Below are 115,343 nucleotides of genomic sequence, written 5' to 3'. Positions count from 1 at the left end.
GGGCGAGACCTCGATCATGCCGCGGTCGACGCACCAGCTCATCACCTTCTTGATGGCGGCCAGTGCCCGGTTCGCCCGCGTCGGCGTCCCGTTCGCAACCATGCCGTCAAGCACGCGCACCACGTCGGCCCGCTTGATCTGGTCGATCGGCTTCGTATCGAGCGTCGAGAACTTCGTGAGGATGCGCTTGGTGCCCTGCCAGTCGCGGTTGCGCGGCTTGGCGTAGAGGTCGATGAACTGGGGGATGACATCGCCAAGCGTCGGTGTCGGCGCCTCAGACGACCCAGGAGCGCTCTCGGCGTATTTGCCGAGGGCGATATCGCGCAAAGTGCTTTGGGCCTGCTCACGGGCATCCGAGAGCGAAATGACCGGGTACGTGCCGAGCTTAATGCGACGCAAGCGCCCCTCGACGCGTATCGCCAGATACCAGACCTTGGCCCCTGTAGCTGACACACGAATATGCAGCCCCGGCACGAGGGTGTCGCGCACCTCGTAGCGCTTGCCCTCTGCCGGCGGCAATGCATCGATCAGTTTCGTGGTCAGCTTCTTGCGCATGATGCGTTCATCGCATCATTGCTGTCGCTCTGTCAGGGTATGATTTGGGGCAGGATGAAGGTCGGTGCCGCAGGCTGAGCTGCTACTTCTCTTCAAGATACCCCGGCCCATATGCCTCCTTCCAACTGCCGGTGGTTGCGAGGGTCACTACGTTACTCACTGCCTCTTGGAGACGAGTGCCGGGGTGCCTCCTGTGCGCTGCGAGCAGTTCGTTGGCATATTGCTGCGCAACTGTCTGGGTGCCTTCGACACCGAAGAACTTCAGCATGACCGAAATGTGACCTTCGGCCAGCGTCACGATGGGATATGAGTCGGCTGCGTCAGCCACACGGTTAAGTTCGCGCAGCGCCTCTATCGCTTCATTGAGCAGCGGCTGGGCATCGTCCCAATTCGGGGACATCGAAGCGATAATCATGAGTTGCTGGGCATAGGCGTGTTCGATTTGCGGGGAATTAAAAGCTTCGCGCGCGGTCTTCAGTTTTTCGCGCGCTTCCGTATGCTTGCCGAAATCGCGGAGCGCAAGGCCATATTGGAGCCAATAAAGGCCATCAATATGAAATTTCGTCTCGAATGCTTCGTAAACAGATCGGACTTTTTCCTCATCGTTGCGCATCATCTCCTTTACGAAGCGATGATTTATGATTGATTTGAAAACGACACCATCAGCCTTTCCCACATGCTTAATTACCGGGGCCTCATAGTCAGAAAAGGCTTCGAGAACGGCGATGAGGCAATCCTTGATCATCGTTGTTGGCACGACTTTTTCAAATAGCTCGCGAACATATACCGGGTGTCGCGCAGAATACTTCTTACCGTCGGTCACTATAATGCCCTCGGTCTCACGCGATAAGACATTGACGTCTTCTGCGATGCCGAGGTTAGAAAGGGCCGTTCCTACAATGTGGGAACTCAGCGTCGATCTGTGAATGCTCGCCAGGCCGACAATAGTAAGAAATTTTTTGTGCCGATCATCACCCACACTCTTGAAATCGTTGTCGATGATTTTCGTAAATCCGAGGCCGGTCGTTGCTTCCATCAAGCCTATGAGGAGTTGCCGATCTGCCCTATTGTATATTTCTGTGACGCGCTGCTCCGGCGCCATCTGCTGCAAGCGCGTCCAAGGCCCGAATTTCTCCAGCTTTTCTAGTATCCTTCTGGCATCTGCCTTGCGAATCTTCTCGACCTTAAACACCTTGGAAATGACAGGCTCTACCGTGGCTTTCACCCGTCTGTTCCAGATGTTGAGCCTCTCCGAAGCGACGATGCAAACATGCCTTGTCTGCGGGCCCTCTAACAGTTCTGCAACCTCGTTGTGCATCGCCTCCATCTTGTCGATGAACAAGTAGAACCCCGACGAGTTGATCTGCTCCAACGCAACGACGACCTCCTTAAGATCGCTGACCGCCTCTCTCAGAAAATAGATGGGTGTGTTCGAGACTTTGCTGAGGTGCAGCGCAGTGAGCATCAGCGCAGTACTTTTGCCGGATCCGGCGGGCCCAACCAAGGCTATACACTTTCTAGCTTCGTACCCTTCTTCAACAAGCTTTGAGAAATCTTGAATAAAGGCAAGTTCGGCGGGAATACCATCAAGTATGTCAACCCAGCGCGGCTTATATCCCTTGTAAAACTCACGGATTGCTCCAAGGGCGTGGTCGGAGCCGGATCGTGGAAGGATATCTGCGCTTACGAGCGTGACACTATTTAGAGCGCGCTTTTGTGGTTCGGTGAGCGCTCGATTGATGTTACGCAACTCTGGACGCCGTGCGGTGGCAAGCTCCCATCCAGTTGGACGTTGTGGCAATTCGCGGCTGAGCCACTCCGCGAAATCCTTGAGTGTACCCGGCACGTGGATGAGATTGAGGCTGCCGAGGTGATGTTTGTCGATCTCACTTGCAGAGGGGGTTATCACATAACCTTGTAGCGGCGCTCTTTTTACTATCGAGCGCATCTCTGCCATGGCATGTTGAAAGAGCGGTTCGTTTAACCTGCTGCCTATGAAGACAAACGTGTAGTTGCTATGATTTTGACCTAGCTCGCGATACCAAATGGGGAGACGATTTGAACCCTCGCCGTACTCTTGGGGCGAAAATATGAAGCCGTCTTCCGGTCGATCAGCCGAGCCATTTAACTTAATGAGCTGGACAGTTTTGAATATCGGATCAATTTCTTCGAGCGGGGAATTTCGTGCAAAGACCTGAACATTCTGCATTCCCGATTTGCGTAGCGCTGTCTCGGCGCAGTCATCGATATTCAGCGTAAAAATGCGGGACCAGGGAAATGACGCAAGAGTTTGCAGCTCCGGCGAAGGCTTCGTGTTGGTCAATCGCGTTCTTAGAAACGAATGGAGTCGCGCAGAGTCGGTCGCGTTGATTGCCGAGTAGACTGTGCTGAGGGCCTCGCCGTTGTAGCGCCATCCCATCAAGTCGGCGAGCTCCTTGGCAAGATCATCACCCATCGGTAGTTCGATCATTTCCGAGTCGCGCGATCCGGAGGAGGCGCCGGCGCCAAACAGAAGCATTAGCCGACCATTCAAATAGGCATTCTTTATTTCAGCCAACATTGCATGCTCCGGTTCGTCGTGCCGCAACCAAAGGTATTGAGTACTCACAACAGCTTACCTAATGGCAAACTAGCGGAAATCGCGCTGTGCGCGAAGGTTTTCATGTCCAGATTCGGCTTGTGAAGGTTGCGCACTCTGGGGCTGGGTGTCACATGGGAGTCAAGAACACTGCGCTTGAATGGATGGGACTGAATGCTTTCGGGGCGGATTGATGACTCTTTACCAAACGGCATCAATTCTCTACTGCGTCAGCATGACGGAGCCTGTGGCCATTTGTATGGTTTCCCAGCCCGACTGAAAATCCGCGTGTCGGTGGTTCGATTCCGCCCCTGGGCACCAAGTACCATAACCTATTGAAATGGTTTAGTTTTTGTTTCTTCCTCACCGGAATCGCTCCCGTGGGGAAAAGGCAGCGTGCTCGCTCTGGCAACCGGCACCTGTGACCCGTTGGAGACCGACATTGTCAGCGTTGCAAATGACAGAATGCGCTCCCATGTCAGTCATTGTCCGCGAGCGTGACACCGCTTGAAAGCAGAAGTTACTGAGACGCTAGAGCACGTCCGGCTTAATCCGGGTCATATCCAGCAGCCCTGAAGTAGTTTGCGCATTCTGCGGGAGTGAACTGGTCGAGGAGTGCGCCAGCGGTATCCCAGAGCGCTTTGATGGTGCGCTCGGCTTTTGCCCGCAGGAGCGCTTTGAGCTTTGAGAAGGCATTCTCGATGGGGTTGAAGTCCGGGCTATAGGGCGGCAGGAACATGAGGGTTGCACCGGCTTGCTCGATCGCGTCGCGGACGCCTGCTGCCTTGTGTGCCGGCAAGTTGTCCATGATGACGACATCGCCGCGCCTCAGGGTGGGGACCAGGACCTGCTCGACATAAGCGAGGAAGACGGTGCCATTCATGGCGCCATCGTAGACGAAGGGCGCGGTCATGCCGGACAGGCGCAGTGCGCCGGTGAAGGTGGTGGTTTTCCAGTGCCCATGCGGCATGCCGGCTCGGCAGCGTTCGCCGCATGGCGCGCGACCCCGCAGGCGGGCCATCTTGGTGGACAGGCCGGTCTCATCGATGAAGACAAGCCTGGCAGGGTCGAGGTCGAGTTGGCCTTCGAACCAATCCTGCCGGCGCTTCAGGACATCAGGACGGTCCTGCTCCAATGCATGCGCGGACTTTTTTGAACGTCCAGCCCCGCCCGCGCAGCCAGGCGCTCAGGGCACTGCGGCCGATACACACGGAGCGCTCGGCTGCGAGCCGCTCGACCATCTCGTTCAGCGTCACGTCCTTGTTCGCCTCGATCATGGCAACAACGAACGTCTCGTGCGCATCCAGGCGTGAGCCCCGCGGCTTGCCCTGACGCCGCGCCGAGCGTTCCCCGTTCTCACGCGCCCGCCTGATCCAGACAATTGCCGTCGAAACGCCGACGCCAAACCGTGCCGCGACGGAGCGCGCCGAAGCGCCTGCCGCTGCAGCATCCAGAACCCGCATCCGAAGATCCTCACCGTAAGCTCGAGCCATCGCCATCTCCTGCAACGGCGACGGTGAATCATAAAACCCAATCCGTGTCATCAACGCTACGACTCGGAGTTCAACGGACGTGCTCTAGATTGGTCCCCAGTTATCAGCGGAGGCGGAGAAGGAGGGCCGTGTACCCAGCCGCCTCCGGTATGCTCCAAGTGCGCTGCTCAGTTCGATGTCATCGCGCACAGCCCAGTCGAGGATGTAGAGTGCAGCGGCATCCGCTATGCCAAAACGCCCCAGCAGGAACGGGTTGTCGCCAAGCGTCGTCTCGATCTGCGCCAATCCATTTCTTACCTGCTGACGGCCGTGGGTCTGCAGCGCGGCGTGACATGCAGGATCGTCCACGAACTTGTGCGGCATCCTGATGAATGTGCGACCGCGCATCTGCACCGAGCCGACGATGAAATCCAATGCCTCGAGCGTGCGCGCCTGCGCCAGGAAATCGTTCGCCCATAGACCCGCCTGCGGAAAAGCCAGAATGCTATTGTCTGGAATTCGGTCAGCACCTCGCCGGTGGCGAGCCGAGGAGCCGGAACCTTTCCCTTGGGATTGAGGCTCAGATTGGCTTCGGTTCTCTGTTCGCCGGCGAGGACATTCGCCACGGAGACGCTGTGTTCGGCCCGATTTCATTGAGAATGTAGAGGATGCCATTCGAACAGCTTCCCGGCGAATGAAACAGGGTGAGCATTGCATGTCTCCAATCTGTGCCTTGGATGGCGGTCGCCTAAGACGAGACTTCGCCAATCGTGAGGACGAGCTTTCCGAAATGATCGTTTCGTTCCAAGGTGCGGTGCGCTTCGCCAACGTCTTCGATGTCGAAGGTGGCGTGAATGTGCGGGCGCAGCCGTGCTTCGCAGAGTAGCGGCAGGACGTCCCGCGCGAGCCGCTCGGCAATGGCTGCTTTTGTCTCGGGAACCAGCGGGCGCAACGTCGAGCCGACTAGCATCAGCCGCCGGCGCAGTACCGGTTCGAGATTGACGGTCGCGCTCGCACCGCCCTGAAGCGATATCAGTGCGTAGCGCCCGTCCGCGGCCATGCACGCCAGATTGCGGTCTGTGTAGTCGCCGCCGACCATGTCGAGAACGACATCGACACCGCTGCCGCTGGTGAAGGCCATGACCTCATCGACCCATTCGCCAGCCGACGAGTCGATCGCCAACGCGGCTCCTGTAAGCCGGCAGAAAGCGGCTTTGTCGGCACCGCGCGAGGTCGTGATCGCGGTTGCGCCGAGACTGTTCGCCCTCGCTATCGCGTAAGATCCGATCCCCGACGATCCGCCATGGATCAGGACGGTCTCTCCTTCTTTCAGGCCGGCTCGCATGACCATGTTGAATTCGACGGTCATCGCAACTTCCGGGAATGCGGCTGCTTCGACGCACTTCAGGCCTTCCGGAATCGGCATGACGTGCCGGGCGTCCGCCGGGCAGAACTCGGCATAGCCGCCGCCGTGAACGAGCGCCATCACCCGGTCGCCCCGCTGGAGGGTGTTCACGCCGCTGCCGACTTCGGCAACCACGCCCGCCACCTCCAATCCCAGGATAGGGCTGGCGTCCGGCGGCACCGGATAGCGACCGAGACGCTGGGAGACATCGGGACGATTGACCCCGGCAGCGCTGACCTTGATGACAACTTCGTCCCGCCTCGCGACCGGCCTGTCGGCGGTGCCGACATACAGGACGTCCGGACCTCCGGGTCTATCGAAACGGACGGCGCGCATGGCGTCGCCTAGCCTTCGTCAACGATCGAGTTGGCGAGCGTGCCGATGCCGCTGATCTCGACCTCGACGCGGTCCCCCGCCTTCATGAACAGCTTGGGCTCGCGGAACAGACCCACGCCACTTGGCGTGCCGGTGGCGATGACGTCGCCCGGCAGCAGTTCGGTGACCGTGGAGATGTATTCGATCAACGCCGGTACGTCGAAGGCCAGATCGGAGATGGGCGTCGACTGCATCACCGCGCCGTTCAGCCGGGTCTCCATCGACTGGACGGCTGGGTCGCCAAAGGCGTCGGCGGTCACCAGCCAGGGACCCATGGAGCCGCTGCGATCGAAGTTCTTGCCGGCCCAGAACTGCGTGGTGTGGCGCTGGAAATCCCGAATCGACCCGTCGTTGAAGCAGCTATAGCCGGCAACATGGGCATAGGCGTTCGCTGCGGGAATGGCCCGGCCCGCCTTGCCGATCACAACGGCAAGCTCACCCTCGAAGTCGAACCAGTCGGAAGCCTTTGGTCGCAGCAGATCGAAGCCGTGGCCGACGATCGACGACGGATAGCGGGTGAAGATGGAGGGCTTCTTCGGGGCCTCGCGTCCCGTCTCCTTGATGTGGGTCATATAGTTGAGGCCGATGCACAGGATCTTGTCCGGGTTTGGGATCGGCGAAAGGAGCGTCACATCGGAGAGCGCCATCCGCTCGCCGCTCGCATCCTTGCCCAGCTCGGTGAGCGCTCCCGCTGCGATGACGGCCCGCAAATCGGCATGGCAATCGCGGAGCGCTTCTCCGGCGTCGATCAGCGTTTTGCCGTCGACGACGCCGTACGATCGGGTTCCATCAGGCATAATGTATGAACAGACACGCATGTCATGTCTCCTGGCAGGTGTTGATGTGTGGGGGAGGTTGGTCTGGCGCGCCGTCACTCGTTGCTGACGATGCTGTCAAGCCAGGCGCAGTTGCAGGCGGGATCGGCGGCGCGCATTCCGCGCCGGGCCGCATCGAGCCGCATCTCGCACAACCGCGCGCGGTCGGGCGAATCCTCGGGCATGTAGAGGCGCTCATGCCCCCAGTAGCTTGGTCCGTCGAAGGTTTCGTGGGGCTGCCAGGTTGCCGGGTCGATGACCCGTGCTCCCCAGCCATATTCCACGAAGAAGCCCGATGGCGAATTGGCGTAGAAGCTCGTCATGTGGTCGTTCGAGTGGCGGCCCAGCGTATAGGCGACGCGGCCGTCCTCCTGCTGGGCAAGATCGTAGCCCTGCCCGACATCGTCCAGCGAAAGCAGTTCGACCATGAAGTGGTGCATGCCCTTGCGGCCGGTCCCGACCATGGCGAAGGAATGGTGACGGCCATTGAGGTGGAAGAAATAGAGCTTGAAAGGCTTGAGTCCGTAGTCGGTGACCTGGAAGCCCAGCAGGTCGCGATAGAATGGCAGGAGGACATCCACGTCCCGGGCGTGAAGCACCGCATGGCCCATTCCCAGCGACCCCGTCTTGAAGCCGGAAATCGGCCTGCCGGCGAGGAACGGTTCCGAAGCGATATCGGGTCCGCAGAACACTTCGAGCCGATTGCCCTCCGGGTCCGAGAACGAGATCAGCCGCGTCACATGGCGCTGGTCGGCCAGCGAAATCCCTTCAAGGCGCACCGCGACGCCGGCATTCTCGAGACGGCCGGCGAGCGCATCGAGCGCTCCCGGGCTTTCGATCTCCCAGCCCATGAAGTCCAGGCCTTCGTCGCCTTCCCCCGACACGATCAGGCGCTGCTTGCGATCGTCCATACGGAAGGCACGAATCTTGCCGCCGGCATCAACCTGCTGCATGCCGAGAAGATCGGTCGCGAAGCTCTGCCAGTCAGCCGTCCGCGAGGAGCGGACGCCTATATATCCGAGCGATGCGAGTGCCATTGTTCCTATCCCTGGAGCGCCTCCGCCAATGCTTGGCGGCGGCAATCGGGTTGCGCGGGCCGTCAGTTTGTCCCTTGAGCCTCGGCAACCGCCTCGACGAACGCGTTGTAGATCGCCTGGCCGTTCTCGTTCTGCTCGATCCATTGATGCGTGGCGATGGCAACGGCTTCTTTCCATTGCCCGAGCTGTGCTTCATCGGGCTCCACGACGGTGATCGTGCCCTTTGCAAGCAGTTCGTCGCGTGCTTCGGCGATGTTGGCGTCGAAGGACGCGCCGAAGCGTTCGGAGAAGGCCGCGCCGGAGAATTTGTCGATCGCCGCCTTGGCCTTGTCGGAGAGGCTTTCGTATTTGGCCTTGTTCATGACGACGAGCATCGGCGTCGCACCGAGAGGTGCCGTATTGAAGTGGGTTATCACGTCACCCATGCGGAAGGTCTCGATCGCGCCCCATTGGGTGAAGGTTCCGTCGATCAGGCCGCGGCTGATGCTTTCAGCGACCGTGGGGCCGGTGATGCCGCCGACCGGAACCGAACCGAGCGCCTCGACGGCCGACAGCATGGTCGGCCCGGGAGCGCGAACCTTCAGGCGCTTCATGTCCTCTGGGGCCGTCACCTGTTTCGTCGACGCGATGGAGTTGGGGTAGGACACGAAGATGCCCAGCATCTTCAGCTTGTCGAAGTCCCCCTTGAAGTGGCCGTCCTCATACATCTTCCACATCGCCAGCGAACCCGCCGTCGAGCTCGGAATGAGAAAAGGAAGCTCCGCCACGGTGCTCTCCTGGAAACGGCCGGGCGAATAGCCGGGGATCACCCAGGCGATGTCGGCAACGCCGCCCTCGATGAGCTGGAGTTGCTGGGCAGGATTTCGGCCGAGCGATCCGCCCGCGAACATCTGGATCGTGAGCTCGCCTTCCGACGCTGCCGAGACATCCTCGGCCCACGGGGTCAGGATCTCTTTCGTTACGTGGGCGACGGGCGGCTCGAAGCTTGAAAAACGCAACGTCTCGGCCGATGCGGGAACCGTGATGATACCGAGCGCGGCAGTGGCGCCAAGCAGCCTGGTCATGAACGTCATTGCATCCTCCCTGCTGGTTCGTTCGATGATGGAATGACGCTAATGCGGTCCTTTCGACATGGCATTGCGCGCCTGCGAACTGTCCGCTCAGCGGACATCGCTAGTGCAGCACGCTGGGCAGCCACAGGGTCAATTGCGGGAACAGGGTCAGCAGAAGCAGCCGGACCAATTCGGCGATCAGGAAGGGCATTATGCCGCGATAGATCGTTCCCAGGCTGATCGACCGGTACATCGAATTCAGCACCATCACGTTGATGCCGATAGGAGGTGTCATCATGCCGATCCCGATCACGACGACATTGATGATACCCCACCAGACCAGATCATATCCGAAGGACAGGATGAGCGGGATCACAAGCGGCAGCGTGATCACCATCGCGGCGACTTCATCGAAAAATGCGCCGAGAAAGATGTAGAGCACGAGCAGCAGCACGAGGACTACGATAGGCGGTACCGGCAGTCCGGAGATCGCCCCGACCATGAACGCGGCTGCGCCGGAGACCGCCATGAAGTAGGAGAAGATGGTGGCGCCGAAGACCATGATGTAGATCATCGCCGTCCCGGCACTTGCCTCCGCAAGCACGCCAATCAGCGTATTCCATGTGAACCGGCCCTTGGCGACCAGCAGCACAAACGCGAACACGACGCCTACGGCGGCCGCCTCGTGGACGGTGAATATGCCCGAATAGATGCCGCCCATGACCACGACGAACAGGACGATGACGCCCCAGGCCTGACCGGTGGCGTGGACCCGCTGACGCATGGTGGCGCGCTCGCCGCGCTGTGCGGCTTCAGGCTCCATCGCCAACTTCACCTGGATGGCGATCATGTAGAAGATGATGGCCAGGGCCGCAGGAACAATCGCCGCCGAAAAGAGGTCAAGCACCGATTGCTCCGTCAGCACGGCGTAGAGGATCATCATGCTCGACGGGGGCACGATGATGCCGAGCGTCCCGCCGGCCGCGATCGAGCCTGCTGCAAGGTCGGGCCTGTAGCCGCGTTCGAGCATCTCGGGCATTGCAACCCGGCCGAACGTCGCCGTGGTCGCTACGCCCGATCCGCATATCGCGCCGAAGCCGGCGCTCGCCGCGATTGTCGTCGACGCCAGGCCGCCGCGACGGTGACCGATCAGCACATTGGCGAGATTGTAGACATCGGACGCGAGGCCCGCGGCGGCGGCCAGGCTGCCCATCAGCATGAAAAGCGGGATCACCGCCAGGTCGAGATTGGCCATCGCCGATGCCGGCTCGGTTGCCATCAACGAGACCGCAGGCCCCCAACCCACGATCGAGGCAAAGCCGGCGACGCCGACGAGCGCCATGGCCACGCCGATCGGAACGTGGACGACGATCAGCACCATCATCGCGAGGAAGCCCACGAGGACAATGAGTAGGGGATCCAAGTGATGTTCCTTCGCTGGAGGGCGATCTGTTCAGAGGATGGCGTCGCCGCCGGCCGGCTCCGGGTGACTCCCGTCATCGGTTCTGCCGAAGAGCAGCGTGCTGATGTCGGAGATCGTAACCAGAACCTGCACGATCGCGGCTGCGATCATCAGCGCGGATGCGCCCATCCACCAAGGCCAGATGGGCCAGCCCAGCACCCAGGTGCGGTCTCCGGTTTCGCGTAGGCCTTCCGCATAAGGCACGAAGCGCCACGCCACTAGGATGATGAACACAAGCGTGAACAGGCTGGCCACCACGTCGAGCAGGCGCCGTGCGCGCACGCCGGCGATCGAGCCGAGGACCTCGACCGAGATGTTCTGCTTCATTGCCAGGTTCGCTGGAATACAGGCGGCGATCACGATGGCCATGACGACGGAACTGACGTCGTTGACACCGTGGAGAGGTGCGTTGAACAGCCACCTCAACAGGATGTCCAGCGTGGTCATTGCCGCAAGCAGCAGCAGGCCGAAGAAGCCGATGAGCGCAACGACACGTGCGGCGGCTCTGATGCGCCTTTCGATGTTTTCCAAGTGTTTCCTCCCACCGCGGCCAGGGACCGAACGGACAGGCGGACACTCTTGACATGCAGACGGCTCGTTGCAATGTAGCCCCCGCGATTGTCCGTATCGTGAACATCAGGAGGCTGCACCATTTCGACTTTCGGCGCGGTTCGCTCCCTGCAGCGTGGACTGGAGGTACTCCAGGCAATCAACTGCAACAATGGGTTGAGGGCAGCAGAAGTCGCCCGCATTGTCGGCATCCCGCGGCCGACGGCATATCGTCTGCTTGAAACGCTGGAAGGGCTGGGTTTCGTCGTGCGCGGCCCGTCGGAGGACGCCTGGCGTCCGACGTTGCAAACCAAATCGCTCAGCTCCGGATTTCGCGACGAGGACTGGGTGGCGCAGGTTGCGGTGCCGAGGATGATGAAGCTCGGCCGCAAGATCCTCTGGCCACTCGATCTCGTCACCTTCCACGACTATCGCATGGCCATTCGCGAATCGACCCACAACATCAGCCCGTTCTCGGTCGATCACGGCATGGTGGGGCGCGAGCTGCCGGTGCTCGAGACTGCGGGCGGGCGGGCGCATCTGGCCTTCGTGCCCCGTCAGGAACGCGCGCAGATCATCGAAGGGTTGAGGGAGCGGCTCGGCAGCGACGTCGTCGATTTCCACGATGACGGACCGCTGGACTACATCCTGGCCCACACGTTGGAACTTGGCGTGGGATTTCGCATCAAGGGCTTCAACGCCCGCACGATGAGCATCTCCGCGCCGATCTACAGCGGCGAGCGGCCTATCGCCTGCCTCACCATGATCTGGATCGGCACGGCCTTGAAGTTCGAGGAAGCGCTAAGGCTTCACAGGGACGCACTCATCTCGACCGCGGCGTCCATCTCGGAAGATCTGGCCCGGGTGGCCGCCGAACAAAGCGAAGAGTAGCGGTCGAGTTCGGCTCGCAATCGTTCGGGCGCGAAGGCGGCCGCGCAATAGCGGTCCGGCCTGATGAGCATGATCTGGTCGCGGTGCGTCAAGAGCGGCCTGGCTATCCGGGCACGGTCCTGATCTGCGGAATGCCCGGCCGGCTCAAGGATCACCGTGTTGAGCGGAAGCCCCAGCAGTCTGCCCTGGTCCAGTTGCTCCAGGGCCAGGTAGCCGGGCCCGTTCTGGGCAATCAGCGCGAAACCTTCACCAAGGTGATCGTCCAGAAGCCGCGCCCCGCTGCCGATGCGCGGCTGTGGGATCATCTCTCCGACCAGGCTTGCCTCGAATGTCGGCTGGTCGAGGTCGAGGAAAAGGCCGGCATTGTAGCGAGGTTTCGGCTTGAAGCGCATCTGGATCAGGTAGTCGCGCACGGCCGGAAACGGTTCGAGCGCCTTGAGCAGCAGGTCGCGGAACTTCAGTTCCTCGCTGCTGGACGGCATGACGAAGCTGCCCATCGTCACGGCGAGCAGGATCATGTCCCACGCCGGCCCGCGGCGCTCGGCGTCATAGCTGTCGAGCATGGCCGCATCGGCACCGCCAACCGCCGCCGCAATCTTCCATGCCACGTTGTGGGCGTCCCGCAGGCCGGCATTCATGCCTTGTCCCGCGAACGGGGGCGTCAGGTGTGCTGCATCTCCCATCAGCAGTATGCGCCCCTGCCGGAAGCGCTCGGCGATGCGGGCATGGAAGGTGTAGACGGTCTTTCGCAACACGTCGCGCTCGTCATGGCGGCGGAACGGCTTCAACAGGCCTGCCAGGAAATCCGGGGACAGAACCTTCTCGCGATCTTCCCCCGGCAGCACCATGAATTCGTAACGCCGGCCGCCATTGGGTGCCGGCACGCTGACTGCGGGGCGGACGCTGCTGCAGAAGAATTTCGAGAACAGCGAACGGTCGGGATCGTCACTCATGTCTATGACGATCCAGTCCTGTCGATAGGTGTTGCCGCTGAGCGTGATGCGCAGGCGCTCACGGATCGGGCTTCGGCCGCCGTCGCAGGCAAGCACCCATTGTGTTGCGATTCGATGGCGCTCCCCGTCTGCAGCCTCGACTGTCACCACCGCGCCGTCGGCATCCGTTTCCACGTCGACGACGTTGGACGAAAATCGCAGGCTGCCCGGCGCCTGCTCTTCGAGCCGGTTTCTCAAAGCCTCTTCGAATTCGGGTTGATAGATATACTGGCGCTTGGGGAAGCCGTAGCTCTGCACTCCGGCGCCGGTCTCGGCGAAGCATGTTCCGTCATCGGCAAAATATTTCGAGCCGATCGCCGGCGTGGTGTTGGCGACATAGGTGCGGTCGAGACCGAACACCTGCAGGGTGCGCGCGCCCTCGTCGTCGATCACGATCGCGCGCGGCAGGTTCATGGGACCGGGTTCGCGGTCGAGGACGATGGCCTCGACGCCGTATGCGGCAAGCAGATTTGCGGCGGTCAGGCCCGTCGGGCCTGCTCCGACAATCACCACCGGAACCTTGGCCGGGTATGTCGACATTGCCAGCGTTCTCCTACCTTCTCCTGAGCGAACTTGCGCGACTTAAAACGCCGGTCCGGCGGCGCGTCCACGCTCCGCATTCGGCCGTCCGCATCGCGGACAGCTCACATCGCAAAGCTGCTTCGGCACTCGCGAACGACAGAATGGGCCGTGAAGAAAAAGCAGGGGACCGCCATGACACGCGCTGAAGACACGTTGCTCATCGTCCAACTCGTCCAGGCCTGGGGTCTATGGCGCGACCAGGGCGACTGGGATCGACTGGCGGAGACCTTTGCGCGCGACGGCCTCATCTCGGTCTCGTGGTTTGCCGGCCTTCATAACGATTTCATCGAGCGTTGCCGTGCGACCCACAAAAAGACCTCGCCGCGCAGCAAGCATCTGATCGGAACACCCTTCGTGCAGGTGGGAGAAGACAGGGCGCTGGCGGAAACGAGCATCCAGATTCTCGGCCGGGCGACCCTGGCCGGCGTCACGGTCGACAATACGAGCTATGCACGCTTCCTCGATCGCCTGATCCGCCAGGACGGCGTCTGGCGCATTTCCGAACGCATTGCCATCTATGAGAAGGATCGGCTCGATCCGATCGTCCCGTCGCCCGTCTTCGATCGCTTCATGAACGAGACGGACTTTTCGTCCATCCCGGAAGCCTATCGCTTTCTCGGTTACCGGCTGATCCAGGGTGGCCGTACCTTGCGGCCCGGCATCGTCGTCGACGGTTCGCCCGAGGCGGAGCACTTGCTTGCTGAAGCGAAAGGCTGGCTGCTGGACGCCTAGCCGGCCGGCTTGCGGATCGCGGCCTTCCTGCCGCGATAGTGCACCGTCAGCTCGAGCGGGACGTCGTTCTCGTCGTACGCGCCGAGTACCACGCCGCGGCGGCGGATACCGGTGCGCATTTCCATCAGTTGGGCTTCGCTCCGTGTCGTCCGCTGCGATATGCGGCGCGTCCATGCGAACAGGCGCTCGTACATCTCCTCGATGATTGTCGCATGCTCATCGCTGTCGCCGAGATCGTGCAGTTCGTCCGGATCGGCCTCAAGGTCGAAAAGGATCGGTCGGAAGCCGCCCTCGCAGTGGATCAGCTTGTATCGCTTGTCGGCGACCATGAACATGACCGCTTCGCGCGCGCTGACCCCCAGCCGCTCGGCGATGGGGGTGGCGGCGTAGTCGTATTCGCAGATGACACGGTCACGATGAGCGCCGTCCGACCTGCCATGCAGGATGGGCACAAGCGACTTGCCTTCCACGACGTGGCCGACCACTTCGGGATCGCCTCCTGCGATTTCGAGAAAGGTCGGCAGCAGGTCGATGCTTTCGACAAGTTCGTCACAAACCGTGCCGCGCGTCGCATCCGCATCGCCGGACGGATCGAAGATGATGAGGGGGATCTTGACCGACGTGTCGTGGAAGAAGGTCTTCTCTCCCATCCAGTGATCGCCGAGGAAATCGCCGTGGTCGGAGGTGAGCACGATCAAGGTGTCGTCCATCCGCCCGGTCCGCTCCAGCCATTCGAACAACAGGCCGATCTGGTCGTCGCATTGCTTGATGAGCCCCATATAGGCCGGAATCACCGCTTCCCGCACCTCGTCACGGCTGAATGCCTTGCCGACGGGCGACGTCATGAATGCCTTGAGCACCGGATGCGCTTTGTCGAATTCCTCTTTCGTCCGCACCGCGGGCTTGATGTGCGAGGTGCCGTACATAGCGTGATACGGCGCCGGCACGACATATGGCCAGTGCGGCTTGATATAGCTGAGATGGCACAGCCACGGTGCGGAGGCCTGCTCGATGAACTCCGTCGCGCGACGCGTCAGATAAGGCGTTTCGCTGTCGATTTCCTCGATATTCGCCGCCTCGGCGGCATTTTTCATGAACCAGCCGGACAGTACGTTTCCAGCCTCGTCCACGCCCGAATTGGCGTGGTCGTGCCAGGGATTGTCGCTCGCATAGCCCCGCTCTCGCAGATAATGCGAATAGCGATGTCCATCGGGGTTTTCGAGAGGTCCGTCAGGACCGACGGCGACCATGCCGTCGTCGCGCTCGAACACGTCGAAGCCGCATTCGGCCACGCGGGCGCCGATGATGCTGTCCGGATCGAGCCCAAGCCGACGCATCCCTTCGGCATCTGCGCGCATATGGGTCTTGCCCACCAGCCAGCAGCCCATGCCGGCCGCCCGCAGATGGTCGCCCATCGTCATCTCTCCAACCTTGAGCGGGACGCCGTTCCACGACGCGCCGTGACTGTGGACGTAGCGCCCGGTATAGGTCGACATCCGGGAAGGGCCGCAGATTGGCGATTGCACGTAAGCCCGCGTGAACCGCACTCCGCGTGAAGCCAGCCTGTCTATGTTGGGCGTTTTGAGCTGCGGGTGCCCGTAGCAGCTCAGATAGTCCCAGCGAAGCTGGTCGAACATGACGAACAGGATGTTCTTCGGCTTCATTGACAATCCTCGTGTCCGTTCAACAGTCGTCCCCTCATCGACAACGTATCGGCGCGGGGCGGTAATGGCGGCAGCCTCAGGCATCGCATCGCCTCGCGACACCACTCGGTGCCGGTTGTCCGCTGCATGAACACGGCAGCTTACGCAATTGCGATTGCCTGGCTCGGCGGAATGAGTGGGTGGATTGCCGGGAGGAATCGATACGAGCAGCAACCTTGCCATCCGTCGTTCGGGACGATGCGCCAGTCTACGACGTAGACATCTATTCCGACGTGGTGATCCGCGACCCCTATCCCCACTACTCTCGCATTCGCGATCTCGGTGCTGCGGTCTGGTTCTCGGCCAACGGCACATGGGCGATCGGGAGGCATGCCGACGTTCGCGCATGTCTTTCCGACCATGAGACGTTTCGTTCCGGCAACGGCGTAGCCGGAAACGACAGGGCCAACGGCATCGCCCCGGGGCAACCTGCTCGCATCCGATCCGCCGCTCCACGATCAGCTTCGCCGGATCGTGTCGGCACCGCTCAGCCTGCGGGTCCTCAACGACGTCAAGGACCCGCACTACGGTCATTGCAACGCTGACAATGTCGGTCTCCCACGGGTCAACAGTGCCGGTTGCCGGAGCGAGTACGCTGCTTTTTCCCAAGGATGCGATTCCGAGTGAGAAAGAGAAAAAAAATTCAATGAACTCAATAATTTATGGTGTATGGCGCCCAGGGACGGAATCGAAAAAGTTTTCAAAATGAAAGACTTACGCCTTAGTGGGAAACCCGGAACGCCTCGTTGTATTTCGTAGCTTTTTGTCTGCGTCTTTCCCACTTTTGGCTTTTTTTTCAGGCGAGCGCCGGTCTGAATGATCCGGCTGAAGCTCACATTGATTAAATACGCTGCCTGCAGTGCACGTCGCGATCGAATGAAAGACCTATGTTCCGATCGGCGGTCGGAACGGGCGGTCGCGCCAGAAGCCTTTGCCGAGTCCATCTCAAAATGTCGCGTTTGGGGACCAAGCGGGCCGGCAGCTTCCGGTGTCAGAAGGCGCAAGCGGACAGTCAGTTGTCGGGACCGACAGCTCTCTGTGAGAGACCTTCGCTTACTCGCCGTCCCAGACCGTGCGGCCGTGTAAGGAGCCAGGCGAGAACTTGGCAATGAGGCCTTCACATTGATGTGGTCAAATCAGGAGCGCTTTGGAAACCCCAAGTTCCCTCGATTCGGCATTTGGGATGCGCCAGGAAACTCCAAGCAGTTTGCGAAGTGCGATCCGTCGGTCATAGTCAGGCCATGACCAAAGCCAAACTGCGAGAATACAGACGCAAGCGCGACTTCTCGAAAACGGGGGAGCCTGTGGGCGGGCCCCGCGGCGTCGGGGGCAACCGCTTTGTCGTCCACAAGCATTCGGCGACCGCGGACCATTACGACCTGCGGCTTCAGGTGGGTGACGTGCTCAAGTGCTGGGCCGTGCCGAAAGGACCCTCCCTCAATCCGGACGACAAGCGGCTCGCGGTCGAGACCGAGGATCATCCGCTTGAATATGTCGACTTCGAGGGCGTGATCCCCGAGGGCGAGTACGGCGGCGGACCGATGATCGTCTGGGACACGGGCGTCTGGGCGCCCATGGACGATATAGGGAAGAGCCTCGCTTCGGGCAATTTCAAGTTCCGCCTGGCGGGCGAGAAGCTGAACGGCGGCTGGATGCTCACCCGGCTGAAGCCCAGGGACCGCGAGACGAAGCGCAACTGGCTTCTGTTCAAGGAGCGCGACCTGGCCGCCGACGGCAAGCGCGACATCCTTCAAGAGCGGCCCGAAAGCGTCAAGAGCGGCCGGCGCATCGAGGAGCTGGTGGAAAAGCCGAAGCCCGCGGCGCGGCCACCGAGGCCCGGCAAGGCGCCCGGTGCGGCGAAGGCGCCGATGCCGGACCGCGTCGAACCCCAGCTCGCCACCGCCGCCGACCGGCCGCCGGACGGTGAGGATTGGCTACACGAGATCAAGTTCGACGGCTACCGCACCATGGCGCACGTCTCGAACTGCGCGGTGCGGCTGATCACGCGCAGCGGGTTGGACTGGACCAGGCGCTACCGCGGTCTCGCCGGCGCATTCGCCGCGCTTCGCTGCCGCGAGGCGGTCATCGACGGCGAGGTCGTGGTGCTCGACGACAAGGGGATCGCCCGCTTCGCGCTGCTGCAGGACGCACTTGCCGAGGGAGAGGGCCACAAGCTCCTCTTCTACGCCTTCGACCTTCTCCATCTCGACGGCTGGAATCTCACGAACGTCCCGCTTGAGCGTCGCAAGGAACTGCTCTCCAGGCTGCTTTCGGGGCACGTGGGCGCGCGCTCGGCCATCCAGTACAGCGACCACGTGGCCGGCGACGGACGGGCGTTCTACGAGCGGGTCAGCGAGATGGGGCTCGAAGGCATGGTGTCGAAGCGTGCTTCGGCTCCCTATCGGCAAGGCCGCTCGAAAAGCTGGACGAAGACCAAGGCGCTGCAGACGGGCGACTTCGTCATCGGCGGCTACACCGTGTCCGAGGCTGCGGAGGGGATCGCCGCGCTGGCGCTCGGCGAGTGGGAGGAGGGCGAGCTCGCCTATCGCGGCAAGGTGGGCACCGGCTTCGATGCCGAGATGCTCGGCCGGCTACGCGAGCGGCTGGAGCCGCTCCGGTACGGCGCGGTCCGGCTCGACGGCGCGCCGAAGGACGTCATCTGGGTGCGCCCGGTGCTCACCGCGCAGGTCCACTACGCCAACCGCACCCAGGACAACATGCTCCGCCACGCCGTGTTCAAGGGCCTGCGGGAAGCGGAGCTGTCGAGTGAAGCTGCTCCGGTCGAGCGGAAGCGGCTGATCTCGGACGCCGACCTCGCCGCCATCTGGGTGACCAATCCGACGCGGCGCTTGTTCGGCAGGTCCGGCCCCACCAAGCTGGACGTGGCCGTCTACTACGCGCTCGTGGGCGACTTCATGCTGCCGCACATCATCGGCCGGCCGGTCTCGCTGATGCGCTGCCCGACGGGCAAGCCGCAGGACTGCTTCTTCCAGCGTCACGCATTCGGCGGCATGCCGTCCTCCGTCACAACCTTCCAGTCCGTCAATTCCGAAGGCGAGGACAAGACCTACCTGGCGGTGGAAGACGCGAAGGCTTATCTGGCGCTCGCCCAGTTCGGCGTCGTCGAGTTCCACACCTGGGGGACGATGCGCAAGCGGCTGGAAAAGCCCGACCGCATCGTCTTCGACCTCGACCCGGGCGAGGGGATCGGCTGGCGGGAGATCGTCGAGGCGGCGGTCCACATCCGTGCGGAACTGGAGGGCCTCGGGCTCGTCCCTTTCGTCAAGACCTCGGGCGGTAAAGGCATCCATGTCGTTGTGCCGATCAAGCCGAAATTAGGCTGGAAGGAGGTTCACCAGCGCACGGGCGCGATCGCCGCCGCAATCGCCGCAACCGCGCCCGACACCTTCACCACCAACATGGCGAAGGACAAGCGCAGGCGCCGTATCTTCATCGACTTCCACCGCAACGCCCGGGGCGCCACCGCGGCCGCCCCCTTTTCGCTGCGCGCGCGGACCAGCCTGCCGGCGTCGACGCCGCTGACGTGGGCCGATATCGAATCCATCGACGCTCCGGAAGATTTGAATTATTCTTCACTTCCGGGGTTGTTAACCGTTTCCGGCGATCCTTGGGCGGAAATGTCGGATTTTGCCAGGGAGCTGCCGTCCTTGTCCATGACAAGGAAGTAGTTGCGTAGGAGATCGTCATGGCGCCGAGAGCGAGTTGGAAGGGTTATCTGAAGCTGAGCCTGGTGAGTTGCCCTGTCCGGCTCTACCCCGCCACCAGCACCCGCGACCGCATAACCTTCAACCAGCTCCACAAGGAGACGCACAACCGGATCAACATGAAGCCGGTCGACCCGGAGCTCGGGCTCGTCGAGCGCTCGGATCTGGTCAAGGGCTACGAATACGAGGATAAGCAGTACATCATCGTAGAGGACTCCGACCTTGAGAGCGTCAGGATCGAGTCCAACCACACGATGAGCATCGAGGCCTTCGTGGACGCGGATTCGGTCGACGTCATCTATCAGGACACGCCCTACTATCTGGCGCCGGACGGTGCGATGGCGGAGGAGACCTTCGTGGTCTTGCGCGAGGCGCTGCGCAAGTCGGGCAAGCTGGCGATCGCGCGGTTGGTGCTTTCAAGCCGCGAACGGGTGATCACCATTTCGCCGCGCGAGACCGGCATGTTCGTCTGCACGCTCAGGAACCCGAACGAGGTCCGCGGCACGGCCGAGTATTTCGGCAACATTCCCGTCGGCAGCCCAGACCCCGAGATGCTGGAGCTCGCCGAAAGGCTGATCGAGCAGAAGACGACCGAGTTCGATCCGATGGATTACGAGGATCGCTACGAGATCGCCTTGATGAACATGATCAAGGAGAAGCTGAAAGGCCACAAGCCGATCGTCGCCGCCGCACCCGAGCGCGGCAACGTCATCAACCTCATGGACGCGCTGAAGGCATCGCTGTCGCAGTCGAAGCCGCCGGCGAAGAGCAAGACGAAAGCGGAACCGGCGGCGAAGCCCGCCGCCAAGGCCGCTGCGGGCGGCGACAAGTCCGCGCCCAAGCGAGCGAGCCGGAAGAAGGCGTGACCTCCGTCGCAGGAACCACGTTCGGCATCGTCGGTCCCCTGGCCGCCTTTCCCCGCCGGCTGGCCGCCCGCGAGGTGGAACGGCAGCACGGGCACTTGAGGAGCGGCGTCACCCGCCGGACGTCCCATGTGGTCTTCGGCCGCAAGCTTCTCGAGCGCGACAGCGAGGCCAGGATCGATGAACGCTTCGAGGCCGAATGCGGTGCGGGCCGCCGGCCGGTCAGCGAAAACGGCTTTCTCAGGCTTCTGGGGCTCCTGCAGGCGCCGGAGAGCCCGTCGGTCGACCGGCAAGCCCTGCTCGACCAGTCGGGACTGTCCGAGCGGGAGCTTGCCCTCTTGTCACTGTTCGACGCGTTCGAGCACGACAACGAGCCCTACTCCTTCCGCGACATGATCCTGGCGAGGAAATATGCCGGCCTGATCGCTGGTGGCGCCGGCTGGAGCACGATCGCCCGCTCCGTCCACCGCTCGTCCGGCCCGGTGACCTCGCTCACGTCGTTGTCGCTGGAGGCCGAGGGGCGGGAGGCAATCTACGCCCGCATGGGCGAGCGGCTGAGCGAGCTCGACGGGCAACTGCTCCTGCCCATGGACCGGGCGAACGACGCGGAGCTGGAGGAGCTGTTCCAGCTTGCGGAAGAGGCCGAGGCCGAGGAGCGGCACGAGGAGGCGGCCGCGCTCTACGAGCGCTGCCTATCGATCGATCCGGGCGACGCGGTCGCCGCCTTCAATCGTGCGAACAATCTCGGAGCGGTCGGCCGTTCGCAAGAGGCGCGCCGGGCCTATCTTCTCGCCTTGAAGCTCGATCCCTCCTTTGTGGAGGCCTGGTTCAACCTGGCAAATCTTTCGAAGGCAGCGGGGCGGCCTGGGGCGGCCCGTGACTGCCTGCGGGAGGCGATCCGGCTCGACGACGCATACGCGGACGCCGTCTATAACCTTGCCGCCCTGGAGTTCGAGGCCGGCAATCTCGCCGAAGCACGGAACTGGTGGGCCCGCTATCTGGAGCTCGACGACCGATCCGAGTGGGCGCGCAACGCCACGAAGGGCATTCAGTTCGTCGATCTTCAGATCGCCAAGAGAGGTGCCGGTTGAATGGTGCGGTTTCTCGTCGACGGCCCGCCGGAAGCGCGCGTGACGATCCTGCTCGCCCACGGCGCCGGCGCACCGATGGACTCGGCGTCCATGACGGCCGCCGCAACGGCGCTGGCCGACGCCGGCTTCCGCGTCGCGCGCTTCGAGTTCACCTATATGGCGAGCCGCCGGACAGAGTCCGGGCGCAAGCCGCCGCCGCGCGCCGAAAGCCTGAAGGGCGAATACCAGGCGGCGGTGGAGGAGTTCGCATCGGACGGTCCGCTGATCATCGGTGGAAAGTCGATGGGCGGGCGCGTCGCGAGCATGGTGGCCGACGAACTCCACGACGGAGGCAGGATCGCCGGCCTCCTCTGCCTCGGCTACCCCTTCCATCCTCCGGACAAGCCCACACAGCTCAGGACGGCGCACCTCGCCGGCCTGAAGACGCCGACACTGATCTGCCAGGGCACGCGCGACCCCTTCGGCACCCGCGAGGAGGCCCCAGGCTACGCACTGTCGGACCGGATCGAGATCCTCTGGCTCGAGGACGGCGACCACGATCTGAAGCCGCGCAAGAAGATCTCCGGCTATTCCGCCGCCGATCACCTGAGGACCATGGCGGAGGCGGTCGGGAGATGGGCCGGAAAGATCGTACGCTGACGTCGTATGAAGATCGCGACCTTCAACATCAACGGCATCAACAAGCGCCTCGACAACCTGCTCGAATGGCTCGGCGAGTCGGAGCCGGATGTGGTCTGCCTGCAGGAGCTGAAGGTGGCCGATGCGCAGTTTCCGCGCAGCACTGGAAGAAGCCGGCTATAGCGCCGTCTGGCGCGGCCAGTCCGCCTGGAACGGCGTTACGATCCTCGCCCGCGGTCCCAAGCCCGTGCCGACGCGCGCGGAGCTGCCCGGCGATCCGGCCGACGGGCAGGCGCGCTACATCGAGGCGGTGAACGGCGTCCTGATCGCTTGCCTGTCTGCGCCCAACGGCAACCCGCAACCCGGGCCGAAATTCGACTACAAGCTCGCCTGGATAAAGCGGCTCGAAGCCCATGCGGGCGAGCTCCTTTTGCCGCCGCCGGCATCACCAAGGGAGGCGTGCAGTACAGCTTTGGCACAAAGGACGCGTTGATTGATGCGATGTTCGAGCGTTGGGTAAAGAGCTACGCCGAGCAGTTCAACAGGATCGCCGGCGAGAACCCTGATCCGGTGACGGCGATCTAAAGAGCGACCGAGTATCTGCTCGCGCATCAGCTGGGACCGCGAAGTCCCGGGCAGCTAGCGCCCAGCTGTATTGGTCCGGTTTCCCGAACGCGGCGTGCGGATAGTACGGCATGTGAGATTATCGAACGTCCGGCCATGAGATAGCCAGTCGTTCGGTCGGCGAGGCCACCGCCTGCGTGGCAGACTCCAAAGAGAAAGGCTGTCTCCGGTGGCACCGGCTACTGAGACGACGGAACAAGGTCATGGGCATCGCCCGAAGCGTCTCGAAATCGGTTGCACATGGTGTCGAACAGCCAGGCGAGGCCGGCATCGGTCATCGCCGCCCGGGGGCAGTGGCGTTGAGCCGGAAGCGGCCGAGCGGGATCGGCGCGGCGCGGCATGCGACACTGAAGTGCGACGCGTAGCTGGCGACGAACCGTCCCGGCAGCGCCGCGACGAGGTCGATCTCGGAAACGACGGCGAGGGCGAACATGAAGTTGGGGACCGTCAGCGCGATCCGACGGGATCGCCCGAGCCCTTCAAGCGCGGTGTCGACGAAGCCGTAGGGATCGCCGGTGAGCGAGACGACCAAGTGCTGCATCTCGCAGTAGCGCTCGAGGGTTGGGTCGGACGCGAACGGATGACCGGTCCGCGTCACGACGACGAAGTCCTCCTCGTAGAGCGTCCGATGGTGAAAGCGGTTGGGGATCTCGTCCACCGCACGATGGCAACGTCCATGGTGCGCGACTCCAACTCGGCGAAGGTGGCGCGCCATGCCCGCTCGATCGTCGTCTCGCCGGCAATGGCGAGAGCTGCCGCAGGGCCATGTCGAGACCGGGGGCGCCCTCCCGTATGGCCGCGAGCAGCGGCGGCAGCACCACGGCCGAGACGCCGTCCGGCGCACCGATCGTGAAGCGGCGCGACGAGGTGGTGGGATCAAACGGCTCCGCGGTCGAGATCACGCCTCTCGCCTGATCGAGAAGGTTGGCAATCCGCCAGCGAGCTCAATGGCCCGGTCGGTTGGGATCACGCCCTTCGGTGTACGCACAAACACCGGATCATTCAGCAGCCGCCTGAGACGCCCGATGCCGTGACTGACCGCGGAGCGCGACAGGTTCAGCCGATCGGCTGCCCGGCCCACATGGCGCTCCTCGATCACCACCTCGAAGAGGACGAGGAGGTTGAGGTCCATGCGCGAGAGGTCAATTGCTTCACCATATCAATGAAATCATACCACGGGCTTCACCGAATGGAAGATGCGATTTCGTCCGCATCGCGGGGCAGCGAGCCTTGCTCCGCAATCTCAAGCATTCAGGACCTATCATGCCGATGACTCGACGTTCCATCCTTGCAGCAGGCGCCTCGTCCGTCGTGGCCGCTGCGGCAACCGCTTCCGCTCAGGAAGCTTCCGCACCCAATGAAGCAGTCGCCGAACTCGTCCGGCGGTCGGAGGAAGCGAACGCCGCGCTCGTGCGCGGCGATGTCGACCACTACCTGTCGCTGGTCACGCTGAGCGACGACTTCACGCTGATGTCGTCGTTCGGCGGCCCGACGTCGCGCGGACCATACGACGCCGCGGCGTGGCGGGAGATCGGCAGGTTCTTCCGCAACGGCACCCTCCGCCAGGAGTTGGTGCAGGCCTACAGCTCGCCCGACATGGTGGTGCTCGCCATCGTTGAGCACGGGCATGGCGAGGTCGGCGGGCTTCCGGCCCAGGACTGGCCACTGCGGGTGACCTGGTCTATCGCCGCAATGGAAGCGAGTGGCGGCTGGCGCACCGGCACGCCGATCCGCTCATCCGCGGCATCAGTCTCGAGGAGGCGGCCGCGCTCGCGGCCGGGGCCGCGTGATGGACGCGTCTCAGCTCTTCCTGTTGGCTTGGGCGGGGCTCATTTTCTGGGAGCTTGGCCAGATCTGGCTCGTCCAGATCGTCGTCTACCCGCTCTTCGCAAAGGTGAGCGAGGCCGAGTACGTGGGCTACCACCGCTTCTACGCTAGTCGCATCCCGCTGCCGGTGATCGGCCCCGGTTTCGCCGGCTTCCTGTTGCCGGTTCCGCTGGCATTCTTCGGCCCGGTGGTCCCGCTCTGGATGAGCGCCGTGAACGTCGTGGCCGGCCTAATCGGGCTGCTGGTCACGGTGCTGCTGGAGATTCCGAGGCACAATCGGCTCGAACAGTACGGCAAGAACGACGCCACGATCGCCGAGCTGACCCGCTTTAGCTGGCCGCGTACCCTGTCGATCACGACCTCGGCGGCGGTGACGATGGCTATGCTGCTGAGCGTGTTCGCAATGCCATGATCCCGATTGGCCGGTCTGGCCGAACCTCTACTGCCTAAGTGGCCGCGCCCCTAAGCTCGACAGGCCGGCCGCCGCTCGACCGCACCTTCGTGCGGGCGTTGCTCTGTGCGCTTTCCTTCCGCCTCGGACCATGGGCTGAACCAATGACTGCCGCTTACGACCCGCACGGTGCCGCCATGCTCGACTACGAGCGCGGCATCACCGATGCGATGCTGGTCTGCGAACAGGACGGCGAACGCGACGACATTCCCGCCGCCTTCTGGTTCCGGACCGGGATCGAGCCGCTCGAGGCGGCGGCGCTCGACCTCTGCCGGGGCCGCATCCTCGACGTCGGCGCCGGCACAGAGATCCACGCCCTGCTCCCGCAGGTGCGGGGCAGGCGGTGACCGCCACCGACGTCGATGCCGCCGCCGTTGACATCATCCCCGACTTCCATCGCCAGATCAAGGCGAAGCTGCTGAAGCTGGGAATGACATCTCAACTCATCCGTGAGACGACCCTTGCTCCCAACGAGTTCCTGAGCAAGGCGGGTTATCCCAAGCGAGGCACTCAGGATTCCGCCACCGTCGCCTGGAACCTGGCGACGGGCCTGTTGTACAAGACGCAAGCCGAACCTCCCTGGAATCGTAGGATGCGGCCGGGTGTCTGCTACGTTGGACTGGTCTTCAAGCTCCTCCGAAATCATCCTGACAACCACACCTGCTGTGCGGCGCAGATGTTCCTGAGCGAGGGAGATGACGTTGTCTTTCACGGAGCAAATGGACAATGGTCATAACGCTACAACTAGCAACTCATCCCAGCCTCGGTTAAGGCCGAAATGGATACCTCCCCAGCATCGGGCACCGCACCCCTGCCCACGCGATTTTCGCTCTGAAAGCGCGCTCGGTCGTAGGCTGGGTAGATGGCTGGTTACGGGAACGGCAACTGGCATCTTGAATGACCGGGATTGGGCGCAAACATGCCGTCGCATCGATCCACCGCGATGTCCCGGTGCAGCTATGACCCAGATTGGGGCATCAAGCGCTCATTCAACGTTGCACAGAGCAATATCTGTTCAGAACGAACTCGCTCGTACAGGAGCACGGCGCAAGGTATCAAGCCAGAGCCGAAAGCCGTTCTGCCGTCTCAGGCATTCGTTTCAAGCTCGCGTTGATCCGTTGACGCCAGCGAGGTCCGCGCGATAGCGCGTCTTCATAGGCTTCGGCGAGTTCATCTGGACGGTCCTCGGAAAGAACGGCCACAAGGAACTTGGCCTGGGCTCGGTCTTTTCGGGCCCTCAGCTGATCAGGCCCGCCATGGCGCCTATCGGCTACGATGAGCTTGTGAATTGCGAAACGCTCGGGTCGCGGTATCTGGACCAGAACGCCGGCGCGGTAGAGGGCAATCGCATGGATCGGGTCCGCGATCAGAAAGTTCAGGTAGTTCAGGGCTTGTGCACTCACCCCTAGAGCAGGCAGCGGCTTGACCTTTTCGTCGCCGAAGGCCGGCGTCAAAAATTCGACCATTGCTTCTGAGTGGCTCTGCCGCCATCTCCAAATCTGTCGATCGTTTATACCGGGAACCGGATCGAACTTGAGCAACTTGAGGATCTCTGCAGGGCTCTCTTCGACCTTGTCTTCGAGAACGACCGAGAGCCGTTCGAAGCTGGCGAAATCGATGTCGCCAGTTTGCGCTAACTCTTCGTAATCCATCCGCACCCCGAGATCACCCTGATACAGGCTGTAGGCTGATGTCCCCACGAGCGTGCCACCCAGCCGGAATACCCCTGCCCGAGAAAAGGCGAGAAGTATTGACCCGGTCTCGCGATCGGTTGTGATGAAGCCTTCGGCCCGGAGCGTCTTGGCGAGCCTGGTCATCCGCTTCCGGCGCGCGTCCGCCTCGGCCTTCAACGCTTCGGCGCGTTCAAGTCGTGTGCGTAGCTCCGGTTTGTCTTCTCCGAGGTAGCGACTTACCATCTCGGTCCCGATCCGAAAGCGCTCGTAGAGATAGGTTCGTCCGTTGCGCCGTCGCTCCTCGATTGTGCCAATCAGGCTAGAGGCCTTTTCGTCGAGATGAAGACGCAGCAGGTCCTGATAGGCTACTATGGCTGGTCGGCTGTGAGCAATGATTTCCATATTTTTCGGTTCTCGATGTGTGCATCAAACTATATATTGATGCACACGAGAATATCAATGTGCATCAAAAAAACTACTGATGCACACGTTGGGTCATTTGAAAGGCATGCTGCTGGTTGCGTCGACGAACCTGGATCGCGTGTGTGCGGCTGGTTGCCTAAGAGCCAACCGACAGGCTTCCACCTGGTCCTTTGGCCCGTCGCCGGAAATACGGCACACATGCCACAGATGCGGCACGCTTATCCCCTGTGCCCGACATCTACCAAAACGCAGTTATCTCGGCATACGAGCCTATCCTCAGCGACTACCAGGCATGCGACGCTCCCTTGGGGCGGTGGCGCTCGCTGTCTTGCCGGTGCTCACAGCAGTACGACAATGGCGGCTGGTGCTTACGGCGTGAATCGCCGAAGGCCGCCCCACTTGCTGCAGCCCGCATGCTCACACCAGCGCTCTGGATTTCCGGCCGATGGCAAACGCGCCCACAGACGGTGCTGACTCCGCCGAGTTCCTAAGATCCCGCGGCCTCACATCGTGAGGCGCGTCCTCACGCCCTTTGGTCATCGGTCAGGAAGGCGGTGCATTCGCCGCTTCAGGTTCTGGCCGGCACACGAAACACTCTCGACCAAACAGAAAGGGCAATATCGTGCGCAAAGTCATTCTCGCTTCCACCTTCGCCATTCTCGGGCTCGGCACAGCCGACGCGTTTGAGAACAATGTCGGCTATAATGTCACGGGTCATTTCGGCTTCAGCGAGCGGAACGACCTGCCGCCCTTCCTGTCCAAGGGACGGTCCGGCGGCGCCCGCACCGGCACCATCACCTTCAGCACCGGCGTGGAGACACGGACAAGCGGTTACCCGCGCCAGCCGCAGTTCGGGCGGGTATCTCGCGGCCATAATGCCTCTGACGATTTCGCTGTGTCAGACGATTAAAAACATAATGGGCAGCCTCGATCGAGGCTGCCCATTTCCATTCGCGGCGTGATCAGCAGTCGGATGCAAGCTGCCACTCGATGGCCTGCTCCGGCTGATAGGAACAGAACGTGCCGGTGCGCAGGCTGTTGGTGAGATGTTTCGCGAGCGGCTCATGCACGGCTTCGATCTTGCGCAGGGCATGACGGATGCGCCAGGTAACGGTGGTGCGGGCGCGCTCCGTCAGGCTGCCGACGCGCCGACTTCGGCCACCAAGCCCCAGGGCGCTCGCGAGCGTGTCGACGAGCTGGTCCAACTCGCCACGCAGACGCTCCGCCTGGCCAAGATCATTCGTGTCCTCGGCCTCGGCCAACTCTTCCTGCAGGTCGCGGATGCGCTTCTTCAGCGCCGTTCGCGCCTTGTCGTCGAGCATGGCATCACCGCCATAGGAATTCTCTCCGCGCTCGGCGAGATCGAGGCAGTGGATTTCCTCGCCCGTCCGCTCGATGAGGCGCTGAATGTCCCTGAGGCCCTTCATGTCCGGCAGGCTGATCTGGCGGCTGGAGAAGGTAAGGTCCTCCTGGCGGCGATAGGGAATGTGCTGAAGGAACCAGCGGCAGGCCTCGTCCGGCTCCGGCTCGCGGCCGCTGATGATCGACTGGCGGAAATTGCTCTGGAACAGCGCGAACTGCCGGCGCGCCTCATCCATCTGCCCCAGCTTGGCGTAGACGATGGCGGTGTAGGCGGGGGCCTCGATCAGCTGTGCGTGCTCCGACATCTGCGAGATCTTGCCTATGGTGAGAAGCGTTGCTTCGAAGTCGCGCGCCATGAGGTAGGCCAGCGCCAGGACGGCGTAGTATGAGTTGCGGTGATACGGATTGAGCCGCAACGCCTTCTGGGCGTATTCGACGGCCGCTTCGGGATGGCCCAGGAAAACGGCGTTGATCGCCTGCTGGATCAGAAGCTCCGCATCATTCGGGCAGAGCATCAGCGCCCGGTCCAGATACCACGCCGCACGTTCGAAATCGCGATTGAAGATGAGCAGGCGTCCGAGGACGAGATGCGCCATGGCATCATTGTCGTCGAGATCGAGAGCCTTGTGGGCGTACTCGTACGCGAGCTGCCAGCTTTCCTGGAAGCGGTCCCAGAACTGGTAGCCCCACTCGTTGAACCAGGAAAGCGACAGGCCGACATAGGCGCGCGCATAGTGCGGGTCAAGTTCGAGCGCCCGCTCGAAGAGCGCGCGCCCTTCCTCGTCCGTTTCCCTGGTTCCCTGACGCAGGAGCGCAAAGCCTTTGAGCGTCAACTCATAGGCGGCAAGCGAATCCGTCGGCTTGCCGCGCGCCTGCTTCAGGATCGTTTCTTCGAGACGCGAGACGAACGTGGCGGCGATCCGGGCCAGAAGCTCATTCTCCAGGTCGAAAAGCGTGGCGTCCGTGGTCTCCAGCCTCTCGCGCCAGATCTGCGCGCCATTCGCGCCGTCGACGAGATGGGCGGTGACCTGGAGACGCTCGCCCTCACGTTGGAAACGGCCGCGCAGGATGTGCGTGGCGCCGAGCTGGCGTGCCGCTTCCGTATCGGCCAGATCGGCGACCGCGCGCCCGGACATGGGGGCGATAACCTCCATGGTCGAGAAGCGCGCGAGCTCACCCACGAGATCCTCGACGAAGGCGCGCGCGATAACGGCATCCGCCTCGGTCGCGGTGTCGAGCGGCAGAACGGCTAAAACCGGCCCCTGCCTTCGCATCAGGTCGGTCCAACGAATTCCGCAGCCTTTCAATGTGAGGCGCGCCCTCACGCCTTGAATGGCGACGGGCCGGGAAGGGTGTCATCACCCGCTGCCCTTCAGCGCCGTCTTTATGCGCCCAGCCGCAGTCACTGTTCAAGAAGGAAGAAGATTGGATATGCCCTACCTAAAAAGATACACCATCCGCCATGCGACGTGGGCGGATATACCCGCCCTGCACGTGATGCAGATATACTCGCTGTTGGTGCTCGGCGGCGACTTCTACTCTCCGGAGGAGATCGCCGGCTATCTGAGCGAGATCGGCACCATGGACGAGGCCGTCTTTCTGGAGAGACACTACTACGTCGCCGTGAACCAGCGTGGCGCGATCCTCGGCAGCGGCGGCTGGTCGCAATTCATACCCGACAATGGAGCCGGCCCCGGTGAGGACCTGAAAGGCGGTGTGGCGACGATCGGCAGTGTCTTCGTCGGTCCGGCTGTCGCGCGCCGCGGCATAGCCTCGGCCATCATGGCCGTGGCGGAAGAGGATGCGGCGGAGCATGGCATCCGCCGATTGGAGGCCGCGGCAACGCTTTCGAGCGTACCTCTCTTTGAGAGGCTCGGCTACACCGCGATAAGGTCGGGCGACATCGTTCTGTCCGGAGGGGCGCGCTTCCGCTGCATGGAGATGGCCAAGGCGCTGCCGTCCAGGCATGGGCGATCCGATTGTGTCAGCTTTCCGCCGCACCTCGCCGCGCCGGAAAAATTTCCAAGCCTCACATCGTGAGGCCGGTCCTCACGCCCTTTGGTTGATCAGTCGGGAAGGCGATGTCCTCGCCGTCCATTCCCGGCGGAGATCGATTGAAGAAAGGACGAGACGATGACCAAGGACGAATCTACCGGCCGCTGCCTTCACGCCTCGCGGATGCGTTCCGCTCATATCGTGCCCGCAGGGCATATCGCGAGGCCGCCCGTGCCCTCGAAGCGATGGACGACCACCTCCTGAAGGATATCGGGATCGCGCGATCCCAGATCTGGAGCGCGATAAAGAATTCGCGGTAGGTGGAGTGGGCGGGGGGCGAGTGCCTGCGAACTTCTGCAGGCGGGCCGGCATTCGCCGACAAGGTAGGCACGCAGCCGCGGACATCGCTTGACACATCGGGGCAAGAAGGATGTAGGGGCGGTCAGACCCTCCAGCAGTTCCAGGGAGCAGGTTCGGCCTCGCTGGCGGTTGAGGGCCTGCTGTCCAGCAGCGGTATCCATGAACCCCGAGAGGTGGATGCGCCTGACGGGCGCAACGATCGACGCGCACGATCGCGTCGCCCGGCTGGATCTACGCGCTCTCGCGCACGATCAATCCGAAGCCGGTGTCGACGGTTCTGTGCCGGATTTCGGCCGAATTGTGCTCCATCAGCATCGCGATCGCGCCGTTCCCCATTTCCCAGGGATGCGGCTTCACGGTCGTCAGCGACGGGCTGATGGTGGAGGCGATCTCGTAGTCGCCCCAGCCGATGATAGCGATCTGTCCGGGAACGTCGATGCCGCGACGGGTGCATTCGAAGACCATGCTGGCGGCGACCACGTCGGTCGGACAGATCACGGCGTCGACCGCGCCCTCGAGCGCCAGCAAAGCATCCAGCGCCTGCCTCCCGCTGGAAAAGCCGTGCGGCTCGTCGACGTCGACGATCAGATGCTCCGGCAGTCCGGCCTTGCGCATTTCCTCGCGGAAGACCGGAGGGCGCTCCTTGAAACGGCGGGTGCCGGGGCTGTCGTTGCCGACAAGCGCGATGCGCCTGCGCCCGGCCGCGATGTGGTGCCTGCATGCGGCGCGCACCGCCTCGTCGATGCGGTAGCCGATCGCCATGTCGAGCGGCTCGCCCAGAAGCCAGCTTTCCACCAGAGGGATGCTGGACTTGCCGAGCAGATCGATGGTGGACGGGTCGTGGTCATTGCCGATCAGCACGATGCCCGCCACGCGCAGTCCGATGAACGTTTCCACAGCCTCGCGCTCCTGCTGCAGCGTATCGGCAACCATCACGATGAGCTTGTGGCCGTGCGCGTCGCAACCGTCGCGCAGTCCGGTGACATATTTATAGAAGCTGGAATTGCGGACCGACGGAACGGCTGCGCCGATGACGAGGCTCTTGCCGGCAGCCAGATGCCCGGCTGCCAGATTGGGCACGTAGCCGAGCTCGAACGCCGCTTCCAGAACCTTCAGCCGTGTCGCTTCCTGCACCCGATGGGGATGGCGGAATGCGTTGGATACGGTCATGGAGGAGACCTTCGCGGCCTGCGCCACGTCCTGCATCGTTGCGATGCGTCCTGACCTGGTCGGCTTCATTGTCCTGTCCTACCTGGCCTTGCCAGCATGATTTTCTCCCTACCGGGCTCCTTCAGGGTCGGCAATGCCATCCCCGCAAACCGATTGACAGATATTATAGCCAGCTTATTTTAGCGCTAAAATAGCGGACACAGAATGGGTAGTTTCATGTCGAAGGCTGACAGGGCGAGCGGATCATCCGATCTTGCCCTGTCGGGTATAGATAAGACCTACGGTTCGATCCGCGCGGTGGTGGCGTTGGACCTGCATATCGAAGCGGGGGCCCTGGTTGCGCTGCTCGGCCCATCGGGCTGCGGCAAGACGACGACGTTGCGTATGGTCGCGGGCTTCGAGCGCCCCGACAGCGGCGAAATCCGCATAGGCGGCGAGGACGTCACCCACACGCCCTCGCACCGGCGCGGGCTCGGCATGGTCTTCCAGAACTATTCGCTGTTTCCGCATCGAACGGTGGCGGAAAACATCGCCTTCGGCTTGCGGATGGTCGGGGCCTCACGAGCCGAACAGCAGAGCGAGGTGGCGCGCATGCTGGATATGATCCGGCTCGGCGGCCGCGAGGACATGTATCCCGCCCAGCTTTCCGGCGGCCAGCAGCAGCGTGTGGCGCTGGCCCGCTCGCTGGTCGTCAATCCGCGGGTGCTGCTGCTCGACGAGCCCCTGGGTGCGCTCGACCGGTCGCTGCGCGAAAGCATGCAGTTCGAGATACGCGAGCTCCAGCAGCGCATGGGGATCACCACGCTCCTGGTCACGCACGACCAGGAAGAGGCGCTGTCGATGAGCGACCGCGTCGCCGTGATGAATGCCGGCCAGATCCTCCAGATCGGCGCGCCCAGCGAAATCTACGACCGGCCGAAGACGCGCTTCGTGGCCGAGTTTCTGGGGACGTCGAACATCTTTGAAGGCCGGATCGAGGATGGCGCGTTGCTTGCCGGCCGGCATCGCGTCGCGTTGCCGCCGCATGACGGCGCTTCGGCCCCTGTCCTCTCGGTCAGGCCGGAACGGATCGTTCTGGGTCCCGACGCGGAGCGTTGCGACACGCATCTGAAAGGCACCATAAGCGGTGCGGTGTTTCGCGGCACCTATGCGGCCTACCAGCTTCGTGTCGCCGGTCTCGGGTGTGACGTCTTCGTCTACCGCCAGGCCGATGGCCCGCTCGGCGCGATCACCTATCGCATTGGTGAGGAACACTGGCTCGGCTGGAATGCCGAAGACGGTGTGCTGGTCACCGCAGAATGATGGAAGTGGAACGTATGGAAACGGTACGAAGCGGCGTGCGCATAGGCATCGATGTCGGCGGCACTTTCACCGATTTCGTCCTGTCGGGTGCCGGCGGCGAGATGGCTTTCTACAAAGAGCCTTCGACGCCGGACGACCCGTCTCGGGCGCTGATCGAGGGGCTGGGCAAGCTCCTCGATCAAACCGGTATGGCACCAGGCGACGTTTCCTCCCTGATGCACGGAACGACGATCGGCCTCAACGCGATCATCCAGCGCAAGGGCGCACGCATCGGCCTGATCGTCACCAGCGGCTATCGCGACATTCTGGAGATCGCCCGCTGCCGCATGCCGTCCTCGTTCGACCTCCACGCCGCCAAGGAAGTGCCGCTGGTCCCGCGGGCGCGCATTGTCGAGATCGCCGCGCGCCTTTCACCTTCAGGCGAGGTCACGATCAAGGCCGATGATGCCGAGATCGCCCGGGTGGGCGGCGAACTCGCCGCGCTCGACATCGATGCAGCGGCGCTGGTGCTCATCAACGGCTATGCATCGCCGGACCATGAGGCGGAGCTGGCGCGCAAGATCTCGGCAGCCGCGAACGGTCTCCAGATAACGTCGGCCGCATCCATCTGGCCGGAGATACGCGAATACGAGCGTACGCTGGTTGCCTGCCTGAACGCCTATATCCAGCCGCTGATCCGCACCTATTTCGAACGTCTCGGCAAGGGCCTGCAAGAGCGCGGCATCACGGCGCCCATCCTGGTCACGGCCTCCAACGGCGGCTCTCTCAGCATCGCTTCCGCCGTCGAGCGGCCGGTGGAGACGATCCTGTCCGGCCCCGCCTCCGGCGTCATGGCCGCCGTGCGGCTCGCGCAGGCAACGGGCGTGCATAGCATCATTACGTTCGACATGGGCGGCACGTCGTCGGACATCGCGATTGCTTCGGGCGGCATGCCGGAGCTCGCCACGAGAACCGACATCGGCGGGCTGCCGCTGGTGCTGCCCGTGGTCGATGTCAGCGCCATAGGGGCGGGCGGCGGCTCCATCGTCTGGGTCGACCCGCATGGTGTGCTCAAGGTCGGCCCGCAGAGTGCCGGCGCGCGCCCCGGGCCCGTGTCCTATCGTCAGGGAGGAACGGAATCCACCGTCACCGACTGTTACCTGACGCTCGGCTATATCGATCCCGACGGCTTCCTGGGCGGGCGCATGAAGCTCGACGGCACGGCGGCGAGGGATGCGCTGGCCGCTGTCGGTGCGAAGATCGGCATCGAAGGCGACGCGGCGGACCGCGCGGCACGAACGGCGGAAGGCGCGCTCTCCGTCACCACGGCCGGCATGGCGAGCGCGCTCCACAAGACGCTGGCCGAGAGAGGCCTCGACCCGCGCGGCTTCGCGCTGGTTCCCTTCGGTGGTGCGGGTCCGACCCATGCCAATCTGCTGGCCGAGGAGGTCGGCATTCTGCATGTCGTCGTGCCGCCTGCCGCCGGCACCTTCTGCGCCCTGGGTGCGGCGGGCGCCGATTTCCGCCGCGACTTCGTGCGAAGCCTGCGGCGCCCGCTGGTCGGAAACGCCGGGCTTCTCTTCGAGACCTTCGATGCGCTGTCGCGCGACGGCCGCGCATGGTTGGAGGCCGAGGGTGGCGTGCAACTCGAAACCCGCTTCGAGCGTTCGCTCGACATGCGCTATGCAGGGCAGGCCTACGAACTGCGCGTTCGCCTGGAACCTGGAATTGATGATGCCGGGGCGGTGGCGGAAGCCTTCCATCGCGAGCACGAGCGCATCTACGGTTTCCGCGATCCCGATGCCGTGATCGAGCTTGGCACGGTGCGGCTTGCGGCCGTCGGCGTGACGCCGGATCTGCCGACGCCAAGATTGGCGGGCGGCGCGTCCGTTTCGCCGCCGAAAGGAAAGCGGCTGCTTTTCCATCGCGGCGGCTGGGTCGAGGCGTCCATCTACGCCCGCTCCGCGCTCGCTCCGGGCCAGAGCCTCGAAGGCCCCGCCATCGTCGAGCAGGAAGACACCACCGTGATCGTGCTGCCGCGCTGGAACGCGCACGTCGACGAGGTCGGCAATCTCCATCTCGAAAGCGCCGCACGATGAAGCTCGATCCCGTCACCCTCGAAGTGCTTTCCAACAAGGCGGCGGCCATCGCCGAGGAGATGTGCCTGACGCTTCAACGCACGGGGCGCACACTCTATGTGAAGGAGACGGCCGATTTCGCCTGCGCGCTTGCCGGTCTCGACGGGCGCTTTTTCGCCTACCCGCGGTCCATCGGCGTGTCGGGCTTCGTGGGGCTGGAATGCGCGCCCGCGATCGCGGCCGTCGGCACGCTCGAGCCGGGCGACGTCATACTTGCCAACGATCCATACCGATCCGAAGGGCTCGCCACGCACCTGCCCGACCTGCACATGATCAAGCCCTATTTCCACGAGGGCCGCATCGTCGCCTATGGCTGGTGCTTCGTGCATTGCTCGGACGTGGGTGGCCGCGTGCCGTCTTCGATCTCGCCGACCAATGTCGAGATCTATCAGGAGGGGTTGCGCATTCCGCCGGTGAAGCTGATGCGCCGGGGCGAGATGAATCCCGACGTGCGCCTTTTCCTCGATGCCAACAGCCGCACGCCCGATGCCAATATGGGCGACATCCGTGCCATGCTGGCAGCGCTCGCAGCCGGTGAGCGGCGCATCGTGCAGGTGATCGCGCAGCATGGCGTAGAAACGCTGCTGCAGGCGGAAGAGGACCTGATCGCCTATGCAAACGCCAAGGCAAGGGAGGTTCTTTCGCGCATTCCCGAAGGCACCTACCGCTTCGTCGACTATCTGGACGATGATGGCGTGAGCCGGCTGCCGGTACGCCTGTCGCTGGCCCTGACCGTGCGCGACGGCACCGTTCATCTCGACTTCACGGGCACCGATCCGCAGGTGGCTGCAGCCATGAACATCCCTTCGCGCGGTCGGCCTCACGCCTGGCTGACCCTGCGGGTGCTGGCGCTGATCCACACGATCGACCGCACCGTGCCGCTCAATGCGGGCTTGCTGGGGCCGGTCTCGATCACAGCTCCGGCGGGCACGGTCGTCAATCCGCAAGAGCCGGCGGCCACCGGCGTGCGCCATGCTGCCGCCATCCGCGTCAACGACGTTCTGAACGGCGCGTTCGGGCTCGCCTTGCCTTCGGTGATGCCGGCGGCGGCGTCCGGAACGGTGATCCCCGTGGTGATGGCCGAGCCGAACGCTGCAGGCGGCCGCAACGTGCAGGTGATCGAACCCATGATCGGGGGAACCGGTGCGAGGGAAGGCCACGATGGCGTGGATGGCCGCGATTCCGGCATCTCCAATCTGGCCAACAACCCGGTCGAAACCGTCGAGGCCGAACTCGGCATCGAAATCCTGCGCTACGCGCTTCGGCCGGACTCGGGCGGGGCCGGCAAATGGCGCGGCGGGTGCGGCATGGAACTGACGTTCAGAGTTCTGACCGACGGCTCCAACGTGCTCGGCCGCGGCATGGAACGCTTGATGTTCCGCCCATGGGGGCGCAGCGGCGGCATGCCCGGCGCACCCGGCAGCCTCGTCGTCAACGAAGGTACCGAACGCCAGCGCTGGCTTGGAAAGATCGACGTGTTGGACGTGAACGCGGGCGATGTCGTCTGCTTTCGCACACCCGGCGCTGGCGGCTGGGGCGACCCGTATGAGCGCGACCCTGAGGCCGTGCTGGCCGACGTCGGCAACGGCTTCGTCACGGTCGAGGGAGCCATGCGCGACTACGGCGTGGTGATCGCCGATGGAACGGTCGATGCGGCCGCCACGAAGGCGGTCCGGGAGTCCCGAAACGCGACCTCTCGCGACGTGGCGTTCGGCCCCGAGCGCGAGGCATGGGACAGCGTGTTCGGCGCAGCCCTGTTCGACGAATTCAACGCGAAGCTCCTGAAGCTGCCGTTGGCGCGCCGCCAGGCCGTGCGCCGCGCCGCGCTGGGAGCCGCCCTTGCAAATCTGCCGGCGGAATTTCCGCGCGGTCCGGCAACGACAGAAGAGGTGGATGCCGCGCGGGCGGCATTCGAGAATGCAGTTGCAACAATCTGATCCCGTGGTCAGCGGAAAAGGATGACAGCCATGGCATTTTTCAATCGACGCAGGTTTCTCCAGACGGGCGCGATGGCCGGCGCGGCACTAGCCACCGGCAGCTTCCCGCGCCTCCTCAACGCGCAGGGCACCACTCTCAACGTCACCGCGTTCGGCGGGGTGTGGGAGCAGGCGGTCCGCGACTGCTTCGTCGCACCTTTCCAAGAAAAGACCGGCGCGACGGCGACGATTGCCCTCGGCGGCCCGCCGCAATGGCTTGCGCAGGTGGAGGCGAACCCGGAGCGCCCGCCGCTCGACGTGCTCATCATGACGCCCGATCTGGCGCTGACGGCGGCCAAGGCCGGCCTGATGGACGATTTCACGGTCGAGAAGCTGCCCAATCTGGCCGATATACCGCAGGTCTTCACGGATAGCGTGCTGGGCAAGGGCACGGTCTTCGATTACGGCGTGGCCGGCATCACCTACAACAAGCAGACCGTGGCCGAGCCGCCGAAGTCTTTTGCGGAATTCGTGGACCGCGTGGCCAAGGGCGAGTTCATCGCCTCCATTCCCTCGATCTCCTATGCGGTGACGCCGATCATGCTGATCTGGTCGCTGGCGGACGCGCTGGGCGGCGGCGTGGACAATGTGGATCCCTTCTTCGAAGCCGTCGCACGCATGAAGGACAATCTCGTCTTCTGGGGCGGCCCGAACGACTTCTTCAATCATCTCGCCTCCGGCGAGGCGGATCTGGGCATCTATTTCGACGGCCGCACCTGGAACCACGTTGACGAAGGCGCCGACTGGATCGCTTTCATCAACCCGGAGGAGGGCGGTTCGCTGAATGCGGTGGCGGTGCAGAAACCGATCAATGCCAATCCGCTCGCGTGGGACTATCTCAATGAAATGCTCGACGCGGAGAACCAGTCGAAGTTCGCCGACATCCTCAACTACGGCGTCACCAATCAGAAGGTGGTCTACAGCGAGAAGCTGAAGCCGCGCATCACGCCGTGGCAGAATGCGACCTTCCCGCCCTACGAGCAGATCGCCGAGGTGCGCAACGAGTGGGTGGACCGCTGGAACCGCGAGATCGGGCGGTAAACCCGCGCCAACGGGAGCCGAGGCATGGCATTGGCCGGAAAGGGAAGAGGCGGCGATCTGCTTCGCGGGGCGATGCTGATCGCGCCTGCCTTCCTGTTTCTCGTCGCGTTTTTCGTCCTGCCGCTTTTCGACAACGCGATGCGCAGCTTCGCGCAGCCGGACGGGCAGGGGCTGACGCTTGCGCGCTATGTCCAGTTCCTGACCGACCGCTTCTATCTCGGCGTCATCGTCGAGACGGTGGTGCTGTCGGGCACGGTGACGCTGATCTGCATCCTGATCGGCTATCCGGTCGCCTATTTCCTCGTGCGCAAGTCGGGCCGGTGGAGCGGGTTGATCATCTTCCTGCTGATCGCGCCGCTCCTGACCTCGATCATCATGCGTACCTTCGGCTGGCAGGTGCTGTTCGCCAGGCGCGGCCTGGTCAACAATCTGCTGGTGCAGGATCTGGGCTGGCTGGAGCGGCCGCTGCAACTGATGAACACGCCGGCCATTGCCATCATCGGCCTCGTTCATGTGCTGGTGCCGTTCATGGTGCTGTCGATTGCGACGGTGCTGCAGACCATCGACCGCAAGCTCGAGGAAAGCGCGCAGATATTGGGGGCCAGCCCCGCGCGCACCTTCCGCGAGGTGACGCTGCCGCTGTCGATGGACGGCATCGGCACCGGATCGATCCTCGTCTTCATGATCGCCAATGGCAGCTTCGTCACGCTGGTGCTGCTCGGCGGCGGCTTTCAGACGCTGCCGCTCCTGATCTACCAGCAGTTCAACACCACGCGCGACTTCGCCACCGCAAGCACCATGAGCACGATCCTGCTCGTCATTGCGCTGGCGTGCCTTTATCTGCAGCTTCACCTCGTGCGGCGGAAGGGGACGGCATATTGAGACGCGGGCTTCTATCCGACGCGCTGCTCTTCGGTTTCGTCGCTCTGTTCTTCCTCTTCATGCTGGCGCCCATCCTCGTCGTGGTGGTGATCTCCTTCACTTCGGCGGGCTTCGCGGCGTTTCCCATTCCCGGCTGGTCGCTGCGCTGGTTCGTGCGCATTTTCGAGTACCAGCCCTTCGTCGATGCGCTCTTCGTGTCCTTCATGCTGGCCATCGTGGCGACCGCGCTTTCGTGCCTGATCGGCATTCCGGCGAGCCTCCATCTCGCCCGCTCCAATTCGCGCTGGGCCAATGCGCTGACGACGTTCCTGCTGTCGCCCCTGTCCATGCCGATGATCGTGATCGGATTCGCCTCGCTCTTCTTCCTGTCGCGCATCGGCATCGGCGTCTCCTTCACCGCGCTCGTCATCACGCATACGGTCGTCTGCCTGCCCTATATCCTGCGCACGGTGACGGCGGTCTATCGCGGCATACCGCGTTCCTATGAAGAGTCCGCGCGCATCCTCGGCGCAAGCCCTCTGGTCACCTTTCGGGAAGTGACCCTGCCGCTGATCCGCTCCGGCATCGCGGCGGGCTGCCTGTTTTCGTTCCTGACGTCCTTCGACAATCTGCCGGTGTCCTACTTCTTCGCCAGCGCGCAGACCAACACGCTGCCGGTCGTGATGCTCAGCTACATGGAGCACCAGTTCGATCCGTCGATCGCCGCGCTGTCGACATTGCAGCTTGCACTGGCAGTGGTCGCGCTGGTCGTCGCCGACCGGGTCTACGGTATCCATCGCATGGCGGTCGCGACATGACACATCTTCTGCCCGTCGATCACATCGTCGTCCTCGTGCGCGATCTCGAGCCCGCGAGGGCCGCCTTCATGCAAGCGGGCTTCACCGCCACGCCTGTTGCACGCCACAGCGAGGCGATGGGCACGGCCAATTCCTGCATCATGCTCGACGGCGTCTATATCGAGCTGATGGGCATCGTGGCCGAGACGCCGGCGAACGAAAGCTGGCGCGCCCTGCTGGCTGCGGGGCAAGGCCTGAAGGGCATCGCGCTTGCAAGCGACGATATCGAGGCCACGGCCGCCATGCTCGCGTCGAAAGGCATTGCCGGCGAGGCGCGCGATTTCTCGCGCGCGATGCCGGAGGGCGATCTGCGCTTTTCGGTGATCCGCCTGCCGCGCGAGCTGACCCCGGGCCTGCAATGCATCTACTGCCAGCATCATACGCGGGGCCTGTTGTGGACGCCGCAGGCCATGCGCCACGACAATGGTGCACGCCGCATCCTGTCGGTCGGTGCGCCGGGTGTGTCAGCTCTCGTTCCGTTCACCGTTTCGAGGGGTGGGCTGGCGGTGGAGGAGCGGGAAGCAGGCTGCCTCCTCGTCGAGGCGCGCAAGTCCATATCCGCAGAATGCCGCAAGGCCATCGCGGACGAAACTGGAATCGCCATCGAGACAAGGCCGCTCGCGTGACGGAATGGCCCACAGACAAGCCTTCGCCCTTGTGGCGCGCGCTTTCCCGCGAGACGTTCTCGTCATCCCGGCTCGCGGGTGATGCCGCATGCGACGTCGTGGTGGTGGGCGGCGGCATTTCGGGGCTGACGACCGCGCTCGAACTGACGCGGCGCGGCAGGTCTGTCATCGTTCTGGAGGCCGCCATTGTGGGGGCAGGCGCCTCGGGACGCGCCAACGGACAGGTGATCGCGGCTCTGACGCGCCATGGCCCCGATGCGATCCGCAAGACATTGGGCGAGCCGTTCCTCGAACTCCTGGCAAGTTCCGCCGACCGCCTCTACAGCCTGATCGACACTTACGGCATCGACTGCGACGCGCGCCGCAACGGCTGGCTCCAGCCTGCGCATACGCCGGGTCGTGCGAAGCGTTCAGCGGCATTGGCGGCGGAATGGGCGGCTGCGGGCGCGCCGGCGCGTGCGGTCGACTGCGCCGAGATGGCGGCGCGCATCGGCAGCGACAGCTATTTCGGCGGCTGGGAACATCGCGGCGGCGGGCACATCAACCCTTATGCGTTCACGGTGGGGCTGGCGCGCGCCGCAGCCGGCGAGGGCGTCCTGGTGTTCGAGCAGAGTCCCGCCCTCTCGCTGAAGCGCGACGGCGGCCGGTGGAGTGTGGAGACGCCCGGCGGCACGGTGCGCGCCGCGCGTGTGGCGCTTGCGACCGCCGCCCATACGGGTGATCTGTGGCCCGGCCTGCGCCGCACCGTCGTGCCGGTCACGTCCTATCAGGCGGCGACCGCGCCGCTCGGCGAACTGGCCCATTCGGTGCTGGCCGGCGACGAGGCTTTCTCCGACACCAGGCAGGATCTGCGCTACATGCGCAGGGATCGCGACGGCCGCATCGTTTCCGGCAGCGCGCTGGCGATCCAGACCGCCGCCCCGATGCGCCTGCCGCGCCTCATCAGCCGCAAGCTCGGCGCCTTCCACCCGAAATTGGGGGAACTGCCGATGGAACATTTCTGGGGCGGGCGGATCGCCATGACCGTCGATCGCGTGCCGCATCTGCACCGCACGCCGGACGGGCTCGCCGCCTGGATAGGCTGCAACGGGCGCGGGCTCGCGCTCGCCTGCGCCATGGCAGAGGTGCTTGCGGACGCGGTGTGCGATGTGCTGGACGAGAAGCTGGCGCTGCGCCCGACCCCGCTCAGCGCCGTGCCGTTCCACCCCTTCGTGAGCCGAACCGCCCGCATGATCCTGCCATGGATGCGCTGGCAGGACAGCCGCGAAATCTGACCTGAGAAACAGCGAGACCATTCATGCCGCGCGCCGCCGTCATCCAGCTCTTCCACGAAGCCAACGCCTTCACGCCGTCCAAGGCGACCTATGAGGGCTTCCTCTCGGCGCAATATTTCATCGGCGAGGATGTGCGGCGTGAGTTCGGCGGCACCAGCAACTGGCTGGGCGGCGTGACGGAGGCGCTGGACGCGGCCGGTTACGACATCGCCTATGGCCTCTGTACCGGGTGTCTGCCGGGCGGCACGTTGGACGGCGAAAGCTATCACCGGCTGGTGCGCGAAATCATTGCATCGCTCGAGGAAATCGTGGCCACCGGCCCGGTCGACGTGGTGGCCCTGCTGTTGCACGGCGCGCTGGTGGTGGAGGGAGTGGCGACGCCGGAGACGAAGCTTGCGAAGAAGGTGCGGGCAGTCGTCGGGCCGAAAGTGCCGATTGCGGTGCCGCTCGACTTCCACGCCAATGTGGAGCCTGAACTCCCTTTTGTCGTAAACGTGGTGATCGGCGGCAAGCTCTACCCGCACGCCGACACTCATGCGCGCGGCAAGAAGCTGATCGAGCTGACGCTTGCGCGCGAGCCGTGGAAGACGCGCCGCTTCCGCCTGCCGATGGCCGCACCCATGAGCGCGCAGACCAGCGACACCGCGCCGTTTTCCGAACTCGTCGCGCTTTCCAACGAAATCGAGCGGCGGCCGGGGCTCGCCGACGTCGTCGTGATGGGTGGCTTTCCCTATGTCGATTCCGACGAGATCGGCAGCTCGGTGCTGGTCACCGGCATCGATGAGGACGCCATGCGGCAAGCCTTCCTCGACATGGCGGAGGAGATCTGGCAGCGGCGCGATGCGATGCTGGCGCGCGCGCCCTCCTTCGAGGAAGCGGCCACGGAGATTTTCGCCAACGCGGCGAAGGGCAGGGTGGTGGTCGGCGATGCCGGCGACAACCCGGGCTCCGGTGGGGTCGCCAACGTCGCCGACATCTTCGCAGCACTTGCGGCACAAAGACTGCCTTTCGTCGCCGGCTTCATGGTCGATGGCGAGGCGGTGAAGGCCGCGCAGGCGATCGGTGTCGGAAACCGCGGCGTCGTGCCGATGGGTGCGATGAAGAACGGCCGGCCGTTTGCGCCCGAAGTGACGGTAGAGCGTGTGGGCATCGTGGAATATCGCAACGAGGGCCCGAACCTGCATGGTGAATTGCTGCAAGGCGGACTCGGCGCGGTGGTGCGCGTGGGCGACCGCGGCCAGATCGCCATCGTCACCGAGCGCATTCAGGCCTACGACACGCAGGCCTTCCGCAGCCAGGGCATCATGCTGGAGGACAAGGCGATCATCCATGTGAAGTCGAGCAACCATTTCCGCTCGGCCTTCACGCCGCTGGCGTCCAATGGCGTGTTTGTCGTGGATTCGGGCGGCTGGGCCTCCACGGATGCACGGCGCTTTCTCTTCACCAGGCGGGCGACACGTATCCTGCCGCTGGCACGACTGGACAAGGCGGAATGGGGCCGCCAGGTCGCAACGGAGTGCAGGACGGCCTTCGGCTAGGATCTAGGAAACCGGAACGCCGCCTTTTATCACCTGCCGATGATGCTCGGCGAAATTGACGAGCACGCCGGCGTCGAGCGGATTGGCGTCGAGGATGTTGAGATCGGCACGGTAGCCAGTCTTGACGAAGCCGACCTCGCCTTCGAGCCGGATCAGCTCGGCCGCGACCGAGGTCGCCGAACGCAGCATGCCGAGCGGCGAGACGACGTCCGCGCGCAGCCGGAACTCGTCGAGCTGCCGGTCCTGCATCGGCCCGATGAGGTCGGTGCCGTAAGCGATCGGGACACCGTTGCGTTGCGCAAGCTCGACGGCGCGGATGCCTGAATCGAGCACGGCATTGACCTTGTCGATGCGGTCGGTCGGAAAGCCGCTCTGCGCGCCGACATCGGCGATCGCGCGCAGCACCGAAAGCGTCGGCGTCAGGTACGCACCGTGCTGCTTCATCAGCGCCGCCGTTGCCTCGTCCAGCAGATTGCCGTGCTCGATGGAGCGGACGCCGTTGCGCACCGCGCGCGCCACCGAGCGCGCCGTGTAGGTATGCGAGACGACGTAGAGATCAGCCATCTCCGCCTCATCGACGATCGCCGCGATCTCGGCTTCGGAAAACTGGTCGGAGGTGATGCGGTCAGTGGGTGAGGAGATGCCGCCATTGGCCATGATCTTGATGTGATGCGCACCGCGCCTGATCTCGTCGCGGGCGGCCAGCCGAACCGCGTCCACGCCGTCGCAGCGGCGGCCCAGGCTGACGAGGGAATAGGCGCTGTCTTCGTTGTCGGTACCCATGCCGCGGTGGTCGCCATGCCCGCCCGTGGGCGACAGGGCCTTGCCGCCGTAAAGCAGGCGAGGGCCCTGGAACAAGCCTTCCTCGACGGCGCGGGCGAGGCCGAAATCGGCGCCGCCGACATCGCGAACCGTGGTGAAGCCGCGCTTCAGCATCGACTTGAGAAGCCCGGCGGCTCGCGCCGCCACATAGATGGGCGACTGGCGCGGAAGTTCGCCGAGATTGGCGGTGTATGCGGTTGCGTGAACGTGGCAGTCGATGAGGCCGGGAATGACGAAGCCCCCGCGCACGTCGATGCGCACCGCATCAGCGGCGCCGACAACGGGGCTTTCTTCGATCCCGCGGATGAACCCGTCTTCCAGAACGAGATGCCGGTCGGCGAGGATGGAGCCGGTCTCGACCTCCACGACATTGGCGTTTTCCAGAATGGTGATCACGGCGCGTTCCCCGTCGGAAGACAAAAGAAAGGACCGGGCGCGCCGAGGCGCCCGGTCCTGGATCGGCGGCTTCTACTCGCCCGTCCAGCCGATGCGGTTGATGAAGATGTTCTCGTTGGCCAGCGGCGTGAACTCGATACCCTCGGCCGCGCCATAAATCACGGAGGCCTGATAAAGCGGGATCACGTAGTTCTTCGATGCGACGATCTCGCTCACCTTCCTGTAGAGATCGAGGCGCTTGTCGCTGTCGATGGTGGAACGGGCCGCATCGAGAGTCGCGTCCAGTTCTTCGTCCTTCACATTGGCCCAGCCGCTGGACGAATGAAGGATCGGATACATGATGCCGTCGGCGTCCTGGCAACCGCAGCTCCAGCGGCTGAAGGCGGTCTGCGGGATGCTCTCGGGACCGGACTGCATGCGCTGCATCCAGTTGCCCATGTCGGTCATCTCGATCTCGACGTTGAAGCCGACGTCGGCGAGCATCTGCTGGATCGCCTGCACGACGCGCTGGTCGTAGACCGGGGCCGTGAGGATGGAGAACGGCGCCTTCGCCGCATCGCCCAGCTCGGCGATGATCTCCTTTGCCTTCTCCGGATCGTAGCCGGGGGCTTCGATGCCTTCGACATAGCCGAAGGCTGCCGGCGAGACGAGCTGCGAGACAGGGGCTTCGAAACCGCCGAGAATGCCCTCAACGATGCCTTCCTTGTCGAGCGCATGGGCGATGGCAAGGCGCACCTGCTCATTGTCGAGCGGGGCCTTCTGCACGTTCATCGCGAAATAGGCGACACGCTCGGTGCGCGCCGAGAGAACCTTGCCCACGCCACTGCTTTCCACCTGCGCGGCGAGATCACTGTCGATGTTGGTGACGATATCGCTGACGCCCGACTGAAGGTTGGCGACACGGGTCGCCGCGTCCGGCACGGCACGGAAGGAAGCCTTTTCGAACACGCCCTTTTGGCCCCAGTAGTCGTCGTTGCGGGCGAGGATCACCTCGACGCCGCGGTTCCAGGTCTCGAACTTGTAGGGGCCGGAGCCGACCGGATTGGCGTTGAACTCGTCCTTGGAGACCGCCTCGACCACGTGCTTCGGCACGATCGACAGTTTGGTGAGCTGCGCAAACAGGACGGGGTAGGGGCCATCGGTGGTCAACACGATCGTCGTGTCGTCCTTGGCGACCGCATCGATGATGCTGTTGAACTGGCCGAGCTGCGGACTGGCAAATTCCGGATCCGTGATGCGCTTGACGCTGAACACGACGTCCTCGGCGGTCAGCTTCTCGCCGTCGTGGAAGGTCACGTCGTCGCGGATCTTGAACTCGATCTCGGTGTCGGAAAGGTACTTCCACTCCGTCGCGATCTGCGGCGCGATCTCGCCGGCGTCGTCGCGGGTAAGCAGATTGTCGAAAATGTTGCGATAAACGTTGAAGCTGTCGGGATTCCACTGGACATGCGGGTCGAGCGAGTTGGGCTCGCCGACAAAGTCGATGACGATCATATCCTTGGCGGCGGCCATCGTTGCCGGCACCGTCAAGGATGAGGCCGCAAGCAGGGCGGCCATCAGCAGCTTGTTGATACGCATAGGTTTGTTCCTTCCAACCCTTGATGTTCCCCATGTCCGCCAATTTGACGGGAGTGCCGGTCGTTCCCAAGCACGATGACCCATCAATCTAACATCTTAGATAAGAAGATTGATACGTCAGAGTGCGATCTTTGCACGCGTGAAAACCACGCGCAACAACATTCCGTTTCAACGCGACGAGGCGAACGGAGTGGCTTTTCGGTCCGCCTGCGGAACACGATCTGCTTGACGCGCCTTGATCTCCCGGCGAAGATGAAGGGGAGCAGTCATTGAGCGGGGCGGAAGAAACTGGTTCGATCTTTGTCGCAGTGGCGGGGTGTTACAATCGCCGCTATGTGATGTCAGATTGCGAATCTGAGAGGTTAGAAAAGAATGCTGGATCAGGACGCCTACAACTCGCCGATACCACCCCAGGGAAAGGGTGAAACGGCGGAGCGTGCGTTGCGCAGCGCGATTGTCCACTGCGTCCTGGCGCCCGGCGAAAGGCTTTCGGAGGCGGAGCTGGCGCGCGAGTTCGGGCTGGGCCGGGGGGCGGTGCGCGCGGCGCTGGCGCGGCTTCAGGCAAGTGGCTTCGTTTCCTCCACGGCACGGAGCGGCTGGCAGGTGACGTCCGTCTCGGCGGCCGAAATTCGTGAACTGAGCGCCGCGCGACGGCAGCTCGAGCCGCTTCTGTGCAGTGTCTCGCTGGACGATGCGGATCGTGCTCGCCTGCACAGCCTGGCGGAGATGCACATGGCGCTGGTGCAGAGGCAGGAACTCAGCGGCGACATGGTGCCGACGATCCGCAAATGTGAGCGCGACATACTGGAAACCTTGGCGGCTCGGCTCGGCATGCCCATCGTCGCAGGCTGGCTGACCGATCTCTGGGACCGGTCGATCCGCCTGGTCAACTTCTTCGAGGCGCGCGCGCCGGTGAAGCTGACGCTGGCCAACCGCTCGCGTTTCGTGGAGGCACTGATCGACGGCCGCAAGGCGGATGCGCTCAGCCATCTGGCTGCAGCCAACACGGCGCTCGAAACCTACCTGCTCGACCGATTCCTCGAATCCGAGGCCATGGTGGGCAACAAGCGCGCGGCGCGGCGCGCCGCCGAAAAGGGCAAACCGCTTCGCCGGCAGGCCGGCAAAAGCCCAATGGGAGTGAGGACCGAACGATGACGATGAAGCTTTCTCGTATCGCCGCCCTGGCGCTGGGTCTGGCGCTGGCCGGATCCCCGCTTGCCTTGGATACGGCATCCGCCAAGGACATGCTGGTCGTGGATCTCGTCAACGAACCATCCTCCCTGGATCCGCACAAGCAGTGGAACCCGGACAGCTACTACGTCTACCGCAACATCTTCGACAACCTCGTGACCCGTGACGACGACGGCCGGATCGTGCCGCAGATCGCGACCGAATGGACCAACACGTCGGACTCGGAATTCGTCTTCAAGATTCGCGACGACGTGACCTTCCATGACGGCGAGAAGCTGACGGCGGAGGATGTCGCCTTCAGCATCACCCGTATCATCGACCCCGCTTTCGGCAGCCCGCAGCTCGGCCAGTTCAACAAGATCGTCTCGGCCGAGGCGACCGGCGAGTACGAGGTGACGCTGAAGACCGACGGCGCCTATCCGGTGCTGCTGGCGCAGCTCGTCAAGCTCTCCATCGTGCCCAAGCACGTGGTGGAGGAGGTGGGCGACGACGCCTTCAATGCCAGCCCGGTCGGCTCCGGCCCCTACAAGTTTGCGGGCTGGCAGCGCGGCGTCTCGGTGCGGCTGGATCGCAACGACGCCTATTGGGGCGAAAAGGGCCCGTTCGCCTCGGCCGAGTTCCGCGCCGTGCCGGATGCGGCAACGCGCGTGGCGAACCTTCAGGCGGGCGAGACCGACCTTGCCGTGACGATCGATTCCGATCTTGCCGCCCAGCTCGAAGGGTCCGGCAATGCCAAGGCGCTGTCCGTGTTGACCGAGCGTATCGGCTATCTCAAGCTCAACCCGAAGCGCGCGCCGCTGGACGACAAGCGCGTGCGGCAGGCCATCGCGCAGGCGATCGACAAGGAAGGCATCGTCGAAGGCATTCTGGGCGGCTACGACGAGCCCCTTTCGCAGATGGCAACCCCGTCGCACTTCGGCCATGTCGATGGGATCGAGACCTATCCCTACGATCCGGAGGCGGCGAAAGCGCTGATCGAGGAAGCGGGCGCCAAAGGCCAGACGGTGTCGTTTGCAACTTCGCCGACATTCGACCAGCGCATCGTGCAGGCCTTGGCGCAGATGATCAGCGATACCGGCCTCGTCGCCGAGATCGAGCTGACCGACATGGCGACCTATCTCCAGCGTGTGCAGAGCGCGCCGACCGAACAGCCCTATCTCGCCTTCGGCCGCTGGTCCTGCGCGTGCCAGGACGTGGATGGCGTGCTGCATTCGCTCCTTCATTCGACGAGCTCGTGGTCGTCGCTGTCGGATGAACGCATCGACGGCCTGCTGGACGAAGCGCGCAGCACGCTGGACGAGGACGCGCGCCTTGCCGCCTACAGGGAAGTCAGCACGTTCGTGGCCGAAGAGGTTCCGCTGGTGCCGATCTATCAGGCCGCGATCATCTACGGCGCGGCCAAGGGGCTCGAATGGCAGCCGACCGCCAATGAGAGCATGTTCCTGAACCGCATGAGCTGGTCCGACTGACCGCACCCGACCGGCGCCCGGCTCGGCCGATTGCCGTGCCGGGTTGCAACCCGAGAGGCAGCCCTTGTCGGCGTTCTTCCTGAAGAGAATCGTGCAGGCGCTGATCGCCGTGATCGGCGTGATCACGCTCATCTTCTTCCTGCAACGGCTGACCGGCGACCCGGTGCTGCTGCTCGTGCCGCAGAACGCGACGCAGGCCGACATCGCGGCGATGCGCGAGACGCTCGGCTTCAATCGGCCGCTGGCGATGCAGTATCTCGACTACGTGGCCGGGCTCCTGACCTTCGATTTCGGCCGCTCCTACGTCCAGAACATTCCGGTCTGGGACCTGATCGCGAGCCGGTTGCCTTACACGCTGATGCTGGCGGGCGGGGCGCTTGTGGTCGCCTTCGGCATCGGCATTCCACTGGGCGTGCTGATGGCGGTGCGGCGCGGCAAGCCGGAATCGAAGCTGATGATGGGTTTCGTGCTGGCCGGTCAGTCCATGCCGACCTTCTGGAGCGCGATCCTGATGATCATGGTGTTCGCGGTCTGGCTCGGCTGGCTGCCTCCGTCGGGCGCGCGCACCAATGCCAGCCTCATCATGCCGTCCATCGCGCTGGGGCTTCTGTCGATGGCGACATTCGCCCGTGTGGCGCGCACGGCCGTTCTGGACGAGCTCGAGAAGGACTATGTGCGTACCGGCCACGCCAAGGGCTTGCCGATGCGTCTCATCGTGATGCGCCACCTCCTGCGCAACGCAGCCATACCGGTGGTGACCGTGGCAGCCCTGGAGATCGCCAATCTGCTGGCGGGGGCGGTGATCGTGGAAACCGTGTTTGCCTGGCCGGGGCTGGGCCAGCTCACCGTGCAGGCGATCAACGCGCGCGACTTCATGGTGGTGCAGGGCGTGGTGCTGCTCGGCGCGGTGACGGCGATCACGCTCAACCTGATCGCCGACCTGCTCTACAGCCTCATCGATCCACGCATCCGCATGGAGGCGAGCGCATGAGCGCGGAAGCGATCACGCCCGCGCGCGCGTCCGCGCGCAGGCCGATACCATGGGCGGTGGTGCCCTTCGGCCTCATCCTTTTCGGCCTGGTGCTGATGGCGGTGCTCGCGCCGCTGCTCGCGCCCATGGATCCCAACACGCAGAACCTGCTCGCCCGCCTCAAGCAACCGGGTTTCGAGTCGCGCGGGGCCGTCTATCTGCTGGGCTCCGACGAGCTTGGCCGCGACGTTCTGAGCCGTGTCATCTATGGCGCGCGCATCTCGCTGATGGTCGCCTTCGCCTCGGTCATCCTGTCCGGCGTGTTCGGGTCGATCCTGGGCATGGTCGCGGCCTTCTATCGCGGCTGGGTCGAGACGGTCATCATGCGGCTGGTGGACATCGTGCTGTCGGTGCCGGCGATCCTGCTCGCCATCATCACCGTCGCGGTGCTCGGCCCCAGCCTCTACAACGTCGTCATCGTGCTGGCCCTGACGCGCTGGCCGCGCTATGCACGCGTCGCCTACGGACAGACGCTGTCGGTCGCCAACATGCCTTATGTTCGGCTCTCGCGCTTCATGGGGGCGGGATGGTTACGCCTGTTGTGGCGGCACATCCTGCCCAACATCGCCGGTGCGCTGATCGTCGTCGCCACGCTTGAATTCGGGCTGATGGTGCTGTTCGAGGCGGGCCTTTCCTTCCTCGGCCTCGGCGTGCAGCCGCCTACGGCGAGCTGGGGCGCGATGCTTTCCACAGGGCGCAATTATGTCGGCACCGCGTGGTGGATCGCGACCTTTCCCGGTTTCGCGCTCTTCCTCCTCGTCCTCTCGATCAATCTCATCGGCGATCATGTCCGCGATCGCCTCGACCCGCGTTCACGATAGGATTTCCATGCAGTTCGCACACGAGTTCAGGGGAAAGAAGGTTATCGTCACCGGCGCCTGTGGCATCATCGGTGGCTGGATCGCCGACGGGTTTTACGAGGCGGGCGCGACGCTGTGCCTGACCGACCGGGATCAGGCGAAGCTTGACGCAATGCTGGCGGAGCGAGGCGGGGGAGGGCACCTCGCGATTGCCGCAGACCTGCGCAATGCCGCCTCCATGAAGGCATTCGCCGACAAGGTCGCGGCCGAATGGGGCGCGCCGGACGTCGTGGTCAACAATGCCGGCATCTACCCTTCCGCCTTCCTGCTCGACATGCAGGTGGACGACTGGGACGCCGTGTTCGATGTCAACCTGCGCGCGCCCTTCGTGCTGTCGCAGCTTTTCGCAAAACGGATGATCGCGGCGGGGCAGGGCGGCTCCATCGTCAACATCTCGTCGGGCGCCTCGCGCAAGATGCGCACAACCGTCGTGCCCTACTGCACCTCCAAGACCGCGCTCGACCGGCTGACCAAGGGTTTCGCCCTGGAACTGGCCGAATACGGCATTCGCGTTAACGCGGTGGAGCCGGGTTTCATGGCCGGCAGCGCCGTCAGTCCTCTTCCCGACGAGCACGTCAGCGCCGCCATCGCGTCAATTCCGCTCGGCCGACCGTCCTCGCCGAAGGATGTTGTCGGCGCCGTCCTCTACCTCTGCTCGGATGCGGGCGCCTATGTCACCGGAGCGACACTGACGGTGGACGGCGGCAATTCCATCGGCACGAAAGCTGTCTATCAGGCCAAGAAAAAGGCGCTCTGAAAGGAAAGCCATGACCGATCGCCTCACCATCAAATCGCCATGGCCGGATTATCAATGGCCGGATGGCAAACAGTCGGCGGCGCTGCTGTCAGTGGACGTGGATGCGGATTCGCCCTTCCTCTGGTCGCTCGGCAACGACGCGCCGCAGCGCATCGCCACCCATGAAATCCGCCGTTTCGGCCCGCGCACCGGCCTCTACCGCCTGCTCGACCTTTTCGCCCGCTATCGCTTCAAGGGCAGCTTCTACGTGCCCGGCTATGTAGCCGAGGCCAACCCGGAGATCCTGCCGGCGATCCTCGAAGGCGGGCACGAGATCGGCCTGCACGGCTATTTCCACGAGATCGTCTCGGAGGCGTCGGATGCCGAGTTCACCGGCGCGCTGGAGGCGAGTTTCGAACTGTTCGTGAAGCAGACCGGGCAGGAGCCCGTGGGCTTCCGCTCGCCCGCCTGGGAGCTGACGCCGCATATGCTGCGCGAGATCAAGCGTCTTGGCCTCGCCTACGATTCGTCGCTGTCGGGCTTCGACCACCCTTATGAGGTGGACGGCGTGACCGAATTGCCCGTGCAGTGGATGGTGGACGACGCCATCGTCTTCAAGTTCGAGGGCGGCGGCCGGGACAAGTGGCCCTACCAATCCGGCCGCGGCGTGATCGACGACTGGCTGCGCGAATGGCAAGCACTGCATCGCTATGGTGGCCTGTTCACGCTCACGGTCCATGACTGGATTTCCGGCCGCGCCCAGCGCATCGCCCTGCTCGAAGAGCTGTTCGACGCCATCGAGGCTGAAAAACGCGCATGGGTGGCGACTGCGCAGGAAATCGCCGCCTATCATGCCGGCTCCGCCAACAAGGGACGCTTCGCCGTGGACGCGGCGGTCCCGCAAGCCATCGGTCCCCGCAGGTTCGGACGGTCGCATGGGTGAGCACTGGGTGGTGCGCAAGGGCGAGGTGCGCAGCGACAAGGGCCTCGTGGCTTGCCAGAACTGGCCGGCGGCGGAAGCAGGCGCTGCAGTGCTGTCGCGCGGCGGCAACGCGATGGATGCGGCCGTCACGACCGCGCTGACGCTGAGCGTGGTGGAGCCGTGGCTGTCGGGAATCGGCGGCGGCGGCTTCCTGCTCCGCGCCGACGGCGGGAGCGGTAAGGTCGACACGCTGGACTTCAACGTCAATTCCTCGCGCAATATTGATCCCGCCGATTACCCGCTGGTGGAAGGACGCGACGGCAACTGGTTCAATTGGCCGTCCGTGCGGGACGACCGAAACCTGATCGGCTTTCATTCGATTTGCGTGCCGGGCGCGGTCGCGGGCCTGGCGCAGGCGCTGGAACGCTTCGGCACGATCAGCTTCGCCGAAGCCCTGCAGCCGGCCATCGAACACGCCAAGCGCGGTCTCACGGTGGACTGGTTCACTGTGCTTTGTCTGGCGATCGACGCGGAGGGGCTGGGCCGCTTTCCCGCGTCCGCCGAGCTGTTTCTGCAGAACGGGCGTGCGCCGCGCGTGCCGGAGAACGGCAAGAGCCGAACGATCCCCATGCCGCGAAAGGCGGCGATGCTGGAGCGGCTGGCGAAGGCGGGGTGGCGCGATTTCTACGAAGGGGAGGTGGCCGCCTCCATCATCGCCGATCTCAATGCCGGCGGGTCGCCCATCGACGCAGGCGAATTGCGCGACTACCGGCCGCTATGGCGCGAAGCGATCGCCGTCCCCTTCCACGACGTCACCGTGCATGCCATGGCCGGGCTTTCCGGCGGTCCGACGCTGGCCGCCGCAGTCAAGGAACTGGCGACCACCCTGCCGGAAGCCGAACCCTTGTCGGGGCGCGCGGCGCTGGCCTTCGCCCGCGCCATTCGCCGCGCGAGCGAGCATCGCCTGCGCGCGCTTGGTCATGCCAGCGGCGAAAGCTGCACGACGCATCTGAGCGTCGTGGATCGCAACGGCACGATGGTGTCGCTGACGAACACGCTGCTCTCACGCTTCGGCTCAAAGGTCGTGCTGCCGTCAACCGACATGATCATGAACAACGGCATGATGTGGTTCGACCCGCGCCCGGGCCAGCCCAATTCCATCGCGCCGGGCGTGCGCCCGCTGGCCAACATGTGCCCGCTGATCGCCACCGAGGCCGGCAAACCGAAGCTGGCGCTCGGGGCGGCTGGTGGGCGCCAGATCATGCCGGCCGTGACGCAGATACTCTCCTACATCGTCGCATATGGCATGTCGCTGGAAGAGGCTTTCCATGCGCCGCGGCTGGATGCCAGCGGCGTACGCCTGCAGGTCAACCGCAAAGCGAAACCCGACGTGGCCGCGAGGGTTGGCGACGAGTTCCCGGTCGATATCGTGGAGGACACGCTCTACCCGGTGAACTTCGCCATCCCTTCCGCGGTGCTGCGCGACGGCGCAGAAAATGTCGGCATGGCGCATCCGCATCATCCGTGGGCGGCGGTCGGGCTGGAGCGCGCGCCATGAGCCCGGTGCTGACGGTCGAGGACCTGAAGGTGTCCATCGGCGGCAACCCGGTGGTGGACGGCGTCAGCTTCGAGGTCAACCCGGGTGAAATCCTGTCGGTCGTCGGCGAATCCGGCTGCGGCAAGTCCATGACGGCCTTCGCCGTCATGGGCCTCTTGCCCAAGGCCGCGAAGCTTGCGGGCGGGCGCGTGATGTTCGGGGGCACCGACCTCGCCACCGTTTCGGAAAAGCACCGGCGCACGATGCGCGGCGACGATCTCGCCATGATCTTCCAGGAGCCTGTCGCCTCGCTCAATCCGCTGATGCCCGTCGGCCGCCAGATCGCGGAAAACCTCGTCGTGCACGGCAAGTCGAAAGGGCGCGACCCCCGGAAGGCGGCCATTGCCATGCTGGAGGAAGTGGCCATTCCGGAGCCGGAAATCCGAGCGCGACAATATCCCTTCGAGCTTTCCGGCGGCATGTGCCAGCGGGTCATGATCGCCATGGCGCTGATCTGCCAGCCGAAGCTTTTGATCGCCGACGAGCCGACGACGGCGCTGGACGTTACTATCCAGGCTCAGATTCTCGAACTCTTGAAGCGCCTGCGCAACGAAACCGGCACGTCGATCCTGCTGATCACCCACGACATGGGTGTCGTGGCGGACATGGCCGACCGGGTGGCCGTGATGTATGCGGGCCGCGTCATCGAGCAGGCGCCGGTCGATGCGATCTTTGCGCGGCAGGAGCATCCGTACACGCGGCTGCTATTGTCCACGATCCCGCGCCTCGACGGACAGCCGAAAACGGTTCTGCCGAGCATCGAGGGCATGGTGCCGGATATCGGACAGTGGCCGGTCGGCTGCCGCTTCAATCCGCGCTGCCCGCTGGCCGACCAGCCTTGTATCGATAAACAGCCGCCGCTGGCGCCGCGCAGCGACACGGGGCTCGCCGCCTGCTGGCACAGCGGGAAGGTGGAGGCGATGCTGTGAGCGCCCCGCTGCTGTCAGTTCGGGACCTGAAGGTTCATTTCCCGATCCGGGGCGGCCTCCTGGGCAAGCCCGTCGGCTGGGTCAAGGCTGTCGATGGCGTCAGCCTCGACATCGCGCGCGGCGAGAGCGTGGCGCTGGTGGGCGAATCCGGCTGCGGCAAGTCCACGCTGGGCGCGGCCATCCTGGGCATGCAGAAACCGACGAGCGGCTCGATCCGCTTCGAGGATCGCGAGATCGTGCAAGGCGACGCGGCAACACGGCACGCGTTGTCGCGCGAATTGCAGATCGTGTTTCAGGACCCGGTTTCCGCGCTCAACCCGAAACTCACCATCGGCGAGAGCATTGCCGAGCCGCTCGCGATCCACGGCGTGGGGACGCGCAAGGAGCGGCGCCAGCGCGTTGCCGAGCTGCTTGGCCTCGTCGGCCTTCACCCGCAGCACGCCGAGCGCAAGCCCAATGCCTTTTCCGGCGGCCAGCGCCAGCGCATCGTGATCGCCCGCGCGCTGGCGTTGAACCCGCAGCTGCTGATCCTGGACGAGCCGGTCTCCGCACTCGACGTATCGATCCGCTCGCAAATCCTCAACCTGCTCTTGGACCTCCAACAGCGGCTCGGGCTCAGCTATCTGTTCATCAGCCACGACCTGTCGGTGGTGCGCCACTTTGCCGATCGCGTAGCGGTGATGTATCTCGGCCATCTGGTCGAAACGGGGCGAACCGAGGACGTGTTCGCAAAACCGGTGCACCCTTACACCGAGGCATTGCTTTCCGCCGTGCCGCTGCCCGATCCGGTGGCGCAGCGCAGCCGCACCCGCATCGTTCTGACAGGCGATTTGCCGAGCCCGGCCAACCCGCCCAAAGGCTGCAAGTTCGTCACCCGCTGCCCTCTCGCCGAAGACGTATGCCGCCAGACACATCCGCCTCTGGTGGGGGCGGAAGGCTGGCACGCCGCGTGCCACGTGCGCGCACCCGCAACGGCTGCCATTCCAGGATGACCATGAAGACCGGTATTTCGCGCCGCCTCGTCAACGCACCCGATGCACCCCAGACACTCCATCGCCGCTATACCAACGCGCTGGAAGTGAGCGGAGAAGGCCGCACGCTTTACATCAGCGGGCAGATTCCAACCGATCCAGACGGCGCCGCGCCCGAGGATTTCGAAGCGCAGGCCAGGCTCGCATGGGGCAACGTCGAAAAGCAGCTCAAGGCAGCCGGCATGACGCTGGACGATCTCGTCAAGGTTACGGTTTTCCTCGCCAGCCATGATCTGCGCGAGATCAACGCAAAGGTGCGCTGGGAGGTGATGGGCGATCGCATGGTGGCGCTTTCCACGGTGATCGCTGGTCCCTACGATCCCGCATGGAAGATCGAAATCGAGGCAATTGCCGTGGCGTGTTCAGAACCCCGTTCCTAGCACCTTGCATGGCTATGCTGGATGGATTGGTGAAAGGGGCAGCAAAAGGGATGGTGCGGAAAGCACGTTGACCAACTGCGTCCGGGCAAGCATGGCATCGGCCTGCACAAGAGGCTACATTGGAGCCGTTTGCCGCCTGTCCGGTTCTGGACGAAAAACTGAGTAAGCCGCTGTTCGGCTGACGTGAAGAGTTTCGGGCGCCGGCAGGCGTACGAAAGTCCCCGAGGAAGGAACCCGCGGGCCACCGTCGACGGCTATGGAGATTTCGATCTGCGGCTGATGTCGGCGATCGCGTAGCCGTCATCGGCAAGCGCCGGGATGGATGTGGACAGGCCGCTTCGTTGCGTTTCCGCGCGATGGTGTCGGCCCGGTGCTGCTCCGGACACCCCCCTGGCGGTGCGGCGACGCTCAGCAGTTCGCGCGCCAGCGCGAGGCTGGCCTTGCGGGCGGAGCCGGCGAGCAGGCCGTAGTGCCGGATGCGATGGAAGCCGTGCGGCAGGACATGCAGCAGGAAGCGGCGGATGAACTCGTCGGTGGCGAGCGTCATCACTTGCCGCCGGTCGGCGCCGTCGCGGCGGTAGTCCTTGTAGCGGAAGGTGACGCCGCTCGCGTCGAAGGCGATCAGGCGGCTGCTCGAGATCGCGACCCGATGTGTGTAGCGCGACAGATAAAGCCAGCACCGCTTCCGGCCCGGCAAACGGTGCCTTGGCGTAGACCACCCAGCGCTTCTTCCTGACGGGCGACAGGTGGCGCAGGAATGCCCGGCGTTCGGCCAGATGCGCCATTGATCCGAAGAAGGCGAGCCGCCCCGCATCGTGCAGCGCGAGCAGCCGGGTGAGGAACAGGCGGCGGAACAGCTTGCCGAGCACGCGCACCGGAAGCAGGAAAGCCGGCCGCGAAGATATCCAGCGGCTTCCGTCGGGGGTGATGCCGCCGCCCGGCACGATCATGTGCACGTGCGGATGGTGCGTCATCGCCGAGCCCCAGGTGTGAAGCACGGCGGTGATACCAAACCTGGCTCCGAGGTGCCTGGGATCGGCGGCGATCGTCAGCATCGTCTGCGACGCCGCCTTGAACAGCAGGTCGTAGACGAGCGCCTTGTGTGGAAGGCAATGTCGGCGACCTCGATCGAGGCGCGCACGGCTCAGCCGTCGGGCGAGTTCTCTCCCGGCTTGAACAGGCCGAGCTTGTCGAACTGGCTCGTTACCGTGCGCACCGTCCGGGTCGCGACCTTGGCGTAGAAGGCGGTGCTGTTCAGCTTGGCGTGCCCGAGCAGGACCTGGATGATCCGGATATCGGTGCCGTCCTCCAGCAGGTGGGTCGCGAAGCTGTGGCGCAGCGTGTGCGGCCCGACCCGTTTGGCGATGTCGGCGGCCTGCGCCGCCTCGACGACGATCCGATGGAGCTGCCGCGTGCTGATCGGCTTCATCGGATGCTGACCAGGGAACAGCCAGCCGTCGCGGTGCATCACGCCTTGCTGAGCCTAGCCTTCCGCGCTTTGATAACAACCAACCGCAAGCCTCCGTACTTATCGCAGGAGCTTGATACGCTCTTGTTGGGTAAGAGCCGCAGGTACGTTCTTGGCAACAAGAGCTGCGGCGATTTCGATTATCGCTTTCCGCGCATCAGCATCCTTGGAGAGTGCTTGGGCGTCCGAACTCAGTGCCGCCGCGACGAGTTCGACCAGCGCATCGCCCGTCCCTTCGCGATACCAGTGATCGGACCGGGTCTTTGCCTTCAACATCGCAGCAATCCAGCGAAGGCCATCGAGACGAAGTGGAGCCCCAAACTCCGTCGTAAGGAAGTAGGAGAAGCGCGTGACGCACTCCTCGTCACGGGTCAGATGAGTTGATGCCCACCGCTCGTAAACTTCCTTCATCCGGCCGGCGGCGCCCGGCGCAAGCCGCGCAAGCGCCTCTCGTTTCCGAATCCGATCAGATCGCAGATTAGCCGCTCGCCGTAGAACCACAGACCCGTTTTGTGCCCTTATTCTGTTGAAAAACTCCCGCTTGCAGCCGCTCTGAAGTCCTGATTCAGTCGTTCTGAAGCAGGCGGAGACGAGCTGATGATGGGTGAGCGGATCACCTGTGCGGTCGATTGACCGGTTTGTCGATCTGAGTGGCCTCCGCGAGCACCTGAAGCCCTATTACAGCGACACCGGGCGGCCCTCGATCGACCCCGAGCTGATGATCCGGATGCTGATCATCGGCTATTGCATGGGCATCCGCTCCGAGCGGCGGCTGTGCGAGGAGGTGCATCTGAACCTCGCCTTCGCTGGTTCTGCCGGCTCAGTCTAGGAGGGGTGGTGCCTGATCACTCGACCTTCTCGAAGAACCGGCACGGTCGCTTCCGCGACAGTGACCTGCTGCGGCGACTGTTCGAGATGACCGTCGAGCGCTGCATGGCCGAAGGACTGGTGAGAGGTGAAGGCTTTGCGGTCGACGCCAGCCTCATCCGCGCCGATGTCCATCGCCAGCGATCAGTGCCTGGCGAGGAAGGTCTGCCGTCAGAAGCGGTCGGACACGCCGTGCGGGAGTATCTCGATGTGCTGGACGACGCTGCCTACGGCGGTTCGACGCCGGTCACGCCCAAGCTGATCAACCTCACCGACCCTGCGTCGCGCTGGACCGCGGCAACTCGCGAGGCAGCCTTCTACTCCTACAGCACCAACTACCTGATGGACCTCGATCATGCGGTGATTGTCGACGTCGAAGCGACGACCTCGGTCCGCCAAGCTGAAGTGACCGCTCAGCGCAGAATGATCGAGCGCACGCAGGAGCTCGGTCTCTGGCCCGAACGGCTTGTAGCCGACGCTGCCTACGGCTCGGCAGCCAATCTGGCCTGGTTGGTCGAGCACAAGAGCATCGAGCCGCACATCCCGTGTTCGACAAGTCCGCCCGCAACGACGGCACGTTCGAACGCGCCGACTTCATCTATGAGCATGAAGACGACAGCTACATCTGCCCGGTGGCAATCGCCTGCGGCGATCTCGGCTACACCTGCCGTGAGCCTCCCATCATCTTGCGACTTACCGTTTCGATGTGGTCGCGCATCGCCCGCTCCGCCACTGTGCTGTCGCGGTCAAGGATCGCCTCGACGATGGCGTCGTGTTCCTTGAAGCTATGATGGTCAGGAGATGGCCGGGTCGAGCCGTCGCGGCGGCGCCCCCATGCGACTGTGCGCCGTACATTGTTCAGATTGTCGAATGTCATCACCAGCACCTTGTTCTGGGTGGCATTGGCGATGACGCTGTGGAAGCGGTTGTCCCAGTTCTCGTAACGCCGCCAGGTGTCGGCCTCGCGCCCCCGTTTCGCGCAGAGCTGCAGCTCCGCCAGATCGGATGCCGATGCGTTCAGCGCGGCTTCGGCTGCGAGCATCGGCTCGATCAGAAGGCGCGCTCGCAACACCTCGGCCGGGCTCGCATAGTTGGCTGTGTTCGATACGTCGGTCGGATTGTCCGCCGGCTTCTTGCCTAGGAACGTCCCCTTGCCGACATGTCGCCAGATGCGCCCTTCCGACTCGGCGATCGCCAGCGCCTTGCGTAAGGCTCCGCGCGAGACGCCAAGGATCTCGCAGAGCTCCCGCTCGGCCGGCAGGCGTCCCTCCTCCCCCGGTTCCAGCTGGGCCAGGAATGCCTGCAGCTGAGTGAAGGCGGCCCTCGCCTCGTCACGAACCAATATGTCAGCCAATTTGGCCTGGAAGGGGTCTGGTGCCGTCATGCGCGATCGCTCCGTGGGTCGTCTGTTTCGGCTCCATATCATATTTTTCAAGCAAGACAGGAGGAGACAAGACTGCCATCCTCAAAAGTGTTTCCGATATCGAAATGAACCACTTGCCAAAATTGATAAATTGGTTAGGATTGGTTTCACAAAACTCAAGCGAGACCCGCATATGAGCGCACAGGCAGCCCACCAAGAGCATTCGAAGTCCGAGTTCGCGGTGGCACCTCCGCCGCTCACAACCATCCCCGTGGAAGGCAGCGCCAAGCTCTTTCCGGTCCGGCGCATCTATTGCGTCGGCCGCAACTATGCAGCGCACGCCGTCGAGATGGGACACGACCCATCGAAGGAGCCGCCCTTCTTCTTTCAGAAGAACCCTGATAACATCCTCCTCGCCGGCACCGACTTTCCCTATCCGACCAAGTCGAGCGACCTGCATTTCGAGGCCGAGCTGGTGATTGCGCTTGGCAAAGGCGGAGCCGAGATCCCACAGGCCGAGGCACTTGACCACGTGTTCGGCTACGCCGTCGGGCTCGACATGACCCGCCGTGACCTGCAGGGGGAGGCAAAGGATCTGCGCCGCCCCTGGGAGGTCGGCAAGGCCTTCGAAGCCTCCGCGCCCTGCAGCAACATCGTGCCTGCAGCCGTGATCGGCCATCCGACAAGCGGTGCGATCTGGCTGGATGTCGACAGCGAGCGGCGCCAGACCGGCGATCTCAACCAACTGATCTGGAAGACGCCGGAAATCATCGCCTACCTGTCGGGACTGTTCACCTTGGCTCCGGGAGACCTGATCTTTTCCGGAACGCCAGCGGGCGTCGGCGCGGTCGAGCGCGGCCAGACCATGCATGTACACGTCGACGGCGTCGGCGACCTTAAGGTGCGCGTCGTCTGATCCCGCCGGGCCCGTAACAATCAACAGCAAGGAGCAGTCATGATCGTCGGCATCGACCACATCGAAATCATCGTCCGGGACGTCAAGGAGTATGTTGAGTTCTATCAGAAACTGGGCTTCAAGCTCTTGAAGTGGACCGAGCACCACGGTGGCTCGGCGGAGTTGCAGCTACCCGGCGACAACCAGCCGATCTTCGAGATCCATCAGCTGCTGGCCGAGGAAAATCCCGGCATCAATCACATATCGTTCAAGGTGCGCGACATAGACGAGACGCACAAGCAGCTCAAGGACGCCGGCATCTCCTTCTACAAGGACGTGCATGCCTCGCCGACGACGGGCCGCAAGAACGCGCTGCTGCGCGATCCCGACGGCTGGCGTTTGCAGCTCTCCGACGAGAAGCGCGGCGAGGGGCACGTCATCCAGAGGTAGCCAGGGAGCAAGGAGCGTAGGCTGATGTCGAACGTGGAGATCGACGTCCGGGGACTTGAGACCCAGTTCTGCACGCATGCCGGCGAGGTGACGTCTCTGTGGGGCATGGACATCCGCGTCAACCAAGGCGAGACCCGGCTCCGGCAGGAGTCACGGCGCAGTCCATCATGCGGCTCCTGCCCGCCAGCGAAAATATCGTCGCGGACATAATGAGAAATCCGCAAGTAGAGGGATGTGCTTAATCAAACCTACCCTGCGCCCGCCGGCGCTTGGTCAAATATAATAAAAGCGATTTGCGAGCGTTGTCTCGGATTTTTGTACGAGCGCTCGCGCGGGGATCAGTGCAAAAACGAGGAGAACCGACAGTGGGGTACAAATCGATAATTCAGAACAGGCTGGAAAGCCTGAAAGAGGTTTTCAGAACCTCGTCCTCGGCAAGGGTTGAGGAAATCAGGACAAACGGACCTTCGGTCGGGTCGGGTCGCCGACGTATGCTGTGGAACTCCACCACGCGGGTCGGCGCTGGCTTGATCCTTGGAGCGGGCTTCTCTGCCCTCGCGCTTGCAAGTCCTGCATCCGCGCAGGACGCGCAGCCGAAGATGGGCGGTACGGCCGTCTTCGTTCTCGAGGAGGATCCCAACTATCTGACCCGCAACCTGACCACGCAAAGCGAAACCGGCACAATCGGCTGCATTCTATACCAGGGCCTGATGGGTATCGACACCGGCGGCGTGCCATACCCGCTTCTGGCGAAATCGGTTGATATCAGCGACGACAAGCTGACTTATAAGTTCGTTCTCAACGACGCGCGCTGGCAGGACGGCAAGCCCGTGACCGCGAAGGACGTCAAGTACACCTATGAAGAGATCAGCGGCAAGCATAGCCCAACCTTCATGCGTACGATGACCGCGATCGACAAGATCGAGGCCGTCTCCGAGAAGGAAGTGGCGATCACGCTGAAGAAGCCATATGGCCCATTCCTGATCGCGCTGACCTGTCAGCAAGGTGCGGCAATCCTGCCCGAGCATGTCTACGCTGGAACCGATCCCACGACCAATAAGGCCTCGAACGCCGAGCCGGTGGCGAGCGGCCCGTTCCTGCTGAAGGAATGGGTGCGGGGAAGCCATTTGAGGCTGGTCAAGAACCCCGACTACTGGGAGGAGGGCAAGCCTTATCTCGACGAGGTGATCGCCCAGATCGTGCCCTCCGGTGCAGGGCGCACCCAGGCTCTGCTATCGGGTCAGATCGATCGAATTCCGTGGTTTGCCTTGCAGATCTCCGACTACCCGCTGATCGAGCGCAATCCGCAGTTGCAACTCCTGCCGGCCCGCAAGCCGCCAGCCATGAACTTCGTTTCGCTCAACACCACCAAGGAACCGTTTGGTGACAAGCGTGTGCGCCAGGCGCTGATGTTTGCGACGGACCGGGACTTTCTCCTGAAATCCGCCTTCAACGGCCAGGGGGAGGTAAGCACGTCGCCTTTCGCGAACGGCTTTCCCTGGGCAATCGACCCTGAAGTGGATCTGACGAAGATGTACCCCTACGATCCGGCGCGCGCCACGGCGCTTCTGGACGAGGCCGGGATTCAACGGGACGCGTCGGGCAAGCGTTTCTCCATGACCTTCATCATAGAGCCGGGAGAAGAAGGCGGAAGCCAGCTCGCCGCTGCGCTCAAGAATATGTGGGAGCAGATCGGCGTCGAACTGATTATCGAGACCGTACAGCCTCCCCAGTCGACCGAGCGCATTGCAAAAGGCGAGGCCAACATGGCGTATCATGGCTACAGCAGCGGCGGCGATCCGGCGATCGGCTGGTCCGGCCAATTCGTTTCGTCGATGATCGGATTGAACCGCGGCAACGCCGCGCGCTACTCTAATCCGGAGATCGACGAACTCTTCGCTCTCGCCCAGGGCGAAACCGATCTCGATGCCCGGGGGGCCTACTACAAGAAGGCGCAGAAGATCATCGGTGAGGATTTGCCGATCCTGACCCTCCACAACCCGGTTGACAAGGAAGCCCAGGGAACTTGGCTCAAGGGCATGGACAACGAGTACATGTTCCCGACCTGGCGCGACGCTTGGGTCGACAAGTAGAGCGGTTCACCGGACGCTCGCCTGCGGCCCGGCTGATACGGGAGTGGGCGCGGAGACTTCCGCCCACTCCGCTCAAGAAGGCGGGACCATCCACGCGGCGTCCTCTTCAGTACGCGTGGGGCATGGCGGTCAGCGCGACGAGCAACAGAGAGACTGAGACGTGCGATCATTCATCATCGTGAGACTTCTCACGTCCATTCCGGTCATTCTGGTCATTCTTCTGGTAAGTTTCGTGCTGACTCGCCTCGTTCCGGGCGACCCGATCGTCGCTCTGGTCGGTGACTACCCTGCGCCGCCTGAGTTCATCGAAGAGCGGCGCCGGGCGTTCGGCCTGGACCAGCCGATCTATCTGCAGGCGCTGATCTACTTCAAGAATCTGTTCCTTGGCGATTTCGGCTACTCGTTCGTCAATCGGCTGCCCGTGATGGAGTTGATCCTGCGGCGCGCGGCGAACACGCTGCTGTTGGTCGTCCCGAGCCTGGTCATCGGGTCGATCGTCGCAGTGTTGCTGGCTTCGATGGCCATCCGCCGCCCAGGTGGACGCCTCGACACTGGATTGACCTCGTTGATCTTGTTCGTCGACTCCATTCCGATCTTCTGGGTCGGGCAAGTCTTCATCATCGTCTTTGCGGTCCAGTTGGGGCTGTTCCCGGTTCAGGGCATGTTCAACATCCGGGCGATCGGTTCGAATGTCGTTCTGGACTTTCTTTGGCACTGGGCTTTGCCTGGATCGATCGTCAGCACCTTCGCCATGGTCGCTATTGCCCGCGTCGCCCGCGTGAGCATGATCGAGGTTTCGCGCCTCGACTTCATCACCACCGGCATGGCGAAGGGTCTCAGCAAGCGGCGCGTGTTCTTCCGCCACATCATGCCGAATGCGATGATCCCGGTCATCGCCGTCATCGGCTATAGTTTTGGGCAGGCGCTGACGAGCTCGTTCATGATCGAAGCGGTCTTCGGCTGGCCAGGGATCGGTGAGTTGTTTCTAAGGTCTGTCGGGTCGCGTGACTATCCCGTCCTGCAGGGGATCTTTCTGCTCACAGCCACCCTTGTGGTCCTGTCGAACCTGTTTAGCGACATCCTCTCTTCGCTAATGGACCCGAGGATCGAATATGGCCGCTAAGACTTCGCCGCGTCGGCTGCAAGCCTTGAAGAGCAGCAGGATTCTCCAACTAGGCCTGGCCTTGTCTTGCCTGCTGCTGTTTGCGGGTATTTTCGGCCCATCGCTGCTGGTCGATCAAGGCCCGAACCAGATTTCGCAGTCGATCATGGTGCCGCCTTCCGTCGACTTCCTGTTCGGGACGGATGAGCTGGGGCGAAGCGTGCTGACCCAGATCGTCTACGGCGTGAGGACGTCGCTCGTCGTGGGTATTGCGGCGGCGGCGACGGCCATGACACTCGGTGTCGTGATGGGGGCCGTAAGCGGCTATTTCGGCGGCAGGGTCGATTCGATCGTTTCGCGCATCACCGAGACCTTCCAGGTGATGCCGACCTTCGTCCTGGCCGCGCTTGTGGTCGCCATGGCGGGTACGGGCATGCTCAAGGTGATCTTCATCATCGCGATCTTGGCGTGGCCGCAATCCGCCCGCGTGATGCGCGCGCAGGTCATGAAGATGAAGTCGATGGAATTCGTGGACGCGCTGCGATGTCTCGGCATTCCGGAGCGCAAGATCCTCTGGAACGAGATCCTGCCGAACGCCATCCCCCCGGTCATTCCTGTGGGGACGCTGGTGATCGGACAGGCGATCCTGTTGGAAGCCGCGCTGGCCTTCTTCGGCCTGACCTCGCCTGAGGTGGCGAGCTGGGGCCGCCTGCTGACGTCCGGGCAGCAGTATTTCTACTTTGCGTGGTGGCTGACGGTATTCCCCGGTCTGGCGATCGTGATCACCGTGCTGACGTTCAATCTCGTTGGTGACGCATTGAACGAGACGTTCAATCCGCGGTCGGGGCACGCCTGATGGAAACCACTCCAGTCCTGCATCTGAAAGATCTGAGCGTCGCCTTTCGGGGTGTGCGCGTTGTCAAGGGCGTGACGCTGACTGTGCCGCCCGGCGAGGCCGTAGGCATCATCGGCGAGACGGGATCGGGAAAGTCGACGGTTGCCCGCGCCATCCTCGGCCTTCTGCCGGAAGAGACTGCCGATATCCGCTTCTCCGAGTACCAGGTGGAGGGACAGCCCGTCACACGCGCGGCGATCCCCTCGCTGCGGGGCGGCAAGATCGCCATGATCTTCCAGGATCCGCTGAGCTACCTCAACCCGATCATGCGCATCGACAAGCAGATCGCGGAATCGGTTCGCCTTCACGGCAAAGACGAGAATGTCGATCGCCGGGTCGACGAGTTGCTCGATCTCGTTCGGCTGCCGGTCGCGCGCAAAAGCTCCTATCCGCACGAACTGTCGGGCGGCATGCGGCAGCGCGTGCTGATCGCGATCGCGATCGCCTGCCGCCCGCGCTTGCTCATCGCCGACGAGCCCACAACGGCGCTCGACGTCACGACGCAGACCAAGGTGCTGGAACTGCTGCATGACATCCGCAAGGCGTTCAACACTTCCATACTCCTGATCTCGCATGACCTCGGTGTCATCAGCACGCTCTGCGAGAAGGTCTATGTTATGCGCCAGGGCGAATTTCTGGAATCCGGGTCGATCGACGGCGTGTTCGGCAATCCCCAGAACGCCTACACCGCGTCGCTGCTGGAGGCCGATCGGCTGTCTCGAGACGAGAGCGGGCGGTTCAAGATCTTCGAGGGCGATCAGACATGGTAGAGGGCATGTCGCCGGGCGCAGAAGCGGGAACAGCTCCGATCCTTGGGCTGCACGACATCTCCAAGAAATACTACACCCGCGAAGGCGACGCGTTCTACGCGCTAAAAGGGGTGTCGCTCGACGTGCTGCCCGGCGAGACGATGGCGCTGGTGGGCGAGAGCGGGTCGGGCAAGTCGACCCTGGCGAGGATGGCGCTGAACCTCGCCAAGCCTGACACGGGCTGGGTTGAGCTCGCCGGTCATCGGACCTCGGAGATGAACGCCCGCCAGTTGAAGCCGCTGCGGTCCAAGATACAGCCGGTATTCCAGGATTCGAGCGCCACCTTCAATCCGCGCCGGACGGTGCGGCAAATCCTTGTGCAGGCCATGCGCTCGACGCAGGATATAGGGAATGCCGAGGTCGAGAAACGCTCCAACACGATCCTGGAGCAGATGAGCCTGCGACCGGCGCAGCAGATCCTGGATCGCTTCCCGCACGAGCTGAGCGGCGGTCAGCGGCAGCGGCTGAACATCGCCCGCGCGATCTGCGTGAGCCCCAGCATCATCGTGGCGGATGAGCCGCTCTCAGGTGCCGATGTGTCCATCCGAGGAAAAGTCCTGAACCTCCTGCAGGAGATCCAGGACCGGACAGGGGTCGCCTACCTGTTCATCACGCACGATATCGCCGTGGCCCAGGCATTCGCCAAACGGATCGCGGTGATGCATGAAGGCATGATCGTTGAATATGGCCGCGCAGAGGAAGTCGTCGAAAATCCGAAACATTCTTATACGAGAATGCTGATTGAATCGGCGTTGTTGGGTCGGTCCCACCTCGAAGCGCTGCGGCAAGTACAGGAAAGACATGGCTGAATGCCTGCCGCTCAAGCCACCGCGCGGGTGGCGTAAGCCAGATACGTTCGTCGGGGATGGCAGTTATTAAACCTTGGCAGCGTCGCTCTCAATGACTGATATGGTGAAGGGTTTCGGGTGCCGGCAGGCGTACGAAAGCCTCTCATGCAGGAACCCGCGGGCCACGGTCGATGGCTGTGGGGATTCGGTGTTCGGCTGATGTCGGCGATGGCGCTATCGCTGCTGAGAAGTGCCGGCATGGATGCCGACAAGCCACGCCGTTGCACCTCGGCATGAGACTGTCGGCCCGTCACTCGACCGCGTGCGATCATGGCGTTGCCGATCATAGCGAATGACGCAGACAGGCCCGTTGCCGAAGGCGCAGGCTGCGGCTGATGTCTGGACCATGCCATGCCGGGTCATGGAGCGGTCTCCCGGTTTGTTGCCGTCGCTTCCGGCGGTCCGCGCGGCTGCCTCCACCGTTCGAACACCTCGATGACGATCATGCACCCGCCACAGCAGGAGCATGCCGGCCGGAAGTCCTCCGGTTCGCCTAACGTGTCGTCATCGGGTGGTGCGGCGACGTCCAGCACTTCGCGGGTGAGCGCAGGCTGGCCTTGCGGGCGGAGCCGGCGAGCAGACCGTAGTGCCGGATGCGATGGAAGCCGCGCGGCAGGACATGAAGCAGGAAGCGGCGGATAAACTCGTCGGCCGCCGGCGTCATGACCTGCTGCCGGTCCTCGCCGTTGCGGTGGTAGTCCTTGTAGCGGAAAGTGACGCCGCTCTCGTCGAAGGCGATCAGGCGGCTGTTCGAGATGGCGACCCGGTGGGTGTAGCGTGAGAGGTAGATGAGCACGGCCTCCGGTCCCGCGAACGGCGCCTTGGCGTGGACCACCCCGCGCTTGGTCCGGACCGGTGCCAGCTGGCGCAGGAATGCCTGCCGCTCGGCGAGGTGTTCGATCGACCCGAAGAAGGCGAGCCGATCCGGATCGTGGAGCGCGAGCAGCCGGGTCAGAAACAGCCGTCGGAACGGTGCTCCGAGCACGCGCACCGGGAGCAGATAGGCCGGTCGCGACGATACCCATCGACTTCCGCCCGGGGCAATGCCGCCGCCCGGCGCGATCATGTGGACGTGCGGATGGTGCGTCGTCGCCGATCCCCAGGTGTGGAGCACGGCGGTGATGCCGATGCGCGCGCCGAGGTGCTTCGGATCGGCGGCGATGGTCAGCATCGTCTTCGATGCCGCCTTGAACAGCAGGTCATGGACGAGCGCCTTGTTCTGGAGTGCGATGTCGGCGACCTCAGCAGGCAGCGTGAACACGACGTGGAAATAGCCGACCGGCAGGAGGTCGGCCTTTCGCTCGGCAAGCCATGCCCGCGCCGCCGCACCCTGGCACTTCGGGTAATGCCGGTTACGGCAGGAGTTGTAGGCGATCCGCCACTGGCCGCAGTCCTCGCAGGCCTCGACGTGACCGCCGAGGGCCGCGATGCGGCAATGCTCGGTCGCCGACATGACCTTGAGCTGCTGTAAGCTCAGGTGACCTGCATGGGCGCGCCGGTATGCGGGCCCGGCAGAACGGAAGAGCCGAGGCCCCGCATGAGCATGTCGTGCTGCGTGCGCTGGCGAAGCGGCGAGATCGGTGCACCGGTAGGCGGGATAACCATGGCGAGTTCCTCTCGTTGAAGGGAACTCCATGGCCAGATCAGGTCGGTGGCCGCTCAAAGTTCAAGACTATCACGCCACCTCACCACCCGCGCCCTTCCCGCGTAGCGGGTTCGCGCACGAGGGCGCGAACCGGTCATCCGCGGGTCCTCTGCGGAGGTCGAGTTTGGGTCAACTCGGCCGGGGCGATGTTGTTACTCTGCGTGCTCCAGCGTAGGAGGTAAAGCGAGAGGGTATCGAGTCTAGGGAGCGCCACCGTCCTTCCACACACCGCAACCTGCCGCATTTTGCCCTTCGTTGCCCTGCGTATCGAAAGCTTGAGGCCAAGCTTGTGTCATGGCTCCACATCGCGGAAAGCACCGCCAATATCCTTGCGGAGCTTGAACGGGCGTGGCCCCACCCAATCCCCATTTGAATTGGCGGTTACTGTGCGAATGGTTCTGCAGGTGCAGTCTTCCTATGCATCATCACCGGAAGTTTGGTGAATGCATTTTCCTCGGCCTGGAGAATTCCATCGAGATCGCCAATGACCGTTCTGGCGAACGGCCGCCCGCCTGTAGAACTCTTCCCCATCGCAGTGATCCGGCTTAGATTAGAGCTGCAGGATCTCGCTGTTGAACGGCTGGCGGCCGGTGCTCCGCACCGTCAGGCATTTTTGGCCAGACGGAACAGATGCTCCTTGGGAATTGTCTCGTTTCCGAGCTCGACCAGCTTTTGCACTAGGTCGGCCTCTCGCAAAGGTCTGCGGGGGTCGCCAAGGGGTGGATCAATATGGGCACTACATTTCCCGCCGCGCGACGATACCGCCACGCGCCCCGGCGTACGATTTGGAAAGGCGCCTGCGAACTCTCCGGAATATTCTATGCTGATCCGAGCCGCGAGATCGAGGACCTGCGGGTCGGCCAAGCTCTCCGGCCTCAGGGGGCGGAAAGCCGCCGCACCGCCAACGCGGCCGCGAAAGGCAGGGAGAATTGCGCATCCTCGAGCGAGATGGGAGCGATGCTGTTAGGGAGCTTCGACGCTTCCGAAAAAATCTCCACATGCAGGGATTCGATGGAGAAGGGATCGATCGGACATCCTGCCGGAACTGCAGGATGGCGTCGATGACGGGATGCGTGTAGCGGCAGGAGGCATAGGGCTTCAGATAGGTCTCGGTGATCAGCCAGCGCGTTGTCAGGCCCCGGAGGATCGCTGCGATGTCGTCGTTGGTCCGGATGGGCAGGAAGCGCCGCCGGCGGGGTCGGATTCACGGCGGAGCGCCATATTGATCGGCGAAGTCGTCCTTGCGCCGGCGGACGCATTCCGCTCTAGTTCGGCTCCCAGGGGCAGGTCCTGTACTGCCTCGAGGGATGATTCTTGATCCGCAGGGAGGAGGAAACATGATCATCGTCACCGGAGGCAGCGGCAAGGCCGGGCGTGCCTGCGTCCGCGATCTGATGGAGCATGGCTACGAGGTCACGTCGATCGACATGGTGCCGGCGGCGGATCCGAATACACGCTTCAGCCGCGCCGATCTCACCGATTTCGGCCAAGCGGTGGCTGCCTTGTCGATGATCGACGAGCGCGTCTCCAAGGTCACCGGTGTCGTGCATCTTGCGGCGATCCGCGCGCCGGGGCTGGCGCCCAACCATGTGACTTTCGCCACCAACACCGTCTCGACCTACAACATCTTCGAGGCGGCGCGGCAACTCGGCATCAGGAACGTGGTCTGGGCTTCCAGCGAGACGGTCTACGGCATTCCCTATGCTAACGGACCGGCCTATGTCCCGGTCGACGAGGAAATCGAGCGGCCGGAGAGCGCCTATTCGCTGTCCAAGCTGGTGAGCGAGAAGATGGCCGAGCAGTTCTGCCGCTGGAATCCGGAAACGAAGATCGTTGGCCTCAGGCTTTCGAACGTCATGGACCCGGAGGACTATCAGCGCTTCGCCGGCTTCGACCGGGACCCCCGCTCGCGCCATTGGAACCTGTGGACCTATATCGACGCGCGGGATGCCGCACAGGCGATGCGGCTGGCGCTGGAAGCGAAGCTCACCGGCGCGCATGTCTTCGGGATTGCCAACGCCGACTCCGTCATGAGCCGGCCGAACGGCGAACTCCTCGACGAAGTATTCCCCGGCGCCGAGCGCAAGCGCCCTATCGAAGAACACGAGTCGCTCATCTCCATCGAAAAGGCGCGGAAGATGCTCGGCTATGAACCGCAGCACTCCTGGCGCAAGTACGTGAACACGAAATAGCTGCGCAGCGGAGCGGCCGGAAACCGCTTAGTTGTGCCCCAGCACCGGGTGCGGGCGGTAAGGTTCCTCCAGACGTTTCACCTCATCCTCGTCGAAGGTGAGCTCGAGCGCCGCCGCAGCTGTCTCCAGATGTTCGATACGGCTGGCGCCGATAATGGGTGCAGTGACGCCGGGGCGGGAGAGGAGCCAGGCTAGCGCCACCTGCGCGTTCGGAACGCCGCGCTTTCCCGCCACCTCCGTCACGCTGTCGATCACCGCATTGTCCTCGTCGCTGTAGAGCCTCTGGCCGATGGCGTCGGTCTGGGCGCGCAGCGTGGCGTCCCGCTCCTCGCGCGGGCGGGCGAGGCGTCCGCGGGCGAGCGGACTCCAGGGGATGACGCCGATGCCCTCCGACCGGCAGAGCGGGATCATCTCGCGCTCCTCTTCGCGATAGAGCAGGTTGTAGTGGTTCTGCATGGTCACGAAGCGGCTCAAGCCAAGCTTCTCGGAGGTGGCAAGCATCTTCGCGAACTGCCAGGCATACATGGACGAAGCGCCGATATGGAGCGCCTTGCCGGATTTCACGACATCATCGAGCGCCTCCAGCGTCTCTTCGATCGGGGTGTCCGGATCGAAGCGGTGGATCTGGTAGAGGTCCACATAGTCGGTGCCGAGCCGCCGCAGCGAGTCGTCGATGGCGTGCATGATGTGCTTGCGCGACAGGCCGCGCAGGTTGGGGTCGTCGCCCATCGGGTTGAAGACCTTCGTTGCGATGACCAGCCGGTCGCGCGACGGGCCGTATTTCTTCAGAAGCCGGCCGGTGATCTCCTCGCTGACCCCGAGCGAATAGACATCCGCCGTATCGAAGAAATTGATGCCGAGGTCGATAGCACGCTTGATGATGGGGCCGGCTTCGTCCTCTTCCAGCACCCATTCGCGCCACGCCTTCGAACCATAGGTCATCATGCCCAGGCAGAGGCGGGAGACAGTCGTGCCCGTGGAACCAAGTCTGGTGAACTGCATAGAACTGCTCCCCTGCATGATGGATTGGATCGAAGGGCCCGCCGTTCGGCCCGGTCTTGCTGATGTTGGCACCGCGGAGCGCGAGCGGCAAGCCTGCATCTTCCCTTATGGTCCGGCGGGGCCGCGCTTAGAGATAGAGTGCGGCCATCTCTGCCTTTGTCTCCCGACTGCTTGAGAGTTGCAGGCAGTCCAGCATGCGCCTCACGCCTTCACGCAGAGGGATGGTGTGAGCGAGGCCGAGTGAGGATTGCAGCGCCGTGTCCCCGCAGCGGAAAAAGGCGCCTTCCGGTTTGTCGGTCATGCCGGAGATTTTCGGATGCCAGCCGATCTCTTCACCCACGAGTTGGGCAAAGGCGATGAAGGATGTGGCGATACCCGTCGAAAGATTGAGGCTGCTGCCGGTGGGGAGGGTTCGAAATGTCTTCCAGATGAACCCGACGCAGTCTTCGATATGGATGAAGTCCCGGCACTGATGGCCGCTTCCCCACACGAAAACCTCCTCCGCGCCCTTGTCGTCCAGGAGCCGCTTGCAGATCGCGGGAAAGGGATATGAAAGGTCCTGGTCTTCGCCATAGCCGCTGAAGGGGCGGTAGGCGACGGCCTCCCCGCCATATCTCTCCACATAGAGCTTCATGAGATATTCGCCGGTGAGCTTGGACCAGCCATAGCTCAAATCCGGGGTGCCCAGCGGCTTGGAGAAGTCGATCATGTCTTCGGTGAGCCTGCGCCGGTTGCCTGCGCTCTGCAGGCAGATAGGGTAGGCGGCGCTGGAACTGAAATAGACGATGCGGCCGGGCCTCGTCCGGGCGGCCCACCGCCACATGCCGGAATCGATCGCCAGGTCCTCGGCCACACAGAGGGCGTGGCTCTCCAGATTGATGCGCCCGCCGACGATGGCGGCCAGGTGGAACACGTAGTCGAAGCACGCGTCCGAGCCGTCGAAGAACTGCCTGCAATCCTGCTCCACGAAGGAGAAGGCGCCCCGTGATGGAAGGAGCCAGAGGTCCGGATGCCGGGCGCCGGTGTCGGCGACCAGCGGGTCGACGCAGACCACGTCGAGACCTTCCGCCAGCAGCTTGGCGCAGAGATGGCGCCCCACGAAGCCTGCACCCCCGGTCACCAATGCACGCGCCATGTCCGCCCCTACTGGCTTATGAAACGGGTTTTGCCCGTGTAGATATCGACGATCCTTCCAGACCACTCGCTCCAGGTCGGAGCGATCTTCCTGGCATAGGCGAAGGCGCCATCGCTTAAGTGCCGCACGAGGTCGTCGCTGCGCATGAGAGCGATCTTTTCAGCCAATGATTGTGCGTTCCCGCTCTCGAAAACCAGTCCGGCACCGTTGCGCGCGATCTCTTCCGCGATAAGAGCATTGCTGCTGACGATGACGGGAATCCCGCACATCAGGGCTTCCGCGGCCACGAGGCCGTAGGGCTCCGGCATTCGGGACGGCATGATGACATAGCGCGTTTCGGAGGCGATCCTGGCCACCTCGTCGTCTTCCAGCCAGCCTGCCACCCAGCAATGGGGGAGCGCCTGGCGGATTTCCCGAAGCAGCGGGCCCTGGCCGATGAGCGTGGCCGGGCTGCCGGTGGCGTTCAGGGCCTCGGCCAGCGTGCGCACGCCCTTTTCCCAGGTCATCCGTCCGAGATAGAGGATCCGGTCGTTGTCCCAGGCTCTCACCCGGCCATTGCGTGACAGGGGTTCGGCGGGGGTCCTGAGCGTCAGGAAATTGCGGAAGGGCCCCGCTCGCAGATAGGGCTCCATGGCCTCATGCGCGAGAATGACGCCGATGCGGCTCCAGAAAGCCTCGCCGGCGCCTTGCTGGGTAAGGGACCGGGCGAAGCGCCACAGCTTGTGGAGATAGTTTCGCTTGTCGCAATTGCTGGCGAGGCACGACATGGAAAGGGGCTTCACATGGCAGATATCGCCCCTCTGGTAATTGACATAGCCGCCATTCGGGCAGGTCAGGAAGAAGTCGTGCGTCGTCAGCACGACATTGGCCCGGTGCCTGGCGAGGGCGTGGAAGATCGAAGGCGAGAGGATCTGCGACCAGCCGTGGACATGGACGATCATGTCCTGCGACCCGCCGGAAAGGAGCCTCCCCAGCGCCCTGTAGGCGCGCCCGTTGAAGTTCCTGCTGAACACGTCTCCCGGATGCGCGCCCTCCCGCAGCGGCTTTTCGCCCAGGGCCTCCACCTGCACCTGCGGGAACCGCGCTCGAATGCCGGCTCCGTCGTCGCCGACGAGCGCCGTACACTCCATGCCTGCTGAAGTCGCTGCTTCGATGCAGCGCATCGCCACTTTTGTGGCGCCACCCCATACCGTCGATACGTCATTGATGACCAAAAGGCGCAATGGATTCCCCCCGCATGGCGATCGCGCACGCACAAGCCGGCACGCAGCCGATCGCTTTGCCGATTAAATGCGCCGCGGCAGCGCGAGCTCAACCTGTCATTTTGGATTATGGTGGTGGAGGTGCGCGGGCGTTCCGCTTCACCCTGTCAAGTACTCACTTCAGGCGCGCGACCGGAGTTCCTAAGGTATCGCTGCGATCACCAGGAACACGCCGAAAATGACCATATGAACGCCCCCCTGCAGCACCGTGGTGCGCCCGGTGGCCAGGGTGAGGGTGCTGGCGAAGAGCGTGAGGATGAGCAGCACCATCTCCTCGTCTTCAAGCCCCAGTGTCAGAGGCATGCCGATCAGCAGCGATGTGATCGCGACGGTTGGGATCGTCAGCCCGATGCTGGCCAGCGCCGAGCCGAGCGCGAGGTTCAGGCTGGTCTGCAGCCGGTTCATCCGTGAAGCACGGAACGCTGCAAGCCCCTCCGGCATGAGCACGACCGCCGCTATGATCACGCCGACAAAGGCGGACGGCAGGCCGAGATGCGTCACTCCGGCCTGGATCATGGGCGACATTTCCTCCGCGAGCAGTATGACCGCGGCCAGCGCGATGACGAGCAGCACCGAACTGATGGCGACCTGCCGGGCAGGCGGCCTTGCGGTTTTGATCTCGTCCTGCGAGATATCCAGGAAATAGGCGCGGTGACGCACCGTCTGGACGAACAGGTACAGCCCGTAGAGCGCCACGGAGACGCTTGCGACGAACGCCAGCTGGGCGGGGGCGAAGACCGGACCCGGCTCTGCCAGCGTGTAGTTGGGCAGGATGAGCACAAGGGTTGCGAGCGTGCCGAGGACGCCCAGGGCTCCACTTGAGGCATGGGTATGGAAGTCCTGCTCGTAATAGCGGATCCCTCCGAAGAGCAGGCACAGCCCGACAACCCCGTTCAGAACGATCATGAAAGCCGCGAAGACCGTGTCGCGCGCGATCTCCGAGGCGGTTTCGGGCGAAGACAGCATGAGGGAGATGATGAGAGACACTTCGATCACCGTCACTGCCACCGCCAGGACGACCGAACCGAACGGTTCGCCGATGCGCGCGGCGACCACTTCCGCATGATGCACCGCCGCGAAGACGGAGCCGACCAGGACCGCGGTGCTGAGCACCGCGGCCGCCGGTCCGCCGGCTACGTGGAGATGCTGGGCGATAAGCAGTACGGCTGCGGCGAGCGGAAAGGCCCACGTCCATACGGAATGCAGTGCCGATCCGTTGTTCTGCACGCTACGGCTCTCTCGCCCGCGCAATCGGCATATCGGTCTGATGGCTTGAATGACGCAGCACAGCGGCGATCTTCCTCGCGATGCATGCACGGCCTGCCGTGCAGCGAGTGTAGAAGCGCATTTCACCTCTCCCGGTCTTCGGCGAAACCTGGAACGATCTCCAGCCGAAAGCGACCGCATATTGCCTAGAAGCCATCTATATCACTGTACTTTATCGCAAATTCGCGCTTGATCAACATTGCCGCCGGTCGAGTGCGGAATGTGCAGCGCTGCTGTCCGGCAGTCGAACTCAGGGGCTCGTGGGAGAAGGGAAAAGCTCCGTTCCCTTTGCAAGATGGTATGCCGCAAGGCCGATCCACTCGTGAGCGGCGAGATCGGCGAGGTAGAGCCCGACGGCGATGGAGGGTGCCGGGCGCTGCACGTCGGACGGCCGGGTCAGGTAGTCCACCGGATATGGCGTGATCGGAAAGCCTGCGGCGCGGAAGCAGGCGACCGCCCTTGGCATGTGGAAGGCCGAAGTGATGAGCAGCCACGAGTCTCCCGGTTGCGGGTTTGCCACGGCCTTGCTCTGCACGGCGTTTTCGCAGGTGTTGCGCGAGCGCTCCTCAAGGTCGATACGCTGCTCCGGGATGCCGATATCGACGAGCAGATCGCGTGCGAGGCGGGCCTCGGTCGCCTCATGCGCGGGAACCAGGTCGGCTATCCCGCCCGAAAGGACGATCCTGGCGTCCGGGTGGGCCCGGCTGATCTCCGCCGCCTTCGTGAGCCGCTCGCCGGCATCGGTCAGCGCGATGGTCCGGCGGTCGGTCGAGATGTCGGTGTCGATCTCCCCGCCGAGCACGACGAGACCCGTCACGTCGCGGGGGGGGCGTGTGGGCGGGAACCGCTCCTCCAGCGCGATGAGGGCTGCGCTTCCAATGGGCAGCCAACCTACCGCCAAAAGCAGCACGGCCGCAGCCGCCAGGAAAAGCCCCGCCGCCTTCCGTCGCCGGAGAACGAACAGCAGGAGCCCGATCAGAGCCAGCAGCCCTATGAGATTGGATGGCGCCGTGAACGCGGCGAAAAGCTTCGAAAGAACAAAGAACATGGGGCGACTCCCCGATACGGGCCGGTGCGTTGCCTCAGCAGATCCTGCATAACACCGTCCTTTTATCTCAGCGCCAAGACGAGGGATTGTCCTCCATTCGGGCATTTTGCCTGAAATCAGACGTATGCCCGCCTATCGGGCCGCGAACATTCGCGACACCTGCTCTTTCGCGAGGGCGATGCCTTCCTCCAGTGTCATGCCCTTGGCGAGCCCGCCGGTGATGCCGCTTGCGAGCAGGCAACCCGAACCGCGCAGCGTGGTGTTTGCCCGGGGGGCGTCGAAGCGCAGGGGAGCCTCTCCGCGCCGAAGCAGGATGTCCGTGGATTTCTCCCGTTCCGGCGCATGGCCGCCCTTGACGAGCAGCGCTTGACAGCCGGTTTCAAGGAGGGCTTCGCCTTGGCGGAGAGCCGCTTCCTCGTCTTCTGCCGGCCTTGCATTCGCCAGCACGGCAAGTTCGGGCCAGTTCGGCGTGGCGAGCCGGCAAAGCGGTAGGAGGCCGCGTTTCAGCACCGCGATCGCCTCCTTTTCCAAAAGGATGCCGCCGGAAGAGGAGACGAGTACCGGGTCGAGCACGACGGGGATATGCGCGTGCTCGCGAAGGACGGACGCGACCGCCTCCACCGTGCCTTTCGTGGCCAGCATGCCGATCTTGACCGCGCCGGTCGGCTCCGCTTCCAAGGCCGCGGTCATCTGCGCGGCCACCAGCGCAGAGGAAATGGGCTCCACCGCCGCGACACGATCGTGCGTCTGGGCGGTGACGGCGGTGACGGCCACCGAGGCGCGAACGCCGAACGCGGAAAGCGCCTCCACGTCGCGGGAGAGCCCCGCTCCCCCGGAGGAGTCGGTGCCGGCGACCACCAGCACCCGCGGCCGCATGGTCATGTCCCGCCTGTCCGCCAGGGAGCGGTGGCGCTTATCCACTCCCGCGTGCGCGCTTCCGGGTCGGGATTTCGCAGCACGTCGGTAACGACCGCGGCCGAGTCCGCGCCCCGCTCGAACACGCCGGGGATGCGCTCCGGCGTCAGGCCGCCGATGGCGACGAGCGGCAGCGGTGCCGCCCGCGCCTTCCAGTCGGCGATTCGCTCCAGCCCCTGCGGCGCCCATTTCATCTTCTTGAGGATGGTCGGGTAGATCGGTCCCAGGGCGATGTAATCGGGCTCGGCGGCAAGCGCGGTCGCAAGCTCGGCATCGTCATGCGTGCTGATCCCCAGTTTCAGCCCGGCCCTCTTGATCGCGCCAAGATCGGCAGCCGCCAAATCCTCCTGGCCGAGATGGACGAAGTCGCAGCCCTCCTCGATGGCGAGCCGCCAATAGTCGTTGACGATGAGCTGGCACCCCTGCCGTGCACAGATATCCCGTGCCCGGCCGATATCCGCACGGAGCCCCGCCTCGTCCATGTCCTTGATGCGAAGCTGCACGAGCTTCACCCCGAGCGGCACGAGACGTTCGATCCAGCCGGCGGAATCGACGATCAGATAGAAGGGATCGAGCTTCATGAAAACACAGCCTTGCCGATGACCGGCGTGGAAGGCACCGCCATGTCGCGCGGCTCGAGCGGACCTGCAATGAAAGCTGCATGGCCCGCCCTTACCGCCTGCGCGAAGGCAGCGGCCATCACCGCCGGGTCGCCCGCCTTGGCGACGGCGGTGTTGAGAAGCACGCCGTCATAGCCCAGCTCCATTACGGCTGCGGCATGCGAGGGCCGACCGAGCCCCGCATCCACGATGAGCGGTGTCTCCGGGAAATGGGCGCGATAGGCGCGCAGCGCATCGGGATTGACCGGCCCTTTGGCCGAACCGATGGGCGCGCACCAGGGCATCAGCACCTCGCATCCCGCCTCGATCAGCCGCTCGCCCACGACGAGATCCTCCGTCGTGTAGGGAAATACCGAAAAGCCGTCCTCCGTAAGCACGCGGGCGGCCTCGACAAGGCCGAACACGTCCGGCTGCAGCGTGTCGTGATGGCCGATCACCTCGAGCTTGATCCAGTTCGTCCCAAACACCTCGCGCGCCATCTTGGCCGTGGTCACGGCCTCCTTCACGGTGTGGCATCCCGCCGTGTTGGGCAGCACGCGCACGCCAAGCTCCCGGACGAGCGACCAGAATTGCCCGCCCGATTCCCCCTGCGCCCCCTCCCGGCGCAGCGACACGGTGACGACCGCTGCACCGGACGCCTTCGCGGCGTCCGCGAGAAGAGCGGGCGAGGGGTACTGCGCGGTACCCAGCAGCAGACGCGAAGGGAGCGCGGTTCCATAGACGGTGAGGGCCATGGTCATCCTCCCTGCCGTGGCGTCAGGATTTCCACCCGGTCGCCGTCCGAAAGCCGCGTCTCCCTGCGCTCGGTGCCGGGCACGAATTCGGAGTTCACGGCGGTGGCGAACCAGTTGCCGGCATAGCCCAGCTCCGCGGCGAGGTCGGAGAGGGTCTTTGCCTGGGTCTCAAGCGCTTGCCCGTTCACGATGAGCTTCATTGTCAGGAGCCTCGTTGGAGATGATCATTTCCGCGGCCTGCCACGCCAGCGCCGGCGCCAGGAGAAAACCGTGGCGGTGGAAGCCGTTCACGAAAAGCGTGCCGCCCAGCCGCTCGATCCGCGGCAGGTTGTTTTCGAAGGCGGGCCGCACACCGGCCGCCGCCTCCAGGATGCGCGCCTCGCCAAAGGCGGGGTGCAGCGCATAGGCGGCGTTGAGCAGTTCCATCATGGAACGTGCGGTGACCCGCCCGTCATCCGCGCTCTCGATCATGGTCGCGCCCACCATGAAGCGGCCGCCGCCGCGCGGCACGATATAAACGGGAAAGCGTGGATGGATGAGCCGTACCGGTCGGTACAGTGTCACATCCTGGGTTTCGAGAGTGAGCATCTCACCGCGCACGCCGCGCAGGCCGGGGAGGGTGGATGCCGCGGCGAAGCCGGTGCAATCGACCACACGGTCGAAGCGCTCCCCCTGCGGAGCCTCGGTCCGGCCGAACAGGAAGCGCACGCCCCTTCCCTCCAGCTTGGCCTGAAGCAGGGTCAATGCCTCGCGCGGGTGGAGATGCGCCTCCGCGGCAAAGAAGAGCCCCGTGCGGAACCGCTCCGCAAGATCGGGCTCCAGGGCCGCAATCTCTTCCGCACCAAGATGCGCATACCCCTCGGTGCGGGCAGCAAAGCGGCGGAGTTCCGCCGCATCGCGACGCGGCGCCACGACGAGCGTGCCATTGAAGCTTACGGTACCGGGCAGTACCGCTTCCCACCACCGCGCGGCGTCCTTTCCAAGCCGGACCACATCCGGCTCGGCGCTTTCCCGCTCGCAAAAAGGCGCGAGCATCCCGCCGGCGAGCCAGGAAGCGCCCCCGCCGACGGACGGGCTCTTCTCGATGACCGTGATCTCGGCACCGCGCGTCACGAGTTCATGCGCCACCGTCAGCCCCGCCACGCCCGCGCCTTTGACGAGGATACGCATCAGCGGCTCCTAGGGATAACAAGCGCGGACACGGTTGGGTCAAGCTGGCTGGAGAGGCTGGCGCCCCGTCGCGCCCCCCTCTGCCCTTCCGGGCATCTCCCCCTCGAGGGGGGAGATTGGCTGTCATCGCGCTTTTCGCTAAACGGAGGCGTTGCAGAAAGAGGTCCAGCCCAAACGGCCGGCGCGATCTCCCCCCTTGAGGGGGAGATGCCCGGCAGGGCAGAGGGGGCTATCAAAGCGACGGCTTTCCCAAGCATAGAAACCCACCCTCCGCTCAAGCGCCCCGCGTCCCTGCCGTCTCCTCCACCGGCACATAGAGATTGCCGCCCTCGCGGTACTTCTCCGCCATCGCCTCCATGCCCTCCTTCTGCGCCTCGGCGCGGATGTCGTGCGAGATCCGCATGGAGCAGAATTTCGGCCCGCACATCGAGCAGAAATGCGCCACCTTGTGCGCCTCCTTGGGCAGGGTCTCGTCGTGGAGCGCGCGCGCCGTCTCGGGGTCGAGCGACAGGTTGAACTGGTCCTCCCAGCGGAACTCGAAACGCGCCCGCGACAGCGCGTCGTCGCGCACCTTCGCCGCCGGATGGCCCTTGGCGAGGTCGGCGGCATGCGCGGCGATCTTGTAGGTGATGACACCGGTCTTCACGTCGTCGCGGTCGGGCAGGCCCAGATGCTCCTTGGGCGTCACATAGCAGAGCATGGCCGTGCCGAACCAGCCGATCATGGCAGCGCCGATGGCCGAAGTGATGTGATCGTAGCCGGGTGCGATGTCGGTCGTGAGCGGTCCGAGCGTGTAGAACGGCGCCTCGCCGCAGATCTCGAGCTGCTTGTCCATGTTCTCCTTGATCTTGTGCATGGGAACATGGCCCGGCCCCTCGATCATCACCTGGCAATCCTTTGCCCAGGCGATCTTGGTCAGCTCGCCCAGCGTCTCCAGCTCGGCGAACTGCGCCGCATCGTTGGCATCGGCGATCGAGCCGGGGCGCAGGCCGTCGCCCAGCGAGAAGGAGACGTCATAGGCGCGACAGATGTCGCAGATCTCCTCGAAATGCTCGTAGAGGAAGCTCTCCCTGTGATGCGCGAGGCACCACTTGGCCATGATGGAGCCACCGCGCGAGACGATGCCCGTCACGCGATTCACCGTCAGCGGCACATAGTGCAGCCGGACGCCGGCATGGATGGTGAAATAGTCCACGCCCTGTTCGGCCTGCTCGATGAGCGTGTCGCGGAACACCTCCCAGGTCAAATCCTCGGCGATGCCGCCCACCTTCTCCAGCGCCTGGTAGATCGGCACCGTACCGATCGGTACGGGCGAATTGCGGACGATCCATTCGCGGATGTTGTGGATGTTGCGGCCGGTGGAAAGGTCCATTACCGTGTCCGCGCCCCAGCGCGTCGCCCAGACGAGCTTCTCCACCTCCTCGGCCATGGAGGAGGTGACGGCCGAATTGCCGATATTGGCGTTGATCTTGGTGAGGAAGTTGCGGCCGATGATCATCGGTTCGGTTTCGGGGTGGTTGATGTTGGCCGGGATGATGGCGCGCCCGCGCGCCACTTCCTCGCGCACGAATTCCGGCGTCACGTAATCGGGCACCGCCGCGCCGAAGCTCTCGCCGTCGCATTCGAGTTTCTCCTTCAGCCTCTCGCGCCCGAGATTCTCGCGGATGGCGATGAACTCCATCTCCGGCGTCACGATGCCCGCCCGCGCATAGGCAAGCTGCGTTACCGCCTTGCCGTCCCTCGCCTTGAGCGGCCGGTTGCGTATGGGAAACTCCGGCGTCAGCCGGTCCCCGGAGACAAAGCCGTTGTCCTCCGGCTTGACGATGCGGCCGTCATAGCGCTCGACGTCTCCGCGCGCTTCGATCCAGGTTTCGCGCAGGCGCGGCAAGCCTTTCTCGATATCGATGGTGACGCTCGTGTCCGTGTAGGGTCCTGAGGAGTCATAGACCGTCACCGGCGGCTCGCCCGCGGTGGGATGCACGGCGATCTCGCGCAGGGGCACGCGGATCTCCGGATGAAGCGTGCCGGGCTTGTGGATCTTGCGGGAAGCGGGGAGGGGACCCGTGGTGATCTCGGGTTTAGGGTTGTTCCGGGCATCCATGGCGAGTCTCTCTGCGTTCGCGTTGGAGACCCAGTTCGTGCCGAAGGAGGGGATAAGGCTTTCCGAATGTGAAGGATATTTCCCTTCGAAGCGCGGACCGGTCGATCCCGGAAAGCCGTCGCACCATCCCTACGCCAGTATGAACTGGATCAGGTTCAAAGGGTCACCGCGCTGCCTGAGGCCAGCGATATCTCAGCCCGTTGTCCGGGCCCCCCTGGTGATAATGCAATCTTGAGGCGCGTTCGCCCTGTTTGTCAAGCGGTGTCCGGCACTGAGGAATACCGGCCGGGCCATAGGTCTTGAATCCTTGCGCGCCCGTCGGTGCGCCCTCTTGACAATCCGTGCGGTATCGGATGTTCTATTATAGCGATTGCAATTACATAACTATGTAACAAGGGAGAGGGGAATTCATGCGCTCGCTCACAATAGCTCTTCTCGTCGGTACTGCGTTTCTCGGCTTCTCCGGGGCGGGTCTCGCCCAGGAAAAGGGTGGAGTCATCAACGTCGCCACCATAGGCGAGCCGCCGACGCTCGATCCGATGACCTCGACGGCCGACCTCGTCGGTATCGTCACCCAGCATGTCTTCGAGACGCTCTACACCTTCGACGCCAACTGGGCCGTCACGCCCCTTCTCGCGGCGTCCTTGCCGGAGATCAGCGACGACGGGAAAACCTATACGATCCCGTTGCGTGAAGGCCTGACCTTCCATGACGGCTCGGCTATGGATTCCGAGGATGTGGTGGCTTCGCTGGAGCGCTGGATGCGGATCGCCACGCGCGGCAAGCAGGCCGACGAGGTGATCGAGACGATCGAGGCGGTGGATGAGTCCACGGTCCGCATCACGCTCAACAAGCCCTTCGCGCCGCTTCTGTCCCTGTTGTCCCTCAACAATTCCGCCGCGATCGTCATTCCGGCCGAGCTGGCCGGCGAGGCGGAGTTGTCGGAGATCATCGGTACCGGCCCCTACAAGCTGCAGGAACGCCAGCCGGATCAGTACATCCAGCTCGTCCGTTTCGATGATTACCAGAGCCGCGACGAGGAGCCGAACGGCTACGGCGGCGGACGCCGGCAATATGCCGACGAGATCCGCTTCATGCCGGTTCCCGATCCCAACACGCGCGTCGAAGGCGCGGTGGCCGGCCAGTTCCACTACGTCGATTCCATCCCCGTCGAGGCCTATGACCGCGTTTCGGGGGGCAAGTCGGAAGTCGTGATGCTGGCGCCCTTCGGCTGGCCAGTCTTCGTGATGAACACGAAGGAAGGGCTGAATTCCGACATCAAGATCCGCAAGGCGATCCAGGCCGCGCTTGCCCCGCACGACATGCTGCTCGCGGCCTTCGGTTCCGACAAGTTCTTCGCGGCCGAGCCAGCCATGTATCCCGAAAGCTATATCTGGCACACGGAAGCCGGAACCGAGTCCTACAAGCCCAACGGCGACCTGGAGGCTGCGCAGGCGCTCCTGAAGGAGGCGGGCTACGACGGCAAGCCGCTGCGCATCCTCACCTCGCGCCAGTACGAGTTCCACTACACCATGGCGCAGGTCGCCGCCGAATATCTGAAGGCGGCGGGCTTCGACGTGCAGCTCGACGTGGTCGAATGGGCCACGCTCACCCAGCGCCGTACGGACCCCGCGCTGTGGGACATCTACATCACCCATTCGCCTTTCCTGCCCGAGCCGTCGCTGACGGGCATCATGTCCGACTCTTCGCCCGGCTGGTGGGTCTCGGACGCCAAGCACGCCGCCCTCGACGCCTTCAACTCCGAGAGCGACCCGCAGAAGCGCGCCGAGCTCTTCGCCGACGTCCAGCGTGTGATCTACGAGGAGGTGCCCGCCTACAAGGTCGGCAACTTCAACGCGGTCGCCGCCCAGTCGCCCGAGCTGGAGGGTATGAAGCCGGCGCCCTGGCCCTATTTCTGGAACGCCTGGCTGGAGAAGGGCGAGTAGGGGAAGTGCACCGTCGGTGCTACGGCTGGGTAAGATCAATGCAAGCTTGGAAAGATTGGCGTTCGTCACACCCCCCTCTGCCCGGCCGGGCAGAGGGGGGTGCGATAGGCACCGTCCTCTCCAACAGGCGAGGATCAAAGTCATCCTCAAGGTTCCATCGCCTCGTGGGACCATCATCGAAAGCAGCTCCATGATCCGCGCAGCGGTCAATCGCATCGTCGGCATGCTCACGGTCATGGCCCTCGTCGTGACCATTGTCTTCGTCATCGTCCGGGTAACGCCCGGCGATCCGGCGGCTGTCATGCTCGGTCCTGAGGCGACTGCCGAGGACGTGGCCGCTCTTCGAGAGCGGCTGGGCCTCGACGGCTCCATTCCCGAGCAATTCGTCGCTTATGTAGGCGGCATCCTGCGCGGCGATCTGGGGCAGTCCATCTTTCTCGGGCGTCCCGTCACCCAGGCCTTGTGGGAGCGGGCGGAGCCCACCTTCTTTCTCACCATCTTCTCGCTGGCCATCGCCGTCCTCATCGCGCTTCCCGTCGGCGTGGCCTCGGCCTATTGGCGGGGATCGGTGTTCGACCAGTCGATGACGACGCTCGCCATGCTCGCGGCGAGCGTGCCGAGCTTCTGGCTGGCGCTGCTCTTCATCCAGTTTTTCGCCGTCAAGCTCGGCTGGTTCCCGACTTCCGGCTATGGCGGGCCGGACACCACGTTGCCGGAACGCCTGCACCATCTGGTCCTGCCCGCCGCCACCCTCGGCATCGTCAGCTCCGCCCTCATCATGCGCTTCACCCGCGCCTCCATGCTCGACGTGCTCAACGACGATTATGTGCGCACGGCCCGCTCGAAGGGCATGAGCGAGTGGCGCGTGGTCGTGAAACATGCGCTCAAGAACGCGCTGATCCCGATCCTGACGGTGATCGGTCTGACGGCCGCGCTGCTGATCTCCGGCGCGATCGTGACGGAGACGGTCTTCAGCCTTCCGGGCGTAGGCAACCTCATCGTCTCGGCGGTGCTCAGGCGCGACTATCCCGTGATCCAGGGCGCACTACTCATCGTCGCCGGGCTCTACGTGCTCATCAATTTCCTGATCGACATGCTCTATGTTCTCGTCGATCCGCGGGTGCGCTACTGATGGCGGGCGCGGTTCTTCACACCGGCCGTGAGCCGAACCTACTCGTGAGGCTGGTGGGCCGTCCGACCGCCCTTGCCGGGCTGGTCGTCATCGCGCTCGTCGCCGTCGCGGCGGTCTGCGCGCCGTTGCTCACCGACGTCTCTCCCAGCCAGCTTTCCATCGTGAACCGGCTGAAGCCGCCGGGCGATGCCTATCTGATGGGCACGGACGATCTGGGCCGCGACATCTTCACCCGCGTTCTCTATGCCGGCCGCACATCGCTGACCGTCGGGCTCTCGGTCGTCGTCGTCGCGTCTCTCATCGGCATCTGCCTTGGCCTCGTCGCCGGCTTCTTCCGGCGCGCCGATGCACCGGTCTCGCGGCTGATCGACGCGATGATGGCCTTCCCGGACATCCTGCTCGCCATCGCGCTGGTGGCCGCGCTCGGGGCTTCCGCCTTCAATGTGGTGCTGGCGCTCGGCATCGTCTATGCGCCGCGGCTCGCACGCGTGGTGCGCGCCTCGACGCTCGTCATCCGAGAGCTGCCCTATGTTGAGGCAGCCCGGGCCCTTGGCGTGCCCACACCCGTCATCCTCGTGCGTCATGTGCTGCGTAATGTTACCTCGCCGCTTCTGGTCCAGGCCACCTTCATCTTCGCCCAGGCGATCCTGGCCGAGGCCGGGCTTTCCTTCCTTGGGGTCGGCATATCGCCGGATATCCCCACCTGGGGCACAATGATCGCCACCGGCCGGCAATTCGTCAGCTCCGCCGAATGGATCATGTTGTTCCCCGGCCTGGCCATCGTCGTGACGGTGCTTGCTCTGCAGCTTCTCGGCGACGGGCTGCGTGACCTCCTCGATCCAAGACTTGCGAAAGGCCTCTGATGATCGGCAATAGCTTCAAGCCTGCCTCTTCACCACTCCTCATCCGCAACGCAAAGCCCGTGGCGCTCGGCAAGGCCGACGGCGAGAGCCTCGACATCCTCGTGAAACCGGACGGGCGGATCGGCGAGATCGCCGCGTTCATCGAGGCGGGCGGCGATGTGCGCGTGGTGGATGCGAAGAGTGCCTTCCTCTCCGCCGGATGGACCGACCTCCACGCCCATGTCTGGTATGGGGGAACGGATATCTCGATCAGGCCCGGCGAAGCGGGGGCGGCGCGCGGCGTGACCACGGTGGTGGACGCGGGTTCGGCGGGCGAAGCCAATTTTCATGGCCTGCGCGAGCTCATGGTCGACCCGGCACAGGAGAACGTCTACGCGTTCTTGAACATCGGCTCCATCGGGCTCGTCGCCTGCAACCGCGTCTCCGAGCTGATCGATATGCGCTCGATCGACATCGACCGCATCAAGGCCTGCGTCGACGCGAACCGGGACGCGATCGTGGGGCTCAAAATCCGGGCGAGCGCTGTGATCACGGGCGGCTGGGACCTGGTGCCAGTCAAGCTCGCCAAGAAGCTGGGCCGCGTGCTCGACCTGCCGGTCATGGTGCATGTGGGCGAGCCGCCGCCGCTCTACGATGACATCGTGGAACTGCTTGGGCCGGGCGATATCGTCACGCACTGCTTCAACGGCAAGCTGGGCGGCTCGATCCTGGAGGACGAGGACCTTTATCTGCTCGTGGAAGCAGCATCCAAGCGCGGCGTCATCCTCGATGTCGGCCATGGCGGCGCTTCCTTCTCCTTCGACGTGGCCCGCGCCGCGCTTTCCCGCGGACTCCTGCCGCAGACGATCTCGACGGACCTGCACAACCGGTCGCTGGATGGCGCCGTCTGGGACATGGCCACCACCATGTCGAAGCTTCTTTCGCTCGGCATGGGCTTTGAGGACGTGGTGACCGCATCCACCATCAATCCGCGCAAGGCGATTCGCCTTCCGCACGAGAACCTGCTGGAGGTGGGCAAGCCTGCCGAATTCACGATCTTCGAGTTCGAGGAGACCGGGATCGAAGTCAAGGATTCGCAGGGAGCCACGAGCAGGCTCGACAAGACCTTCGAGCCGCGCCACGCCATTCTCGGTGCGGAGGCGGTAGCAGCCAGCCGCTACATGCCGTCGCCCGAAAGCAAGATCCATAACTGCCCTCACTGCGGATGGGCTCTATGACGGAGCTTGCGCCCGACACCATCCTCTCGGTGCGCGATCTGCGCACCTGGTTCCGCGGCAAGCGCTCAATCGCCAAGGCCGTGGATGGGGTGACGTTCGAGCTCAAGCGCGGCCGCACGCTGGCCGTGGTCGGCGAGAGCGGGTCGGGCAAGTCGGTCACCTCTCTCTCGCTCATGGGCCTTCTTTCCAAGCCCGGCAGGATCGAGGGCGGGGAGATGCTCTTCCGCGACCGCAAGGGCAGGGTGCATGACCTTGCGAAGGCCAAGGCCAGCACCTTCCGCGCATTGCGCGGCAGTGAGCTCGCCATGATCTTCCAGGAGCCGATGACGAGCCTCAACCCGCTCTACACGGTGGGTGACCAGATCGGCGAGATGATCGCGCTACACGAGAATGTGAGCCGGGAGGAGAAGCGCCGCCGGGCGCTGGAGATGCTGAAGCGCGTCGAGATCCCCGATGCCGAGAACCGGCTCGACGACTATCCGCACCAGATGTCGGGCGGCATGCGCCAGCGCGTGATGATCGCGCTGGCGCTCGCCTGCGGCCCGTCGCTGCTGATCGCGGACGAGCCGACCACCGCACTGGACGTGACGATCCAGGCGCAGATCCTCGATCTCCTCCGCCGCCTGCAGGAGGAGTTCCGCATGTCCATCCTCTTCATCACCCACGACCTCGGCGTCGTGGCAGAGATCGCCCACGAGGTAGTGGTGATGTATGCCGGCCGGGTGGTCGAGCAGGCGCCGGTGGAAGAGCTCTTCGATCGGCCCAAGCACCCTTACACCAAGGCGCTCCTTGCCTGCACGCCGGACGCGCGGCGCGACCTCGGTGACGCAGGCGAGCGCAAGCGGCTCTATTCCATCTCCGGCTCCGTGCCCTCCATCACGGATCTCCCGGTAGGCTGCTCCTTCGCGCCGCGCTGCGAGATGGCCATCGAAGCGTGCCAGACGACCGCGCCGCCGCTCGTGCCTTCGGGTGAGGGGCGCTTTTCCCGATGCCTGCGGGAGGCCGAGTTATGAATGTGATGGACCGGATGATCGGAGCCGACGCGGGCATTCTCCTCCGGGTCGAGGGGCTGACGAAGCGCTTTTCCGGCCGAGGCGGCAGGACGGTGCACGCGGTGGAGGATGTGAGCTTCGACGTGCCGCGCGGCGCGACCGTCGGGCTCGTGGGCGAGTCGGGGTCGGGCAAGACCACGGCAGGCCGCTCGCTCCTGCGCCTCACCGAACCCACCTCAGGAAGCGCGGTCTTCGACGGCGTAGACCTCTTCTCCCTCTCCGAGAAGGAAATGCGGGCCTATCGCCGGCGTATCCAGATCATCTTCCAGGATCCGTTCTCCAGCCTCAATCCGCGCATGCGGGTGGATGCGATCATCGACGAGGCGCTCTCCGCCTGCAACTATCCGCGCGGCGCGAAACGGCGCGAGCGCATCGCCGAGCTTCTGTCGCTTGTGGGGCTTTCGCCCGACCACGCGCGCCGCTACCCGCACGAGTTCTCAGGCGGCCAGCGCCAGCGCATCGGCATCGCCCGCGCGCTCGCGGTGGAGCCGGAATTCATCGTTGCCGACGAGCCGGTCTCCGCGCTCGACGTTTCCGTCCAGGCGCAGATCCTCAACCTCCTGGGCGACCTGCAGCAGCAGCTCGGCCTGTCGATGCTCTTCATCGCGCACGACCTCTCCGTGGTGGAGTACCTCTGTGACCACGTCGTGGTCATGTATCTCGGCCGCGTCATGGAGCGGGGGCCGAGCCGCGAGGTCTATGCGCATCCCCGCCACCCCTATACACGCGCGCTTCTGGCCACCGCGCCCGTGCCCGACCCGAAGCGCAAGCGCACCCATGTGCCGCTCGCGGGCGACATCCCGAGCCCGCTCAACCCGCCGTCGGGCTGCGTATTCCGCACGCGCTGCCCGCACGCGATCGAGGCTTGCGCCGAGGTCATCCCGCCGCTCGAGGGGCACGATCACGATCATTTTGCGGCCTGCATCAGGCAGGACGAATTGAACGCACCTGTAGGATAGTTGGAGAATTTGCGAATGACCTTTTCCGAACCGGCGAGACGCCCGGAAACATCACCCTATGAGCGGCTCGCCGCCCTCGGGGTGACGCTGCCGGCGGCCCCGAAGCCGGTCGCCAATTTCGTGACCCATGTGATCGAGGGAAACCTGCTCTTCCTGTCCGGCCAGGGGCCGACGGAGCCGGACGGCCGCCAATATCACGGCAAGGTTGGGGGAACGGTGTCCGTCCGCGAAGCCTACCAGCATGCCCGGCTTACCGGGGTTAATTTGATTTCCGTCATGCACCACGCACTGGGCGACCTTTCACGCGTCAAGCGTATCGTGAAGGTGCTCGGCATGGTCAATGCCGAGCCGGATTTCGGGGAGCATCCGGCGGTCATGAACGGTTGCTCGGACCTCTTCATAGAAGTGTTCGGGGAAAGAGGCATGCATGCGCGCTCGGCCGTGGGCTTCGGCTCCCTGCCGGCGCAGATAACGGTCGAGATCGAAGCCGTGGTGGCGATCCACGGCGATGAGGAGCGCTGAAGAGAATGCTGAAGAACGACATCCGCACCCGCCTCGGCCTGAGGCATGTCATTAACGTATCAGGCACGATGACGTCGCTCGGCGCTTCCATCGTGGTGCCGGAGGCGGTCGAAACCATGTCGGCCGTCCTGACCGAATGGACGGAAATTTCCGACCTGCAGCGCACCGCAAGCCGCACCATTGCGCGTCTGACAGGTGCGGAAGCGGGTTGTGTGACCGCGTCCTGCTCAGCCGGCATCACGCTTGCCGTCGCGGCCACCATGACCGGCAGCGATCTCGCGGCCATCGAGCGCCTGCCGGACGCCACCGGCCTCAAGGACGAGGTGCTGATCCAGTCCGGCCACATGGTGAGCTACGGCGCGCCGGTGGAGCAGGCGATCCGCCTTGCAGGCGCGAAGGTCGTGCCGGTGGGGCAGGCCACCAGCGCCCATGCCTACCAGCTCGACGGCGCCATCACGGAGAAGACGACGGCAGCCGTCTTCGTTGTCTCGCATCATGTGGTCGACTATGGCCAAATCCCGCTCAGAACCTTCGCGGAAGTGGCGCACGCCAATGGCGTGCCGGTCATCGTCGACGCGGCTTCGGAATATGATCTCAGGGGCTTCCTCGAAGCCGGCGCCGACATCGCGCTCTATTCCGGCCACAAGTTCCTGGGCGGCCCGACCTCCGGCATCATCGCCGGCCGCAAGAATCTCGTGCGCGCCTGTTACCTGCAGAACCGGGGCATCGGCCGCGGCATGAAGGTGGGCAAGGAGAGCGTCGCCGGGGTGATCGGTGCGCTCGAAGCGTGGGAGACCCGCGACCACGCCGGCGTGCGCGCTCGGGAGCAGAAGGCGCTGGACCTGTGGGGCAGGACGCTGGCTTCCCGCCCTGGCATCAAAGCCGTCATCGATCCCGATCCCACCAACAATCCGCTCGACCGGCTGAAGGTCTTCATCGATCCGGCCGAGGCGCGCATCACGGCTTGGGATTTGGCCGACCGGCTCGCGCAGGGTGACCGGCCGATCATCGTCCGCGACCATGAGGTCGAGCACGGCTACTTCTATCTTGATCCCTGCAACCTCCATCCGGAGGAAGAGGAGATCGTCGCATCGCGCCTGGTTGAAGAGCTTGAAAAGGCGGACTCCGCGCTGGAACCCGTGGCCTCTTCTCTCGAAGAACGGCGGCTCCGGCAGGAGGCTGCCGTCCTCGATTGGCCCGATTGATCGCAGATGGTATAGCCGGCTCGAACGGGCTGAAAGGAAGAGGATGAGCACGGTGAAAACCGAACCTGCCGCGGGCGAGTCTGGCGCCAGGCGCACGCGCACGAGCGCGCTCGACCGCATCATGCAGGTGCTCGATTTCCTCCAGGAGCAGGACCAGCCGGCGACCGCCTATGAAGTTGCGCGTGCCGTGGGCGCGCCGCTCTCCACGATCTATGTCATCGTCGACGACCTCGTGGAGAAACAGGTGCTCGACCGGCAGGAAAACGGCGCGCTCTGGTTCGGCCCGCGGCTTTACCACTACGGTCTCACCTATGCCCGCCGGCTCGATCTCCTGAGCGCCGCCACCCAGGAGATGACGGATCTCGCCATCGGCTCGCGCGAGACGGTGCAGATCTGCGGCCGCGACGGCGACAACATGGTGGTGCTCGCCATGTTCGACGGGCCGGACCATTATTACGTCGCTTCCCGTGTTGGAACGCGCACGCCGCTCAACTGGTCCGCCTCGGGCAGGCTTCTCGTGGGCCACCTGCCGGAGCATGAGCGCCGCGAGATCTATGCCCGTTCCACGCGCCCATCGCCCACCGGCCGCGCGGAAACCGACGTGGAGAAGCTGACGCAAGCCTCGCGCAGGGTGTTCGAAGAGGGACTCTGCATTCAGGCGGGCGAGTCGGATTTCTCCGTCGCCTGCATCGCCGCTCCGATAGTCGACAACGACGGCGCCTGCCGGGCGACGGTTTCCATCGTCGTGCCCGATCACAAGGTCCATCAGGCGGCCCCCGACCTGAAGGCGCTGGTCAAGGAAAGCGCAAGGCGTATCGAGGAAAGGCTGGGCTGGCGGCGACGGTGATTTGCCGCCTCACTCCATCCTCCTGCGGAACAGCCACGCCGCTGCTGCGAGCGTCACGAAGGCGATGATGGCGAGGGGTACCGTGTTCTGTACGGCCTCGCCAAGTGGCAGGTCCTTCAGGAACACGCCCCGCACGATTACGAGGAAATAGCGCAACGGGCTGGCATAGGTGATCGGCTGCAGCCAGTCCGGCATGTTCTCGATCGGTGTCGCGAAACCGGAAAGCAGCATCGCCGGCACCATGAAGAGGAAGGCGCCGAGGATCGCCTGCTGCTGGGTCATGGCGAGCGCCGAGATGAAGAGGCCGACACCCACCACCGCGAGCAGATAGAAGATGCTGCTTCCGTAGAGCATCAGCAGCGAGCCCCGGAGCGGCACGCCGAAAACGTAAATCGCCGCCAGGATATAGATCGTCATGTGAAAGGTGCCGATGAGCATCGGCGGGATGACCTTGCCGATCAGGATCTCGTGCGTCCTGAGCGGCGAGACCATGAGCTGGTCGAAGGTGCCGAGTTCGCGCTCGCGCGCGATGGAAAGGGCGGTCACCACGAGGCCGATGAGCAGCGCGATCGCCGCCACCAGATTGGGCACCATGAACCATTGGAAGATGAGGTTCTGGTTGAACCAGTTGCGCGGGACGACGGTGACGGACTGCCCGGCTCCGCGCCTTCCCGCAGCAATATCGCCCGCCAAAGCGTTGACGACCTGGTTGAGATAGCCGGCGACGATCTGCGCCGCATTGGAGCGCCGGCCGTCGAGGATGATCTGCAGGTCGGCTTGCCTCCCTGCGGCGATGTCGCGTGAGAAGGTCGGGCCGATATGGATGGCCGCGATCGCCTCCTGCCGGTCGATGCCCTTGCGCAGCGCCTCAGGGCTTTCCACCCTGGTGATGCTGCGGAAGGTGGGTGCGCCGGCGATGCGGTGCATCAGTTCCTGGCTCCACGCCCCGGAATCCCGGTTGAGCACGAGGATGTCCACGTTCTTCACCTCGAGCGTCGCGGCGTAGGAGAAGACGAGGAGTTGCAGGATCGGCGGCCCGATCAGGATCAGCCGCCCCCGCGGATCACGCAGGATCGCAAGAAGCTCCTTGACGATGAGGGCCTTGAGCCGGGTCCACCACATGTCAGGCGATCCTCTTGCGCGTGCTGCGGGCGGCGAGGATGAACAGGATGGCGCCGATGGTGAGCATCACGGCGATGGCGCGCAGGAACATGGGCCAGATATCGCCGGCCAGGAACACGCTCTGCAGGCTCGGGATAAGATAGCGCGCGGGGACGATCGTCGTGATGATCTGGATGATCCATGGCATCGAATTGATCTCGAACAGGAAGCCCGAGAGCAGGAAGGCCGGCAGGAAGGCCGACAAGAGCGCGAGCTGCGAGGCGAGGAACTGGTTCTTGGTCGCGGCCGAGATGAGGAGTCCCTGGCCCAGTGCAGGCATGAGGAAGCTTGCCGAGAGCGCGTAGAGCGCCAGCACTGAGCCCCGGAACGGCACGCCGAAGACGAAGACGGCGATCAGCACGCAGAGCGACATGGAGGCGAGGCCGAGGATGAAATAGGGCAGGATCTTGCCGGCTAGCAGCTCCGCCGCGGTAACGGGCGTCGCCATCATGGCTTCCATGGTGCCGCGTTCCCATTCGCGCGCCACCACGAGCGATGTGAGCAAAGTTCCCACCAGCGTCATCACGATGGCGATGGAGCCGGGGACGAGGAAGTTGCGGCTCGCAAGCTCCGGGTTGAACCAGAAGCGCTGCTCGACCGAGATGACAGGTGGCCGCGCCGCCACTTCGGCCGCGCGCTGCGCTGTCCACGTGCCCACCACGCCCTGCACGTAGTTCTGCACGAAATTGGCCGTGTTGGGGTCCGATCCGTCAACAATCACCTGGAGTTCCGGCGATCCCCCGCCCGCCGCCACATCGGCAAAGTTTGCCGGAATCACAACGATGCCTCGAACCCGGCCGAGGACGAGATCTTCGTCGAATTCGCGCCGGTCGCGGCCGGTGGCCACGTCGAAGTAGCGGGAGGCCTGGAAGCTTGCTGCAAGATCCTGCGCAATCGGCGTGGCGTCCTCGATGACGAGGCCGATGCGCGTGCGGGTGGTGTCGAGCGAGACGCCATAGCCGAAGATGACGAGCAGGATGAGCGGCAGCACGAAGGCGATCAAGATGCTGCTCGGATCGCGCATGATCTGCAGGCTCTCCTTGCGCACGAGCGCTGCGAAACGGCGCGCACGGCCGATGGGCGGGGTCGCCCGGTCAGCCCCTTCAAGCGCCTCCGTGCTCATGCCGCCTCCGCGGGATCGGAGTTCTTCACGAGCGCGATGAAGGCATCCTCCATGGTCGGGTCGGGATTTTCCGCCGTAGCCACGCTCGCCTTCAGCTCGTCCGGCGAGCCGAGCGCGATGGAGCGGCCGCGATAGATGAGCGAGATGCGGTCGCAATATTCCGCCTCGTCCATGAAATGGGTGGTGACGAGCACGGTGACGCCTTTCTCGACGAGGCCGTTGATATGGGTCCAGAACTCGCGCCGCGTGATGGGGTCGACGCCGGATGTGGGTTCGTCCAGGAAGAGCGCCTCGGGCTCGTGCAGCATGGCGCAGGCGAGCGCGAGCCGCTGTTTCAGGCCGAGCGGCAGGTCCTTGGCCGACATGGAAAGCAACGGCCCGAAATTGAAGATCTCGGCCATGAGATCGACGCGTTCGCGTTTGCGAGCGCCCCTGAGGCCGTAGACTCCCGCGAAGAAGGCGAGGTTCTGTGCGACGCTGAGGTCGCCGTAGAGCGAGAATTTCTGCGCCATATAGCCGAGGCGGTTGCGCGCCTCCGCCGTGTCGCGCCGCAGGTCGAAGCCGGCCACGCGGCCTTCGCCCTCGGTTGGCTTCAGCAGTCCGCAGAGCATTTTGAAGGTGGTCGATTTTCCCGCGCCGTTAGGGCCGAGGAGGCCGAAGATCTGCCCGCGCGGGATGGAGAAGGTGATGTCGCTCGCGGCCGTGAAGTCGCCGAACCGTTTGGTAAGGCCCTTTGCCTCGATGACCGCGCGACCGCCGTCCTCGTTGCGCGGAACGGCGGCATCCGCGAGCTTCGACTGTCCGCCGGGCCCACCGCCAAGCATGTCGACGAAGGCGTCCTCGAAACGCGGCTGGGCAGGTTTCAGCATCGCTGTCCGTCCGGCGAGATCGGTCGCCTTCCAGCCCTGCGGCTTCCCTGCGTCGAGCACGAGCCGGATGGCCTCGCCTTGGATCACGCCGTCGACCACGCCCGCCTGGGCGAGCACTTCCGTCAGGATCGGCCGCCGGCGCCCTTCAATGCCGGTGAGTTTGTATACGCGGCCGCCGACCCGGTCCGTGAGTTCGGAAGGCGTACCGGCGAAGAGCAGTTTTCCCTCGTTGAGAAGGAGGACGCGGTGGCAGGCCTCTGCCTCGTCCAGATAGGCGGTGGACCAGACCACGCCGATCCCCTCCTTGGTCAGGTCTTCGACCATGGCCCAGAGGTCACGGCGCGAGATCGGGTCGACGCCCACGCCGGGCTCGTCGAGAAGCAGGAGGCGAGGTTTTTTCAGAAGCGCGCAGGCGAGCCCGAGTTTTTGCTTCATGCCGCCCGAAAGCTTGCCGGCGAGCCGCGCGGTGAAGCGCTTCAGGTCCGTGAAGGTGAGCAACTCGTCGAAGACCGCCGGGCGCTCGGGCAAGGGCAGTCCGCGCAGATCGGCATAGAGGTCCAGATTCTCCTGGACGGAGAGATCTTCGTAGAGGCCGAAGCGCTGCGGCATGTAGCCGATGGCGGCCTGGATGCTCGCGGGATCCTTCCGCGTGTCGAAACCCAGTACCTCGATGGTGCCGCCGTCAGGCGCCATCAGTCCGGTCATGAGCCGGATGAGCGTCGTCTTGCCGGCGCCGTCCGGCCCGACCAGGCCGGTGATCTCACCGCCGCGGATCGAGCCGGACACCGCGTCGAGAGCCGGAGGCGCGCTCCCGAACCGCTTGGTGACATCCGACATGCGGACGAATTCCGCGCTCATGGGCTTATCCTCAGTCCGCTGCCGCGTCCTCGGCCCCGCTCTCCAGCACGCGGACGGTGACGGGCATGCCCTGGCGCAGGCCGGTATCCGGCTCCTCCACCACCACACGCAGGCGATAGACGAGATCGGTCCTGAGTTCCGGTGTCTCGACGGATTTCGGCGTGAACTCCGCCACCGGCGAGATGAAGCCGACCTTGCCTCGATAGGGCTTGTCCGGCGCCGTGTCGGTGACGACCTCGACCGCCATGCCCGGATGAATGCGTCCCAGATCCGGCTCCTCGACATAGGTGCGCACCCAGACCGGCTCGTCGAGGGAGAGCACGTAGACGGCATCGCCGGTCGACACGATCGCGCCCGGCTCACGCACGCGCGAAAGGATCACGCCTTTGGCCGGCGCGCGAAGCTCCGCATCGCTAAGCGAGGTCTTGGCCGAGGCAAGATTGGCTTGCGCGCCCTGCAGGCTTGCCTGCGCCGCCGCGATGTCTTCCTTCCGCGTGCCTTCCTCGAGCAGGTGGAGGGCTTCCTGCGCGGCGTCCACCCGTGCGGCCGCCATGTCCCGCGCGGCCTGCGCCTGGTCGAACGCGGCCTGCGAGATGGCGCCGCTCGGGCGGAGCTGGCGCGCCCGCTCCAGCGCCTGCTCGGCATTTGCGAGATTGTAAGTTTGCTCGGCAAGTGCCGCGCGCGCCTGGGCGATCTCGGCCTGGCGCGGGCCGGCCTCGAGCTTGGCGAGGTTCGCCTGCTGGTTCGCCACCTGCGCTTCCGCCGCGTTTACGGCATCGACATAGGTCTGGTCGTCTAGACGAGCCAACAACTCTCCTTTCTCCACCCGGTCGCCCTCGTCCACCAACATCTCGGCGATGCGGCCGCTCACGCGGAAGCCGAGCTGCACCTGGCGGATGTCCACATTGCCGTAGAGCGTAAGGCCTGGCTCCTCAGGCTGCGTCCAGCCGAAGCGGGACGGCAGGCCGTACCACCAGCCGGCCGCTGCTGCCCCTGCCGCAAGAAGCGCGAAGATCGCAAGAAGCCTACGTCTCATGGCGCGCCTCCCGGTGGAGCGATGCCACCAACTCGGCGGCGATGGCCCGGATCTCCTCGGCCTCGGACTTCCCGAACCCCGCCCATCCGAGCTGGGCGAGGACGGCGGCGCGCGCCATGCGGAAGACCATCACACCGCCAAGGAGCGTGATCGTCCGAAGCTTGACATGGTTCGTGTCGGGATCTTCGCCGATGATGATGCCGACGAGCCGGCCGGTCACCTCCAGCATGGGCTTCATCACGCCCTCATAGACCCGCTCGAAGGCCTCTGTGGGCTCCATCTGCTCGCGGATGAGGAAGCGCGCCCAGGGCTCGGATTCGTCGCTGACGAAGAGCGCCGCCATGGTGTGTGCGATCCTGGTGAGGAGCTGCCGCGCCTCGGCCGTCTCGATCCCCCTGCCTTCCAGGTCCGCCTCTTGCAGGCGCCCGTGCACCATCTCCCGCAGCTCGGTGACATGAGCGGAAATGAGGGTGCCGATATGCTCGGCCGCGGCGATGTAGAGCCCCTCCTTGCCGCCAAAATAGTAGGGGATGGCCTGGAGATTGACGCCGGCCGCGTCGGCGAGCATCCGCGTCGACGCGCCGTCGAAGCCGTAGCGGCCGAACACGTCGACCGCAGCCTTCAAAAGCCTTTCGCGCGGATCGCTCCGTTTGGCAGTGGTTCGGTCCCGGGACGGACGTCTTTGCTGCGACATGAAGTAAGCCTCTGCAATGGTTGCAGGCCGCTTATAAATCGATCGAATGATTAAGTCAATCGAATGAAAATATCTGGATACCGTGAGGCACACCTGCCGCCCGCAGGACCGAGGCGCAGCACAAACAAAAAAGGCGGACACAAAGGCCCGCCGAAGAAGAGGTGTTGAATGCTGGCTTATTCAGGCAGAGAGATTCCATAGATCTCGGCGAGCTGGCCGAGCATGAGGTTGGCCGCGATTACGCCGCCTGCCGTGTTCCAGATCGCGTCGTCCACGGGCATTGCCTTGCCGGCCTTCACCACTTCGAGGTTCTGCCAGAGCGGCTCTTTGGTCCATTCCTGGGCGAGCGCCTCCGCGCTTCCGTCGCCCGTTTCATAGACGAAGTAGAAGAGCCGATCGCCCTCCATTTCGGGAATGCGCTCCTTCGTCACCTCGTCGGCGAACGTCTCCTTGTCCTGGCTTTCCGGGCGGGCAAAGCCGATCTCGGACAGGATGAGGCCGGGGAATGTGTCCTTGTAGTAGATGCGGGTGCGGCCGGGCATGAAGCGCACGAGCGAGATCTTCTCCTGCTTTCGGTCACCGAGCGCCTCGCTCAGCGCCGCGACGCGGGCGTTGTAGCGGTCGAGCACGGCCTGGCCCTCCGCCTCCTTGCCCACGGCCTCGGTGTAGAGCGCGAAATTGATCTTCCAGTCGCCGCGCAGCCGCTCCGCGAACACCGTCGGCGCGATGGCCGAAAGCTGCTCATAGATCTTCTCCTGGCGCGTCTTGTTGCCGATGATGAGATCGGGCTGGAGTGCGGCGATGAGCTCCAGATTGACCGCCGATTCCTCGCCTACGACCTCCACGCCCTCCATCTGTTCGGCGATGTGCGCGTACCACGGGTCGCCGAGCCAGGAGCGCACCGCGCCCACCGGCTTGATGCCGACGGCGAGCAGCGCCTCCGTCCCTTCATTGGTGAGCACCACCACGCGCTGCGGATCGTCCGGCACCTCGGTCGTGCCCATCGCATGCGTGATCTCGGCCGCCTCCAGCCCAGCGGCGGCGAGAAGAAGCGGCAGAGCCGCAAGGGTGGAAAGCAACTGGCGACGGAACATGGCGGGCGCACCTAACTTGACAAACACAGTGGGAATTTGGGACAGCAAGAAGCAGAAGCAAACCTGACTGTCAACATCACCTTTGAGCAGCTACGTGCCCATCGCCTTGCCCGCCGCCGAGGGCGGAAACCGGCTGCCCTTCATCTATGCGGGCCTCGCGGCCCTGCTGTGTCTGGCGGTACTCGGCAGCCTGCTTCTGGGCTACACACTCTATACGCCCGGCGATCTCTGGAACGCGCTTGCCGGCTCCGGCGCGAGCGAGGCCGACACGGTAATCCGCGAATACCGCCTGCCGCGCGCGGTGGTGGCGCCGCTGGTGGGCGCCGCGCTCGGGGTGGCGGGCGTGATCGTCCAGACGCTTTCGCGCAACCGCATCGCTTCGCCGGACACGCTGGGCTTGAATGCCGGTGCCTCGCTGGCGGTCGTGGCGGCGAGCGCCGGCTTCGGCGTCTCCTCGCTCGTCGGGCTGTCCTTCGCGGCGACCGCCGGCGCCTTCCTCACCAGCGTTGTCGTCTTCGCGCTGGCAGCGACGGCGGGCGGGCTTTCGCCGGTGCGCATCGTGCTCGTGGGCGTCACCTTCGCCGGGCTGATGAACGCCATGGTCGAGGTGGTGCTCACCGTCAACGAGGCGGAACTGCAGCAACTCCTCTTCTGGCTCGCCGGCGCCTTCGTGGACCGGCCGCTCGATCTGGTGGCGCGCAACCTTCCCCTTCTGTTGGCGGGCGGGTTGCTCGCGGCGCTTCTCGCCCGCCCGCTCGACGCCCTGCAGACGGACGACATGACCGCGCAGAGTCTGGGCGCGCCGGTACGCGTGATCCGGGTCGCAAGCTTCGTGGCCGTCGCGCTGCTCACGGGTGCCTCGGTGGCGATGGCCGGCCCGGTGAGCTTTGTCGGGCTGGTCGTGCCACATGCAGCGCGTGCCCTCGTCGGCTCGCGACATACCGTGCAACTTGGCGCAGCGGCGCTGATCGGCGCCGTCTATGCGACGGCGGCCGACATCCTCGCCCGCTTCGTCATTTACCCGACGGAGGCTCCCGTGGGCGCCATCACCGGTGTCGTGGGGGCGGGCCTGCTGCTCATGCTCCTCCGCAGGCGCGCGGCCTGATGGGCGGGGCGGCGAAGCTTCAGCGGGCGGCCCCCGCTCTCGGCAGCCTCGCCCGCGACCGCGCGCGGGCGGTCACCGTGCTCTTCGGGCTCCTCGCCGTCGCAGCCCTCCTGCTGCTTGGCAGCACGGCCTTCGGCTCCACCTGGATTCCTTTGGAAAAGGTTCTCGCCGCCCTCTTGGGCGGCGGCGAGCGGACCGATAAGCTCATCATCCTGCAGCTGCGGCTGCCGCGCGTCCTCCTTGCGGCACTCGCCGGCGGCGCGATCGCCATGGCCGGCTTCCTGCTTCAGAAGGTCACACGCAACGATCTCGCCTCGCCCAGCGTGCTTGGCATCGTCGATGGTGCGGCACTCGGCGTCGTCATCTTCCTGGCGCTGCTTTCCGACGAGAGCAATTCGCTCGTCACCAGCATCGCCTGGCAGCCGGTGGCGGCCGCCCTCGGCGCGGGCGCGGCGGTGGCGCTCGTCTTCGTCCTGAGCGGGCGGCAGGCGTCCTCGGCGGTACGGCTGCTCCTCTTCGGCATCGCGGTGGCCGCCGCCGCGAAGGCCGTCACCATGGTCCTCATGCTGATCGGCCCCATCTACCGCACCACCCAGGCCGCGCGCTGGATCGCCGGCGCCGTCAACGAGACCAATTGGGGCGAGGTGCAGTTGACCGCACTGCTCCTTCTTCCCGCGCTCCTCCTGGCCCTTGTCGCGGCCACGCGCCTGCCGCCCAGCGACCTCGACGAGGTTTCCGCCCGGTCGGTGGGCTTGAACCTGCCCGTCTTCCGGCTGCTGGTCTTTGCGCTCGCCGCGGCTCTCACCGCGCTGTCGGTGGCCTTTGCCGGCGGCGTCAGCTTTATCGGCCTGCTCGCCCCTCATATGGCGCGCCTCCTGGTGGGGCGTTCCGCGCCGGCCGGAATCCTCGCCAGCGGCCTCGCCGGTGCGGCGATGCTGATGGGAGCCGACCTCGTCGTCCGGGGGCTCTTCGCACCGACGGAAGTACCGGCGGGTACGGTGACGGCCGTGATCGGCGCTCCCTACTTCCTCTATCTCCTTTTGCGGAAGGACCGCCTCCATGGATAAGGCGCTCAACGGGCTGACGGTCGACGCGCTTTCGGTCGCCTACGGTCCCCGGCTCGCTGTCGACGCTATCTCGCTCGCGATCCCGAAGGGCGGTATCACCGTGCTCGCGGGCCCGAACGGCTGCGGCAAATCCACGCTCCTGCGCGCGATCCGCAGGCTGCATGCGGCCAGGTCGGGCCGTGTGCTCCTAGGCGAGACCGACATCGGCAGGCTGCGCGAGAAGGAGATCGCGCGCGAGATCGGGCTGTTGGCGCAATCGCCCTCCGCGCCCGAGGACATGCGGGTGGAGGAACTCGTGCGGCTCGGCCGCTACCCGCACCAGGCGATGATGCAGCCCTGGAGCAAGGACGATGCGACGGCCGTCGAGGACGCAATGTTCGGCACCGGCGTAGGGCACCTGCGGGATCGCCGGCTGGGCTCGCTCTCGGGCGGCCAGCTCCAGCGCGTCTGGATCGCCATGGTGCTAGCGCAGCAGACCGATATCATCTGCCTCGACGAGCCGGTGAACCATCTCGACATGGCGCACCAGATCGACTGCCTCGATCTGGTCGGCCGGCTCAACCGCGAGCACGGTCGCACGGTCGTGCTCGTCCTCCACGACCTCAACCTCGCCGCCCGTTATGCCGATCTCCTCGTCTTCATGCAGGACGGCAGGATCGTCAAGGCCGGTCCGCCCCGGACCATGATGACGGAAGAGCTGATCGCCTCCGTCTTCGGCATCCAGTGCCGCGTGATCGAGGATCCGGTGCACGACCGCCCGCTCTGCATCCCCATGCGCAACTCCTCGCCGCGTTTCGAGGTGCAGGGGTGACTTAGCCCCTGGCGATCGAGTGCACGGACGAGTTGGCCGGGAGCGTTTTTTTAACGGGCGGGTGCATATCGTTGCCCGAACGGAGAGGCGGATTGTATGGGGGCGTTGGACGGTATGTCCGAAGGGACCAGGATGGAAGGCGGTGCGCCGCGGAAGCAAGGGCCCCTTTCGGCGCATCCCCGCGGCGTGGCGATTCTCGGCGGTGCGCATGGAACCCTGGCGCTCGCGCGCAGCCTTGGTCGCCGCGGCGTCCCCGTCTGGCTCATCACCAACGACAATCCTCTGCCGAGCTGGTCGCGCCACGTGCACCGCACTCTGCGCTGGCAGGGCGCTGCCGACCCTGGCTCGGTCCCCTTCCTGCGCGCTGCGGCGGCCGAACACGGGCTGGAAGGCTTCCTGCTCGTGCCGGCCGCCGATGCCGAGGTGCGGCTCGTCGCGCAATCGGTTGAAGCGCTTTCGGCTGCCTACAACATCGCGCTGCCCGGTTGGGAGCGCCTGAAATGGGTCTGCGAGAAGCCGCTTCTTTACCGCCGCGCCGCTGAGCTCGGCGTCGACGTACCGCCGACCTATGAATTCTCCTCCGTTGAAGAGGCCGCGCGGGCCGAGATCCGTTTCCCCGTCGTCCTGAAGCCGAACATGGGCGGCGGCCGGGATTCCTTTTCCAGGGCCAAGGTCGCCCGCGCCGACGACAAGGACGGGTTTCTCGCCGCCTACAGGGAAGCCGCAGGTCAGATCGGGCTCGACAATGTCGTCGTGCAGGAGCTGATCCCCGGCGGAGGGGAAAGCCAGTTCTCCTACGCGGCGTTGTGGAGCGAAGGCCGGCCGGTCGCCGAGTTCGCCGCGCGGCGAGGGCGGCAGTACCCGGTCGATTTCGGCTATACGAGCACATTCGTGGAGGTGGTCGAGGAGCCGCGCGTCCTCGAAGCGGCCCGGCACATCCTTGGCGACATCGGCTATCACGGTTTGGTCGAAGTGGAATTCAAGCACGATGCGCGCGACGACCGGATGCGTGTGCTCGACGTGAACCCGCGCCCATGGTCCTGGTTCGGGCTTGCAGCGGCCGCCGGGGTGGATCTCGGCGCCATGCTTTGGGACGTGGCGGAGGGCAGGGATGTCGCGGCCAAGGCCGCACGGCGGAAGGTCTCGTGGATGTATCTGGTGCGGGATGCAGCGGCCGGCTCCCGGCTTGTCGCGACTAGGCGGCTGCGGGCCGGCGATTATTTTCGCTCCTTCGCCACCGTGCGCGCCTGGGCGGCATTCTCCGCCTCCGATCCGATGCCGGGGCTGATCGATATCCCACTGACCGCCTGGCGCGTGCTGACGCGGCGTTTCCTGAAGATCCATTGAAGAGGCGAGACGGCTGACCGCCATGCCCGATATCCCAGCACGACAGGCCGTGAAATATGCGGTCATCCGCGGTGTCCTCGATGCGATCGCGTGGTCCGGCGCACGGCGTCTCCTGCCTTCGGCGGGTGGTCGCGGAGTCATCTTCACGCTGCACCATGTTCGCCCCTCCAACGGCGCCTCCTATGATCCCAACGCGCCGCTTTCGGTGACGCCGGAATTCCTCGACACCGCCGTTCAGGCTTCGCTGGAGGCGGGGCTGACGCCGGTTGCCGTCGAGGACCTGCCCGAACTCCTCGCGGATCCCGCCGACAAAAGGCGCTTCGTCAGCTTCACGCTGGATGACGGCTACCGCGACAATGCCGAACACGCAGCACCCGTGTTCCGCAGATACGGCGTCCCCTACACCATCTTCATCACGGCGGGCTTCGTCGAGCGGACGCACTCGCTGTGGTGGGAGACTGTGACCCTGCTGACGGCCGGAAGCGATGAAATCGAGTTCGACTTCGGCGGCGGCGCCGAAACGCTCGAACTGGCGACGAATGCGCAGAAGCACGCGGCCTATGCCCGCTTCTCCACCTTTGTCGAGACCGCCGGCGAGGACGAGGCGGTGGCGCGCATCGACGCGCTGGCGCGACGCTGCGGGATCGATCCGCTCGCCGTCACCTCCGACCTGACGATGGACGCGAGCGAACTGCGCGCGCTCGCGGCGGATCCGCTCGCCCGGTTCGGCGCGCACACGCTCACCCATGTCAATCTGCGCCGCGTGAGCGAGGCGCGCCTTCGCGAAGAGCTCAAGGGCTCCGCGCAGGCGGTGGAAACCTATGTCGGGCGCTATCCGCGGGCGTTCGCCTATCCCTACGGATTTGCCGCCGCCGTGGGAGAGCGCGAGGTCGAAGCCGCCGCACGGGCGGGATTTGCGGTCGCGGTCACCACCCAGCCCGGTGTCCTCTCCGCCGCCATCCTCGACCGGCCGACAGCCGCCAGCCGCGTCTCGCTGAATGGCTATTTCCAGAAGAAGCGCTACGTCGAGGCGCTCCTGTCCGGCCTCGCCTTCAAGCTGACCTGAGACGCGTATCGCTCAGCAGCCCCTCCGCCTCCAGCATGGGATAGGCCATCGCGGCGAGCAGGGAGTTGATCTGCTTGAGGTCCCGGATGGTGTCCAGATGGATGGAGCTCGTCTCCACGCTCTGCTCCGCGCCCATGCGCAGGCGTTCGAAATGGCGCTGGCTCAGGGTCTTCTCGATGTCGCGCATCCGGTCCTTTTCGGCCACGAGTCGGCGCGCGGTCTCGGGGTCTCCCGTCACGAGCAGGTTGAAGGCAAGCCGCGCATTGGCGAGAACAGCGGCGTGGAAGGTGGAAAGCTCTTCCCAGCCTTCCTCCGTGAACTCCACCTTGCGCTCCATCTTCCGCCTGGCGTGGGCGAGCAGGTTGCGCACGATGATGTCGCCCGCCTGCTCGAGCCTGACGCAGACGCCGAGCAGCTCCTGGCACTGCCGCGCCTCTTGCGCCGACATCTCCTCGCGCCTGATGCGGGCGAGATAGAGCTTGATCGCGGCGTGGCGGCGGTCGAGGGTGTCGTCCAGGTCGGCGAGTGCCCGGATCTCCTGCTTGTCCGCCTGCCGGTAGAGCTCGAGCACGCGGCGCAGCATGAATTCCACCGTCTCGCACATCCGCACCGCCTCGCGCGTCACATTGGCGAGCGCCTGCGCCGGCTTGTCCAGTGCGCCGTCGTCGAGCGCGCTGACTTCGTTCAGCAACGCTTCCTGCTGCTCCTGCGGGCCCGGTCCGGGGGAGAGCGCCACGATCCCTTCCGTGGCCTTCAGCACGAGCCGCGACAGGGGGATGCCCGCCACGAGGATCAGCAGGTTGAAGAGGATGTGGGCATGCACGACCTGGTCCGCCGCCCCTGCGCCGAGCAGGGAGGTCTGCGGGCGGAAGAACAGGAAGGCGGCCAGCACCATCACGGAGCCCGCGCCGCGCATCAGGAGATTGCCGAGCGGCACCACGCGGCACGCCGGGGGCGAAGCCCGCGTCAGCATCGGCGCGATGAAGGAACTGCCGAGATTGACGCCCAGCACCATCACGATGCCGAGTTCGGGAGAAACGATCCCCCGTTCCGCGAAGGTGGCGAGGAGGAGCACCGCGGCGATGCTCGAATGGAAGAGGTAGGTCACGACCGCCGCAAGCAGGAAGGCGGTGGTTGGATCGCTGGAGAGATACCCCACGATCAGCGGCACGATACGGCTCTGCCGCAGCGGCTCGGAGGCCTCGCCCATCATCTCCAGCGAGAGGATCAGGAGGCCGATGCCGACGAGGATGCGGCCGGCCTGCCGCCACTCCCGCCGCTCCGTGGTCATGAAAATCGCCGTCCCCACTACGAGGCAAAGCGGAACCAGGAGCGTGAGGTCGAAGCTCAGGATCTTGACGACGAGCGCCGACCCCACTTCGGCGCCGCGCACGGCAAGGATGCCGGCAAGCCCCGTCACGATTCCCGACCCGGCGAAGGAGCCGACGAGCAGCGTGACTGCGGTCGAGCTCTGCAGCGCCACCGCAAGCGCGAGACCGGTGAACGCAGCGAGAAGCGGATTGCCGAGCGTGTGCCGCAGCCGCTGCTTCAACGCCTCGCCGTAAGCGCGTTCCACTCCCGTGCGCACCATGCGCGTCGCCCACAGAAGCAGCGCGATCGCTCCAGCCATGTGCAGAAAGAAGATGGATCCGGTCATTGGGCGTTCGTTTCCTCGGCGCAGAATTCTGGCGCGGCGAAAGTTTCCGCCGCCCTTCTAAACGCCCCAGTGCCCTAGAGGCTGCCTTTGATCGCAAAAAACATCAAGGACGAGTACGATCCGTCCTCGGGGGGAGGGATCGCGGAGCCGTACGCTCCGCACGCGTACGGCCGGCCCCGGCCGGGCGAAGCGCGGCCGGCGCTCCGTCCCTGTTCGCGATCACACGCGCGAGAACGCCGGCGCAGTCTCGTCCGAAGCGGCGGCGAGGTCGAGGATGCGCTGCAGCCCGGCCGCGTGCCGGAAGCTCGGCTCCGTCGGCAGGTTGAACCGCACCGCGTTGACGAAGCGCTCGTAATTGCTCGCCACGGGGGTGGCCTCCATGTCGCGCCAGGTCGCCGTCTCGGCATCCTCATCGAGGCAGACCCGGAGCTTTGAACTCTTGAGGTCGTGCTGCACCTCGATCCCGCCCTTGTCGCCATAGATGCGCACGCGCAGGTCGTTGAGGTGGCCGGTGGCCCAGCGCGTGGCATGGATCACGCCCACCGCGCCGTTGGCGAATCCCGCCGTCATGATGAAGCTGTCATTGGCGTCGAGCGTGTAATCGCCGATCCGGTCGCCGTCGGCCTTGTGGAAGGTCTTGAGGCGGCTGGTGACCGTCTCGATGTCCGTCCCCGCCCCATAGGAGGCGAAGTCGAGGATATGGATGCCGATATCGCCGAGCGTCCCGTTCGAGCCGTGTCCTTTAGACAGGCGCCACAGCCATTGCTGGCCCGTGCGCCAGTCGCCCCAAGCCTTGGAGACGAGCCAGCTCTGCAGGTAGGAGGCCTCGATGTGCTTCACTTCGCCGATGCGGCCGGAAAGCACCATCTCGCGCGCGGCGTGGATCTCGGCCACGTTGCGGTAGCTGAGATTGACCATCGCCACCACGCCTGCTCTCTCGGCGGCGTCGGCCATTTCGGTCGCCTCGGCGTAGTTCGTCGCCAGCGGTTTTTCGCACAGCACGTGCTTGCCGGCGGCGATGCAGGCGAGGCTCGTCGCATAATGCGCGGCATCCGGCGTCACATTGGTGACGGCGTCGAACTCGCCCCAGGCGAGCGCCTCGTCGGTCGTGGAGAAACCGTGTTCGATCTTGTGCGCGGCGCAGAAGGCGCTGAGTCGCTCGGAGTCGGTATCCACTCCGCCCACGAGATGGACACCGGGAATGGCCGCAAAGCGGGTGGCATGCTGGTTGGCCATCTTGCCGGTGCCGAGAATGAGCAAGCGCATGATGAAAATCTTTCCTATCTGAAACCTTGTTCACCCGGCTTATGCAGCTTCGGGCCGCGCTCGGTGATGGGTTCGGGCGCCTTCTCCACCGGCACGTTCGGCGCGTCGTGGACCGCGGTGTATGCTGGAGCCGGCGAATGGGCCCAGCGCACGGCGTTTCTCAGCACCTTGTGCACCGTCTCGTCGTGATAGGTGGGATAGGCCTCGTGACCCGGCCGGAAATAGAAGATATTGCCCGCGCCGCGCCGGTAGGTGAGACCGGAGCGGAACACCTCGCCGCCCTGGAACCAGGAGATGAAGACCGTCTCGAGCGGCTCCGGCACGGAGAAGGGCTCCCCGTACATCTCCTCCTGTTCGAGCTCGAAATATTGCGGCAGCCCGCGCGCGATCGGATGGCCGGGATTGACCACCCACACCCGCTCACGCTCGCCCGCCTCGCGCCATTTCAGCGCGCAGGGCGTGCCCATCAGCCGCTTGAAGATCTTCGAGAAATGCGCCGAGTGGAGCAGGATGAGGCCCATCCCCTCCCACACGCGCTTGGCCACGCGCTCGACGATCTCGTCCTCCACCTGGCGATGGGCCTTGTGCCCCCACCAGACGAGCACGTCCGTCTCAGCCAGCGCCTGCTCCGTCAGCCCGTGCTCGGGGTCCTGCAGCACGGCTGTTTTCACCGAAACGCCGCCTTCTGCGGCGATCGCTCTGGCGATGATCGTATGCATGCCTTCGGGGTAGATCGAACGCACGAGCTCATTCTCGCGCTCGTGCACATTCTCACCCCACACCAATACATTGATGCTCATAAGCACCCTTTGCTAATTCTTCTGGATCAACCGCACGGGGCATCCGCCTTTGAATCCCCATGCACCTCGCCTGCACGCACGCCTCCCGCAGAAGAGGAAGGCTGAACGCGCTTACCCACAAACCGATCGGAAAACCCTGGGCCCGGACCTCTACGTGTTGGATATTTGAACCTGCCTTTGGCACACTTTGGTGCAGTGGTTCGGTCGGCATGTGCCGGGGGTCTCTTCTGCGCGCAGTCTTTTCCGCTGCATTCCGCCGAGACACGCTGCGCCCCTGACCGCGTTCTGTTCGTATTTCGTGTGGCAGTCAAGAATTTTCCAGAGGCTTCCTCAAGATGTCATCGGGCGTGTTTTTCCTGCCACGCCCGACACCTACGCTGTCTTTCTCTCTGTCCTCTCCACCTGCATTGAATCGCGCCCCATCGCTCTCGCGGGCCCGGATGCGCACCGGCCGGTCTTTGCAGGCAGGCGGTGATGCTGACGCAGTCCGCTCCGGACTAAGCATTCGCCCTGCTCTGCCACTTTTCCGCATAAGCTTGCCAGCGCGCGTCTGCGCCCTTCTGTCGCGGCGCTTCGGCGGGGGGATGGCGCGGCGGTGCTTCCGCCAGGAGGGCGGCGCCGATGCTCGTGCCGGTTGCGTGGCCCGCCTGCGGCAGGACCATACGCCCGGTGGCGGCCTCCAGCATGTCGGCAAAGAGCATGTTTGCCGCGAACGGCCCTTCGACGACGATGGCTCCCGCCGCTCCGGCGAGATCGAGGCAGGTGGTCGTCATCAGCGCAAGATAGAATGCGGCGGCCACGGCGTGTTCACCGCTCGAAACGTCTCCCGGCGCAATCCAGCGTGCGGAAGAATTCGGGAATGGCCCGCAGCCCGTCTGCACGGAGGGAAGGAGCATGATGCCTTGCTCCAGAACGGCCTCGATGTCGGCATCCGTAAAGGCCGTGTCCTGTCCCTCCGTCAGTATCTGGTACTCCCTGCCGCCCATGAAGCGGGCCGACGGCACGGGCTCGCCGAGCGCATCGACATTGATCAGCGTGTCACGCGCCGGGTCGAGCGTGACCTTCTGCCCGCCCACGGCCATCGAGACGACCCAGGTGCCGGTCGAGACCACCGCGAAAGGCGGCTTGCGCCACAGGAGATGCGGCAGGAGCGAGGCGTTGGAATCATGGATCCCGCAGAGCACCGGCGTTGAGGGGGCGAGGCCAGTTCTCCGGGCTATATCGGGCAGAATGGTCCCGAGCACGTCTCTCGCCCCTCGCAGCGGCGGGAAAAGGTTCTGCCAGCCCATCTGGCCGACGAGCGAGGCAAAGCGGCCGGCTTCCGGATTCCAGAGATCCGTATGGCAGCCGAGCGAGGTCGCCTCGCTGGCGGAGACGCCCGTAAGGCGGAAGGCCCAGTATTGCGGATACATCAGGATGGAACAAACGGCGGAAAATTCTTCCGGGAAGGAGCGGCTCTGCCAGAAGAGCTGTACCCCGAGATTGAGCCCGAGCGGCAGGGCAGGCGATCCCGTCTCGGAGAAGGGGGGGCGCACCGCATCATAGTCGCTGCGCATGCCGTCTGGTCCGTCATGCTCGTAATCGAGCACGGGCAGGGCGAGGCTGCCGTCTGCTTTGAGCAGTGCCGCCGTGGCACCATGGGTGGTCACCGAGATCGCGTCGATCTGATGCTCGCGGCGGAGTTCGCTCAAACCCTCCAGGATAAACTCCCAGATCGCCTCCACGTCATGATGTGGATAGCGCCCGGCCGTGAGCGGCCGGTTCGGCATCTTCCGCACGGAGACCTCCGCGAGCCCCTCGAGGTCGACCAGCGCCAGCTTGGCGTTCGACTTGCCGATGTCGATGACGGCGACGTGGCGCACGGGGTCAGTCCATATGGAAGACGGTTTCGAGTGGCATGCTCACCGGCTCGTTGTCCGGTTTCGTTTCCATGATGTCGGCCATATGCGCCCACCAGCGTTTCATCACCGGATGGTTGGGCAGGTCCGCCATCCTGTGGTCGTCCGCCCGCCAGAGCACGCCGAAGAGCGTGTCCGTTTCGGCATCGAGGTGGATCGAGTAGTCGGAGATGCCGGCATCCTTGAGGAGGGCGACCAACTCCGGCCAGATCTCGTCGTGCCGGCGCTTGTATTCCTCGCGCATGCCCGGATTGAGCTTCATCTTGAAGGCGTATTTTTCCGGCATCAGGCCCTCCTCTCCTTGATCCGGTTGAAGATGATCGGCAGCGCGATCACGGTGATCAGCAGCAGGCCAATGGAGATGGACATCACGATGCCCGGCACGTTCATGAGGCCGAGGCCGAAGGTCACGAGCCCCATGATCACGGCCGCCAGCACCACGCCGAGGATCGAGCCCGCGCCGCCCAGGATGTTGACCCCGCCGAGCACCACCATTGTGATGACCTCGAGCTCGTAGCCCTGCGCGATCGAGGGGCGCGTGGAGCCGAGCCGGGAGGTGATGAGCACCGCGGCGATGCCGGACATGAGCCCCGTCAGGCAGAAGAGGATGAATTTCACCCGCTCGACCCGCACCCCGGAAAAGGCTGAAGCCACGGGGTTGTTGCCGATGGCGAAGACCGTGCGGCCGAAGCTCGTGCGGTGCAGGAGGAACCAGAAGACGAGGGCTGCGGCGAGGAACAGCACCAACTCGAAGGAGATCACCCAGCCGACATAGCCCTGGCCGAAGAAGGCGAGGCTTTCCGGATAGCCCTTATAGGCCTCGTCGCCCAGGACGATGTAGGCGATGCCGCGGAAGAGGCTCATCGTGCCGATCGTGACCACGATCGAGGGAAGCCCCAGCCGCGTCACCAGCATGCCGTTGAATGCGCCGCAGAGAAGCCCGGTGCCGATGCCGATCGTGACGAGCATCGGTGTATCAGCCCCTGCCTGAAGCGCCATGCCCATCACGGTGGAGGCGAGCGCGATGATCGCTGCAACCGACAGGTCGATCTCTCCGGATATGATGAGCAGCGCCATGGCGAGCGCGATCAGCCCCTTTTCCGTGAAGTTGAAGGTGAGATCGGAAAGCGACCACGCATTGAGGAAATAGGGCGAGGCGATGCTGTTGATGATGAAGATCGCCACTGCCACCAGCACAAGCAGCGTTTCCCAACTGAATAGGGCCGATTTGAACGGACTGTCCAGCCGATCGGGAATGTGGCGTCGGGTTTCTGCGATGTCGCTCATTGGGCTCTCCATGCAAATGCAAGCGCATCGCCAAGAACACCCCCCTCTGGCCTGTCAGAGGGGGGTGACTCGGTGAGGAGCCCTTTTATTCCCTCGAATTTCCTCATGCCTCGGCCCTCTTCAGGATGATGCGGCCCTGCCGGCGCTCGCCGCGCGCATTGAGCACCACGGCCAGGATGATGGCGCCGCCGGAAATCGCGAGCTGCCAGAAGGGCGAGATGTTGATGACAGGAAGCGCACTGCCGATGATGCCCAGGAAGAGCGCCCCGAGAACCGCGCCGGCCACGCTGCCGATGCCGCCGGCGATCGAGATGCCGCCGATCACGCAGGCCGCGACGATGGTGAGCTCGTAGCCGTTCGCCACCTCGACGGAAGCGATCACGTAGCGCGAAATCCAGAGATAGCCGCAAAGGCCCGCCACCATGCCGGAGAGGCAGAAGGCGAGGAACTTCGTGCGGCCCACATCGATGCCGGCATAGACGGAAGCGACGGGGTTGATCCCCGCCGCGTGAATGGAGCGCCCAAGCGCTGTCCGGGTCATCAGGAGATAGAAGAGCGCGATCGTCGCGATCGCGAACCAGGAGAGCATCGGCAGGCCGAGGAAGACGATGCGCGGCAGGCCGATGAAGCCCTGGCTCATCTGGTCGGCATTCACCCACGCGCCGCCCGAAAGCACGAAGGTCGCGCCGCGGAAGACGGTGAGCGTGCCCAGCGTCACCACGATGGGTGGGATGCCGAGCTTCCAGACGAGCAGGCCATTGAAGGCGCCCAGCGCCGCCCCGATGGCGAGCGCCATCAGGATGAGCAGCACCACCGGGATTGCTGGAAATGCGGCATTCGTCATGGCCACGGCCATGCCTGTGAAGGCGAGGTTCGACGCCATCGAGAGATCGATGGACCGCGTCAGGATCACCGCCATCTGGCCGAGCGCCAGGATGATCAGGATAGAGGTATCGTTGAAGACGGAAAGCAGGTTGCCCGGCCGCGCGAATGCCGGAAAGCGCGTTGCGATGATTGCGACGAGCAATATGATGGCGGCGAGGAGCCAGACCTCGCGCTGTCTTGCAAGCGATCTCATTGTGTGATCCCCGCGGCAAGCCGGACGAGCGTCTCCGCGTCGAGGTTGCGGTTCTCCTTCACGGCGACCATGCGGCCCTCGCGCATGACGACAACGCGGTCCGACATGCCGAGAATCTCCGGCAGCTCCGACGAGACCATGATGACGGAGAGGCCTTGCGCCACCAGTTCGGCCATGAAGCCGTGCACAGCCGCCTTGGAGCCGATATCGATGCCTTTCGTCGGCTCGTCGAGGATGATGACCTTCGGCCCTGTGGCGAGCCATTTGGCGATCACCACCTTCTGCTGGTTGCCACCCGAAAGCGTGCCCACGTCCTGGCTGAGCGAGGAAGCCCGGAGATCGAGCCGTTCCGTATAGGTGCGGGCGAGGCGGAACTCTTCAGCAAGCCGCAGCACGCCGGATTTGGAGGTGCGCTTGAGTGAGGGAAGCGAGACGTTCTGGAAAATGGGCATGCCGATGACGACGCCCTGCCGCCCGCGCTCCTCCGGCACGTAGACGATGCCGGCTTCGATGGCGTCGGCGGCCGACTTCGGCGCGATCTCCTGGCCGCCGAGCGTGATTTTCCCGCTACTCGTGCGCGTCATTCCGGCGATCGCCTGCATCACCTCGCTGCGCCCTGCGCCGACCAGACCGTAGAAACCGAGAATCTCGCCCTCGCGCAGTTCGAAGCTGATATCGTCGAACTCGGTAGGGTGCGAAAGGCCGGAAACAGTAAGCAGGGGGCCGCCGATCTTAGGCTCGCGCTCGGGAAAGATGTGCTCGACCGCGCGGCCCACCATCATGCGCACCAGATCGTTCTGCGTGGTGCCGGCAAGCAGGCCTTCGCCCACCATCTGCCCATCGCGGAAGACGGTGTAACGATCGGCGATCCGGAAAATCTCGTCGAACTTGTGGCTGATGAAGAGGATGGCCTTCTTTTGGCCCTTCAGGAATTCGATGAGCAGGAAGAGCTCCTCGATCTCCTTGGCCGAGAGCGCCGCCGTGGGCTCGTCCATGATGACGATTCGCGCATCGATCGACATGGCGCGGGCGATGGCCACCAGGTGCTTGTTGGCGATGCCGAGATCGGAAAGCGGAGTGCCGGGCTCGATATGCGTCGCCCCCATCGTCTCCAGCACTTCCTGTGCATTGGCGCGCATGATGCGCCAGTCGATCGTGCCGAACCGCGTGCGCGGCGCATGGCCGAGGAAGATGTTTTCGGCGACGGTGAGATGGTCGAAGAGCACCGTCTCCTGGTGGATGGCCGTGATGCCCTGCTCGAAGGCTGCGTGGGCCGTGGGCAGCTTCACCGGCGCATCATCGATGCGGACCTCGCCTTCGTCGGGCTGGTAGATGCCGGTGAGGATCTTGACCAGAGTGGACTTGCCGGCGCCGTTCTCACCGATGAGCGCGGTCACCTCACCCGGATAGAGCGATAGGCTCACACCCGAAAGCGCGCGAACGCCGGGGAAGCTCTTGGCTATGCCGGAGAGTGTGATGACAGGCGCCGCCTCGCTGGCGGCGACGGACGGCTCCGGGCTTTGGACGGAGGTGTGCATCATCTGGCGACAACTCCGGCAGGCCAGAGGGGGGCAACGTAGGGCAAGAGCATCTCAGACGATTCCCTAAGAATACGGGCGCAGCGATTGCCGCGCCCGTTCAAATGCGCAGGATCAATAGATCTTCGAGAATTCCTCGATGTTCGACTTGTCGAACTGGAAAGGAGCCGCCATCGCCGCCGAATTGGTATCGTCCAGCGTCACCTCGCCGACACGGCCGATGGAGAGTGTCGCGCCCGGCTTGGCCTCCGCCTCGTCCGTGGCGAGCTGGTGCGCAAGATAGACCGCTGAATAGCCGAGATCGATCGGGTTCCAGAGCGCCACGGCCTGGCTCGCGCCGTTGTCGATGAACTTCTTGAATTCGGACGGAAGCGCCAGGCCCGTGACATTGACCTTGCCGATCAGGTTCTGGTCCGTCACCACCTGAGCGGCGGCGACCACACCCACCGTGGTGGGCGCGATGATGGCCTTGAGATCCGGATGGGAGGCGATGAGACCCTTCGCCTCGTTCGTGCTCTTCACCGAGTCGTCATCGCCATAGACAACAGCGACCAGGTTGATGTTCGGGAACTTCTCCGGCAGCACTTGTCTGGCCGCGTCGATCCAGGCGTTCTGGTTGGTGGCCGTCGAAGCCGCGGAGAGAATGGCGACGTCCCCGCCCTCCGGCAGGTAATCGGCAGCGAGCTTGATGATCGTCTCGCCGATCAGGTTGGTATCGGAGGGGTTCAGGTGCATTTCGCGACCCTCGGGGGCTACGCCCGAATCCCAGGAGATCACGGTGATGCCGCGGTCCATCGCCTTCTTCAGCGCAGGCACCAGCGCATCCGGGTCGTTGGCCGAGATGGCGATGGCATCCACCTGCTGGGCGATCAGCGAGTTGATGATCTCGATCTGGCCTTCGGCGGTGGCCGATGTGGGGCCGGTATAGATTACCTCCACATCGCCCAGCTCCTTGGCCGCTTCCTGCGCGCCCTTGTTGGCGGCATCGAAGAAGCCGTTGCCGAGCGACTTGACCACGAGTGCGATCTTGACCGGCTCGGCCATGGCCGG

The 115,343-nt window shown here is 64.3% G+C and carries 99 protein-coding genes, 6 pseudogenes and 1 riboswitch (2 of these 106 only partly in view); of the genes and pseudogenes, 55 read left to right on the top strand and 50 right to left on the bottom strand.

Annotated features, from left to right (window positions below):
* The 10 genes from PVE73_RS23205 to PVE73_RS23160 all read right to left on the bottom strand — a co-directional run.
* On the bottom strand, positions 1 to 555 hold the beginning of the coding sequence (locus PVE73_RS23205) for a site-specific integrase (RefSeq protein ID WP_277364513.1). Its footprint begins 663 nt before the window's first position; the window shows 555 of its 1,218 coding nt (coding positions 1–555); the start codon lies at positions 553 to 555; the stop codon falls past the left edge of the window.
* An 82-nt stretch (positions 556 to 637) separates the two neighbouring features.
* Positions 638 to 3,115 (bottom strand): SIR2 family protein, encoded by a 2,478-nt coding sequence (locus tag PVE73_RS23200; RefSeq protein ID WP_277364512.1) that lies wholly within the window; start codon positions 3,113 to 3,115, stop codon positions 638 to 640.
* Between the two features lie 565 nt (positions 3,116 to 3,680).
* Positions 3,681 to 4,626, bottom strand: a protein-coding gene (locus PVE73_RS23195; protein ID WP_246249038.1) for an IS630 family transposase whose coding sequence is annotated in 2 segments (ribosomal slippage) — positions 3,681 to 4,287 and positions 4,286 to 4,626 — 948 coding nt in all. Because the reading frame shifts where the segments join, the coding sequence is not laid out codon by codon here.
* Between the two features lie 84 nt (positions 4,627 to 4,710).
* Positions 4,711 to 5,040, bottom strand: coding sequence for a glutathione S-transferase C-terminal domain-containing protein (locus PVE73_RS23190; protein ID WP_277364511.1), 330 nt, complete (start codon positions 5,038 to 5,040; stop codon positions 4,711 to 4,713).
* Positions 5,041 to 5,353: 313 nt separating this feature from the next.
* Entirely contained in the window at positions 5,354 to 6,346 is a 993-nt protein-coding gene (locus PVE73_RS23185) for an NAD(P)H-quinone oxidoreductase (RefSeq protein WP_277364510.1), read from the bottom strand.
* Positions 6,347 to 6,354: 8 nt separating this feature from the next.
* Complete coding sequence (locus PVE73_RS23180; protein ID WP_277364509.1) at positions 6,355 to 7,203, bottom strand: fumarylacetoacetate hydrolase family protein; 849 nt, start codon at positions 7,201 to 7,203, stop codon at positions 6,355 to 6,357.
* A gap of 53 nt (positions 7,204 to 7,256) precedes the next feature.
* A complete protein-coding gene (locus tag PVE73_RS23175; RefSeq protein ID WP_277364508.1) occupies positions 7,257 to 8,237 on the bottom strand; it encodes a VOC family protein in 981 nt (326 codons plus the stop codon).
* Positions 8,238 to 8,299: 62 nt separating this feature from the next.
* A complete protein-coding gene (locus PVE73_RS23170) occupies positions 8,300 to 9,310 on the bottom strand; it encodes a TRAP transporter substrate-binding protein (protein WP_277364507.1) in 1,011 nt (336 codons plus the stop codon).
* Positions 9,311 to 9,410: 100 nt separating this feature from the next.
* Positions 9,411 to 10,712: a TRAP transporter large permease gene (locus tag PVE73_RS23165; protein WP_277364506.1), complete on the bottom strand. Its 1,302-nt coding sequence runs from the start codon at positions 10,710 to 10,712 to the stop codon at positions 9,411 to 9,413.
* A 30-nt stretch (positions 10,713 to 10,742) separates the two neighbouring features.
* Positions 10,743 to 11,282 (bottom strand): TRAP transporter small permease, encoded by a 540-nt coding sequence (locus tag PVE73_RS23160; protein WP_277364505.1) that lies wholly within the window; start codon positions 11,280 to 11,282, stop codon positions 10,743 to 10,745.
* A 195-nt stretch (positions 11,283 to 11,477) separates the two neighbouring features.
* Between PVE73_RS23160 and PVE73_RS23155 the strand changes: the two genes are divergently transcribed.
* Positions 11,478 to 12,191 (top strand): helix-turn-helix domain-containing protein, encoded by a 714-nt coding sequence (locus PVE73_RS23155; protein ID WP_277364504.1) that lies wholly within the window; start codon positions 11,478 to 11,480, stop codon positions 12,189 to 12,191.
* On the opposite strand, the gene PVE73_RS23150 is transcribed toward PVE73_RS23155, so the two are convergent.
* Positions 12,110 to 13,723 (bottom strand): bifunctional 3-(3-hydroxy-phenyl)propionate/3-hydroxycinnamic acid hydroxylase, encoded by a 1,614-nt coding sequence (locus tag PVE73_RS23150; protein ID WP_277364503.1) that lies wholly within the window; start codon positions 13,721 to 13,723, stop codon positions 12,110 to 12,112. The two genes, PVE73_RS23155 and PVE73_RS23150, sit on opposite strands and share 82 nt — an antisense overlap.
* 174 nt (positions 13,724 to 13,897) lie before the next feature.
* Between PVE73_RS23150 and PVE73_RS23145 the strand changes: the two genes are divergently transcribed.
* The gene (locus tag PVE73_RS23145) at positions 13,898 to 14,497 is read left to right on the top strand and encodes a nuclear transport factor 2 family protein (RefSeq protein WP_277364502.1); all 600 of its coding nucleotides are present in this window, start codon (positions 13,898 to 13,900) and stop codon (positions 14,495 to 14,497) included.
* Here PVE73_RS23145 and PVE73_RS23140 read toward each other — a convergent pair.
* Positions 14,494 to 16,161 carry a sulfatase-like hydrolase/transferase gene (locus tag PVE73_RS23140; RefSeq protein WP_277364501.1) on the bottom strand — a complete coding sequence of 556 codons (1,668 nt, stop codon included), beginning with the start codon at positions 16,159 to 16,161 and terminating at the stop codon, positions 14,494 to 14,496. The genes PVE73_RS23145 and PVE73_RS23140 overlap by 4 nt on opposite strands.
* A gap of 1,280 nt (positions 16,162 to 17,441) precedes the next feature.
* Between PVE73_RS23140 and ligD the strand changes: the two genes are divergently transcribed.
* The 5 genes and pseudogenes from ligD to PVE73_RS23115 form a co-directional block, all read left to right on the top strand.
* A complete protein-coding gene (gene ligD, locus PVE73_RS23135; RefSeq protein WP_277364500.1) occupies positions 17,442 to 19,889 on the top strand; it encodes a DNA ligase D in 2,448 nt (815 codons plus the stop codon).
* 17 nt (positions 19,890 to 19,906) lie between these two features.
* Positions 19,907 to 20,791: a Ku protein gene (locus PVE73_RS23130; protein WP_277364499.1), complete on the top strand. Its 885-nt coding sequence runs from the start codon at positions 19,907 to 19,909 to the stop codon at positions 20,789 to 20,791.
* A complete protein-coding gene (locus PVE73_RS23125; protein WP_277364498.1) occupies positions 20,788 to 21,879 on the top strand; it encodes a tetratricopeptide repeat protein in 1,092 nt (363 codons plus the stop codon). Before PVE73_RS23130 ends, PVE73_RS23125 begins: the two co-directional genes overlap by 4 nt.
* Positions 21,880 to 22,518: an alpha/beta family hydrolase gene (locus PVE73_RS23120; protein ID WP_277364497.1), complete on the top strand. Its 639-nt coding sequence runs from the start codon at positions 21,880 to 21,882 to the stop codon at positions 22,516 to 22,518. It begins immediately after the preceding gene.
* A gap of 6 nt (positions 22,519 to 22,524) precedes the next feature.
* Positions 22,525 to 22,891, top strand: a pseudogene (locus PVE73_RS23115) (endonuclease/exonuclease/phosphatase family protein); the annotation flags it as partial.
* A gap of 409 nt (positions 22,892 to 23,300) precedes the next feature.
* Here the strand turns inward: PVE73_RS23115 and PVE73_RS23110 are convergent.
* Positions 23,301 to 24,253: pseudogene (locus tag PVE73_RS23110) on the bottom strand (LysR family transcriptional regulator).
* A 657-nt stretch (positions 24,254 to 24,910) separates the two neighbouring features.
* Between PVE73_RS23110 and PVE73_RS23105 the strand changes: the two are divergent.
* The 3 genes from PVE73_RS23105 to PVE73_RS23095 all read left to right on the top strand — a co-directional run bounded on the left by PVE73_RS23105 (position 24,911) and on the right by PVE73_RS23095 (position 26,135).
* On the top strand, positions 24,911 to 25,360 hold the full coding sequence (locus PVE73_RS23105) for a hypothetical protein (protein ID WP_277364496.1): 450 nt from the start codon (positions 24,911 to 24,913) through the stop codon (positions 25,358 to 25,360).
* Between the two features lie 143 nt (positions 25,361 to 25,503).
* Positions 25,504 to 25,746, top strand: a complete 243-nt coding sequence (locus tag PVE73_RS23100) for a hypothetical protein (RefSeq protein ID WP_277364495.1) — start codon at positions 25,504 to 25,506, stop codon at positions 25,744 to 25,746.
* Positions 25,743 to 26,135 (top strand): hypothetical protein, encoded by a 393-nt coding sequence (locus PVE73_RS23095; protein ID WP_277364494.1) that lies wholly within the window; start codon positions 25,743 to 25,745, stop codon positions 26,133 to 26,135. The genes PVE73_RS23100 and PVE73_RS23095 overlap by 4 nt, the downstream gene beginning before the upstream one ends.
* 319 nt (positions 26,136 to 26,454) lie before the next feature.
* Here PVE73_RS23095 and PVE73_RS23090 read toward each other — a convergent pair whose 3' ends face one another.
* A complete protein-coding gene (locus tag PVE73_RS23090; protein ID WP_277364493.1) occupies positions 26,455 to 27,474 on the bottom strand; it encodes a GSU2403 family nucleotidyltransferase fold protein in 1,020 nt (339 codons plus the stop codon).
* A 643-nt stretch (positions 27,475 to 28,117) separates the two neighbouring features.
* Between PVE73_RS23090 and PVE73_RS23085 the strand changes: the two genes are divergently transcribed.
* Positions 28,118 to 28,405, top strand: a complete 288-nt coding sequence (locus tag PVE73_RS23085; RefSeq protein WP_277364492.1) for a hypothetical protein — start codon at positions 28,118 to 28,120, stop codon at positions 28,403 to 28,405.
* Between the two features lie 52 nt (positions 28,406 to 28,457).
* On the opposite strand, the gene PVE73_RS23080 is transcribed toward PVE73_RS23085, so the two are convergent.
* Positions 28,458 to 30,131, bottom strand: coding sequence for a hypothetical protein (locus PVE73_RS23080; RefSeq protein WP_277364491.1), 1,674 nt, complete (start codon positions 30,129 to 30,131; stop codon positions 28,458 to 28,460).
* Positions 30,132 to 30,288: 157 nt separating this feature from the next.
* Here PVE73_RS23080 and PVE73_RS23075 point away from each other — a divergent pair, with 157 nt between their 5' ends.
* Positions 30,289 to 30,897, top strand: a complete 609-nt coding sequence (locus tag PVE73_RS23075; RefSeq protein ID WP_277364490.1) for a GNAT family N-acetyltransferase — start codon at positions 30,289 to 30,291, stop codon at positions 30,895 to 30,897.
* Between the two features lie 119 nt (positions 30,898 to 31,016).
* Positions 31,017 to 31,172 (top strand): DUF1127 domain-containing protein, encoded by a 156-nt coding sequence (locus PVE73_RS23070; protein ID WP_277367556.1) that lies wholly within the window; start codon positions 31,017 to 31,019, stop codon positions 31,170 to 31,172.
* 271 nt (positions 31,173 to 31,443) lie between these two features.
* Here PVE73_RS23070 and PVE73_RS23065 read toward each other — a convergent pair whose 3' ends face one another.
* Complete coding sequence (locus tag PVE73_RS23065; protein ID WP_277364489.1) at positions 31,444 to 32,451, bottom strand: LacI family DNA-binding transcriptional regulator; 1,008 nt, start codon at positions 32,449 to 32,451, stop codon at positions 31,444 to 31,446.
* Between the two features lie 147 nt (positions 32,452 to 32,598).
* Here PVE73_RS23065 and PVE73_RS23060 point away from each other — a divergent pair, with 147 nt between their 5' ends.
* The 9 genes from PVE73_RS23060 to PVE73_RS23020 are packed head-to-tail and all read left to right on the top strand — an operon-like array spanning position 32,599 to position 43,974.
* Complete coding sequence (locus tag PVE73_RS23060; RefSeq protein ID WP_277364488.1) at positions 32,599 to 33,684, top strand: ABC transporter ATP-binding protein; 1,086 nt, start codon at positions 32,599 to 32,601, stop codon at positions 33,682 to 33,684.
* Between the two features lie 14 nt (positions 33,685 to 33,698).
* Positions 33,699 to 35,762 (top strand): hydantoinase/oxoprolinase family protein, encoded by a 2,064-nt coding sequence (locus PVE73_RS23055; RefSeq protein ID WP_277364487.1) that lies wholly within the window; start codon positions 33,699 to 33,701, stop codon positions 35,760 to 35,762.
* Positions 35,759 to 37,738: a hydantoinase B/oxoprolinase family protein gene (locus PVE73_RS23050; protein WP_277364486.1), complete on the top strand. Its 1,980-nt coding sequence runs from the start codon at positions 35,759 to 35,761 to the stop codon at positions 37,736 to 37,738. The genes PVE73_RS23055 and PVE73_RS23050 overlap by 4 nt, the downstream gene beginning before the upstream one ends.
* A 30-nt stretch (positions 37,739 to 37,768) precedes the next feature.
* Entirely contained in the window at positions 37,769 to 38,818 is a 1,050-nt protein-coding gene (locus PVE73_RS23045) for a substrate-binding domain-containing protein (protein WP_277364485.1), read from the top strand.
* A 24-nt stretch (positions 38,819 to 38,842) separates the two neighbouring features.
* Positions 38,843 to 39,700, top strand: a complete 858-nt coding sequence (locus tag PVE73_RS23040; RefSeq protein WP_277364484.1) for an ABC transporter permease — start codon at positions 38,843 to 38,845, stop codon at positions 39,698 to 39,700.
* Complete coding sequence (locus PVE73_RS23035; protein ID WP_277364483.1) at positions 39,697 to 40,497, top strand: ABC transporter permease; 801 nt, start codon at positions 39,697 to 39,699, stop codon at positions 40,495 to 40,497. Before PVE73_RS23040 ends, PVE73_RS23035 begins: the two co-directional genes overlap by 4 nt.
* The gene (locus PVE73_RS23030) at positions 40,494 to 41,162 is read left to right on the top strand and encodes a VOC family protein (RefSeq protein WP_277364482.1); all 669 of its coding nucleotides are present in this window, start codon (positions 40,494 to 40,496) and stop codon (positions 41,160 to 41,162) included. The genes PVE73_RS23035 and PVE73_RS23030 overlap by 4 nt, the downstream gene beginning before the upstream one ends.
* Positions 41,159 to 42,436, top strand: coding sequence for an FAD-binding oxidoreductase (locus tag PVE73_RS23025; RefSeq protein ID WP_277364481.1), 1,278 nt, complete (start codon positions 41,159 to 41,161; stop codon positions 42,434 to 42,436). Before PVE73_RS23030 ends, PVE73_RS23025 begins: the two co-directional genes overlap by 4 nt.
* A 23-nt stretch (positions 42,437 to 42,459) precedes the next feature.
* On the top strand, positions 42,460 to 43,974 hold the full coding sequence (locus PVE73_RS23020; RefSeq protein WP_277364480.1) for a M81 family metallopeptidase: 1,515 nt from the start codon (positions 42,460 to 42,462) through the stop codon (positions 43,972 to 43,974).
* 3 nt (positions 43,975 to 43,977) lie between these two features.
* On the opposite strand, the gene PVE73_RS23015 is transcribed toward PVE73_RS23020, so the two are convergent.
* On the bottom strand, positions 43,978 to 45,192 hold the full coding sequence (locus PVE73_RS23015) for an amidohydrolase family protein (RefSeq protein WP_277364479.1): 1,215 nt from the start codon (positions 45,190 to 45,192) through the stop codon (positions 43,978 to 43,980).
* 72 nt (positions 45,193 to 45,264) lie between these two features.
* A complete protein-coding gene (locus PVE73_RS23010; RefSeq protein ID WP_277364478.1) occupies positions 45,265 to 46,770 on the bottom strand; it encodes an ABC transporter substrate-binding protein in 1,506 nt (501 codons plus the stop codon).
* A 372-nt stretch (positions 46,771 to 47,142) separates the two neighbouring features.
* Between PVE73_RS23010 and PVE73_RS23005 the strand changes: the two genes are divergently transcribed.
* The 10 genes from PVE73_RS23005 to PVE73_RS22960 all read left to right on the top strand — a co-directional run bounded on the left by PVE73_RS23005 (position 47,143) and on the right by PVE73_RS22960 (position 56,915).
* Positions 47,143 to 47,925 (top strand): GntR family transcriptional regulator, encoded by a 783-nt coding sequence (locus PVE73_RS23005; RefSeq protein ID WP_277364477.1) that lies wholly within the window; start codon positions 47,143 to 47,145, stop codon positions 47,923 to 47,925.
* Complete coding sequence (locus PVE73_RS23000) at positions 47,922 to 49,430, top strand: ABC transporter substrate-binding protein (RefSeq protein ID WP_277364476.1); 1,509 nt, start codon at positions 47,922 to 47,924, stop codon at positions 49,428 to 49,430. Before PVE73_RS23005 ends, PVE73_RS23000 begins: the two co-directional genes overlap by 4 nt.
* A gap of 64 nt (positions 49,431 to 49,494) precedes the next feature.
* Positions 49,495 to 50,421 carry an ABC transporter permease gene (locus tag PVE73_RS22995; protein WP_277364475.1) on the top strand — a complete coding sequence of 309 codons (927 nt, stop codon included), beginning with the start codon at positions 49,495 to 49,497 and terminating at the stop codon, positions 50,419 to 50,421.
* On the top strand, positions 50,418 to 51,281 hold the full coding sequence (locus tag PVE73_RS22990) for an ABC transporter permease (protein WP_277364474.1): 864 nt from the start codon (positions 50,418 to 50,420) through the stop codon (positions 51,279 to 51,281). The genes PVE73_RS22995 and PVE73_RS22990 overlap by 4 nt, the downstream gene beginning before the upstream one ends.
* Positions 51,282 to 51,288: 7 nt before the next feature.
* On the top strand, positions 51,289 to 52,077 hold the full coding sequence (locus tag PVE73_RS22985; RefSeq protein ID WP_277364473.1) for an SDR family NAD(P)-dependent oxidoreductase: 789 nt from the start codon (positions 51,289 to 51,291) through the stop codon (positions 52,075 to 52,077).
* A 10-nt stretch (positions 52,078 to 52,087) separates the two neighbouring features.
* Positions 52,088 to 52,999 carry a polysaccharide deacetylase gene (locus PVE73_RS22980; protein ID WP_277364472.1) on the top strand — a complete coding sequence of 304 codons (912 nt, stop codon included), beginning with the start codon at positions 52,088 to 52,090 and terminating at the stop codon, positions 52,997 to 52,999.
* The gene (locus tag PVE73_RS22975; RefSeq protein WP_277364471.1) at positions 52,992 to 54,536 is read left to right on the top strand and encodes a gamma-glutamyltransferase; all 1,545 of its coding nucleotides are present in this window, start codon (positions 52,992 to 52,994) and stop codon (positions 54,534 to 54,536) included. The genes PVE73_RS22980 and PVE73_RS22975 overlap by 8 nt, the downstream gene beginning before the upstream one ends.
* The gene (locus tag PVE73_RS22970) at positions 54,533 to 55,504 is read left to right on the top strand and encodes an ABC transporter ATP-binding protein (protein WP_277364470.1); all 972 of its coding nucleotides are present in this window, start codon (positions 54,533 to 54,535) and stop codon (positions 55,502 to 55,504) included. The genes PVE73_RS22975 and PVE73_RS22970 overlap by 4 nt, the downstream gene beginning before the upstream one ends.
* Entirely contained in the window at positions 55,501 to 56,496 is a 996-nt protein-coding gene (locus tag PVE73_RS22965; RefSeq protein WP_277364469.1) for an oligopeptide/dipeptide ABC transporter ATP-binding protein, read from the top strand. Before PVE73_RS22970 ends, PVE73_RS22965 begins: the two co-directional genes overlap by 4 nt.
* A 2-nt stretch (positions 56,497 to 56,498) precedes the next feature.
* Positions 56,499 to 56,915, top strand: coding sequence for a RidA family protein (locus tag PVE73_RS22960; protein ID WP_277364468.1), 417 nt, complete (start codon positions 56,499 to 56,501; stop codon positions 56,913 to 56,915).
* Positions 56,916 to 57,321: 406 nt separating this feature from the next.
* Here PVE73_RS22960 and PVE73_RS22955 read toward each other — a convergent pair.
* The 3 genes and pseudogenes from PVE73_RS22955 to PVE73_RS22945 form a co-directional block, all read right to left on the bottom strand.
* A pseudogene (locus PVE73_RS22955) lies at positions 57,322 to 58,018 on the bottom strand (transposase); the annotation flags it as partial.
* A gap of 41 nt (positions 58,019 to 58,059) precedes the next feature.
* Positions 58,060 to 58,395, bottom strand: a pseudogene (locus PVE73_RS22950) (tyrosine-type recombinase/integrase); the annotation flags it as partial.
* Between the two features lie 48 nt (positions 58,396 to 58,443).
* A complete protein-coding gene (locus PVE73_RS22945) occupies positions 58,444 to 58,794 on the bottom strand; it encodes a hypothetical protein (RefSeq protein WP_277364467.1) in 351 nt (116 codons plus the stop codon).
* Positions 58,795 to 59,002: 208 nt separating this feature from the next.
* On the opposite strand from PVE73_RS22945, the pseudogene PVE73_RS22940 reads away from it, so the two are divergent.
* Positions 59,003 to 59,882 (top strand): annotated as a pseudogene (locus PVE73_RS22940) (IS1182 family transposase); the annotation flags it as partial.
* 26 nt (positions 59,883 to 59,908) lie between these two features.
* Here the strand turns inward: PVE73_RS22940 and PVE73_RS22935 are convergent.
* Positions 59,909 to 60,634 carry an FCD domain-containing protein gene (locus PVE73_RS22935; protein WP_277364466.1) on the bottom strand — a complete coding sequence of 242 codons (726 nt, stop codon included), beginning with the start codon at positions 60,632 to 60,634 and terminating at the stop codon, positions 59,909 to 59,911.
* 172 nt (positions 60,635 to 60,806) lie between these two features.
* Between PVE73_RS22935 and PVE73_RS22930 the strand changes: the two genes are divergently transcribed.
* The 7 genes from PVE73_RS22930 (at position 60,807) to PVE73_RS22900 (ending at position 67,666) form a co-directional block, all read left to right on the top strand.
* Positions 60,807 to 61,529 (top strand): fumarylacetoacetate hydrolase family protein, encoded by a 723-nt coding sequence (locus PVE73_RS22930; protein ID WP_277364465.1) that lies wholly within the window; start codon positions 60,807 to 60,809, stop codon positions 61,527 to 61,529.
* Between the two features lie 39 nt (positions 61,530 to 61,568).
* Positions 61,569 to 61,958, top strand: coding sequence for a VOC family protein (locus PVE73_RS22925; protein ID WP_277364464.1), 390 nt, complete (start codon positions 61,569 to 61,571; stop codon positions 61,956 to 61,958).
* A 269-nt stretch (positions 61,959 to 62,227) separates the two neighbouring features.
* Positions 62,228 to 64,051, top strand: a complete 1,824-nt coding sequence (locus PVE73_RS22920; RefSeq protein WP_277364463.1) for an ABC transporter substrate-binding protein — start codon at positions 62,228 to 62,230, stop codon at positions 64,049 to 64,051.
* 160 nt (positions 64,052 to 64,211) lie between these two features.
* A complete protein-coding gene (locus PVE73_RS22915; protein WP_346772384.1) occupies positions 64,212 to 65,174 on the top strand; it encodes an ABC transporter permease in 963 nt (320 codons plus the stop codon).
* Entirely contained in the window at positions 65,164 to 66,009 is an 846-nt protein-coding gene (locus PVE73_RS22910) for an ABC transporter permease (protein ID WP_277364462.1), read from the top strand. The genes PVE73_RS22915 and PVE73_RS22910 overlap by 11 nt, the downstream gene beginning before the upstream one ends.
* Positions 66,009 to 66,818: an ABC transporter ATP-binding protein gene (locus PVE73_RS22905; RefSeq protein ID WP_277364461.1), complete on the top strand. Its 810-nt coding sequence runs from the start codon at positions 66,009 to 66,011 to the stop codon at positions 66,816 to 66,818. Before PVE73_RS22910 ends, PVE73_RS22905 begins: the two co-directional genes overlap by 1 nt.
* A 5-nt stretch (positions 66,819 to 66,823) precedes the next feature.
* The gene (locus tag PVE73_RS22900; RefSeq protein ID WP_277364460.1) at positions 66,824 to 67,666 is read left to right on the top strand and encodes an ABC transporter ATP-binding protein; all 843 of its coding nucleotides are present in this window, start codon (positions 66,824 to 66,826) and stop codon (positions 67,664 to 67,666) included.
* A gap of 610 nt (positions 67,667 to 68,276) precedes the next feature.
* On the opposite strand, the pseudogene PVE73_RS22895 reads toward PVE73_RS22900, so the two are convergent.
* Positions 68,277 to 69,170: pseudogene (locus tag PVE73_RS22895) on the bottom strand (IS91 family transposase); the annotation flags it as partial.
* A gap of 8 nt (positions 69,171 to 69,178) precedes the next feature.
* Positions 69,179 to 69,310 carry a hypothetical protein gene (locus PVE73_RS22890; RefSeq protein ID WP_277367595.1) on the bottom strand — a complete coding sequence of 44 codons (132 nt, stop codon included), beginning with the start codon at positions 69,308 to 69,310 and terminating at the stop codon, positions 69,179 to 69,181.
* A 1,377-nt stretch (positions 69,311 to 70,687) separates the two neighbouring features.
* On the opposite strand from PVE73_RS22890, the gene PVE73_RS22885 reads away from it, so the two are divergent.
* A complete protein-coding gene (locus PVE73_RS22885) occupies positions 70,688 to 71,542 on the top strand; it encodes an NAD(P)-dependent oxidoreductase (RefSeq protein WP_277364459.1) in 855 nt (284 codons plus the stop codon).
* Between the two features lie 27 nt (positions 71,543 to 71,569).
* On the opposite strand, the gene PVE73_RS22880 is transcribed toward PVE73_RS22885, so the two are convergent.
* The 11 genes from PVE73_RS22880 to thiC all read right to left on the bottom strand — a co-directional run bounded on the left by PVE73_RS22880 (position 71,570) and on the right by thiC (position 82,795).
* The gene (locus PVE73_RS22880) at positions 71,570 to 72,544 is read right to left on the bottom strand and encodes an aldo/keto reductase (protein ID WP_277364458.1); all 975 of its coding nucleotides are present in this window, start codon (positions 72,542 to 72,544) and stop codon (positions 71,570 to 71,572) included.
* A gap of 127 nt (positions 72,545 to 72,671) precedes the next feature.
* Positions 72,672 to 73,679 (bottom strand): NAD-dependent epimerase/dehydratase family protein, encoded by a 1,008-nt coding sequence (locus tag PVE73_RS22875; RefSeq protein ID WP_277364457.1) that lies wholly within the window; start codon positions 73,677 to 73,679, stop codon positions 72,672 to 72,674.
* 8 nt (positions 73,680 to 73,687) lie between these two features.
* Complete coding sequence (locus PVE73_RS22870; RefSeq protein WP_277364456.1) at positions 73,688 to 74,902, bottom strand: glycosyltransferase family 4 protein; 1,215 nt, start codon at positions 74,900 to 74,902, stop codon at positions 73,688 to 73,690.
* Positions 74,903 to 75,082: 180 nt separating this feature from the next.
* Positions 75,083 to 76,168, bottom strand: coding sequence for an ionic transporter y4hA (locus PVE73_RS22865; protein ID WP_277364455.1), 1,086 nt, complete (start codon positions 76,166 to 76,168; stop codon positions 75,083 to 75,085).
* Between the two features lie 289 nt (positions 76,169 to 76,457).
* Positions 76,458 to 77,255: a YdcF family protein gene (locus PVE73_RS22860; protein ID WP_277364454.1), complete on the bottom strand. Its 798-nt coding sequence runs from the start codon at positions 77,253 to 77,255 to the stop codon at positions 76,458 to 76,460.
* Between the two features lie 132 nt (positions 77,256 to 77,387).
* On the bottom strand, positions 77,388 to 78,137 hold the full coding sequence (locus tag PVE73_RS22855) for a hydroxymethylpyrimidine/phosphomethylpyrimidine kinase (protein ID WP_277364453.1): 750 nt from the start codon (positions 78,135 to 78,137) through the stop codon (positions 77,388 to 77,390).
* Complete coding sequence (locus tag PVE73_RS22850) at positions 78,134 to 78,751, bottom strand: thiamine phosphate synthase (protein ID WP_277364452.1); 618 nt, start codon at positions 78,749 to 78,751, stop codon at positions 78,134 to 78,136. Before PVE73_RS22850 ends, PVE73_RS22855 begins: the two co-directional genes overlap by 4 nt.
* The gene (locus PVE73_RS22845; RefSeq protein ID WP_277364451.1) at positions 78,748 to 79,524 is read right to left on the bottom strand and encodes a thiazole synthase; all 777 of its coding nucleotides are present in this window, start codon (positions 79,522 to 79,524) and stop codon (positions 78,748 to 78,750) included. Before PVE73_RS22845 ends, PVE73_RS22850 begins: the two co-directional genes overlap by 4 nt.
* A gap of 2 nt (positions 79,525 to 79,526) precedes the next feature.
* A complete protein-coding gene (gene thiS, locus PVE73_RS22840; protein ID WP_277364450.1) occupies positions 79,527 to 79,724 on the bottom strand; it encodes a sulfur carrier protein ThiS in 198 nt (65 codons plus the stop codon).
* Complete coding sequence (gene thiO / locus PVE73_RS22835) at positions 79,693 to 80,694, bottom strand: glycine oxidase ThiO (RefSeq protein ID WP_277364449.1); 1,002 nt, start codon at positions 80,692 to 80,694, stop codon at positions 79,693 to 79,695. Before thiO ends, thiS begins: the two co-directional genes overlap by 32 nt.
* A 274-nt stretch (positions 80,695 to 80,968) precedes the next feature.
* The gene (gene thiC, locus PVE73_RS22830) at positions 80,969 to 82,795 is read right to left on the bottom strand and encodes a phosphomethylpyrimidine synthase ThiC (RefSeq protein ID WP_277364448.1); all 1,827 of its coding nucleotides are present in this window, start codon (positions 82,793 to 82,795) and stop codon (positions 80,969 to 80,971) included.
* Positions 82,796 to 82,903: 108 nt separating this feature from the next.
* A riboswitch (TPP riboswitch) is annotated at positions 82,904 to 83,021 on the bottom strand.
* Positions 83,022 to 83,205: 184 nt separating this feature from the next.
* Here thiC and PVE73_RS22825 point away from each other — a divergent pair.
* The 9 genes from PVE73_RS22825 (at position 83,206) to PVE73_RS22785 (ending at position 92,538) form a co-directional block, all read left to right on the top strand.
* Entirely contained in the window at positions 83,206 to 84,741 is a 1,536-nt protein-coding gene (locus PVE73_RS22825) for an ABC transporter substrate-binding protein (protein WP_277364447.1), read from the top strand.
* Between the two features lie 190 nt (positions 84,742 to 84,931).
* Positions 84,932 to 85,873, top strand: a complete 942-nt coding sequence (locus PVE73_RS22820) for an ABC transporter permease (RefSeq protein WP_277364446.1) — start codon at positions 84,932 to 84,934, stop codon at positions 85,871 to 85,873.
* Positions 85,873 to 86,736: an ABC transporter permease gene (locus PVE73_RS22815; protein WP_277364445.1), complete on the top strand. Its 864-nt coding sequence runs from the start codon at positions 85,873 to 85,875 to the stop codon at positions 86,734 to 86,736. Before PVE73_RS22820 ends, PVE73_RS22815 begins: the two co-directional genes overlap by 1 nt.
* On the top strand, positions 86,736 to 87,953 hold the full coding sequence (locus PVE73_RS22810) for an amidohydrolase/deacetylase family metallohydrolase (RefSeq protein ID WP_277364444.1): 1,218 nt from the start codon (positions 86,736 to 86,738) through the stop codon (positions 87,951 to 87,953). The genes PVE73_RS22815 and PVE73_RS22810 overlap by 1 nt, the downstream gene beginning before the upstream one ends.
* Positions 87,950 to 88,966: an ABC transporter ATP-binding protein gene (locus PVE73_RS22805; RefSeq protein ID WP_277364443.1), complete on the top strand. Its 1,017-nt coding sequence runs from the start codon at positions 87,950 to 87,952 to the stop codon at positions 88,964 to 88,966. Before PVE73_RS22810 ends, PVE73_RS22805 begins: the two co-directional genes overlap by 4 nt.
* A gap of 5 nt (positions 88,967 to 88,971) precedes the next feature.
* Positions 88,972 to 89,964 (top strand): ABC transporter ATP-binding protein, encoded by a 993-nt coding sequence (locus tag PVE73_RS22800; RefSeq protein ID WP_277367554.1) that lies wholly within the window; start codon positions 88,972 to 88,974, stop codon positions 89,962 to 89,964.
* Between the two features lie 15 nt (positions 89,965 to 89,979).
* Positions 89,980 to 90,486, top strand: a complete 507-nt coding sequence (locus PVE73_RS22795) for a RidA family protein (RefSeq protein WP_277364442.1) — start codon at positions 89,980 to 89,982, stop codon at positions 90,484 to 90,486.
* A gap of 8 nt (positions 90,487 to 90,494) precedes the next feature.
* A complete protein-coding gene (locus tag PVE73_RS22790) occupies positions 90,495 to 91,691 on the top strand; it encodes an aminotransferase class V-fold PLP-dependent enzyme (protein ID WP_277367553.1) in 1,197 nt (398 codons plus the stop codon).
* A gap of 43 nt (positions 91,692 to 91,734) precedes the next feature.
* The gene (locus PVE73_RS22785) at positions 91,735 to 92,538 is read left to right on the top strand and encodes an IclR family transcriptional regulator (protein WP_277364441.1); all 804 of its coding nucleotides are present in this window, start codon (positions 91,735 to 91,737) and stop codon (positions 92,536 to 92,538) included.
* Positions 92,539 to 92,547: 9 nt separating this feature from the next.
* On the opposite strand, the gene PVE73_RS22780 is transcribed toward PVE73_RS22785, so the two are convergent.
* From PVE73_RS22780 to PVE73_RS22755, 6 genes are all read right to left on the bottom strand, one after another.
* Complete coding sequence (locus PVE73_RS22780; RefSeq protein WP_277364440.1) at positions 92,548 to 93,660, bottom strand: ABC transporter permease; 1,113 nt, start codon at positions 93,658 to 93,660, stop codon at positions 92,548 to 92,550.
* 1 nt (position 93,661) lies between these two features.
* Positions 93,662 to 94,822 carry an ABC transporter permease gene (locus PVE73_RS22775; protein WP_277364439.1) on the bottom strand — a complete coding sequence of 387 codons (1,161 nt, stop codon included), beginning with the start codon at positions 94,820 to 94,822 and terminating at the stop codon, positions 93,662 to 93,664.
* Positions 94,819 to 96,549: an ATP-binding cassette domain-containing protein gene (locus PVE73_RS22770; protein WP_277364438.1), complete on the bottom strand. Its 1,731-nt coding sequence runs from the start codon at positions 96,547 to 96,549 to the stop codon at positions 94,819 to 94,821. The genes PVE73_RS22775 and PVE73_RS22770 overlap by 4 nt, the downstream gene beginning before the upstream one ends.
* Before the next feature lie 10 nt (positions 96,550 to 96,559).
* Positions 96,560 to 97,585 carry a secretion protein HlyD gene (hlyD, locus tag PVE73_RS22765; RefSeq protein ID WP_277364437.1) on the bottom strand — a complete coding sequence of 342 codons (1,026 nt, stop codon included), beginning with the start codon at positions 97,583 to 97,585 and terminating at the stop codon, positions 96,560 to 96,562.
* On the bottom strand, positions 97,575 to 98,279 hold the full coding sequence (locus tag PVE73_RS22760; protein ID WP_277364436.1) for a CerR family C-terminal domain-containing protein: 705 nt from the start codon (positions 98,277 to 98,279) through the stop codon (positions 97,575 to 97,577). The genes hlyD and PVE73_RS22760 overlap by 11 nt, the downstream gene beginning before the upstream one ends.
* A gap of 176 nt (positions 98,280 to 98,455) precedes the next feature.
* Positions 98,456 to 99,373, bottom strand: a complete 918-nt coding sequence (locus PVE73_RS22755) for an iron-siderophore ABC transporter substrate-binding protein (protein WP_277364435.1) — start codon at positions 99,371 to 99,373, stop codon at positions 98,456 to 98,458.
* A 94-nt stretch (positions 99,374 to 99,467) separates the two neighbouring features.
* Between PVE73_RS22755 and PVE73_RS22750 the strand changes: the two genes are divergently transcribed.
* The 5 genes from PVE73_RS22750 (at position 99,468) to PVE73_RS22730 (ending at position 104,769) form a co-directional block, all read left to right on the top strand.
* Positions 99,468 to 100,478: an iron ABC transporter permease gene (locus PVE73_RS22750; protein WP_277364434.1), complete on the top strand. Its 1,011-nt coding sequence runs from the start codon at positions 99,468 to 99,470 to the stop codon at positions 100,476 to 100,478.
* The gene (locus PVE73_RS22745) at positions 100,478 to 101,545 is read left to right on the top strand and encodes an iron ABC transporter permease (protein ID WP_277364433.1); all 1,068 of its coding nucleotides are present in this window, start codon (positions 100,478 to 100,480) and stop codon (positions 101,543 to 101,545) included. Before PVE73_RS22750 ends, PVE73_RS22745 begins: the two co-directional genes overlap by 1 nt.
* Positions 101,538 to 102,356: an ABC transporter ATP-binding protein gene (locus tag PVE73_RS22740; RefSeq protein WP_277364432.1), complete on the top strand. Its 819-nt coding sequence runs from the start codon at positions 101,538 to 101,540 to the stop codon at positions 102,354 to 102,356. The genes PVE73_RS22745 and PVE73_RS22740 overlap by 8 nt, the downstream gene beginning before the upstream one ends.
* Positions 102,357 to 102,470: 114 nt before the next feature.
* Complete coding sequence (locus tag PVE73_RS22735) at positions 102,471 to 103,703, top strand: ATP-grasp domain-containing protein (protein WP_277364431.1); 1,233 nt, start codon at positions 102,471 to 102,473, stop codon at positions 103,701 to 103,703.
* Between the two features lie 22 nt (positions 103,704 to 103,725).
* Positions 103,726 to 104,769 carry a polysaccharide deacetylase family protein gene (locus PVE73_RS22730; RefSeq protein WP_277364430.1) on the top strand — a complete coding sequence of 348 codons (1,044 nt, stop codon included), beginning with the start codon at positions 103,726 to 103,728 and terminating at the stop codon, positions 104,767 to 104,769.
* Here the strand turns inward: PVE73_RS22730 and PVE73_RS22725 are convergent.
* The 9 genes from PVE73_RS22725 to rhaS all read right to left on the bottom strand — a co-directional run.
* Positions 104,756 to 106,426, bottom strand: coding sequence for a Na/Pi cotransporter family protein (locus PVE73_RS22725; RefSeq protein WP_277364429.1), 1,671 nt, complete (start codon positions 106,424 to 106,426; stop codon positions 104,756 to 104,758). The genes PVE73_RS22730 and PVE73_RS22725 overlap by 14 nt on opposite strands.
* A 219-nt stretch (positions 106,427 to 106,645) precedes the next feature.
* Complete coding sequence (locus PVE73_RS22720; protein ID WP_277364428.1) at positions 106,646 to 107,692, bottom strand: Gfo/Idh/MocA family oxidoreductase; 1,047 nt, start codon at positions 107,690 to 107,692, stop codon at positions 106,646 to 106,648.
* Positions 107,693 to 107,706: 14 nt separating this feature from the next.
* Entirely contained in the window at positions 107,707 to 108,492 is a 786-nt protein-coding gene (locus PVE73_RS22715; RefSeq protein ID WP_277364427.1) for a ThuA domain-containing protein, read from the bottom strand.
* A 497-nt stretch (positions 108,493 to 108,989) separates the two neighbouring features.
* Positions 108,990 to 110,354 (bottom strand): FGGY-family carbohydrate kinase, encoded by a 1,365-nt coding sequence (locus PVE73_RS22710; protein WP_277364426.1) that lies wholly within the window; start codon positions 110,352 to 110,354, stop codon positions 108,990 to 108,992.
* A 4-nt stretch (positions 110,355 to 110,358) separates the two neighbouring features.
* Entirely contained in the window at positions 110,359 to 110,676 is a 318-nt protein-coding gene (gene rhaM, locus PVE73_RS22705) for an L-rhamnose mutarotase (RefSeq protein ID WP_277364425.1), read from the bottom strand.
* Positions 110,676 to 111,677: an ABC transporter permease gene (locus PVE73_RS22700; RefSeq protein WP_277364424.1), complete on the bottom strand. Its 1,002-nt coding sequence runs from the start codon at positions 111,675 to 111,677 to the stop codon at positions 110,676 to 110,678. The genes rhaM and PVE73_RS22700 overlap by 1 nt, the downstream gene beginning before the upstream one ends.
* Before the next feature lie 103 nt (positions 111,678 to 111,780).
* Positions 111,781 to 112,755, bottom strand: a complete 975-nt coding sequence (locus PVE73_RS22695; protein ID WP_277364423.1) for an ABC transporter permease — start codon at positions 112,753 to 112,755, stop codon at positions 111,781 to 111,783.
* Positions 112,752 to 114,293 (bottom strand): sugar ABC transporter ATP-binding protein, encoded by a 1,542-nt coding sequence (locus PVE73_RS22690; RefSeq protein ID WP_277367552.1) that lies wholly within the window; start codon positions 114,291 to 114,293, stop codon positions 112,752 to 112,754. The genes PVE73_RS22695 and PVE73_RS22690 overlap by 4 nt, the downstream gene beginning before the upstream one ends.
* A gap of 114 nt (positions 114,294 to 114,407) precedes the next feature.
* Positions 114,408 to 115,343: the 3' portion of a rhamnose ABC transporter substrate-binding protein gene (gene rhaS / locus PVE73_RS22685; protein WP_277364422.1), read on the bottom strand. 60 nt of this gene lie beyond the right edge of the window; only the last 936 of its 996 coding nucleotides appear in the window; the start codon falls outside the window, past its right edge — the gene reads right to left on this strand; it ends in the stop codon at positions 114,408 to 114,410.

The organism is Chelativorans sp. AA-79 (assembly GCF_029457495.1).
Lineage (GTDB): Bacteria > Pseudomonadota > Alphaproteobacteria > Rhizobiales > Rhizobiaceae > Chelativorans.
This window is presented reverse-complemented; position numbering and strand designations above follow the sequence as displayed.

Coding starts and splice junctions, on each gene's coding strand:
- PVE73_RS22945 (WP_277364467.1), bottom strand. CDS start 58,794: ATGAAGGAAGTTTACGAGCGGTGGGCATCAACTCATCTGACCCGTGAC.
- PVE73_RS22760 (WP_277364436.1), bottom strand. CDS start 98,279: ATGTCGCAGCAAAGACGTCCGTCCCGGGACCGAACCACTGCCAAACGG.
- PVE73_RS22820 (WP_277364446.1), top strand. CDS start 84,932: ATGATCCGCGCAGCGGTCAATCGCATCGTCGGCATGCTCACGGTCATG.
- PVE73_RS22725 (WP_277364429.1), bottom strand. CDS start 106,426: ATGACCGGATCCATCTTCTTTCTGCACATGGCTGGAGCGATCGCGCTG.
- PVE73_RS23010 (WP_277364478.1), bottom strand. CDS start 46,770: ATGCGTATCAACAAGCTGCTGATGGCCGCCCTGCTTGCGGCCTCATCC.
- PVE73_RS22800 (WP_277367554.1), top strand. CDS start 88,972: ATGGACCGGATGATCGGAGCCGACGCGGGCATTCTCCTCCGGGTCGAG.
- thiC (WP_277364448.1), bottom strand. CDS start 82,795: ATGGATGCCCGGAACAACCCTAAACCCGAGATCACCACGGGTCCCCTC.
- PVE73_RS22775 (WP_277364439.1), bottom strand. CDS start 94,822: ATGAGCACGGAGGCGCTTGAAGGGGCTGACCGGGCGACCCCGCCCATC.
- PVE73_RS22935 (WP_277364466.1), bottom strand. CDS start 60,634: ATGACGGCACCAGACCCCTTCCAGGCCAAATTGGCTGACATATTGGTT.
- PVE73_RS23145 (WP_277364502.1), top strand. CDS start 13,898: ATGACACGCGCTGAAGACACGTTGCTCATCGTCCAACTCGTCCAGGCC.
- PVE73_RS22990 (WP_277364474.1), top strand. CDS start 50,418: ATGAGCGCGGAAGCGATCACGCCCGCGCGCGCGTCCGCGCGCAGGCCG.
- PVE73_RS22980 (WP_277364472.1), top strand. CDS start 52,088: ATGACCGATCGCCTCACCATCAAATCGCCATGGCCGGATTATCAATGG.
- PVE73_RS22805 (WP_277364443.1), top strand. CDS start 87,950: ATGACGGAGCTTGCGCCCGACACCATCCTCTCGGTGCGCGATCTGCGC.
- PVE73_RS22925 (WP_277364464.1), top strand. CDS start 61,569: ATGATCGTCGGCATCGACCACATCGAAATCATCGTCCGGGACGTCAAG.
- PVE73_RS22715 (WP_277364427.1), bottom strand. CDS start 108,492: ATGAGCATCAATGTATTGGTGTGGGGTGAGAATGTGCACGAGCGCGAG.
- PVE73_RS22795 (WP_277364442.1), top strand. CDS start 89,980: ATGACCTTTTCCGAACCGGCGAGACGCCCGGAAACATCACCCTATGAG.
- PVE73_RS23105 (WP_277364496.1), top strand. CDS start 24,911: ATGGACGCGTCTCAGCTCTTCCTGTTGGCTTGGGCGGGGCTCATTTTC.
- PVE73_RS23040 (WP_277364484.1), top strand. CDS start 38,843: ATGGCATTGGCCGGAAAGGGAAGAGGCGGCGATCTGCTTCGCGGGGCG.
- PVE73_RS22900 (WP_277364460.1), top strand. CDS start 66,824: ATGTCGCCGGGCGCAGAAGCGGGAACAGCTCCGATCCTTGGGCTGCAC.
- PVE73_RS23080 (WP_277364491.1), bottom strand. CDS start 30,131: ATGCGAAGGCAGGGGCCGGTTTTAGCCGTTCTGCCGCTCGACACCGCG.
- PVE73_RS22810 (WP_277364444.1), top strand. CDS start 86,736: ATGATCGGCAATAGCTTCAAGCCTGCCTCTTCACCACTCCTCATCCGC.
- PVE73_RS22825 (WP_277364447.1), top strand. CDS start 83,206: ATGCGCTCGCTCACAATAGCTCTTCTCGTCGGTACTGCGTTTCTCGGC.
- PVE73_RS23170 (WP_277364507.1), bottom strand. CDS start 9,310: ATGACGTTCATGACCAGGCTGCTTGGCGCCACTGCCGCGCTCGGTATC.
- PVE73_RS23120 (WP_277364497.1), top strand. CDS start 21,880: ATGGTGCGGTTTCTCGTCGACGGCCCGCCGGAAGCGCGCGTGACGATC.
- PVE73_RS22755 (WP_277364435.1), bottom strand. CDS start 99,373: ATGTTCCGTCGCCAGTTGCTTTCCACCCTTGCGGCTCTGCCGCTTCTT.
- PVE73_RS22695 (WP_277364423.1), bottom strand. CDS start 112,755: ATGAGATCGCTTGCAAGACAGCGCGAGGTCTGGCTCCTCGCCGCCATC.
- PVE73_RS23030 (WP_277364482.1), top strand. CDS start 40,494: ATGACACATCTTCTGCCCGTCGATCACATCGTCGTCCTCGTGCGCGAT.
- PVE73_RS22960 (WP_277364468.1), top strand. CDS start 56,499: ATGAAGACCGGTATTTCGCGCCGCCTCGTCAACGCACCCGATGCACCC.
- PVE73_RS22970 (WP_277364470.1), top strand. CDS start 54,533: ATGAGCCCGGTGCTGACGGTCGAGGACCTGAAGGTGTCCATCGGCGGC.
- PVE73_RS22770 (WP_277364438.1), bottom strand. CDS start 96,549: ATGAGCGCGGAATTCGTCCGCATGTCGGATGTCACCAAGCGGTTCGGG.
- PVE73_RS22975 (WP_277364471.1), top strand. CDS start 52,992: ATGGGTGAGCACTGGGTGGTGCGCAAGGGCGAGGTGCGCAGCGACAAG.
- PVE73_RS22690 (WP_277367552.1), bottom strand. CDS start 114,293: ATGCACACCTCCGTCCAAAGCCCGGAGCCGTCCGTCGCCGCCAGCGAG.
- PVE73_RS22890 (WP_277367595.1), bottom strand. CDS start 69,310: ATGGTTATCCCGCCTACCGGTGCACCGATCTCGCCGCTTCGCCAGCGC.
- PVE73_RS23045 (WP_277364485.1), top strand. CDS start 37,769: ATGGCATTTTTCAATCGACGCAGGTTTCTCCAGACGGGCGCGATGGCC.
- PVE73_RS23140 (WP_277364501.1), bottom strand. CDS start 16,161: ATGAAGCCGAAGAACATCCTGTTCGTCATGTTCGACCAGCTTCGCTGG.
- PVE73_RS23020 (WP_277364480.1), top strand. CDS start 42,460: ATGCCGCGCGCCGCCGTCATCCAGCTCTTCCACGAAGCCAACGCCTTC.
- PVE73_RS23050 (WP_277364486.1), top strand. CDS start 35,759: ATGAAGCTCGATCCCGTCACCCTCGAAGTGCTTTCCAACAAGGCGGCG.
- PVE73_RS22860 (WP_277364454.1), bottom strand. CDS start 77,255: ATGTTCTTTGTTCTTTCGAAGCTTTTCGCCGCGTTCACGGCGCCATCC.
- PVE73_RS23060 (WP_277364488.1), top strand. CDS start 32,599: ATGTCGAAGGCTGACAGGGCGAGCGGATCATCCGATCTTGCCCTGTCG.
- PVE73_RS23200 (WP_277364512.1), bottom strand. CDS start 3,115: ATGTTGGCTGAAATAAAGAATGCCTATTTGAATGGTCGGCTAATGCTT.
- PVE73_RS23175 (WP_277364508.1), bottom strand. CDS start 8,237: ATGGCACTCGCATCGCTCGGATATATAGGCGTCCGCTCCTCGCGGACG.
- rhaM (WP_277364425.1), bottom strand. CDS start 110,676: ATGCCGGAAAAATACGCCTTCAAGATGAAGCTCAATCCGGGCATGCGC.
- thiO (WP_277364449.1), bottom strand. CDS start 80,694: ATGCGTATCCTCGTCAAAGGCGCGGGCGTGGCGGGGCTGACGGTGGCG.
- PVE73_RS23130 (WP_277364499.1), top strand. CDS start 19,907: ATGGCGCCGAGAGCGAGTTGGAAGGGTTATCTGAAGCTGAGCCTGGTG.
- PVE73_RS22845 (WP_277364451.1), bottom strand. CDS start 79,524: ATGGCCCTCACCGTCTATGGAACCGCGCTCCCTTCGCGTCTGCTGCTG.
- PVE73_RS23150 (WP_277364503.1), bottom strand. CDS start 13,723: ATGTCGACATACCCGGCCAAGGTTCCGGTGGTGATTGTCGGAGCAGGC.
- PVE73_RS22880 (WP_277364458.1), bottom strand. CDS start 72,544: ATGCAGTTCACCAGACTTGGTTCCACGGGCACGACTGTCTCCCGCCTC.
- PVE73_RS22910 (WP_277364462.1), top strand. CDS start 65,164: ATGGCCGCTAAGACTTCGCCGCGTCGGCTGCAAGCCTTGAAGAGCAGC.
- PVE73_RS23000 (WP_277364476.1), top strand. CDS start 47,922: ATGACGATGAAGCTTTCTCGTATCGCCGCCCTGGCGCTGGGTCTGGCG.
- PVE73_RS22815 (WP_277364445.1), top strand. CDS start 85,873: ATGGCGGGCGCGGTTCTTCACACCGGCCGTGAGCCGAACCTACTCGTG.
- PVE73_RS22905 (WP_277364461.1), top strand. CDS start 66,009: ATGGAAACCACTCCAGTCCTGCATCTGAAAGATCTGAGCGTCGCCTTT.
- PVE73_RS22785 (WP_277364441.1), top strand. CDS start 91,735: ATGAGCACGGTGAAAACCGAACCTGCCGCGGGCGAGTCTGGCGCCAGG.
- PVE73_RS22700 (WP_277364424.1), bottom strand. CDS start 111,677: ATGAGCGACATCGCAGAAACCCGACGCCACATTCCCGATCGGCTGGAC.
- PVE73_RS23090 (WP_277364493.1), bottom strand. CDS start 27,474: ATGGAAATCATTGCTCACAGCCGACCAGCCATAGTAGCCTATCAGGAC.
- PVE73_RS22885 (WP_277364459.1), top strand. CDS start 70,688: ATGATCATCGTCACCGGAGGCAGCGGCAAGGCCGGGCGTGCCTGCGTC.
- PVE73_RS23055 (WP_277364487.1), top strand. CDS start 33,699: ATGGAAACGGTACGAAGCGGCGTGCGCATAGGCATCGATGTCGGCGGC.
- PVE73_RS23075 (WP_277364490.1), top strand. CDS start 30,289: ATGCCCTACCTAAAAAGATACACCATCCGCCATGCGACGTGGGCGGAT.
- PVE73_RS23185 (WP_277364510.1), bottom strand. CDS start 6,346: ATGCGCGCCGTCCGTTTCGATAGACCCGGAGGTCCGGACGTCCTGTAT.
- PVE73_RS23005 (WP_277364477.1), top strand. CDS start 47,143: ATGCTGGATCAGGACGCCTACAACTCGCCGATACCACCCCAGGGAAAG.
- PVE73_RS22735 (WP_277364431.1), top strand. CDS start 102,471: ATGTCCGAAGGGACCAGGATGGAAGGCGGTGCGCCGCGGAAGCAAGGG.
- PVE73_RS22780 (WP_277364440.1), bottom strand. CDS start 93,660: ATGTGGTGGACCCGGCTCAAGGCCCTCATCGTCAAGGAGCTTCTTGCG.
- PVE73_RS22720 (WP_277364428.1), bottom strand. CDS start 107,692: ATGCGCTTGCTCATTCTCGGCACCGGCAAGATGGCCAACCAGCATGCC.
- PVE73_RS23065 (WP_277364489.1), bottom strand. CDS start 32,451: ATGAAGCCGACCAGGTCAGGACGCATCGCAACGATGCAGGACGTGGCG.
- PVE73_RS22730 (WP_277364430.1), top strand. CDS start 103,726: ATGCCCGATATCCCAGCACGACAGGCCGTGAAATATGCGGTCATCCGC.
- hlyD (WP_277364437.1), bottom strand. CDS start 97,585: ATGAGACGTAGGCTTCTTGCGATCTTCGCGCTTCTTGCGGCAGGGGCA.
- PVE73_RS22740 (WP_277364432.1), top strand. CDS start 101,538: ATGGATAAGGCGCTCAACGGGCTGACGGTCGACGCGCTTTCGGTCGCC.
- thiS (WP_277364450.1), bottom strand. CDS start 79,724: ATGAAGCTCATCGTGAACGGGCAAGCGCTTGAGACCCAGGCAAAGACC.
- PVE73_RS23180 (WP_277364509.1), bottom strand. CDS start 7,203: ATGCGTGTCTGTTCATACATTATGCCTGATGGAACCCGATCGTACGGC.
- ligD (WP_277364500.1), top strand. CDS start 17,442: ATGACCAAAGCCAAACTGCGAGAATACAGACGCAAGCGCGACTTCTCG.
- PVE73_RS22985 (WP_277364473.1), top strand. CDS start 51,289: ATGCAGTTCGCACACGAGTTCAGGGGAAAGAAGGTTATCGTCACCGGC.
- PVE73_RS22875 (WP_277364457.1), bottom strand. CDS start 73,679: ATGGCGCGTGCATTGGTGACCGGGGGTGCAGGCTTCGTGGGGCGCCAT.
- PVE73_RS22745 (WP_277364433.1), top strand. CDS start 100,478: ATGGGCGGGGCGGCGAAGCTTCAGCGGGCGGCCCCCGCTCTCGGCAGC.
- PVE73_RS22930 (WP_277364465.1), top strand. CDS start 60,807: ATGAGCGCACAGGCAGCCCACCAAGAGCATTCGAAGTCCGAGTTCGCG.
- PVE73_RS22850 (WP_277364452.1), bottom strand. CDS start 78,751: ATGAAGCTCGATCCCTTCTATCTGATCGTCGATTCCGCCGGCTGGATC.
- PVE73_RS23100 (WP_277364495.1), top strand. CDS start 25,504: ATGACTGCCGCTTACGACCCGCACGGTGCCGCCATGCTCGACTACGAG.
- PVE73_RS22855 (WP_277364453.1), bottom strand. CDS start 78,137: ATGACCATGCGGCCGCGGGTGCTGGTGGTCGCCGGCACCGACTCCTCC.